Origin of the sequence: Lacrimispora sp., from assembly GCF_036758025.1 — a bacterium.
In the GTDB taxonomy this organism is placed as follows: Bacteria; Bacillota; Clostridia; order Lachnospirales; family Lachnospiraceae; genus Lacrimispora.
This window is the reverse complement of record NZ_DAIOXM010000012.1, coordinates 1-115,343: the sequence shown is the minus strand read 5'-3', so window position 1 is coordinate 115,343 and position 115,343 is coordinate 1. Positions and strand designations below refer to the sequence as shown.

Here is a 115,343-nt window from a genome sequence, read left to right as displayed (position 1 = left end):
AGTTTATTAATCTCTAAATGCTATTGAATAATAAAGGATTATCTGTTTATTACCACAAGGGCATGTACAGCCTAAAAAGACTGTATTCTCTTCGTTGAAACAAAAGCCGAAAAGTTGTCCAAAAAAATTGACTAAAAACAAGAAAAAATTTAATTCCAGCTCTAATTCGGCTGAGCTGCAATAAGTGAAGACTTGAGCATACAAAAATTTACAAGGTCTTGTATAACTGTCACCATATCTAGGAATATCCCAATCAATTTTATATCTTCTTCTCAGTATTTCTATTTTTTCGTCATCCGTTCTTCCTTCTATAGATCTTAATAGTTCGTCTTTTAAGTCTTCTAATGCTTTTCCCTGTATTTTCATAGCAATATTGCGCCCCTTAAATATTTATATGTAATATAATAATATTCGATATAATTCTTTTTGACACAAGCCCTGATTCGTGGCATTTGTATTAGGGGGTTAGTGCATGGATGTGAGGGCACGAAGTTTTTTTGATATTCACACCTCGTCTATGCGTCCCATATCATATAATATAATCCATAGAAGAAAGGTGCTGAGTATATGAGTTGTTGGGGAGGCAGAAATAACTGCTGTGGCAATAACAATTGCAATAATAGCTGTAACAATAGCTGTAATAACAGTTGTAGAGATAAAGAAAAAGAGTGGGAAGAAGCAAGGAACAGAGCTTACTGGGCCGGTTATAAAGATGGATGTAAAAATAACTGCTGCCGTTGGCTTAACGAAGATGACAATTGCCGCTGATCATTAATACTGAAATAAAAAAAGTGCAGATGTTTATCTGCACTTTTTAAGTGGAAAAACTCCCCGAGTAGGACTTGAACCTACGACCCAACGGTTAACAGCCGTTTGCTCTACCGACTGAGCTATCGAGGAATACATGATATATTATACTCAGAAAAAAGAATCTGTCAATAGGAAAAATAGGGAAATAAAAAAAGTGCGGGAGATGGGACTTGAACCCACACGTCTATACAGACACAAGATCCTTAGTCTTGCCTGTCTGCCAATTCCAGCACTCCCGCACAACGATAGTAATTTTACCACTCCCGAAAGAAATTGTCAATATTTTTTGAAAAATATATACAAAAAAATAATTTCGAAAATATGGAAAAATGTTGTTGACATATGGGGGCCTGTATAATATAATAACTATTGTTGCTGCGGAAGCGGTAACAAAATGCAGAAGTGGCGGAATTGGCAGACGCGCACGGTTCAGGTCCGTGTGGTAGCAATACCTTGAGGGTTCGACTCCCTTCTTCTGCATGAAACCTTACAGAAAGTCATGGCTGTTTGGTTTGACATTTAAATGACATGCGGGAGTGCTGGAATTGGCAGACAGGCAAGACTAAGGATCTTGTGGTTGTATGATCGTGTGGGTTCAAGTCCCATCTCCCGCATTATTATTTTTATAGAAAGAGGCCGATTGCTGAAATCGGCCTTTTTTATTTTTATAATAAAATACAGGAATCAAACAAAATTTCAAGAGGGGGTACCTATGGGATATAAAGTACTGGTAGCGGACGATGAGTATATCATCCGCCGGGGGATTATCAGTTTTTTAAAACAATACGGGGATTTTGAGCTGGCGGCAGAGGCTGAGGATGGGGAAATGGCCCTTGAGCTGGCAAAGAGCATTTCTCCGGATGTTTACTTTGTTGATATCAACATGCCGTTTTTAAATGGTCTGCAATTTATAAAGAAATTAAAGGAAACCAATCCCAGGGCAGTGGTGATCATCATCACCGGATATGACAGGTTTGACTATGCCAGAGAAGCTCTGAAGCTGGGGGTTTTTGAGTATCTTCTCAAGCCATTGATGGAAGGTCCCTTTGATGAGATGATGAAACGGGTCAGGGAAAGGCTGCAGAAGGAGGAAAGCGACGACAAGTATCTGGATTGGGCGAGAAGCATGCTGGCGCAGAACCGCACCTATCTTGCCTCCAACTTTTTGCAGAAGGCTTTGGAAGGGCACTATACCAGGGAAGAGATCAGGGAGCGTTCCCAGTACTTAAACTTAATGCTTCCGGAACCTTTTACAATCACAGTTGTTTCTCTGGAATATTTGAAAACGGAAGACGTAAAAAGCACCTGGAATGAAGATTTGCTCTTTTTTGTTGCTGAGAATATTGCAAATGAAATGTTCCTCGGCCTTGAAAACCCCTGCAGTTGTCAGGACAGGCATGGAAATCTGGTGGTTATCTCGAAAACTGCGGCTTTAGAAACTGCAGAAGAGCAGGTAGGGACCTATTGTAATATGCTGGAGTCTCATTTGCCGGTGCGCAGCCTTGTCATGCAGGTAAACGGAGATGATTATGGAACTATGGCTGAGACCTATGAAACAGCTGTCAGCCGTTTAAAGGAGCTGGAGACCGGTTCTTCTGTAATTAAAGATGTAAAGCTCTATATTGAGGACAACTATTCCCGGGAGGACTTTTCCTTCCAGGATGCGGCAGGCCATGTGAATCTGTCTGTTCCCCATTTAAGCCGGATGTTCCGCAAAGAGATGGGAGTCACCTTCATTGATTATCTGACCAGCGTCAGAATCCGCAAAGCCATTGAGCTTTTGCACAACAACGAATTGAAGATTTACGAAATTGCGGAGCTGACCGGGTATGCAAACCAGCATTATTTCAGCAACGTGTTTAAAAAGAACTTAGGGGTAAGCCCTGCGGAATACCGCAGATTTATAAAAAATGACAGCCAGCCAACCCCCATGCAATGATTTTATACCTTTTACTCAAATTATTGCAAAGACTTTTACTCCTCCTTCCTGCATAATAAATGCAGAGTTGAAAGAAAAAAAGGAGGATCATGTAAATGAAAAAAAGATTTTTAAGCGTATTGCTTTGCGCTTCCATGGCAGCGGTTTCCTTAGCAGCCTGCGGCGGAGCCAGCACATCAGCGACCACAGCAGCTCCCCAGACTACGGCGGCCCAGAGCGAAACCACAGCAAAGGCAGAGGAAACCACTGCCAAAGCTGAAGACAAAGCAGGGGAAAAACTGGTAGTGGGCTTTGCCCAGATCGGTCAGGAATCCGGATGGCGTGATGCGGAAACCCTTTCTATTCAGACCTATGCATCTGAAAATGCAGATAAGGTAGAGCTTCTTTTTGCCGATGCACAGCAGAAGCAGGAAAACCAGATCAAGGCAATCAAGAACTTCATTGAGCAGGGCGTGGATGTAATCGGTCTTGCACCGGTTGTAGAAACCGGATGGGATCAGGTATTTGCAGAGGCTCAGGAAGCTGGAATTCCAATCATTCTTCTGGATCGCCGTGCAGATGTAAGCGAAGACTTATACGCAACCTTCATCGGTTCCGACTTCATTGAAGAAGGAAAGATGGCAGCTCAGGAAATGGCAAAACTGATCGGAGAAGAAGGCAAGATCGTTGAACTGGAAGGAACTGTAGGTGCTTCTGCAGCAACTGACCGTAAGACCGGATTTGATGATGAAATCAAAGCGAGCTATCCTAAGATTGAAATCGTAGCTTCCCAGACCGGTGATTTCACCAGAGCTTTGGGAAAAGAGGTTATGGAGTCCTTCTTAAAGTCCAATAAGGATATCAAGGGTGTTTATGCACATAACGACGACATGGCTCTTGGAGCAATCGAAGCAATCAAAGAAGCTGGATTAAAGCCAGGTGAAGACATTAAGATCGTTTCCATCGACGGTGTACGCGCAATCTTTGAAGCAATGGCAGCCGGAGAGGCTAACTGTACCGTAGAGTGCAATCCTCTGCTTGGACCGCTTTTATTTGAAACGGCAGCAAAGCTGAAAGCAGGCGAGTCTGTTGAGAAATGGGTAAAATCGGTAGATGGCGTATTTACTGCTGATATGGCAGCTGAAGCGCTTCCAAACCGTAAATATTAAACCGCGGGGCTGCTGCAAAAGTATATCATTATTTTTGCAGCAGCCTTTTTCTATCAGAGGATATGCCCTCTTAATTTGAAAGCGAGGAGGAAACATCATGAGTGCTGGGAACCAGTTGCTAACTGCTAGAAATATATCCAAGTCCTTTGGAAAAGCGGTGATTGCTTTATCTGACGTGCAGTTTGATTTGAACCGGGGAGAAATCCATGCCCTGTTAGGGGAAAATGGTGCAGGAAAGTCAACTCTCATTAAGGTGCTGACAGGAGTCGAAGCCAAGGATCAGGGAGTCATTGAGCTGGAGGGAAAACAGATCAATCCCAGATCCACACAGGAAGCGCAGAATCAAGGAATTTCAACAGTATATCAGGAGGTGAATCTCTGTCCCAACCTTTCCGTGGCGGAAAATATTTATATTGGACGGGAACCGAGAAACCGGTTTGGAACTATTAATTGGAAAAAAATCAATGCCGATGCCAGTGAACTGCTGGAAAAATTTGATTTACATATAAACGTTACAAAAAATCTGGATCATTATTCTGTGGCAATCCAGCAGATGGTAGCGATTGCAAGAGCCAGTGATATTGATGCAAAGGTTCTGATCTTGGATGAACCCACCAGCAGTCTTTCTGCCGCCGAGGTTGAAAAGCTGTTCCAGATCATGAGAAAGCTTCGTGAGGAAGGCATGGGGATTATTTTTGTTACACATTTTCTGGATCAGGTTTATGAGGTCACCGACCGGATCACCGTACTCCGGAACGGAAAATATGTGGGAACCTATCTGACAAAAGAGCTGCCCAGAGTGGAGCTGGTGGGAAAAATGATCGGCAAGGATTACGCCGGGCTTAAGGAAACCATGGGCATAAAGCAGAACGGGGAAGAAGAGGAACAGGAGCAGGAAGCTTTTATTGAACTGGTCAATGTCAGCAGTCCCGGTACGGTTAAAGGATTCGGGCTTAAAGTGAAAAAGGGCGAAGTTCTGGGCCTTTCCGGGCTTTTAGGTTCCGGGCGGTCAGAGACGGCCAAGGTTTTATTTGGAATAGATCCCATCAGTGAAGGGGAAGTAAAGGTAAAAAGTGAGGCGGCTCACCTCCATTCTCCTTTGGATGCAATCCGAAGCGGTATCGCTTTCTGCCCGGAGAACCGGAAGACAGAGGGCATTATCGGCGAGCTTTCCATCTGGGAGAATATCATACTTGCCCTTCAGGTGAAAAAGGGAGTGTTCCATAAGATTTCCAGGAAAGAGGCGGAGGAGCTGGCAGAGGAATATATTGAAAAGCTTCAGATCAAAACCCCGGGAACAGAGCAGTTAATTAAGAATTTAAGCGGCGGAAACCAGCAGAAGGTAATTCTCGCCAGGTGGCTTGCTACGGAGCCGGAGTTTTTGATGCTTGACGAACCCACCAGGGGAATTGATATCGGAACCAAGGCAGAGATTCAGAAAATTGTCATGGAGCTTGCGGGAAGAGGGATGGCAGTGCTCTTTATTTCCTCAGAAATTGACGAAATGCTCCGCTGCTGTACCAGGATGATTGTGCTCCGGGATATGAAGCAGGTGGGAGAGTTAAACGGGAAAGAAATTTCGGAAGAAGCAATTATGCGGATTATGGCGGGAGGTGAAGCATCATGAGAGAAAACTGGAACCGTTTATCAGGAAAACAGTATTTCCGCCCCCTGGTCATTTTTATCATGATCCTGCTTTTTAACGGCATTGTCAGCAAGGGGGATTTTTTCGCCCTTTCCATTGTGGATGGGCATTTATACGGACGTATTATTGATATTATAAGAAATGGAAGCAAGCTCATGATACTGGCTGGAGGCATGACCATGATACTGGCAACAGGCGGAACCGATATTTCCGTTGGCTCTGTTATGGCCATCAGCGGAGCCATTGCCTGCAGTATCGTAAATGGGAATATTTTCCCATCATTAAACGGAAATGTTGGGGCAGCAATTATGATCGCCATTCTCGCAGGTGTTATCAGCGGTATCTGGAATGGACTTTTAGTTGCAAAGGTTAAGATTCAGCCCATTGTGGCTACCATGATTTTAATGGTGGCGGGAAGGGGTATTGCCCAGTTGATCACCAAGGGGAAGATCGTTACAATTACCTCGGAGGCTTATTATTTTATCAATGGCGGTTATGTGTTGGGATTGCCCTTCCCCCTGTTTCTGGTGATCACTCTGGTGGGACTTTTAGTATTATTTACAGGAGGAACGGCCTTTGGCCTGTTTTTGGAATCCGTAGGCTGCAATCCCACTGCCTCTAAGTATGTTGGCATTAAGGTGGACCGGATGCTTTTGGCAATCTATACTCTTTCCGGAGCCTTTGCTGCTGTAGCAGGTTTGATTGAAAGTGCAGGAATCAAAGGAGCAGACTGCAACAATGCAGGACTTGGAATTGAAATGGATGCCATTCTTGCCGTAGCAATCGGCGGAACCAACTTAATGGGCGGGCGTTTTTCCATTCCGGCCAGTGTTATTGGGGCGCTGATTGTGCAGAGCATTACCACAACCGTATTGGCCCTGGGCGTTCCGGCGGCCTATATCCGTGTGTTAAAGGCGCTGCTGATCATCATTATCTGCCTGTCCCAGTCAAAGCAGTTTAAGGACCTGATCATTAAACGCAGAATGGTAAACAGAAAGGTGGTTGATAACTGATGAAGCAGACGGGAAAAAGATTTCAAATTAATAATATTTCACTGGTTATCACGGTTGTGCTGTTTGTCCTGATGTTTATGTTTGGTTCTGTAAAGTACAAAAACTTTTTATCTCTATCAACCTTTTTAAACCTCTTTAATGACAACGCATACTTAATGATCGCAGCAATTGGAGCCACCTTTGTGCTCATAAGCGGAGGGATTGATATTTCCATCGCATCTACCATCGCCTTTACCGGTGTCAGCACCGCTTTCCTGCTGGAACGGGGTGTTCCGGCAGTTCTGGTCATTGTTCTGATGCTTGCTGTGGGAATAATCGTAGGTTGTACCCAGGGGGCCTTGATTCATTATTTTAAGCTTCAGCCCTTTATCGTGACTTTGGCAGGCCAGTTTTTGATGCGGGGGCTCTGCGTTGTAATCAGTGAACGTTCCATTCCCATCAGTGACCCGTTTTTTAAGACCATGGCTCTTGGAAAGGTGGCGGTTCGCCTGGGAGAAGCAAAAGCATTGAATGGGAAAATTTATTATTACGTATTTATCCTTGTAATTGTTTTTGCAGTTGCAGTTTATACGCTGAGATATACCAAGTTTGGAAGGTGTTTGTATGCCCTGGGAGGCGGTGAGACGTCTGCAAGTCTTATGGGATTGAATGTTGCCAAAACGAAAATTGCGGCATATGGGATCAGCGGATTCTGCGCTGCTCTGGGAGGAATTGTGTTCAGTTTTTACACTCTGGCAGGCTTCGGCCTTCAAAATATGGGCCTGGAGCTGGATGCACTTTCTTCGGCGGTTATCGGCGGAACTCTGCTTACGGGAGGTGTAGGCACTGTGGCAGGCACGGTTGTAGGCGTCATGATAGAAGGAATTATCCAGACAATTGTTACTTACCAGAATTTAAATACCTGGTGGACCAAGGTTACCATTGCGGCCCTTCTCTGTTTCTTTATTGTCATTCAGAGAATCATCGCAATCCGTGCGGAAAAATCAAAGGGGAAGAGCGGCCAATAAAGCGGTTGCAGGAAGTGATTAACTTGGGTATACTGGATGGGCAGGATATATGATATGAAAACAGGAGTGAGAGCAATGAAATATTGGAAGACACGGTTCATGAATATGAAAATTCGTGATAAAATGATTAATTCTCATATTTTAATTGCGCTCATTCCTTTTTTCTTTGTAGGAATTTTGGGGGTTATCAGCTCAACCAGGGAGGCGGAGCGGAATGTGACACAGCATACGTCCCTGCTGGTGGGACAGGTGCAGCATACGACGGATATTTATATAAGCAGTATTGAAAAGACTGCCAATATGCTCATCCAGATCATTGAGCCCATGCACCTTGGAAGAATTCCTTCTGCGGAAGATATACGCTGGAATGAATATGAAGCAGCTTTAAAAGACAGCTTTGAGACAGTGGCCGAAACCCACGATGAAATTGCAGGCATTTTTTTTGCTACGGAGCATGATATGTATGTGGGAACCGGAATGTCCAGAATCTCCAGGGACCCCTTTGTCAAAGAGATCTGGTATGAAAAAGCGGCGGCATTTCCCGGTGAAATGCAGATCATGAGCAATGTTGCCGGAAGAAATATTGTTACGGAAGCCGCCTATAGTATTGACGATGTATTTTCCGTGATGAAAGCGGTCGCTGACCCGGATACAGGAGAGAGAATCGGCGTGCTGCTGTTTGATGTGAAGCATGAAATTATTTCTTCCGCCATCCAGGATGCCAATATCGGTGAAAATGGTTTCGTATTTGTTCTGGATGAACAGAATCACTTAGTCTATGCGCCGACCAATAAAATTGTCTACCGCATCCGGCCTGAATGGCTTTGGAATGAAGAAGAGCCTGTAACCGCAGTGATCAATGGTGAAAAGTATCAGATCAGCTATCAGAAATCCGCCTACACGGGCTGGAAAACTGTCAGCGTTTCATCTTACAGAGAAATCATGGGCGGAATCAATACCATGCTTTTCATGTTTGGCTGGGTTCTGGTTTTGACCATTCTCACTGTATTTATTGTGGCGGTAAAGATTTCGGAGACAGTGACAAAGCCTATTGTCAGACTGCGAAACCTGATGAAAGAGACAGAAAAAGGTGACTTATCCGTCCGGTTTGAAGGAAATTATCTGGATGAGGTCAGCGAGCTTGGCCGCCGGTTCAACCAGATGCTGGAGAGGATACAGGAGCTGATGGAAGAGGTGTATAAAGAACAGGAGAACAAGCGGAAGGCGCAGCTTAAGGCAGTTCAGGAGCAGTTTAAACCTCATTTCTTATACAATACCCTGGATACCATCGGCTGGATGGCGAGAGAGCATTCTGCTTATGATATCGTTCATATCGTGGATGCCCTCACCAATGTTTTCCGCATCAGTTTGAGCAAGGGAAAAGATTATATTACCATTGAAGAGGAAATCTGTTACATTTCCAATTATCTGTACATACAAAAAATCCGTTACGGCCCCAAAGTGCAGTACGAAATTCAGGTGGAGGAAGAGTGCAAGAAGGTGATTCTGCCTAAAATGATCCTTCAGCCACTGGTGGAAAATTCCATTTACCACGGAGTAAAGATGAAGAGCGGGGACGGGCATTTAAAGGTCACGGGAAGGGCGGAAGATGACTGGATAAGCCTGGAGGTCTGGGATGACGGAAAGGGAATGGAAGAAGAAAAGGTCTGGGAGCTGTCCAGATTGTTGAATGAGCCGGGAGAAGCCGGGAAAAACAGAAGCTTTGGTTTGTTTTATATTAAGGAACGGCTGCGCATCCGGTATGGAGAGCAGTTCCAGGTGCTGGTGGAAAGCAAAGAGGAGCAGGGAACCCGTATTATGATACGGATTCCGAAAGAAATTCAGGGTAATATTGAAAAAGGGTAAAATGAAAAAAAGAGCGAAATTACTTGCGGTATTATTAATAACCGTATTTGTTTTTCTGGGATACCGGATTTATAACGGGTCAATAACCAAAACGGTTTATGAAAGTGATGTGGAATATGTGATCGGTGTTTCCCAGGCAAACATGAGGGAAGCATGGAGGATTGCGCTGATTCATGAGATTCAGGAAGAGGCGGGAAAGTATCCCAATATCAGGATCGTCACAGCAGATGCCACCTCCAGCGTAGAGAAGCAGGAAAAGGATGTTGACAGGCTTCTGGACTTTGGAATTGACCTTCTGATCATTTCTCCCTGTGATTCCAGCCGTCTGACCAAGAAGGTAGCTGAGGTCTATCAGGAGGGCGTTCCGGTTATTGTTATGGACCGGAGCGTGGAGGGCTTTGATTATAACCTGTTTATTGGCCCGGACAACAACCTCATCGGAAAGCAGGGCGGAGAGTGTGCGGTTCAGCTTTTGGAAAACGGCAAGGGGAAAATTCTGGAGCTTCGTGCCACTGCCGGTTCCCTTCAGAGCGAGGAGCGAAGCGAGGGCTTTGATTCGGTGATAAGGGATTATCCTGATATTGAGAAGACCATCTGTGATTTAAAAAATGATATGAAGGACCCCGCCTATGATGCGGTTTTTGCCATGGAGGAGGAGCTGAAAGGTGTTTCTCTTATATTTGCCAACAATGATTCTGTGGCTTTTGGAGCCTATGAGGCATTAAAGGACAGGAATCTGGCTGATAGAATAAAAGTCATTGGATGTGATGGATTTACCGGAGAAAATGAAGGTGTGGATCTGGTGAGGAAAGGAAAGCTTGCGGCAACGATTTCCTGTCCCACTGGAGGAAAAGAGGCAGTACAATATGCCATTAATATTCTGCGCAGGGAAAGCGGTGTTCCCAAGCAGGTGATTTTAAGAAGCCATACCATCTATCCTCAGAATGCCGGTCAATATCTGGCGTCTCTTGACAGGGAAACTGTGGACGATGGCAGGAGAATTACTGTGGGATATTCTCAGGTGGGACAGGAGAGCCAGTGGAGGCTTGCAAATACCCGCTCGATCCAGGAAGCTGCCAAAGAATTTAACGTGGAGCTTCTTTTTGACAGTGCTGACCAGTCTCAACAGAAGCAGATTGAGGCCATCCGCAGGTTTATTAAGGAAAAGGCGGATGTCATCGTGGTTTCTCCGGTGGTGGAAACGGGCTGGGACGAGGCTTTGAAAGAGGCCAAGGAAGCCGGTATCCCTGTAGTCATGTCTGACCGCAGAATCGAAGCGGGGGATGATTTGACTACAACTTATATTGGAGCTGACTTTTTGGAAGAAGGGCGGAGGGCCATGCGCTGGCTCAAGGCACATGTAAAGCCGGAGCAGAAAAATCTTCATATTTTAGAGATTCAGGGAAGTGAAGGGGCCACACCTACGGAGGAGCGAAAGAAAGGTTTTTTTGAAATATTGGAGGAGAATCCCCAATGCCAGATCGTATATACGGATTATGGAGATTTCACTTATGATGGAGGAAAAAGGGTGGTTGAGGAATACATCAGCAGTCATAATTGGGATGTGGATATTATATTTTCTCACAACGATGACATGGCCCTTGGGGCTATTGAAGCCCTGGAGGCACATGGATTGAATCCGGGAGAGGATATCATTATTGTTTCCGTGGATGCGACAAAGGAAGCATTTCAGGCAATGATAGACGGAAAGCTCAATTGTGCGGTGGAATGCAGTCCCCTTTTGGGACCTCCCCTTATGAAGGCGATCCGGGATATGATGGCAGGAAAGGAAATGCCCCTTCGGATTATAACGGAAGAAAAGGTGTACGATCAGTCCGATGCGGAAACAGTCATAAAAACCAGGGAATATTAAAGGTGTTTTTTTATATTTTGGCTTTATCTTCAGGTTTTGGAACTTGGGAAAGATGAGGCGGTTTGTAAAAATTGCTTGATTATTGGCTGAAAATATAGTATTATAGCCGTGTAAATTGATTTGTCAATTTGCACAATTAAAAGCATTAGCGGGGGAATTGGCAGACGCGCACGGCTTGGTTTCGTGTGGCAGAAATACCTTGAGGGTCTAAGTCCTGTTTTCCGCATTTGGAAAAGACATACTTTCCTGAAAAGGCAAGGTATGTCTTTTTTGTAAACCATTGATATAAAACAGTGTAAAGGCTAATAGGACGAAAAAAGTATTATGTAATTCTGCGAAATTGCGCAAGAGAGGGATCGGTATGATGGGAGAGAAAACCAAAAACAGAATATTGATTGTTGAAGACAGCATATTTAACCAGAAGATATTGGAAAATATTCTGATGGACAGCTATATTCTGGAAACAGCCGCAAGTGCCAGGGAGGCATTTTCTATTTTGGAATCCTTTGACCCCCATCTGATCCTGCTGGATATTATTTTGCCCGATGCAAATGGCTTTGATGTTCTCCGTTCCCTGGGGGAATGTGAACGCACGAAACATATCCCTGTTATTGTCATCAGTGGTCTGGACAGAGAAAAGGATGAGGAAAAGGGCTTTTTGCTGGGAGCAGTGGATTATATAAAGAAGCCTTTTAAGAAGGCCATTGTAAAGGCCCGGATCAGCACTCAGATTCAGATTATCAATCAGATGCGGGCTATTGAAGAGATGAGTCTGAGGGATGGATTAACTGGTGTTTTTAACCGCAGGGCCTTTGACAGGAAGATGCGGACTGAATGGGAGGCCGCTTGTGAGAAGGCCGCTCCTTTAAGCCTTCTGATGATTGATGTGGACTTATTCAAGTGCTACAATGATACATATGGACATCCCCAAGGTGATATGATGCTGCAGGCAGTGGCAATCACCATAAAATCTATGGTGAGGGCGGAAGCGGATATTCTTTGCCGTTATGGCGGAGAAGAATTTGCGGTGATTTTGCCGGAAACCGAATTGACGGAGGCTGTTATCACTGCGGAAAAAATACGTCTCAGCATTAAGGCGCTGCAGATTCCTTCTCCCGATTCCGGTACTGCAACCAGGGCTACAATCAGCATTGGGGTGGCTTCTTTGTATCCGGAGGAGTCGGGAAATCCGATGGAGCTGATTGAGGCGGCAGACAGTATGCTTTACAGAGCAAAGGAGATGGGGCGCAACCAGGTGCAGTATGAAGGGATATAGGGGGTGAAAGGGAGAGAAATAAAATAAAAAAAGTGCTTGATTATTTTGGAAAAGTGTAGTATTATAATTGTACAAATTGATTCGTCAATTTAGACAATTGCAAAAAGCAGAAGTGGCGGAATTGGCAGACGCGCACGGTTCAGGTCCGTGTGGTAGCAATACCTTGAGGGTTCGACTCCCTTCTTCTGCATCGAAGAAAGCGATAAATTTCAATATGAAATTATTGCTTTCTTTTTCTATTTTAATAGCTTATAATTAAAACGAATAATGAGATATATAACAAAACTATATTCGGGATATAAATTATAGAATCCAGAGGAATAAGTATGCTAAGAGCAATGATGCAAGTGTATATTAAAGGAAGTGCTGAAGCAGTTCAATTGTATCAAAAAGCTTTTGATGCAAAACTAATGAACGAACATAAAAATGATGATGGAAGTTACATGCATGCCGAATTAGATATATTTGGACAAATATTAGCATTGTCAGAATCGAGCGAAGAAGAAAGGATAACTGGAAATACCATGCAATTTTGCTTACATTTTGGTGAGACCAATAAGGAGCTTGTTGAAAAAGCGTTTAGGATTCTAGAACAGGATGCACAAATTTTAGTTCCTTTAGGTCCATGTTTTTTTAGTTCTTGTATGGTTGGTTTTATTGACAAATTCGGTGTTAGCTGGTGTCTTTTTGCATAGCTTCTTCTTATGAAAATTTCCAGTAGTAAAAGAATGGTGCGTTAGCTAATCTTATGCATAACGAAATATTCCGTTACGGAGAGTTTGAAAACCTTGATAGGGCAACTTTTGTAGTAGAGCTACAATATCTGATATAACATTATTTTTAATGTCATCTAATAGGTATAGTGCGATATTTCCAAATTTCAATTTGCCAATCAACGATGCAAATCTTATTAAGTTATAAAATCTTTTTTACATCATTACTTCAAAAAATCTACCATCAATTGAATCTGTTAAGTTTGTGGAAAAATTGGGATTCGCTTTTAACGGGCAAATAAAAGATGAAATTTTTTGTGGTGAAAGATACCTACATAAAATTTTAACTCTTGATTGCATCATATAGTATGGTCATAATCGGGAACAGATAAATTCCAATTTGGCGATTAAACCTCGAGTAACGCCGCTTAACACCAAAAATATTTTTCCACTATTACTCCAAATCAAAGGACATAGCTTCCCATGAAGGAAAACTATGTCTTTCTTCATGAGCTTTAGCCTGTTGAATAGGGGGGAGTTGTAAGCGCTTAACAGTTTCTTACAATATTCTTGCCCAAAGATTCTAAGTCTGGGATTTGCTTTGCCAGCTAAAGGGTAAATTTATTCGATGATATCTGAACATACTATAAGTTGATTCGCTTATTATATTTATTATAGATATTTTGTTGAAAGGGAAAATTATGAAATGGAAAAACAATTTACTTTCTTCCGGATTCATTCTGGAATATGAAGCTGCCAAAATTGCAGATGATCTTGGTTTTGAAATTATAATTGATTACACCTATAGCCGTTTTAATGAACAAGGTGTGTGTACGGATTTTTCCATTGATCTTTTTGCCACTAAGTTAATTCAAAAAGATGGGAAGGAGCTATTGTTATGTTTGCCTGTAGAATGCAAACACAGATTTTCAGATGCCATATGGCTATTCCTACCTGATTTTGTGCCGGAAGAAGAATTTGAAACAGGCCACATGATGATTGAAGAGTTTTCTAAAAACCAGAAGCTTCGTTACGGGGACACATACTTATATTTTCGCTATACTGGTAGAACCCGTAAAGGAATTGAAATTAAAGGCGATTCGGTCTATGACAAAGAAATGAAGCATGGATTGCAACAACTTAAATATGCGTTGCCCAAAGCGTCTATTGATGCGCTATGGGGGCAAAGGTTGGAGTATAGTATTAATGACAGATTGTTCCTAATTGTTCCAGTTTTACTCACAACAGCAAAATTACGCCTAGCCAAAAAAGAAATATCTATCCAGGAACTGCAGTCCTTCGATGATATTGGTGACCTCGGTACGGAAGTGGGGCACTTACTCTATGTACCTGGTCATTCGCTTGATTATAATAAGCATTGTTATAATACAATTCATCATTATAAAGATTGTAAAATCCCAAGATATTTTGAAAGTGACCAATATGTTAGGATAAAGGATATCCAGGGTGCTCTGATTAAGTCAGTTAGCAATCCAATAATTAATATTTGCAATTTCAATGACTTCAGGTATTTTCTGAACTCTTTTATAAAAGCATGTTATGAAGATCTCGAACTAAAGTCTTACGAAGTTTAAAAAAAGTATATAAGATCGATTACGGTTCTGAACAAGGGACAAAGTATTAAACCGTTTTGTTGAACTGTCCAGTATTCCGTACCTTTTTCTATGCCCAAAAGTCTGTGTTTATCTGCATTTACACGCTTGCTGTGAAATCAGGTATGGTTATTCAATTTCGCAGATCATCCCCCAAATTTGTAGCCGAAAAACCAAAATCAGCGGCTTTCAAACTCTCTCGTCCAAGTTATATGGCTTTGACTCTCTTCTTTTTACCTTTACCTAATTATGGCATATTTTGCTTAAGCTCAAAATTTTTTTTTCACGGTAATTACAAAAAAGACATGTTTTTCCCTTAGAAGAGATTATGTCTTTTTCTTTATGTCAAAATATGATATTATTTGACTAACCTTTGCGGTGTCACACGGATGAATTGGATTTAGTGAGGAGAATGCCGCGGATAAATAAAACGGTTTATCCAAAATATAATGCAGTGGCCGGGCGTAACAAAAGAACGGCTCCGAATGGAAAATAGTGAGCATCGGTTTCATTCGTTCGAGCAGCCCCAAGCCATGAAAAAGCAGACAATAAAATCGCTCTAAGTTTATAAATGAAAGGAAAGCATATGCCCGAATTACTAAAAAACAGGTATCATTACAAGTCGCTTCACGAGCTGGCTTTGCGTATCAAAGCTGTATATCCTTCGTTTCAGGTTGATAATTTTGTGGGCAGCATTATGGACGAAACATGGGATGGGCTAGAACTGAAGGCACGTATGCGGAAAATTGCTATCAATTTAGGAAGGTATTTGCCAACCGATTATGAACAGGCCCTTGGTGTCATTGACAAGGTCATTGCCGGTTATCCTGCAGGGTTTAACGACTTTACTCTGATGTATTTTCCAGATTTTGTTGAAGTCTTTGGGCAGGATGAGCACCACTGGGATTTGTCGGTAGCTGCCTTAGAAAGGTATACCCCATCCTCATCTTCTGAGTTTGCGGTGAGACCATTTATCATTAACCATGAGAAGCGTATGATGCAGCAGATGGCCGCTTGGGCCAGGCATGACAATGAGCATGTCCGGCGGCTTGCCAGCGAGGGTTGCCGCCCTATGCTGCCATGGGGACAGGCACTGCCCAGCTTTAAAAAAGACCCATCGCCAGTTCTAAGTATCTTGGAGCAGTTAAAAGCCGACCCATCGCTGTATGTCCGCAAAAGTGTGGCCAATAATCTAAACGATATTTCAAAAACACACCCTGATCTGGTTGTAAAAATTGCAAAGGATTGGTACGGTAAAAACAATCATACCGATTGGATCGTAAAACACGGGTGCAGAACACTTCTTAAAAAGGGCAACCAGAATGTGCTGAGCATTTTTGGGTTTGTAGATGCCGATTGTGTGAATGTTAACGGCTTTGGGCTGAGTGCGGCGTCTGTTCTCATTGGAGAGGATATGACCTTTTCGTTTGCAATTTCAGCAAAGGAAACGACAAAGGTAAGACTGGAATATGGCATTGACTACGTAAAAGCCACTGGAAAGTGTAGCCGTAAAATATTTCAAATATCCGAGATTTCGTTAAAAGAAAACCAGGAAAAGGTATACACAAAAACCCATTCCTTCGCAGATTTAAGTTCCAGGAAACATTATCCCGGAATCCATTCGGTTACGCTTATTATCAATGGCGTTGAGCGAGGTACGCTGGATTTTGAGGTTTTGGCTGTTAAATAGTCTGCTTTATAGCAGGGCCATGGGAACTATTTTCTTGAAGTGGGTACGAAGCTCCATGTTTTAGAAGAATCAGGCTTTATTTTTTATTTCTGAATACTTTTGAGAAAAAACAAAATAATATACCTTATGAAATTAATTAAGGTTTTAGCAGTAAATAGTCATATTTTAGAGAGGTTTAAAATGGAAAAATTCACCAGTGGTCTAGAATTACCGGTAGGGCTTGGTTTAGCACTTGAACAATATAATGCAATGGATTATTTTTTCTCCTTACCTGCGGAAGCACAGCATCAGATTGTTGACCATACTTATACCATTCAGTCAAAAAATGAAATGCTTGATTTTGTTCACTCCATCGTTTCAGCAAAATGAACGATTGTGTGCAATCAGTATTGCCGGAAAAACCGGCTGTTTGTTATGCTTCCAGTTTTTTATGGATTGGAATGAAATGCCCCTGCATCTTTTTAGATTTGGCAAAAGAGCAGGGGCATATTGAGAACAGGCAGATAAGGCGGTACCGTGTTAATTGAAGGCTTTCTTAGTATTTTCTCCGCTGCCTATCTGAAAACATCCGGGTCACGCACGTATGGGTAAGCGGCCGATGGCATTCATCCGACCGCTGGGACGGCTGCTTGTGCTAGGTTACATCTAATATTACCCATTCCAGAATACATAAATTTTTTCTTTTATTGTGAATACAAAAATATAAAATACCACCGGTCAATTTATTCTGGCTGGCGCTGCAATATATCCTGTAATATTCTGAAAGATCCTCTGTCTTGGCATTCTCTTCATATTTCGTTGGAGATTTCCTCCCTGATTTCATTATATCTTTCTTCATAAGTCTGTTCACTAAGCTTCTGAAAAAAAGCTTTTTCAACCGATGCGATTTGAGTGTCTATATAGAAAATATGTTCTTACAACATAATCTGCATTGTATGGGGAATCATGGCGGTAAAATGTAACCCTTTACGCTCTGGCTGCATAGAAATACGTAAAACTATTTTTATACAGCTCTTTTAATTTTACCTAAACTATATTGAAACATGCATATGGATTTTACATTGCCTTGTTATAATCATAGTGTAAGAAACAAGTGCATCAACCAGAATTAGCCGATATCAGAAACATGAAGAGGTACACACCTTAGTGGGCAATTAATTTATATTGATTCTTTTTACCAACACTTTTATCCGTACTACATATGAAATTTCAGTAAAAGTAATTTACATGGAAAACCGTAAAAGGAGGTGCTGTAAATATGAAGATACAGAAGATTCTCACATGGTTAGCAACAAGGAAGGGTCCAAAGAAGAGATTACAGGAAAGATGGCTTAGAAAATTTGGAAGAGATAGGCTATTTATCATGGATGTTCTGCGTAGATAAATTTGCTTAATAGTAACCCCTTTTTACCATAATTACTACAAAAAAGATATATCTTTCTCCAAAGGAAGATATGTCTTTTTTTTATCCAAAGAAATGTGATATTATGGATGCAAGTGTATTTGCAGACTTAGTGGATGAAGGATTTCTATTGATATCCATTGTCCCAACTTACTGCTCAGATTATAAGTACTATCCTACCAAACGAAAAGTCTTTTTTATACGGTTTCTTTATTATACTTGATGAGCTATAATAAAAATGTTTTATTGCTGTGACTCAATAACTTGAATTCAGACGCCATCTGAGTTTTATCAATACAACAGAAGGAGTATTCCTATGGAAAAGGTTTACGAGAAGGCAAGAGAATTTATTTACCGTAACGCACGGCCATTAGATTTGGCACGGTGGCAATATCATTTTGAAAGCGGCAGCAAAAAAGCTGTATTAAACGTCTTGTCCTATTTTCAAAATGCAGATGGTGGTTTTGGGCATGGTTTGGAAGCAGATTCATGGAATCCTAATTCATCACCAATACAGACTTGGGCAGCCACGGAAATCCTGCGTGAGATTAATTTTACAGACAATACCCACACAATCTTTCAAGGTATTTTACACTATCTTGAAAGCGGCAAAGACTTCCAAGGGCACTTTTGGTATAACACTGTAAAAAGCAATAATGATTATCCCCATGCACCCTGGTGGCATATGGATAGTGGCAGTATTTGTCACAACAATTATAACCCAACCGCTTGTCTCGCAGGATTTATCATACGTTTCGCAGATAAACAAAGTGAATTATACAAACTGGGTTGCCGTATTACATCGGATGCACTTGATCAGCTTTTTGCTGTACAGAAGCAAAACGATATGCATACACTTTCTTGCTATATTCGGCTCCTGGAGTATTGTGAAGAGACAGATGCTGCGGGTATTTTTAATTTGCGGGAATTCCGGGAAAAGATGATGCAGCAAGTAAAAGGCAGTATCACTCAAAACCTAGCCGATTGGGAATCTTCATATATCTGCAAACCTTCTCAATTCTTCAACTCGAAAGACAGCATATTTTATAATGATAACAAAAATATTGCGGAGTATGAGTGCGAATATATTATTAGAACTCAATTAGCCGACGGCTCCTGGAATATTCCCTGGAGTTGGAATGATTATCCTGATCAGTGGGCTATCAGCAAAAACTGGTGGAAATCAAATAACATTATAGTAAACCTGCTTTATCTAAGAGGCTTGGGAAGGTTATAACATTTCATCAAAAAGGAGTATGTTATGAAAACAATTATTACAATTCAGCATACCCAATCTATTCATCATACAAACGGTATGATAGGTTCATGGACTGATTGGGATTTATCTGAGACGGGAAGGAAACAAGCAGAGTGTATTGGAAAAAAGCTATCAAAAGAATTAGAGGGTAAAAGTTTTGCCATGTATTCATCAGATTTAAAGCGTGCGAAGCAGACAGCAGAGATTGTTGGACAATATTTGGGATTATCCCCTGTTTTGGCAACTGAATTAAGAGAGAGAAATCTTGGTAAGTGTGTTGGAAAATCTGTTCAATGGTTGAGAGAAAATATAGAATGCCAAGAAAAAAACGTAGATGATAGAATGTTTTCTGATGCAGAAAGTCGTAGAGATGAATGGAACAGACTGCTTCCATTTTATCAAAAGATAATGAACAGTACGGATGAAAATATAATAGTTGTCTCACATGGAGACTTACTAAGTGTCTTTAATACGATGTGGCTTGGTTTAGATGTAGAATCACTTAATCAAGCTGAAATGTTTGGTATGGCAGGAGGGGTCAGTTTTATGTTTGAAAATAATGAGGGAAAACATTTTATTAAACGCATGGGTGATATGTCATTCATAACAGAATGATAAATTCCGGCTTATGGATTAGTCTTTATTATTTATTATAAAAATAAGGTGAGGTTGATATAGCCTGGCTTATTGCATCGCCCAGGCAAACAGGAAATTGCCGGCTGCCTTAACTGCTGATTATTTATATAAATATAATGGCTGAAAAACAGGGATTCAATGGGGATGAATTTAGGTGTTAATAGTAAGAATTATTGATGTAAAAGGATTTTGACAGTCAAGTTTCTCCTATGTAAAGGGATTTTGATAGACAACTTCCGTTTACCGCTGCATAATGAAAGGCAAAGGAGGGTCAAATGAATATAGGACAAAAACTTAAAAACACGCGTATGGCTGCGGGATTAACCCAAGAGAGCGTTGCAGAAAAAATAGGAGTAAGCCGTCAAACAATATCAAATTGGGAAAATGATAAATCTTATCCTGATATAATCAACGTTATAGCGTTAAGCAACCTATATTCTATCAGTCTTGATGAATTGCTGAAGGAGGATTTGAAGATGGTTGAATATTTACAGGAAAGCACCGATATAGTCAAAAGCAAACAAAAACTCTCAAGACTGGTTCTGATTATTGCCTATCTTGTGATATGGGCATTATCAATTGTTGTCTTTTGGCTTGGGGGAAATCAAGATGCAATGGGATATTCTCTTGTCATTTTCTATTTCGTTTTACCAATCAGCACGCTAATTATTTCCGTCTTTATTGGAAAAGGTGATGGCTGGACTAATGTTAAGTGGCTCATGCTTCTTTTCTTTGGTATCATGAATACGCTGGCTCCGTATTTTACATTCAGCCTGTGCAACATGATAGCCTTTAAGAAATTCAATATGCCAGATGCCGCAGGCTTCTTGTCAGGTATTATATGTGCTGCAATTGGAATGGCGATTGGGTCAATGATAAAAGCTGCTGCTAAAAAGAAGTTGGATTGCAGTCAAAATTCTACATCAAAATAAAATTTGTCTGTATGGGGATAGTAAGAAGGGACAAAAATTATTTAGGTGATTTAATTGTGGGAACATAAACGCATGTGGTGTATGACGTGCAAAGCAAATGGAAAGCCGAGGAGAAAGAACTCCCCGGCTTTCTTTTGGCAGAGGCATCTATTCACGGCAATCAGATATGGCTGAAAAGTTTTTAAAAAAGTTATTAAGAGCTATTGACATTAACGTAACGTAATAGTTTATACTTCTTTTTGCAGGGAGGTGAGGAAATGGAGTACACCATTAATAAACTGGCTAAATTAGCGGGAGTGAGTACACGGACACTGCGGTATTACGATGAGTTCGGTCTGCTTTCACCGGTACGGATGAGTTCAAATGATTATCGCATTTACGGACAAAAGGAAGTTGATCGGCTGCAGCAAATCCTTTTTTATCGTGAACTTGGCGTATCCCTTGAGGAAATTAAGAAAATTCTCTCTTCTGAAAATTTTGACAGACAGGAAGCTCTGGAAAGCCATTTGTCAGCCCTGCTGGCAAAGCAAAAACAATTAAACACATTGATCGCTAATGTGGAAAAAACCATAAAAGCGGCGAAAGGAGAAACTATTATGAATGATCAGGAAAAATTTGACGGCTTCCTTCAGAAGATGGTTGATGACAATGAGCAGCAGTACGGTGAAGAAATCCGGGAAAAATACGGCGATGATGCTGTTGACCGCTCCAATGCTAAGGTTAAAGGAATGAGCAAGGAACAGTATGCCGAAGTTGAAAAGTTATCGGATGAACTGAACGAGACGCTGAAAGCTGCGTTTGAACAGGGTGATCCCGCAAGCGAACTCGCACAAAAGGCGTGTGAGCTGCATAAAAAATGGCTATGCTTCTTCTGGGATCAGTACAGTAAGGAAGCTCATATCGGTGTAACACAGATGTATGTGGATGATCCGCGTTTTACTGAATATTATGATAAAATCGCGGTTGGATGCGCGGCATTCCTGCGGGATGCAGTATTGATATACTGCAAATAATCCTATACGTTTTGAACATGAAGAAGCCAGCACTTGTTTTTTATAAGTGTTGGCTTTTTCATGTTTAGATTTTAGGAGATAAGCAAGCGTTTTATGCTCATTGATTCTTGCATGTTCCACCAAAGTAGTATAAACTAATACATTATAAAGTTTTTGAAATCTTTTCACATATGTTTTGAATTTTTCTTATTTATAATAGAAAAGCAACTATAAGGAGGCCAAAATGACCATTGGGGAAGTAAGCTTGCTGACAAACGATGTGATTACTCTCGCAGATTTTTATAAAGCCATCTTACAAGTTGATAATGGAAGTGATGACCCTGTGCATCAGTTTATCATTACAGAGGGAACTGCATTAACGATTTATAATGATGGAGCAAATGCAGTAAAACAGAATTCAAATATTGTATTGGCATTTACGGTTGATAATGTTGATGCAGAATATGAGCGTTTAAAGAATTATAAAATTGAGATTATTGAGCCGCCCACCACACGTTCGTGGGGAGCACGCAATATGCATTTTGTTGATCCTGATGGTAATCATATTTACTTTAGAAGCATTCCAGCGGGTGACCAGGAATAATGCGTGTATAATCGTTTCTGAATTCTAAAATTATTTTTCTATAAATACTCCAGAAAAGATACAACTTCTTTCACTGCTGAAAGTTATGTTTTATATAGTAAATTAGGGGGTACTCCAATGGTCATATATTATAGCTCAACCGGCAATTCCAAACATGTTGCTTTAAAATTACATAAAGAATTTAAGGGGAATCTTATCGATGTCTGCGACTTTGAGCAGCCCTCCTCATTTTGCTTGGAAGATGGCGAAGTATTATTTCTGGTGACCTTTAACTGTTTTTGGGGTATCTCCAACAGAATGGAAACGTTTATCCGAAACAGCGAATTTAGGAATGTTAAAGAAATCGTGGTAATCATCACCTGCGGCGGATACTTGGGTGGTGCGGATGATTCCATAGAAAGGCTGCTTTTGGAAAAGGGTCTTCCTAAGCCTATAGTCCATTCACTGGTCATGGTCACAAACTATTCGATATTACATGATGTGCCGTCTTTTGATATACAGAAAAGAAAATTGCTTCGCGCAGAAAAAAAGCTTGGCAAGATTATTGAGGGAGCACAAAAGCCTTATCATAGCAATGGGTTCATTCGCAAAGTAACGCCCAAGATTCACGATCAATATGAAAAAGCACGGAATACTGCACCTTTTCACGTGAATAGCTTCTGCATTGGATGTGAGGTATGCATGAAAAATTGTCCTGTCCATGCAATTGAAATGAAAGGAAGCAGGCCTACTTGGGTGAAGCCTAAATGCGATCATTGTCTGAGGTGTCTGCATCGTTGCCCGGCTAAAGCCATCGACTATGGAAATTCCACCCAGAATCGTTTGAGATACACTTATGAAGCTCATGATTCCAGACATCTATAAGCAATAAGTGTTTAAGTCAATTGCTATTATATTTAATTCATTTGGTTTTATATTGTAAAATATATTTTATTATAAAATTATAAATATTGATGGTGGTGATCTTATGGTTTTAGGGTTAACTCGGCATGGAAACAGGTAAGGATGCGCTGTAAAATGATTTTACCGTGCGTCCTTTATTTGTATGGAAATACATGGTATTATGGATACAAGATTTTTATATTACATAAATAAATAGAAAATTTGCGAGGTGAGGTATATGAAATACGATGCATTGCTTATTATAGATGTACAAACTGCTTTGATAGAAGAGTATCCGTTTGATGAGAAGATGATGACTTCTAATATAAAACGAATCATGAATACTTTTAGGGAAAAGAATATACCCATTATATATGTCCGCCATGATGGAGGAAAAGGCGATGAATTAGAAAAGGGCAGCAGGGGCTGGCAGATTTATGATGAAATAGCACCGGAAGATGATGATAAGATCATTGATAAAAAATATAATAGTGCATTTAGACAAACGGAACTAAATCAATATTTGCAGGCAATCGGTGCAAGAAATATAATAATATGCGGTATGCAGACGGAATACTGTATCGATGCTACATGCAAAGTTGCATTTGAAATGGGCTATCATGTTACGATTCCTAAAAAAGCCACTACAACATATGATAATGATTTTGCGAAAGCAGAGGATTTACTGGAATATTACGAAGAAAAAATATGGAATAACCGGTATGCACAAATTTTATCTGTAGATGAAATTATAATGAGTTTATAACAGAAAGCTTATTTATTCGATAGACAGAAGTGAGATGAATATTTAAGACTTTTTGTTGTGGATATAAATGAACATGCGATAAAACTTTATATAAAAGATGGTTTTAAAAAGGTTGAAGAGTGAATTAAACCCCAGTTAAAGACATGTTATAATGGCTGGGCAGATATTAAGATAGCCCATTTATAAAAATAAGATTTGATAGGGGATTTTGGCTATATGGATAATGAATTTTGGAATAGCATAGATAAACTGATAGCAGAGTCAGAAATTGTTATTGATAGGCCCAAGGGCAGTACACACCCTCGCTATCCTGATTTCTTGTATAAGGTTGATTATGGATATCTAAAAAACACAACATCCATGGATGGCGGCGGTATTGATCTTTGGCTAGGGACGAAACGTGATCAGACAGCAGATGCCATTATATGTATTATCGATTTAATCAAACGTGATTCTGAAATAAAGATATTAATTGGATGCACAGAAGAAGAAAAGGAAGTTGTTTATCAAACCCATAATGAAACTGAGTATATGAAAGGAATCATGATACGGAGATTTTAAATAAAAGTTTGAAAGAAAGGAACAGTAAATATGTGTATCAGTTTTGTGAAAAAAAAGGGGATAATTTCTATATTGCAATAGGTTTTGATAATAACGGAATGAGCAATAGTATTTAAACCGGAAAAAAGATATGATCATTGTATCAATAAGCAGAAATCTGACGAGGTATTGATTATGAATATAAGGAATGCCAGCCTTACCGATTTAGGATTTGTAAAGGACATTGTACATGAAACAATACAAACTATATATTCCCGTTATTATCCAAAGGGAGCAGTTGATTTTTTTCTTTCACATCATTGCAAGGCAAATATAGAAACTGATATTATATCACAAAATATATTCATTCTTGAAATTGAAGCAGTTCCAATTGGAACTGTAACTATTAAAGAATTTGAGATATGCCGTCTTTTTGTTTTGCCTCAATATCAAGGAAAAGGATATGGAGGCGTATTACTGAATTTTGCAGAGCAGATAATAGCAAATAAATATACAAAAATCCGATTAGATGCCTCCCTCCCAGCCAAAGAAATTTATTTAAGGCGTGGTTATAAGGAAATAGAATCTCATTCTATTTTGACTGAAAACGGAGATTACCTGTTTTATGATGTAATGGAAAAAGACATATCCATATCAGATTCCCAAATAAATTACAATGGAAAAGTTTTCAACCCAAAAGTCAACAGCGAAAATGGGGAAGTAGATGAGGAAACAATTTTTCAATATCATCAAAGCAGTAATATTTTATGGGCTGAATATACCGGCGGTGAAGTTATCAGAGGCCATTTGATCGGAACTGTATCTGATAAAGGAATACTGGATTTCCATTATCAGCACATAAATGAAAAGGGGCAAATAAGAATTGGAAAATGCCGCAGTACCCCTCATGTTTTACCAAATGGAAAGTTAGAACTTCACGAAGAATGGCAATGGTTAAACGGTGATAAATCGGTGGGATCATCAATTCTAATTGAGAGATAACCCCCAATTTACCGCCTGACACAATCCAACGAAAGGAGAAGTTTAATTATAAAACATATACCCAACAGTCTTTCTTTAATCCGGCTATTGATTTCTATTGTTTTAACACTCCTGTTTCAGTACCCGGTTTTATTTATAACAGGATATTTTTTGTGCGGTATTAGTGATGTGGCGGATGGATATTTAGCTCGCCGATATAAGCTGGAGACAAGGCTGGGAGAGCGTCTGGACAGTTTGGGAGATGCCGCTTTCTCCGGAGCAGTCTTATATTTGTTGATTGTTTATACCGATATAATTAAAACACATTGGGCAATCATCGGAATAGCCCTTGTCACTATTTTAAGGGTGATTAATTTCATAATCACAAGGGCAAAATTTAAAACATGGGCAGCAATGCATACATGGGGAAATAAAGCCACGGGAATTCTTTTGTATTTATACGCTCCGATTGTGCTTATCTTCAACACAATTTTATTAATCCCAGGACTTGTGCTTTGTTTTATTGCTGCTACTTCTTCTATAGAAGAAATGGCTATTCTCCTGACCTCTAAGCAATATGACGCTAATTGTAAGAGTATTTTTATAAGGTGAATCCAAGAGAATTCAATTGATTATCGAAAGCAAAAGATATGGTTAAATGAACTATACAGATATGGAAAAACGTAGAAAAGGAGTGAAGTAAATATGAATAACAAATTAACATTAAACATGGTTGTAGCGGACGCCATGGAAGCAATGGAATTTTACGAAAAAGTTTTTGATGCCAAGCGGGGCGATGTATTTCACTTCCCGGATAAAAAAGGTGAAAACGAGGCCAATATCACAGTCGGAAATGTTGAATTACGCCTGATTGATGAAAATGCATCTTATAGCTGCTATCCGCCCAAGAAAGGTGAAGTAGATTCCATATGGCTTCAGATCATTGTGGCTGATACGGATGCCGTACTGAAAAAGGCTGTAGAAAACGGTGCAGTGGTTGGACAGGAGCCATCTGAGTTTATGGGCACAAGATATGCAGAGATTACAGACCCATTTGGCTACACATGGACAATCAATCAAATCATCCGGGAAATCTCTTATGAAGAACGTTACCAATTTTATGTAGAGAACCAGGAGAGTAAAGAAGAATAAGCTTTTACAAAAAGGCAGCATGTCGGATTATCATTCATAATCCCGATATGCTGCCTTCCAATAATCATTGATTGGGCATAGACATTCCTGATTCATAGACCGCGTACTGGTTCCTCCCCTGGGATTTGGCATGGTAAAGAGCAATATCAGCCTTTTCATACAACTCCTCAAAGGTAGTTCCATCCTCCGGATATGCGGCTGTTCCCAGGCTGCCGGAAATAAATGCTTCCGGTTCTAAGGAACTGGAGATTAAGCTGCAGAACTTTTCCAGCCTGGAATACAGATCCATGCAATAAGAAACGTCTTTTAAAAGGATGATAAATTCATCCCCTCCCATGCGCCCCAACACATCATCACGCCTTAATGCAGATTTAAGCCTTGAAGCTGCCCGGTGAAGAGCCTTATCCCCGAACATATGCCCATATTTGTCATTGAGCTGCTTAAAACGGTCAATATCCAGCATAATGAGAATGTGGTGGCCCTGGCTGTCTTTTAATATACTGTGTATTGTCCGCAAGGCTGCGGCCCTGTTTAAAAGTCCTGTCAGGGAATCCCGCTCCGACATTTCCTGCAGGCTTAAAGCCTCTTGTTTGGACTTGTCAATATCCTTGATGAATATAAAGGCCTTAATGGTATCTGTATAAGGATCTGAAACAAGCTGAATAAGGCCAAGTCCCCAGTAAACGGTTCCATCCTCCCTTAAGCGGCGGTGTTCCAGACGCAGGGACCGGCTTCCCCGGTAATAGTTGTAGAGAAGCTGATTTTTATTAAAAAATTTTAAATAAATTTCTCTGTCCTCTTCAAAAATGTGATGTTCGGCAATGTAGTTTATCATATCAGAAAAAGAACTGGAAATGCTTTCCGGTACGGTATGGGTCGTTTCCCCTATAATTTCTTCAAACAGATCAAATTTTAAATTATATTCATAACATCCGATACAGTCTTTTTTCTGCTCCTCCATGTATTCCATCCACCGTTGATAGGCCAGCTCTTTTTCATATTGGTCCGTAATATCCTGATAAGATATAATCCCCCTCAGAGGCTTTTGATCCTCCGTATATATCAGAGAATAACGGGCGGAAAACCAGCGGTATTCCCTGGAAGCAGTTTTCAGCCGCAGGATAGATTTTCCGTTTGGAATTCCCTGATCCATTTTTTTATAAAGGTCCCAGGCATCCAGGAGGCTTTCCTTATGTACCATGCCATTTTCTGCGAGAGATTCAGAAGAGAGGGGCTGGGTATAGGGAAATGGAAAGGCTCTGGAAAATTCAGGAGAAGGTGTCAGGGTTTTGGAACTGATGTCATAAATGCTTACAAGGCAGCCGGAGTGCTGGCTTGCCAGCCGGTATTGTTCCTCCCGCACCCTCAGCTGTTCCTGAAGCGTTTTCGGGTATGTGATATCAGAAAGGGAACAGTATAACAGGTCTTCCTCAGGTACAAGACTGACCTGCATGGAACACCACATATAAGGTTTCTGTTTTCTGGCCCTGAATTCCCATTCCGCCGTATCTGTCTGTCCTGACAAATAACTTCGCATTCCTTCTGAAAGCCTGGGATAATCCGCCTCCAATACCATGTCCTTCAGGAGAGCAGGAGTCTGAAACCATGTTTTAATCATTGAATTGCAGTAAAGGACAGTAAAGCTTTGGTCGGTTTTAAGCTTCAGTATGCCGCAAGGAATTCGGTCTAAAAAGTATTCTTCGTTCATTGTTTGGGCTCTCCTATAAATGCTCAAAAGAAAAAAGGTTTTATTTTAATTATATGAGACAAGTTTCCAAAAAATACATGAAAAACCAAGATAAATCGGGAAAAGGCGGATTTGTGACTAAGTTTATAATAAGAAAAGACACAGCAGTTTCCGGCTGCTGTGCCTTCTGGGAAAATAGAAATATTGGAATTACTTCCGGTATAAATATAAGGGTCTGCCGTCTTCGATTTTTCTTTGAACCTCTCCCTGGATTAATGGCAGGGCATATTCCAGAAATTCATCTGACACATCGGTTCCATTGCCGCAGATCCACTGGCTTGGAAAATGCTTTTCCTGGTTGCATACCTGATTGACGTCAACAGCCTTGCATTCCATGGAATAGGGAGAATTTCCCGTGCGCTCAAAGGCGATCATCATTCCAGTCAGGCCGTTTAAGGCGGCTTTTACACCTTCTGAACCGGCTTGTGCAGCTTCTTCAATGTCGGTTGCAGAGGCCAGCATGCCGCTGCAGCGCTGGCTTACATTGAGCTCAACAGAGCGGACCTTTACGCCGAAACGGCTGCGCACGAAGTTTTCCAGCGTTTTTGCGCTTCCTGTCAGCATCTTGTGACCAAAGGCATCCAGACGGATTTCCTCCCCATATTCACAGATAAATGTTCCGCTGCCGTCAGAAAGACCTTCGGAGACACAGATGATAAGAGAGCTGGTCTTAAGAAAAGCGGCCTCCACATCGGAAGCAAACTGCTCAAAGTCAAAGGCTGTTTCAGGAAGATAGATGAGAAGAGGGTTGTCCCCTTTAAACTTTCTGGCCAAAGCGCTGGCAGCAGTGAGCCAGCCTGCGTGGCGTCCCATCAGCTCAATAATGGTAACAGATTTCTGCTGGTAAACAGAAGCATCCAAAACAATTTCCCGGACCGTATCAGCCACGTATTTGGCGGCGCTTCCGTATCCTGGAGTGTGGTCTGTAAGGATCAGATCATTGTCAATGGTTTTGGGAATACCGATAAAGCGGATATCGCTTTCATGATGGGCCGCATACCGGGAAAGCTTGCTTACCGTATCCATGGAATCATTTCCGCCGATGTAAAAAAAGTATCCGATCTCCATAGCCCGGAATTTTTCAAACAGGGCCGGGTAGAAGGGAGAAGATAAGTCGTCAGGAAGTTTATAGCGGCAGGAGCCTAAATAGGCAGCGGGAGTTAATTTTAGGAGCTCCAGCTCTTCTTCTGTCAAATCCTTTGTCAAATCCATATAATTGCCGGACATGAAGCCTTCGATACCGTTGATCATGCCGTAAACCCGGCCGATTTCTTCCCGGGCCATCCCTTCCCTGATGACGCCGTAAAGGCTTGCGTTAATCACAGCGGTGGGTCCGCCGGACTGTCCTACGATTGCATTTTTCTTCATGTAAAATATCCTCCAAGTTTGCATATGCCATAGGCATCTTCTTTATTCTATAATAGAACATGTTTCTTTGCAACGGGCATTGTCAAAATCTTTGTACTTCACAATTTCTTCATAAGACGTACAAATATTATTTACATCTTCTCCAAACTTTTTTCATATCTTGGGTCTATAATGAATTTATAAACAAGAACAACGCCAAGACTTGTTTAATAATTAAAGACTTTTTTTCATAACTCGCCGGTGAAACCCACATTTCACCGGCTCCTCCCATTTTATGGGGATATGAGCCTTGACATTCCTGCTTTAGAACAGTAAAATATGATCATAATATTGTGAAGCTACTTTGAGAGGAGCGGTATTTATGGGAAAAACAAAAGGAATGGTAAGTGAATTCAAGGAATTTGTTTTGCGGGGAAATGTGGTGGATCTGGCTGTCGGTGTGATTATTGGTGCCGCTTTTCAGGGCATTGTCAATTCCCTGGTAAAAGATATTATTTCTCCTTTGATTGGAGCTATTACAGGAGGCGTAGATTTTTCGGGAAAATTCCTTCTTTTATATGAGGCTCCTCAAGGTGCGGATGTTTCCACCTTAGAAGCTGCCCAGGCTCTCGGTCCGGTATTCGGCTATGGTGCGTTTATTACGGCAGTGATTAATTTTTTCATTATGGCTGTGGTTATTTTTGCGATGATCAAGGCAATTAATTCCCTGCACGGCAAAAAGCAGGAAGCAGCACCGGCAGCGGCCAAGGAAAAGAATTGCCCCTATTGCTTTAAGCCGGTGGATATCAATGCCACCCGCTGCCCATACTGCACAAGCCAGTTGGACAACCAGTAAAATATGTTTTTAAATAAAGAAGGAACTGTATGCATTGCAAAACAGTTCCTTTTTAATTTTTTTATATAACCAGAAGAATCCGTTCCAGGGTATTATATAAATCCAGCCTGCCATTTCCCCATATATTGTTAGGATAGGAAAATGCATTGCTGCGCTGTGCGCCTCTTATGAGAAGGCGGCTGGCCTGCTCACCGGCCATATCCGTAAGGTGTCCCGAGGTCTGGGCCCATTGGAAGATGACGGCCACTGCGCCTGCTGCCGAAGCCGCACCGGCTCCTGTGCCGGTTAAAGTCCCATATAGTCCGCCTGGAAGGGCGCAGGGAATCTGGTAACCCGGAGCAGCAATGTTAGGTTTGACCAGATTCTTTCTGGAATAGCCTCTGCTGGATTCATCTAAGATATTTCCGGTCATCTGATTATAAGCTGTCACAGCCATGGCATGCCTGCTGTTGGCAGGGGCGGTTATTGTTGTATCCGGATTGGAACTTAAAAAGAAGGTTCTGTTTGAGATCAGATTTCCGGCGGGAAGCCAGGAGTGGAAGGAAAACGGTTCATTTTCCGTACTCTGGACCAGCAGATGCCAGATTCCCGGAAGCGGATTCCTAAATCTCAGCAAAATCAACTGATCCCCGGTGCTTCGTTCAAACAGCATATTGTTTACTATGACCTGGCTGCTGCTGTTTTGAAACTCATATTGATAGCATTTATCAAAGGAAGGATAGAAAAAGGGAGTGGTTTCCTGATCGGGGGAGGTGATTTCAATGGAAAGCCTTCCCGGAACCTGGGTCCAAATCTCCAGGGCAAACTCTCTGTCTTCCCTTCCTATATTTAACTGGAATTCATGGAGAAATGGAGAGGATAGGGTTTCATTGTAATAATGCCTTCTATTATCTGCTTCATTTCCTGCTGATATAGAAAAACCGGTTTTGGGAAACTGAACAAGAGTGTCTAAGAAAGTGCTTAATACACCCAGGCCGTCATGACTGCCCTGGCTGCTTCCAACAGCAACGCAGATGGCAATAGGCTTTTTTAACTTCTGGGCTACAGTAACTAAATACCGGATTCCAAGCACAATGTCTGACTCCTGAAAACAAAATTTATTCTCTGGAACACAGAATATTTTCTTCAGGCTGTTTTTAGCTTCCTTCAGCTTCACAACAGCCAGATCCGCTTCCGGTACAATGCTGGTAAAGGCGTGTTCCGGGTCAGGGGTGCCGGCGGCAATACTGGCAATGGCAGTTCCGTGGCCCAGAGGATCTGTAGTGGGAACAACGGAAAGAGGATCCTCCTGTCCAAGCGCTTCGTTGATGTTGGCACTGGTGTATTCGGTGCCAAAGGTAAAACCATAGGGAGGAAGACCTTCCTGTATGGTCTGATCCCATATAGAAAGAATCCTGGTGGTCTTATCCATATTTAGAAATGCAGGATGCCGGTAATCAATGCCGGTATCCACGATGCCCAGAATGATATCTTTTCCATATAAAGGCTCGGTTAATGTCGGCTGAGTGGTGCCGATGGTATTGTTGTCGCAGTCAATGGCAGCGGTGGGGACATAAATGGAAGGAAAGAGATGATATGGATAGAGTCCCAAGTCACAGGGCTGCATATTTTCCGCAGAAACATGCACCAGAGAAACACGGTCATTCAGCGGAGTGACATCACTGTTTTCGCTGAAGGAGGAGATCAGCAGATTATTGACAATCAGATCATAATAATTATTATCTAAAATTTTTTCCATGATGAAATCTCCCTGAGCACATTATTAGAACATATGATACAGTTTATGCGGTGGGTTGTGCGATATGAATGAAGAAAGCCGGGAAGTTTTCCGCGCTCATAATAAGGAATCTGGCGCATAAAATATATCATATGTGCCATTTACAGAATACGGGAGGCCTGATCATGGAAAAAATAGTGGATGATAATTACTATGATATCATTATCAGCAACGGTATGATTCCGGCTTATGATACGGGGGATAATATAACGAATATGAATTTTCGCCATTCCCTGGTTCATGTTCCCGTTTCCGATCTGAATCCCTGTGATTTAGGCATATTATATCCTTATAATGCATTTCCCTCTGTGCTGACCCTCAGCTCCACCATCAGCCTTGAAAAATCTGGAGTGGGAACAGTACAGAGAAACCCTTATCTGGCTTTATTCGGACGGGGAATCATTGTGGCAATTCTGGACACTGGAATCGATTACCAGCATCAGGCGTTCCGGTATAATGACGGAACCACCCGCATTCTTTCCATATGGGACCAGACCCAGCAAGATGGCATCCCCCCGGCAGGTTTTACCTATGGCACTGAGTACACAAGGGATGTTATCAATACGGCGTTAAGATCAGAAAATCCCCTGGCCATTGTGCCTTCTGTGGATACCAACGGACACGGAACAGCCATAGCAAGCGTAGCCGCAGGAAAGGCCAACTTAGGGGAGGCCTTCAGCGGTGTTGTTCCTGAGGCTGATTTACTGATCGTAAAACTGAAACCGGCGAAAAACAGTCTTAAAAGAGTATTCTTTGTGCCGGAGGATGCGGAATGCTATCAGGAGTCTGATTTGATTATCGGATTAAATTATGTGACTTCTTATGCCCAGAGCCTGAACCGACCCATTGCAGTCTGTGTTGCAATGGGAACAAACCAGTCCAGCCATGACGGGCGGGGGGCAACCAGCTATTTTACCAATTATCTTTCCCAGCTTCCCCATACAGGAGTCACCATTACCTCAGGAAATGAGGCTAACAAGCGCAGGCATTATTATAACAATACCACAGAAGCCCCTTTCTTTAATGACGTGGAATTTATAGTGGGAGCCAATGACACATTATTCTCCTTAGAGCTGTGGACCTTTGCCCCGGCCAGACTTACCATTGAACTAACGGCCCCTAACAGGGAATCCACCAGCGAAGTGCGTCCCACTTTGGGCGGGTGCAACGAGTTTTCTTTCGGGGAAAATGAAAGCCAGGTCTGGATTAATAATTTTCTCTTTGAAGAGGAAACAGGAGACCCCATGATCCTGATGCGCTTTCAAAATCCCATTCCGGGAACGTGGAGCATCCGGATACGAAATATTGATGAAGAACCTTTTTCTTTTCATATATGGATGCCGTCAGGGAATTTGATATCAGAAGGAACCTTTTTTTTAAGACCCAATACGGACACCACCATAACCGCTCCCGGAACCTCTATGCATCCTTTGGCCGTCACTGCCTACAATCAGTTCAATGACAGCATTTTGCCGGAGTCCGGCAGAGGTTATACGAGAACCGGTTTTGTGAAACCGGATATCGCTGCCCCGGGCTATGAGCTTACCTGTGCCGTCCCCGGAGACCGATACGGTACCATAACAGGAAGCGGATGTGCCGCCTCTCATGCAGCCGGCATTGTTGCTATGGTTTTTGAATGGGCCGTTCCCAGGGGAAATTACACCACCATTACAGGGAATGATGTGAACCGCCTGATTGTGCGGGGAGCTGTGCGCGCACCCACCAACGTCTATCCTAATAATGTATGGGGATATGGTCAGATTGAAATAAACAGCCTGTTTGAAAGGCTTGCAAATATTTAAAAATAATTTTCAAATGACATGAATAAAACATACAGTTAAGGCAATAATAGGATTATACCAAAGAGAAGTGAATACTTATCCTCCCCTTTTTAATGCCCTGTCTGTAACAGTCGTGTTGCCGGCAGGGTATTTTTTGCTCCGGCATAAAAGTTGTCTTTTGGGTAAGTATATGTTATACTTAATAAACTGGGCAAAATTGTCCAATAATAAATGAAAAGGAAGTGATACAATGGACGGCCACCCCCAAAGCCAGATAGATGGCTTTAAAACCCAATGTGGAAATACAGACCGACGTACCGGCGTTTATTGCGGGTTATTGTCCATTGTGCATTTATGCTGATGGGCTGACTTTCCTATGCATTTACCGCCGTCCGTTGGGGCGGCTTTTTTGCTGTGCTGTATTTTTGCTGGGAAATTCTAAAAAAGAAAGGAATGATTCCGGTGAATATCATGAACAGAAAAAATTTTAACAAAGAAATTCAAAGAAACAAACAAAATACCGAGGCAAAGCTCCGTTCCCTTGCCTTTATGGAGGAAAAGGAGTTGCTTGCACGGCTGTCCGTTTCCCAGGCAGGCCTCACAAGTGAAGAAGCTGAGGAACGGCAGGACAAATTTGGAAAGAATGTCATTACTATAGGAAACAAAAATACGGTGATCCATAGGTTAAGGGAAGCCACCATCAACCCCTTTAACATAATTCTGTTTCTCATAGCAGTGATCACATATTTTACGGATGTAATTGCCTCCTCAAAACCCGATTATCTCACTGTATCCATTATTTTAACACTGATATTTCTGTCCGGCCTGGTTGCATTTGTGCAAAGCGAGAGATCCAATGCTGCTGCGGAAAAGCTTTCCAGGATGATCTCCAATAAAGCGGATGTCTGGAGAGACGGGAATCTGGTGCAAATTCCAATTGATGAAGTTGTTCCCGGTGATATGATCCGCCTTTCAGCAGGCGATATGCTTCCTGCTGATGTATATTTTTTAACTACAAAAGATGCCTTTATAGCACAGGCGGCTTTAACAGGTGAATCCAATCCAGTGGAGAAATTCAGTGACATAAGGAATAATCCTGATGACGGACTGACGGATTTGAAAAACATTGGATTTATGGGTTCCAATATGGTAAGCGGAAGCGCTGCAGCCGTGGTGCTGGCAACCGGAAACGATACGTATTTCGGATCAATGGCAAAATCTCTGTCCGGTGACAGGGCAAAAACCAGTTTTGAGCGTGGTGTGGATTCAGTCAGCAAGCTTCTTATACGTATGATGTTAGTGATGGTTCCTGTAGTGTTTCTGATCAATGGGCTGGTAAAGGGAGATTGGTCAGGCGCCTTGCTTTTTTCCATCACCATTGCGGTAGGACTGACTCCGGAAATGCTGCCGGTGATTATGACTTCAACCCTGGCAAAAGGCGCGGTTTCCATGTCCCAGCACAAGGTTATTGTCCGCACTCTTGGTGCCATACAGACCTTTGGAGAAATGGATGTGCTTTGTACCGATAAAACCGGAACTCTGACTGAAGATAAAATCGTTCTGGAAAAATACATGAATCTGCACGGTGAGGATGACACCCGAATCCTGCGTCATGCTTATCTCAACAGCCACTTTCAGACAGGTTTGAAAAACCTGATTGACCTTGCGATTATGAGCCGGGCCGAACAAAATGGACTTGAGGAGATTCTTGATTTCTATACCCGCATCGATGAAATACCCTTTGATTTTTCCCGCCGCAGGATGAGCGTTGTACTATCAGATAAAAATGGAAAATATCAGCTTATTACAAAGGGCGCTGTGGAAGAGATGATTGGCATATCTTCTTTTGTGGAAATGGATGGAAAAGTTTTGCCAATGGATGAAGAAACAGTACGCAAAGCCCTTGAAGTTTACGAAAGGCACAATACTGACGGTCTGCGGATGATTGCCGTTGCACAGAAAAACGAGGTTCCCGGCAGCGGAGCGTTTAGCGTAGAGGATGAAAAGGATATGGTTCTGATTGGCTTTGTAGGCTTTCTTGATCCTCCAAAAGAGAGCGCAAAGGCAGCGGTTACCGCACTTAGGGAGCATGGGGTCAGAACGGTAGTCCTTACCGGAGACAGTGAAGGCGTAGCTGTCAAGGTGTGCAGCAAGGTAGGCGTCAATACCTCCCGCCTTCTGACAGGCCGTGATGTAGAGAAGATGGACGATGCCGCCCTGATGGATGCAGTTAAGACATGTGATTTGTTTGCAAAGCTGTCTCCATCTCAAAAGGAGAGGGTGGTGAAGACATTCCAGGCAGCAGGCCATACGGTTGGATATATGGGAGACGGCATCAACGATGCGCCTCCATTGCGTCAGGCTGATGTAGGAATTTCCGTGGATACTGCCGTGGACATTGCCAAAGAAACTGCTGATATTATTCTGCTGAAAAAGGATTTGATGGTGCTGGAAGAAGGAGTCATAGAAGGCCGCCGCACCTTTGGAAATATTATTAAGTATATTAAGATGGCAGCCAGCGGCAATTTCGGCAATATGATTTCAGTCATTATAGCCAGCATCTTCCTGCCGTTTTTACCGATGCTGCCGGTACAGCTTCTGACTCAAAACCTGTTATGTGACTTTTCCCAAATGGGTATACCATTTGACAGCGTAGACAAGGAATACTTAAAAAAACCGCGCAAATGGGAAACCGGGTCCATTAAGTCCTTCATGGCATTTTTAGGACCGGTCAGCTCTGTTTTTGATATTTTGTGCTTTGCTGTCATGTGGTGGGCTGTCGGAGCAAATAAGGCGGAGTTGTCCCCTTTGTTTCAATGCGGCTGGTTTGTATTCGGAACAGTGTCTCAGGTGCTGGTTATCCATATGATCCGTACAGCAAAGATTCCATTTCTGCAAAGCAAGCCCTCCATCCCTCTTTTGCTGTCCACCTTTATTGTAGCCGTTGCCGCTTTAGTGACCGGTTTTACGGACTTTGCTGTGGGATTTGATATGATGCGTCTGCCGGCATTATTTATTCCTTGGCTGGCAGTGATTCTGGCTGGATATCTTTTTTGCGTACAGTTTATTAAGCGGCTGTATGTGAAGCGGTATGGAGAATGGATGTGATAAATTTTAAAAGCAAAAAAACATTTTGCAAAATTTGATAAAATGTTATATACTGTAAAATGAGCGTTACCAGAAATAACAGACAAAAGGATGGTTTTTAACATGGCTATTTTAGAAAATTGGAGAAATCTGGCATACGGCGACGGGCTGGATGATAAAGCAAGAGAAGAACTTTGGACTGAATATTTTAAGGTGGAAAAGGGAATTTATGAGCATATCCTTTCCAAGCCTGCTGAAGTTGTAGAAGGAACGGTAGAAGAGCTGGCTAAGAGGTATGGTACAGATATTCAGACCATGACTGGATTTTTAGATGGAATCAATGAGAGCTTAAAGGGATATGAAAATCCCATCGAGACCATGGACGAGCAGACTGTGGTGAAAATAGAGATCGACCCGGAAAAGCTGTATTACAACATGGTGGAAGCAAAGGCAGAGTGGCTTTACAGCCTTCCTCAGTGGGATGAAATCCTGACAGAAGAGAAGAAAAAAGAACTCTACAAGAAGCAGAAATCTTCCGGAACCGTTGTAAAAGAAACAAAAATCGGAAGAAATGATCCGTGTCCCTGCGGAAGCGGCAAGAAGTATAAAAAGTGCTGCGGAAGCAACCTGTAATCAAACCGGACCTGGCAGGTATCTCTTAAGGAGCTACCTGCTTTGTTATTCCCACGGCATCAGAGAGGAGAAATAAAATGGAAGCATATACCAGCTTTGCCCAGGTGTATGATCTGTTCATGGATAACATACCCTACAAGGAGTGGTGTGAATATGTAACCGGTCTTTTGCAGGAATATGGAATAAAGGATGGACTTGTTCTGGACTTAGGATGCGGCACCGGAAGCCTGACAGAGCTTTTGGCTGAAAAGGGCTATGACATGATCGGAGTGGACAACTCCGAAGATATGCTGCAGACAGCCATGGAAAAGCGGGGAGAATCCAGCAGGGACATCCTTTATCTTATGCAGGACATGAGAGAGTTTGAATTGTACGGAACCGTAAGAGCAGTGGTGAGCATCTGCGACTGCATGAATTATATTCTGGATTATGAGGATATGGTCCAGGTATTCCGTCTGGTCAACAATTATCTGGACCCCAAGGGCATATTTATATTCGATTTGAATTCCGTTTATAAATATGAATCTGTTTTAGGAGATTCTACCATTGCCGAGGACCGGGAGGACTGCAGCTTTATCTGGGACAATTACTACGATAGAGAAACCGGAATCAATGAATACTGTCTCTCTCTGTTTATCCGCCAGGAAGAGGACTTATACCGGAAGTATACGGAAAATCATTATCAAAGGGCCTATTCCCTTGAACAGGTGAAGGCGGCCATTGAGGCAGCAGGAATGGAATTCATCACCGCTTACGATGCTTTTACCAAAGCTCCGGTAAAGGGTGACAGCGAAAGAATTTATGTGATAGCAAGAGAGCAGGGAAAGGAATGAAAATATGTCTGATTATATCATAAGAGCAACGGCAGGAGATCACCAGATCCGTGCCTTTGCAGCTACAACCAGAGATTTAGTGGAACAAGCAAGACAGGCTCACAATACAAGCCCTGTGGCAACTGCCGCATTGGGCAGGCTTCTGACAGCAGGGGCCATGATGGGAATTATGATGAAGGGAGAGGATGATCTCCTCACCATAAAGATTCAGGGAAGCGGCCCCATTGAAGGGCTTACTGTGACAGCCGATTCCAAAGGCGATGTAAAGGGATACGTTTACAATCCGTCCGTTATGCTGCCTCCAAGCCCGGCTGGAAAGCTGGATGTAGGCGGAGCTGTAGGAGAGGGAGTCTTAACGGTAATCAGTGACATTGGCTTAAAAGAGCCTTATGTAGGACAAACCATATTGGTGGGCGGTGAGATCGCTGAAGACTTAACCTATTATTACGCCACTTCAGAGCAGACTCCTTCCTCAGTGGCCTTGGGAGTGCTGATGAACAAGGACAATACGGTGAAGCAGGCAGGAGGCTTTATTCTCCAGCTTCTTCCTGGCGCATCTGATGAGATGATTGACAAGCTGGAGAAACGGCTCAGTGAGATCACCTCTATTACCTCTCTTTTAGATCAGGGAAATACGCCGGAAATGATCCTGGAGCACATTCTGGGAGATATGGGGCTGGACATGATGGAACAGGTTTCCACCCGCTTTTACTGCAACTGTGATAAGACACGGGTGGAAAAGGCTCTGATCAGCATTGGCCGGAAGGAACTTCAGGAAATGATTGAAGAAGGGGAGCCCATTGAAGTCAACTGCCATTTTTGCAGCAGGAATTATGAATTTACTGCAGAAGATTTGAAAGAGCTGTATGAGAAAGCTCAGGCTTGACTTTATTTAGAAAAGCATATCAAAAAGAGCCATCCATCCGGATGGCTCTGATCGTAATCATGTGAAACAATATAACTTCTTCCTGTATATTGAAAAAGGTACACTGATAAGTCAATGATTATAATTTGATAACGTTGGTAGCCTGAGGGCCTTTGGAACCGTCTACTACATCGAACTCTACGGCAGCGCCTTCTTCTAAGGACTTGAAACCGTCCATGCTAAGACCTGAGTAGTGAACAAATACATCGTTACCCTGTTCGTCGGAAATAAATCCGTAACCTTTTTGGTTGTTAAACCACTTAACTGTACCTTTCATTAATGATACCTCCAAAATGAATAAAAGTGAATAAAAACGCCTCAGTTACAGAAGTTCTGCAACTGCCCTAAGAATAGCATAAAAAGGGAAAGGTGTCAAATATTTTCGCCCAAAAAGAGGAAAAATATCAAAAACTTTATGGAAGAAAAAATCAGTGGCAAAACCGGTGAGAATTGTGGTAGAATGTAGAAAGATTTCTGCAAGGAAAAAGAAGGGAAAGACAATGAAATTTACAAATTTGTGGGGGCATTTTTATACCATTACCATACATAAGCTGAGAGTCATGAAAAACTGTTTTCGTGTGGGCCTTTTCAAACAGGGCCTGCTCCACGATTTGTCAAAATACAGCCGGGAGGAATTCTGGCTGGGAGTTCTTTACTATCAGGGAAACAGAAGTCCCAATGCTGCAGAGCGGGAGGAAAAAGGCTTTTCCAGAGCATGGCTTCATCACAAAGGCCGTAATAAGCATCATCATGAATATTGGATTGATTTTACCACAGACCTTTCCCAAGGGTTGTCAGGCCATAGGATTCCTTTAAATTATGTCATTGAGATGATGATGGACCGGATTGCTGCTTCCAAAACCTACAAGGGAAAGGCCTATACAGACGGCTCTCCCTGGGAATATTATGAATATACCAGTCCTTATATGGTCATCCATCCGGAGACAAAGGCGCTGCTTGAAAAACTCCTGCTCATGTTAAAGAAGGAAGGGGAGAAACGGACCTTCGCCTATATCAGACACCTTTTAAAAAAAGGGAGCTATTAAGGCGAGATCCCCTTCCCCGGCCTTACCGGCACAGGATATCAACCAGATGGCGGGTGTAAAGACGGACATTTTCCTGATTTTCAAAAAGCTGGGCCTCATACGGTATGTAGCTGATTTTATCCTTTAATTCCCTCTGAAAAGAAGGCGTCCACAAGGAAGAAAACTGAGGAATGTAACAGCCGTTCTTGCGGGTATAGCAGGTCTTGGCCGTAGCCTTTATCCTGGCCTCCCGGTCAACGTATTCCGCCACGCTTTTGTGGATGGCATGATCCTCATAGATCAGGTAATAGTAATTTTTATAATCCGGATAAAAATACTTAAGCTCCCCGTCAAAAAGGTCAATGACAGCGGTAAGAACATTTTCTTCCGCCTCTAAAAGCACCAGGGAATTGGACTTGGAAAAGCCTATGGGAATGGAAAGTCCGGTTTTGCAAGTCAGCTTAAGAAGGGGCTGAGGGCGGTCAAAAAGGTCGGTTTGGTACAACATTTCCTGTTTATCCAGTGAAAAATCCTGTTCCAGAAAGTCAGGGTAACTTAAAATGGGAAGTATGAGGGGCATTCCTTTTAAATCATCTTCATTGTGAAGAATCAAAAGATCAAATAAATACCGGTCCCGGGAAATTAAGTAATCTTTATAAACTTCAATTAACTGTCCGCCGGAGTAAAGATCCTTTCGCTCTACCTGCAAAAATTCTTCGATGGCTTTCTGTTTCATACTGGAAAGACCCAGGAGATTGCGGTAAGGGCGTATTTTTTTATAAATGTCCAGACTTTCCACTGCGGAAAAATCATAAGCCAGACAGTGGGCCCGGCACCTCTTTAAAAGATAGGGGATGTCAAAGCCGTCTCCGTTAAAATGTATGACTTTGGTAAACTGCTTTAAAAATTCAAAGAAGGTTTTCAGTACTTCTCCCTCTGAATCCAGTGTATCGGCAAACCACTGGATCAGTTTCCAATTCCCCTCCCTGTAATAGACACATCCGATCAAATAAAGAGTGGAATATTCTCCTGAAAAACCTGTAGTCTCAATATCAAAGAACAAAAGTTCTTCCCGTTTCCCAAGTCTTTCCAGGGGATATGTTTCGCAAAATGAAATGGTTTTCTCCAGAGTGATCATAAATATCTTCGTCCTTTCTCTTCTCCTTCCATATTATATCTTAAGGGAACCGGTTCGTCAATTTCCCAAAACAGAATATTTGTTCGACTATCTGCTTGCATAACAACAGGCAGTATGCTATGATAAATGGCATAGAAATACAGCCAAAAGGAGACAGAACAAGTGATTTCTTTTGTAAAAGGACCGTTGTCCGAGATTTTGGAGGACATGGTTGTAATAGAAAGCGGAAACGTGGGTTATGAACTGTATGTTCCCGTATCAGTGCTTCAGAAGCTGCCGGATATCGGAGCGGAAGTAAAGCTTTATACATATTTTCAGGTGCGGGAGGATGCGATGTGTCTCTATGGCTTTTTAAGCCGCCAGGACCTTCGGATGTTTAAGCAGCTCATCAGTGTAAACGGAATTGGCCCAAAGGTGGCTTTGGGTGTTCTTTCTGCCATGGAGCCTGACGAACTGAGGAGAGCCATTGTCTCAGGTGATGCCAAAGCCTTATCAAAGGCACCGGGCATCGGTGCTAAGACAGCCCAAAGGATGATCTTGGACTTAAAGGACAAGATCGAAACATCAGATATACTGCCCCCGGAATTTTTACAGGAAAAGAAGGGACAAAGTTCCGGCTTAAGCGGAGCCGCAGGGGAAGCAGTGGATGCCCTGACCGCTTTGGGCTATTCTGCCTCCGAGGCAGGACGGGCAGTGGGCCGGGTTGAAGTGACGGATTCCATGACCGCAGAGGATGTGCTTAAGGCTTCCTTGAAACATCTGGCATTTATATAAGTGTAAATAGAAGACTCCCCGGGAAGTAAGGAGAAGCAATGGAGCGTAAGATCATAACCACGGAAATAACAGAAGAGGACAGAAGGATTGAGCCTAATTTACGACCTTCCTGTCTGGCAGAATATATCGGCCAGGAAAAAATCCGGTCCAATTTAAAAGTATATATTGATGCAGCCAGGGCCAGAGGGGAATCCCTGGACCATGTGCTGTTTTACGGCCCTCCGGGACTTGGCAAGACCACCCTTTCAGGAATCATTGCCAACGAGATGGGAGTCAACATAAAGGTCACCTCCGGGCCTGCTATCGAAAAGCCGGGAGAAATGGCAGCTATTTTAAACAACCTCCAGGAAGGCGATGTGCTGTTTGTGGATGAAATTCACAGATTAAACCGTCAGGTGGAGGAGGTTCTTTATCCGGCTATGGAGGACTTTGCCATTGATATCATGCTGGGAAAGGACTCAGGAGCCAGGTCTATAAGGCTGGATCTGCCTAAATTCACCTTGGTAGGAGCCACCACCAGGGCGGGCCTTTTGACCGCACCTTTAAGAGACAGGTTCGGCGTAGTTCAGAAGCTGGAATTTTATACCCCTCAGGAGCTTAAGATCATCGTCTGCCGCTCTGCCAAGGTTTTGGATGTGGAAATAGAAGAAGAAGGGGCCGCAGAGATCGCCAAGCGTTCCAGAGGAACCCCAAGACTGGCAAACCGCCTGTTAAAGCGTGTCCGGGATTTTGCGCAGGTAAAATACAATGGTGTTATCACAAAAGAAGTGGCGGATTTTGCATTGGATATTCTGGATGTGGATAAGTTTGGTCTGGATTACAATGACCGGGCCATTTTAACCACAATGATTGAGAAATTTTCCGGAGGTCCCGTAGGGCTGGATACCCTGGCGGCGGCTCTGGGAGAAGATGCAGGTACCTTGGAGGATGTCTATGAACCCTATCTTCTGATGAACGGATTCTTAAACCGCACCTCCAGAGGCCGTGTGGCTACAGAACGGGCTTACGAACATCTGGGGCTTTCCCTGGAATGATGAACAAGTGTAAACAAGCTGTATTTTAAACTTTCCTATTGGCGGAAAGTGTGGTATATTCATAATTAAAGCACATTTACCATTAACAGGGAGAGAGAAAAACATGAATTCCAAACGCTACACGGAAGTTTTAATAGATGGCAAGATCTACACTTTAGCCGGAAACGAGGATGAAAGTTACATCCACCGCCTTGCCGGATATGTAAATGAGATGATTCTGACTTTAAAGCGGCAGGAAGGCTTTTCCAAGCAGAGCGCAGAATACCAGAATGTTATGATAGAACTGAATATGGCCGATGATTATTTTAAGGCCAGAGAACGGATCAACCTGCTGGAACAGCAGAAGGCGGAGATGGAAAAGGAAACATACAGCTTAAAGCATGAGCTGGTGGCGACCCAGATGAAACTTGAAGCTGCAAAAGAAGCAGCAGAAGGAAAGAAGTCTGCTAAGGCCCATATGACAGAATGAATCAGGAGGGGATGTCCAGGAGCGGCTGAGGCATCCTCTCTTTTCCCATTACCATAAACAGTAAAACAGGAGGCACACGTGAAGAAAAAGGTTGAAATCCTCGCTCCGGCAGGATCATTTGAAAGTATGAAGGCAGCGGTTGCGGCAGGAGCCGACGCAGTCTATATGGGCGGAAGCAAATTTGGGGCGAGGGCCTTTGCAGACAACCCGGACCAGGACAGGCTTTTAGAGGCCATTGATTACGTTCACCTCCATGGGCGCAAACTGTATTTGACAGTCAATACTCTTGTAAAAGAACAGGAGATGAAAGAACTTTACGATTATCTGGCCCCTTATTACGAAAGGGGACTTGATGCGGCCATTGTTCAGGATATGGGAGTTTTATCATTTCTCAAGGAACAGTTTCCCGGCCTTCCCATCCATGCAAGCACTCAGATGACCATTACCGGCGTCTACGGTGCTTCCCTTTTAAAAGATCTGGGAGCAGAGCGTGTGGTTACGGCAAGAGAATTGTCTTTAAAAGAAATTGAACAGATCCATAACAAGGTGGATGTAGAGATTGAGAGCTTTGTTCACGGAGCCTTATGCTACAGCTATTCCGGTCAGTGTTTATTCAGCAGCCTCATCGGAGGGCGAAGCGGAAACCGGGGAAGGTGTGCCCAGACCTGCCGTCTGCCCTATGAGGTGAAGCAGGGAGGACAGAATCTTGGGAAAAAAGGAGAGTCGTACTGTCTCAGCTTAAAAGATTTATCCACCTTGGATTTCATTCCGGACATGATTGAAGCCGGAATCTATTCCATGAAAATCGAAGGAAGGATGAAAAGCCCCAGATATACTGCCGGAGTGACCTCCATTTACCGCAAATATGCGGACCTCTACCTGGAAAAAGGAAGAGAGGGATATGGTGTTGATGAACAGGACCGGAAGACTCTTTTAGATCTCTTTGACCGGGGCGGCCAGACGGATGGATACTATAAGCGGCATAATGGCCGTGATATGGTGGTCTGGAAAGAAAAACCTGCTTTCCGGGAGGGAAATCAGCCTTTATTTGACTATCTGGATCAGAATTTTGTAGAAAAACAGCTTCAGGAGCCGGTTACAGGAACGGCGTTTCTGGAGGAAGGGCAGGAAGCCTGCTTTACATTAGAAGGTATGGGAAAAACCGTCACTGTTTCCGGTGAAACGGTGCAGATGGCCCAGAACCAGCCATTGACAGAAGAAAAGATAAAAAAGCAGCTTGATAAAACCGGAAACACACCCTTTTATTTTGAGGATTTGAATATTCACATAGGGGGAAGCATATTCCTCCCGGTTCAGGTCCTTAATGACCTGCGCAGAAGAGGGCTGGAGGCGTTGGAAAAAGCAATACTGGAGGATTTCATCCGCCCGGCACAGGAGAAAAAAGAACCGGCCCTCCATACTTTGCCGAACAATGAAAAAAGCAACAGCCATCAAGGTGAAAATACAGCTCCCCACAAGGCCCGGCTCACTGTTTCCATAGAGCGCCCGGACTGTCTGGAGGCTGCCGCACAAGCCCCTGATGTGACCAGAATCTATATAGACGGAGGTTCATTTCTTCCCTCAGCCTGGAAATCCTCTGTAGATTTATGCCATGCTAACGGAAAAGAGTGTATGATCACCATGCCTCACATTTTCCGCAGTACGGCAGAGAACTATTTTGACAAGCATTTAAACGAGCTGAGATCAGCCGGATTTGACGGCTTCCTGATCCGTTCCTTAGAGGAACCGGAGTATTTAAAGACTAAGGGAATCAACGGTCCTTTTATCTTTGACTTTGGAGTATATGGAATGAACCGGAAGGCCCAGAAATCCCTTCTTAAGCTGGGAGCAGAGGAACTGACATGGCCGGTGGAATTAAACAGCCGGGAATTGGGAAAACTAAGTGTTCCGGGGGAGCTTCTGGCTTACGGACGCCTGCCCATGATGGTGACGGCCCAGTGCCTTCATCAGGGAACAACGCAATGCGATGGGACTCCTATGGTGCTGACCTTAAAGGACAGGCTGGGAAAGGAATTTCCGGTGAAAAACCATTGTGTTTTCTGTTATAACACCATCTATAATTCAGCTCCCTTATCCCTTTTGGGGCTTGGGGAAGAGGTGGGAAGACTTTCTCCTTCCTCCCTTCGCCTGCAGTTTACCATAGAGAGCAGGGAAGAGACAAAGGCTGTGATCCAATGCTTTGCAAAAGAAATGCTCTATGGGCAGAAGGCAGAGCTTCCATATAAGGAATTTACAAGAGGTCATTTCAAACGAGGCGTAGAGTAGGTATTGTATGATTAATTTGATGATTGATGCATCCAGGTATCTGATGATACTGCTGATCGCATTCTACACATATTTGAATTTCCGTTTTTTTTCATTTCATGATGAGATGAAACAGAAAAAGGTCTGCGGACGTCAGAATAAGGTCATGTTTCTCATTCACGCTTTGGCTTATGTGATTATCTGGCTGGAAACAGGAGATGAGCGAACCTTGGTCTTTTATCTGGCCCAGGCCGTATTTTTCCTTGCCTATTTACTGCTTTATCGGCTGTTTTATCGGAATCTGTCCAGGCTCTTGGTCAACAACATGTGTATGCTTCTTACAGTAGGCTTTATCATGCTCACCAGACTTTCCTTTGAACGGGCCACCAGACAGTTTCTTGTAGTCGTGGCGGCGGCTCTGGTTACATGGATCATACCCTTTATCATTGACCGGGTGTGGCAGCTGAGCAAGATTCCCTGGGTATACGGGGCAGGAGGAATTCTCCTTTTGGGAGCGGTGTGCGTCATCGGGACTAACAGCTACGGCGCCCAGCTTTCCCTTGATATAGGCGGATATTCCTTTCAGCCATCGGAATTTGTGAAAATCAGCTACGTCTTTTTTATTGCCACCATGTTTTACCGCTCTGTCAGCTTTTCCACAGTTATGACGGTTAGTGCAGTTGCCGCCGTTCACGTGCTCATCCTGGTGGCTTCCAGAGACCTTGGAAGCGCCTTTATATTCTTTCTTGTCTATGTTTTTATGTTGTTTGTGGCTACGGGGAAATGGCGGTATCTCATGACAGGGCTGGGAGCCGGTGTGCTGGCTTCTTTGCTGGCTTATCCACTGTTCGGGCATGTGAGAACCAGAGTGCAGGCCTGGAGAAATCCATGGGCTGACATTGCGGGAAAAGGGTATCAGATTACCCAGTCTCTCTTTGCCATTGGAACGGGAGGCTGGTTTGGAATGGGCCTTTATCGGGGAATGCCGGGAAAAATCCCGGTGGTGGAAAAGGATTTTATATTCTCTGCAATATCGGAGGAGCTGGGGGGCATCTTTGCCTTGTGCGTCCTTCTTATCTGCCTGGGATGCTTTTTGCAGTTTATGATGATTGCCAGCCAAATGCAGGCGGTTTTTTATAAGCTGATCGCATTCGGTCTGGGAATGATTTATATTATCCAGGTGTTTTTAACCGTAGGCGGGGTGACTAAGTTCATCCCTTCCACAGGAGTGACCCTTCCCTTTGTCAGTTATGGGGGAAGCTCGATTTTAAGCACGTTTATTATTTTCGCCATACTCCAGGGACTTTATATACTCAAACGCAACGAAGAGGAAGAAGACGAATATGAAGGCTAATCAGAATCCCAAGGCAAACCGCCATATCCTGCTGCTGACCTATGGTGTTGTAGGGCTTTTTATCGGACTGGCAGTGTACTTTGGATATTTTCTTTCAGTCAAAAGCGAGAATGTCATCAACAATTCCTATAATGCCAGACTGGACAGCTTTGCAGAACGGGTGGTGCGGGGAGAAATCCGCAGCAGCGACGGCAGGGTGCTGGCCCGCACAGAAGTGGATGGAGAGGGGAAGGAAACCAGAGTCTATCCCTATGATTCCCTGTTTGCCCATGTGGTAGGATATTCGGCCAATGGAAAGACAGGCCTGGAAGCCTTGTCCAATTTTTACCTTCTCACCAGCCACGTCAATCTGGTGGAGCAGGCGGTCAATGAAGTGTCAGGCATAAAAAACCAGGGAGATCATGTGATCTCTACTCTTGATGTGGATCTCCAGAAGGCAGCTTATGATGCCCTTGGAAACAGAAGAGGGGCAGTGGTTGTCATGGAGCCGGGAACGGGAAAGATCCTTGCCATGGTATCCAAGCCCGATTATAACCCCAATACTTTGCTGGCGGACTGGGCCAGTCTGGTATCTGAGGAAAACACTTCGGGACAGCTTTTAAACCGGGCTGCTCAGGGGCTTTACCCTCCGGGTTCCACCTTTAAGATGGTGACAGCCCTGGAATATATGAGGGAAAATCCGGACAATTACAGGGACTTTACCTTTGACTGTGACGGGATTTACGAAAATGGGGACTATGCCATTAAATGCTACCACGAAACCGCACACGGCCATCAAAACCTGCAGCAGGCATTTGCCAATTCCTGCAACGGAGCTTTTGCAAGTCTGGGCCTTTTGCTGAATCCGTCCAGTTTGAGAACTACGGCGGACCAGCTTCTCTTTAATACAGAGCTGCCATTATCCATTGCTTACAGTAAAAGCTCCTATATCATGGGCCCGGGGGCCGATACGTGGCAGGTTTTGCAGACCTCTATAGGGCAGGGACAGACCCAGATCACTCCTCTTCACAATGCTATGATTACCGCTGCCATTGCCAATGGAGGAACCTTAATGAGGCCTTATTTCGTTGACCATGTGGAAAATTCAGGGGGCAATGTAATTAAAAAATTCATGCCTCATTCTTTCGGAAACCTGATGACTGCCGAAGAATCCTCTGCCCTGACAGAGCTGATGCGGTCTGTGGTAACAGAAGGAACCGGCTCTGCTCTGCGGACGGATGCTTATACTGCGGCAGGTAAAACCGGTTCGGCGGAATTTGACAAAGAAAAAGAAACCCATGCCTGGTTTGTAGGCTTTGCTCCGGCTGAAGCGCCTCAGATCGTGGTCAGCGTGATTGTGGAGGAGGGAGGCTCAGGAGGCCAGACAGCGGCTCCTATTGCCAGAACGCTTTTCGATTTGTATTTGTCCAGATAAGAAAAACTTCTCCCAATAAAAATTATTGATCAGTATCCGTATGCAAGAGCACCGCCGTCTACGGCAAAATCCTGGCCGGTGATGTAGCCAGCACTGGGGCCGCAGAGGAAGCCTGCCATGGCTCCTAAGTCTCTTGTATCACCGTAAGCGTGCAATGGCATGCGGCCGAGAATTTTCTGTTCCCTGACAGGATCAGAAACCTGTTTTAACATTTTACTTTGGAACCAGCCCGGCGCAATACTGTTAACGCAGATATTGTCCTGGGCCCATTCCACGGCAAGGCCTCTGGTCATAGCCAGCACTGCACCCTTGCTGGCACAGTAAGGAACAACTTCAGAAAAACCAAGATGGGCGCTCATGCTTGTGATATTGATGATGCGGCCTTTTCCTGACGCTTTTTTCAGGTGTGGATAGCATATCTTACTCATTTCAAATACATATTTTACATTTACATTCATGATATTTTCAAACTGATCTGCCGGGAAACTTTCTGCCCTGCATTTAAATGTGGCTCCGGCATTGTTAATGAGAAAATCCAGGCAACCGCCGCCTTTTCCTGTAATATCTTCAACCATCTGCCTCATGGCTTCTGTATCGCCAATATCGCCTTTGACGTGAATGACCCCCGCTGCGCTTTCGCCTACGCCTTCTTTTGGGGAACCGGTGCGGCTGACAGCATAAACCAAAGCGCCATTTTCAGCCAATACATTAGCGATCTGAAATCCGATGCCGCTGCTTCCTCCGGTGACAATTCCTATTTTTCCTTGTAATTCTGACATTTTAAAAATCCTCCTGAAGATAAAATTTTATATGCTTCAATCTTTTTTGTATTTGGTGTATAATAGCAGTAATTATTTGTTGAAACAGTGTTTAACACGTTTGAAAGGTGCGGTTTTCGTGAATAAAAAAGTGACAATCAGAGATGTAGCGGCAAAAGCGGGCGTTTCCATCAGCTCGGTTCACTTTGCCTTAAGCGGGAAGGCTGGGGTGAGTGATGAAACCCGTGAGATGATCCGCAGGACTGCTGCGGAAATGGAGTATCAGCCCAATGCCCTTGCTTCAAGCTTAAAGCGCAGTATGCAAAGAGTCGCTATTCTGCTTCCCGGCGAGGAGGGAGATAACCAGTATTACTATCCTCCTATGTGGAGGGGTGTTCATGATTACCTGTCTAAAGTCAATATGAATCTGGAATTCATTGAGATGCCGTTTTTTGAGAAAAATAAAAGCAGTATTTTAGCAGAACTGAAGGTTCTGGCGGATAAGCGGGAAATCAACGGCATTCTTACAGTAGGTCATATTGATGACGTTTCTGCAGCGGAAGACTGGCAGAAGATCTGTGAACAGAATATACCTGTCGTCTGTATCAATTCCGAGAATAAGCTGTGCGATTATTTATGCTGTATCCAGCCGGAATACGATGTGATAGGGCGGACCATGGCGGAGCTTATTACCAGCCGTATTCCGGAATATGGGAGTATTTTTCTCTGCGCCGGCAATCCCAAGTGGGATGCCCATGCACTGATTGTAAAAGGTTTTGAAGATTATTTAAGCGAGAACAACTGTCCCAATTTGGTGTACAGGGATTATTCGTGGACCATGAATAAGCTTAATTACATTAATATTTTTAACAAACTTTCTCATCCGGATGTAGCCGCATGCTGCAGCGTCTATTCCCAGGGGACAATCCTGCTGGGACAGGCTCTGGAAGAAAGCGGAAAGTCCAGCAGGGTATATTCCGTAGGTTCCGACTTGTCAGCTATTACCGCAGACCGGCTCCGGAGGGGCGTGCTGAACCATGTTATACAGAAAAATCCGTATGCACAGGGATATGTAGGCATCCGCACACTTGTAGAATACTTAATCAGCGGAAAAATACCGGAGCAAAAAAGGGTCTATGTGGGAAGCGAGGTCGTGCTGCGAAGCAACCTTGTGATGTACGAGCATGAGAAATACCGCTATCTGTTCCTCTAATTGAATGTTTGACAGATATAGTTGCGGCAGGCTGACTGGATCAGATCCCAGTCAAGCTCCACGCCTGCGCCTGGCTTATTGGGAACATGAATGATGCCGTTTTCATCAATCGGAAGATTTCCCTTCATCGGCAGACGGTAATTGTCTTCCGGGACAAAGTATTCAAAATATTCGCAGTTTTTGATCGCACAGCTGACATGAAGGTTGACGATATCCATATAGTTCATTGTGGTTGTATGGATTTCACAGTTTAGTCCGAAACCTTCTGCCATATGTGCGATTTTTAATGTGCCGGTGATCCCATCCTTCCAGCTGACATCTGCTCTGACGATATCGGCGGCGCGCTGTGCTATGACTTGGGCAACACCCCAGTGACAGCCACGGGTCGTTTCGGTTGCTGCAACAGGAATGTCCAGGGTACGGCAGAGTTCTGTGTATTTGTAAAGTTCAAAGTCCCGGAAGGGCTCTTCGAACCACTTGTAATTGAGTTTTTCTAAGTGTCTGCCGACTCTGATTGCTTCGTCAAGGGTGTATTCGCCTACAGGGTCTGTCATCAGTACAAATTCATCGCCCACTGCCTCCCGGATAGCTGAATGTACCTGCATATCAAATTCAGCAGGCCCGGCTGGATGGGCCTTATAACCTTTTATGCCTCTGCCTTTATAATAAAGCGCTTCATCTACATAATCCTGTACAGAACTTAAAAAGTTGCTGCTTGCATAAACGGGAAGGCTGTCCCGGTAAGCTCCGATATACTTATATAGGGGAAGGTCGGCTTCCTTTGCGCAGATATCCCACAGGGCAACATCTACAGGGCCTGGAAGAAAAACGGGAAAAAATGCCTCGTGCCGGTCAATGATCCAAAGTTCTTGAAAAATCGCTTCCCGATCGTGAGGATCTCTGCCCAGTACAACGGGAGCAATGCTTTCCTGTAAATAGGCTTCGCTGACGGCTCCGCTTCTTGCAGCCATACAGGTTGCAATTCCTTCGATTCCGGTATCAGTGGTGAGCTTAATGACTATTACATCCCAGCCCATTTTGGCGCCTCCCTGACGTTTTTTGTCAAAGAGACATTTTCCTCTTTCTACCCACCAGCTCTCAAATTTCGTTATAATCATGTAAATTCCTCCTGTTTGTATATATTCGTAAAAAACTATGAGAATGTTAAAAAACGTTTTTGTAAATTATAGCAATGAGTAATATGAAAGTAAAGACAAGAGAGTGATTTTAGTTGCAAACTGTCATTATAACAAAATAACCAGCATCTCATTTGTGATATTTTCATAAAAATATTAACTAAACAAACTAAAATCAGTAACTTATTGACAGGAGATTATAAAAGTGATATTCTGAATTATGAAATTATTGCGCGCATTAACAAAAACGTTTTAGTATCATAGGAGGCAGGAATCATGAAAAGAAAAATGTTATTAGCACTTGCAATGACGGCATCTATGGCAGTGTCATTGACAGCCTGCGGTTCGGGAACTCAGGCAACATCCGGCTCATCAGGCGGAGAGGCAAAGACTGAAGCAAAGGCTCCGTCCGGCGGGCAGAGCATGAAGCTCACCTGGAGCGAGGTCAATGGTGAGGATTACGGAGCAACGGTGGGGGCAAAGGAATTTGCGAAAAAGATTGAAGAACTGTCGGGAGGGCAGATTACGGTTGAGCTTTATTTAAACGGTACCCTGGGCAATGAAAAAGAGAGCATGCAGGGAATTCAGATGGGAACCCTGGATATTTTCAGGGGAAATGCATCTTCTCTTTCAAACTATGGAGCTTCAAAAATCAGCTTATCCGGCCTTCCTTTCTTATTTAAGGATATGGATCAGTTTGAAAAAATGGCAAAAAGCAAAATCGGACAGGAGCTGCTTGATTCCGTTGGAGAAGCAGACCCCGGATATGTGGCTCTGGGCTGGCTGACGGAAGGGCCCAGGCATATGTTCATCACAGAGAGTACATATAAGAAGCTTGGAAATCCCAGTGACTTTTCCCTGGATATGATGACAGGTCTGAAAATGAGAGTTCCGGAGACAGACTTAATGGTAAACACCATGACAGCACTGAAGGCTTCCGCAACCCCGATTGCATATTCCGAACTTTATACTTCTCTGCAGTCTGGTGTGGTAGACGGCGCTGAGAACGATGTGATTAACTATATGGCAAACTCCTACAACGAGGTAGCACCTTACTTTATTCCGGATGCCCATACATTTGGCTGCGGTGTTATCCTGATGAATCAGGATAAGTGGAACTCCTTAACTGAGGAGCAGCAGGGCTGGATGAAGGAAGCTTCTGAGGCCGCTGGAAAAGTATGCTATGAGTACAATCAGAAAAAGATACAGGATACCTTTGATTCCTTTGGAGAAAAGGGTGTGACAAAGCTTGAGGTTACTGATCTGGACAAGTGGTCAGAGGCATGTGAGGGAGTTTATGCAACCTATGATGAAGATTCTCAGAAAATTATTGAAAAGCTCAGAAGCGGAGAATATGAATAAAGTACTATTCTGACGGCGATATGACTAGTTGTGAAGGATGCCGCAAAATAATCTGCGGCATTCTTTATCTGAAGGAAAAGGATGACTATGGGAACATTGGAAAAATTCAAAAAAATATGGGAGCCGGTCGATAAAGTCGTATTTGGTATTGTAAAACACATCTGCGTTCTCATGCTTGCCGCATTGGTGGCAGTTGTGTTCTATATATTTGTCGGGCGGTATTTTTTACATAAGTCACCGATGTGGGGAGAACCCCTTTCTCTGTTTTTACTGACCTGGATGAGCATTCTTGGCTCCTCTTTGGTGCTGAGGACAGACGAGCATTTAAAGGTGACCATGTTCGACGAAAAGATGAAACAAGGCCAGATCATTGCTACCGACGTACTTGCAAGTATATGCATCGTTGTCTTTGCTGTTTTTATGGTGGTTTACGGCATACAGCTGATGCAGCAGTCCAGAAGCAATACCATGGCAGGAATTAATATTCCTTATGCCTGGATGTATTTATCGCTTCCGGCAGCTGGAATTATGTATGTGTTTGCATTAATTACACAGTGGATGAGGAGGCTTGAAAATAAATGAGTACAACAGTTATTGCAACACTGATACTGGTCGGTGTATTCCTTGCACTTGTATTCTTGAGAGTGCCGATTGTATATGCCATTGGAATTGCTTCTTTAATCGATTTCTTTTATCTGGGAATTAATCCCATGCAGATGGCCCTTAAATTTGTGGCCAATTTAAATTCTTACACCTTACTGGCCGTTCCTTTCTTTATATTAATGGGAGAGCTGATGAGCGCGGGAGGAATCACGGATACTCTGATTGATTTTTCTAAGGAGCTTGTAGGTTGGTTCAGGGGCGGAGCTGCAATGGTAAATGTGGTTGCTTCCTTCTTCTTCGGAGGAATCTCAGGTTCATCTTCTGCAGACTGTGCTTCCCTTGGCCCTATTGAGATCAAAATGATGGAAGACCAGGGATATGACAGAGATTTCGCCACCTGCCTTACTATGGCCAGCTCTGTTGAAGGCATTCTGGTGCCGCCAAGCCAGAATATGGTTATTTTCACTCTTGCGGCGTCTGGTATTACAAGCGTTTCTATCGGACAGCTGTTTTTGGCAGGCTACGTTCCAGGCGTGATTCTTTCCGTGGTTTTGATGATTTACTCTTACTATGTTTCGGTAAAGAAGGAATATCCGGTAACCGGAAAGTTTAGTCCCATAGCTTGTGTGCGCTCTTTCACCCGTGCGATCTGGGGAATGCTTTCTGTTCTGTTTGTTGTGGTAGGCGTCATTACCGGTGTGTTTACAACGACAGAATCTGCAGCCTGTGCAGTGGTATGGTCACTGGTAGTTGGTCTTTTCATATACAAAGGTTTTAGTCTTAAAGATGTACCTCAGATTTTTCACAATGTTACCATGACTCTCGGAAAGGTTTTGATCCTTCTTGGTGTATCCGGTGCATTTACTTACCTTCTGACCTATTTGAAGGTGCCGGAACAGGTTTCAGGAGCCCTGTTCTCACTGACTGACAACAAGATCTTAATTTTGATCATGCTGAATGTGCTGATGCTGTTTCTTGGCTGCCTGATTGAGATGGCATGCCTGATTCTGATGCTGACTCCGGTAATTCTTCCTATCTGGATAGCACTGGGGCTTTCTCCGATCCACCTTGGTGTGGTAATGGTGCTGAACCTTGGAATCGGTCTTTTGACTCCTCCGGTAGGTTCCACATTGTTTATCGGAAGTGCAATTTCCGGTATCAAAATTGAAAAGCTGTCAAAGTCAATGGTTCCATTTTACCTTGTAATGGGTATCGCTCTGCTGATTCTGACCTATTTCCCGCAGACCTTTATGTGGCTTCCCAATATGGCTTATTAATAATATAGGAGAGAGGTATTTGATATGGCGCAATGGAAAAATGATGAAGAATTATTTGCACTGATGAAAGAAAAGCTTTACACGCCTGTTGTGGGCGATATTCTCGACCAGATGGGCTATAAACATCAGTTCCTTCCGGCCGGAATACGGCCTCTGGAGGCGCTGGTGCCGGCTGATGCGTACATTGACCGCAGCCAGCCGGACAACAGGCTGAAGGTGGCCGGGTATGCCTGTACAGTTTTGGAAAATGATGTATTTGAAAGTCCGAAAAAGCCTTTTGGATATTTAACGGAAGCCCTGGACCAGTTAAAGCCCAATGACGTTTATATCGCCACCGGCGCCCATCACAGTGCGCTCTGGGGCGAGCTGCTTACTGCAACTGCAAAAGCCAGGGGAGCAGTGGGGGCTGTACTGGATGGATACAGCAGAGATACGCCTCAGGTCCTGGAACAGAACTTCCCAGTGTTCTGCACACAGTGCTGGGCTCAGGACTCTTCTGTCCGGACGTATGTGTGTGATTACCGCTGTACAATTGAAATCGGACAGGTGACGATTCATGACGGAGACCTTGTGTTCGGTGACATAGACGGAGTTTTGATCATTCCCAGGGATATCAAAGATGAGGTGATTGAAAAGGCGCTGGTCAAGGCTGCCGGAGAAAAGACGGTACGCAAGGCAATTGAGAGCGGAATGACGGCGACAGAGGCGTTTGAAAAATTCGGCATTCTGTAATTGCCAAAGCAGAGGGTTAATATGAAAACAGAGATAACGGCATTTCAGATTGATTTGCAGGATAATGTGGCGACTGTGCTGGCAGAGGCGAAAGCGGATGAGCCGGTAAAGCTGACCGGCGACTATGAGGAAGAAATGATTGCAGCTGTTACGGATATTCCTGCAGGCCATAAGATCGCTCTGCGGGATATTGTGTCAGGCGAGAAAATCGTAAAATATGGAGTTGCAATCGGACGTGCGACTGCAAATATCCCAAAGGGAAGCTGGGTTCACTTACATGTGATACAGAGTATTTATGACGAGAGATCGGGTCATTTGGATGTGAAAACAGGTGCGCCTAAGGATACAAGATATGAATGAGGAAGACGGGATGAAACAGGCTGATTTATTATGGAAAGGCTACCAGAGGAAAAACGGAGCACCAGGTATCCGCAACAGAGTGCTGGTAATATATACAGTAAAATGTTCGGAGTTTGTTGCCCAGAAAATTGTAGAAAAGTCGGACCACCCAGAAGTGGAGCTGGCAGGCTTTGACGGATGTACTGACAATCAGTATGCTGTGGATATGCTGATCAGCCTGATCCGCCATCCCAATGTGGGTGCTGTTCTGGCTGTCGGGCTGGGATGCGAGTACATACAACCGGAATGGCTGGCAGAGATTGCAGAAAAAGAGGGGAAACCTTCCCATTGGATGTTTATACAGCAGGAGGGCGGAACCAGACCAGCCATAGAAAAAGGTGTGGCCTGGATATCCGGAGCATTAGAAGAGCTGCAGGCAGTTCCCCGTGTGGAAATGGGCATGAAGGACTTAGTCATCGGTGCGGAGTGCGGGGGCAGTGACTATACCAGCGGTCTTGCCGGTAATGTTGTTGTTGGCCGTTTTTTTGATAAGCTGGTAGATTTAGGCGGTACGGCAATTTTTGAGGAAATCGTGGAAGCGATCGGACTTGACCAGCTTCTCATAGGACGCGGAGCAGACAAAAGAGCAGCAGAAGAAATCCGGCTTACCTATGACAAGGCGCTGGATTACTGCAAATCGGTCCGGCAGTATTCGGTCAGTCCGGGTAATTTTGCAGGAGGGCTTTCCACAATTGAAGAAAAGAGCATGGGAGCCGTAATTAAAAGCGGAACCAGGCCGATTCAGGGAGTCATAAAGGTTTCGCAGCCTCCGCTTTACAGTGGTCTATGGCTTTTGGATTCCACCCCCGATCCCCATTGGATGCAGTTTGGGATTACCAATCCCAATGACAATGAAGGTCTGATGGATCTGGTAAGCTGCGGCGCTCACATTGTATTACTTGTAACAGGACGGGGCAGTGTCGTAGGAAGCGCAGTTGCGCCCTGTATAAAGATTACCGGAAACCATGAGACTTTTCAGAGAATGCAGGAAGATATGGATTTCGATGCAGGCCCTGTCTTAAGCGGTGAACAGAGTCAGGATGAGATGGCAGAGAGGCTGGCGGAATATGTTGCGGCAACCGCTTCCGGAATACTGACAAAAAGCGAGGCGCTGGGTCACAGAGAATTCTATATTCCTTATAAATATCAGGAAAAACAGTTATTACGGAAGAAATCGTGTGAAGAAGCCGTATAAACCACAAGTATAACAGGAGAAAAGAGATGGCTGCATTTACGGAAAAAGAAATGAAAAATTTTAATATTAAAAACTGGTATGATCTTTCCGGACAGGTTGCAATCGTAACAGGAGGCGCAACAGGCCTTGGCCTTGCCATTACACGCTGCCTTGTCAGCGCAGGTGCAAAGGTATGTGCTGTGAGCTCAATGCCGCCGGAACAGGCAGAAGAGACCTTAAGGGAATTTGGGGACAGAGCTGTTTTCTATCAGTTTGATATTACGGATACGGCCCATACCCCGGAGCTGGTGGATAAAATTGTGTCTGACCATGGACGCATCGATATCCTGATTAATAATGCAGGCAACCATTGCAAGAAATATATCTGGGACATGACGGTGGAGGACTACAGGAGCGTTCTTGAGGTACACTTAATTGGTTCCTTTGCAATAACAAAGGCCGTTGTTCCTTATCTGAAGGACCAGGGGAGGGGCCGCATTATATTTCAGGCCAGCATGACCAGCTACATCGGTCAGCCTCAGGTAGCAGGCTATGCTACTGCAAAAGCAGGCTTCCTTGGAATGATTCACACATTGACGGCCGAGCTTGCAGAATTTGGAGTAACGGTTAATGCCATTGCGCCAGGCTGGATTGATACGCCCATGTTTCATAAAGCGGTTGACAATGATCCGCCCCGCCTTGCGAAAATTATGGGCAGAATTCCGGCAAAGACTGTGGGAGATCCTATGGATGTGGGCATGTGTGCAGCCTTCCTTTGCAGCGATGCAGCCCGCTATATCAGCGGCAGCTGTATACCGGTAGATGGCGGCGCACTGATTGGATTTTAAAAGAAGGAAAATAAAAATGAATACAACATTTGATGAGGAACTGTATCTTACAAGCAAAACAGGAAGGGAGCTGTATCACAAATATGCAGAGAAACTCCCTATTATAGACTATCACTGCCATTTACAGCCATCTGAAATATATGAAAATAAGGAATTTGAGGATTTAGGCGAAATGTGGCTGAGGGGCGATCACTATAAATGGCGTGCCATGCGTACCTTTGGGATCGATGAAAAATACATAACAGGGGATGCTGATTATCATGATAAATATCTGGCTTTTGCATCCATTCTTCCCAAATTGGCCGGGAACCCGATCTATATATGGTGTGCCCTGGAATTGAAGCGTTATTTCGGAATTGACGAGGCGTTGTCTGAGGAAAATGCAGAAGAAATCTATCAGAAAACAAAAGCGATGATAAGCAGGGAACATATGACCCGGCGCTGGTGCATGGAGCACTCTAATGTAAAGCTGGTCAGTACGACAGAGGATCCGGTTGACGATCTGCGGTATCATATTGCATTAAAGAAAGAAAAGATGTTTTCCAGAGTCGTCACTGCTTTTCGTCCTGATAAAGCCATGTTTCTTTCACAGGATACTTTTTCAGCCTATTTAGACCAGCTCGCAGATGTGTCCGGCGTTTCCGTTATTTCCTTTGAAACCATGCTGGATGCGCTGGAAGCAAGGCTGCGTTTCTTTCAGGAGACAACCGGAACTACGGTCAGCGATGACGGAATTCCCCATTTCACATGGGCGGATTATACGGACACGGAAATTGAAACTATCTTTGAAAAGGCAAGAAAAAATCAGACGGTCAGTGACCATGAGAAAGATCAGTACCAAAGTGCCTTCCTTTATGAAATGGGGCGCAGATACAGCAGAACCGGATATGTCATGCAGCTTCATATCGGCACCTACTTAGATGCCAACACATCCGGCGTGGACCGGACCGGACATTCCACAGGTTTTGACTGCACAGATGACCAATGCTCTGTAACAAGTGTGGGAGAACTGCTGAACCGTTTGACCATGGCAGGTGAGCTTCCTAAGACCATTCTTTACCCTCTTGACGGGAGCAAAATTGAGACGTGGGCTATTCTTGCGGCCGGCTTTTGTGACAATGGAGTCAAAGCAAAGGTGCAGTTGGGCGCACCGTGGTGGTTCAATGATCAGGCATATGGCATTCAGAGGCAGTTTGAGGCGTGTGCAAGTCTGTATCCGGTCAGTTTGTCCGTCGGAATGCTGACAGACAGCCGCAGCTTTATTTCCTATCCGCGTCATGAACTGTACCGCCGGGTATTGTGCAATTACTTAGGAGAGCTTGTGGACAGAGGAGAATATTTCTCCGGTGAGGAAGCCTTGAAACAGGTAATTGAAGATGTGTGTTTTAACAATGCCAATGAATTCTTCGGATTTCACGTAGATAGAAAATAAAGATTGAAAATGGGCTGTTGCATACCAGGTGACTGATGCGGCAGCCGTTTTTTATGAAAAAAGAAAAGGTGAAGGAATTGGAGCAAAGAATCATGTTGGAAGAAATAATCCCGGACATCTGTCTGGCAGAGGAACAGTGGAAAGGAAATATCATTATCTGCCCGGGCGGAGCATATAAATGGCATTCCCCGCGGGAAGCCCTGCCAGTGGCCAAAGCATTTGCCGGGCAAGGATGGAAGCCGTGGATTTTGTATTATTCAGTCTCAGACCACGGAGAGATACTGGGAACCATACCGCTTTGTCAGGCAGCAGGAGCCGTGGAAAGGGTGAGAAAACACTGCCCGCATAAGCCGGTGGTTATTTGCGGTTTTTCTGCCGGAGGCCATGTGGCAGCAAGTCTTGGGGTACACTGGAATGATGATGCTGTATTTGCAAAAAAAGAGCAGGCCCGGATTCGCCCGGACGGGCTGATCTTGTGCTATCCGGTTATTACAGCCGGACAATATGCCAATCAGGAGAGTATAAATGCCCTTGCAAAAGGGGAAAAGTCATCTTATTTCAGCCTGGAAAATTATGTCCATAGGCAGACTCCTCCTGTTTTTCTATGGCATACGGCTGCTGACAGTGAGGTGGCAGTGCAGAATACGCTGATGTTTGCCAACAGTTTGGCTGCAAAAGGGGTTCCTTTTGAACTGCATATCTATCCTTATGGAGTGCATGGGCTGTCGCTTGCAACAAAAGAAGTGGAAGAACCTCAAAAAGAAAGGTATGCAGATGCGCATGTGGCGGGATGGTTCCGGCAATGTACGGAATGGCTTGATATTATATTCTTTCAATTTACACAGGCGGAAACTTAAAAAGAATAATATTGCATATGAGTTCAAAAAGAGGTATACTAAAGCCAGTCTGTGAGACACACCAAAACCGGACTCCCATCAGGGAGAGACGGTTACACTCTGGAGGAATTGCAATGATAGAAGCAACGAGCTGTGGCGGTGTGGTTATTTTTCGAGGTAAAATTCTGGTTTTGTATAAGAATTACAAGAACAAGTATGAAGGTTGGGTTTTGCCGAAGGGAACAGTAGAAGCGGGTGAAGAGTATAAAGAAACGGCACTCCGGGAAGTGAAGGAGGAGACGGGAGTCAGTGCGTCCATTATCAAATACATTGGTAAAAGCCAGTACTCTTTTAATACACCCCAGGATATGGTCGAAAAGGATGTGCACTGGTATCTCATGATGGCCGACAGCTATTACAGTAAACCACAACGGGAAGAATATTTTATTGATTCGGGATACTACAAGTTCCATGAAGCGTATCATCTTTTGAAGTTTTCCAATGAAAAACAGATATTGGAAAAAGCGTACAATGAGTATCTGGATTTAAAGAAGAGCAATTTGTGGGGCAATAAAAAGTATTTCTGAAGCATAAGAAAGGGGCCGGGTCAGGCTCCTTTTGTGCATGGTTGGGAAAAAATCTTAAAACTTCATAAACATGCTAGGAATAACAGGAAATTCAGGTTATAATGAACAGGTAAACGGTACCTGTCCATTGAGACAGACATATTTGGAGGGTGGATTATGCTGAAATATTACAACGGAGATATTTTTACCTCTGATGCGGACATTATCTGCCATCAGGTAAACTGCAAAGGGGTATTTGAAAAGGGCCTTGATGGGCAGATCCGGAAGCTATTTCCGGAGGTGGAAAAGACCTACAAGCTTCTGACAAAGCAGTGGCAGGAGCAGGCGGATGGAAGAACCCGGGATCTTTTAGGGCGTGTTTCCGCACAGCCTGTTCAAAAGGATGGACGGTGGTTTTTGATCGCCAATCTATACGGACAGGACGATTATGGAAAAGATAAGGTTTATACTGATTATAGGGCCCTGGAACAGGCTGTCCAGGAGATCCGTGATTTTGCCGATGCACGGGATAAGCAGGAAAAGATAGCTTTTCCATATATGATTGGCTGCAGCAATGCAGGGGGAGATTGGGAAGTCGTACAGGGAATTTTAGAAAAGGTTTTTAAAGGCTATGAAGGAGAAGTCCAGATTTGGAATAAAAAACGCAGCGCAGACGAAGCCTCGGCTGTTCGGTGAGCCAGAGGCGAAAGGGAGGAATTGACATGGCAAAGGGAAGCTCTTTGAGCCGCAGCATCAATGCGTTTTATGTGGAATGGAGCGCCATCAATCATTATTTATCATCTTATGAATGCGAGAAAAACGGAATTCCCTATGCGGGCTTTGGAGATCCAAGGGTCCAAAAGCTGTGGAAGGGATTGTCCGGTCAGGAAAAAAGAGAAATTATGAAGCGCCTGGGTGCAAAAAATGAGACAGAACTACAGAATTACTTCACTTGAAGAATGGAGAAACACATGTCGGATAGAAAATTCATAATCGTTGACGGTTCTTCCATGCTGTCAACCTGCTATTACGCTGTTTTACCAAGAGAAATCATGTTTGCAAAGACAGAGGAGGAAAAACAGAAGCATTATGACAAAATCCTCCACGCCAAGGATGGCACCTATACCAATGCCATCTTCGGTATGCTGAAAATGGTGGTCTCTTTGATGAAAAAGCAGAAGCCGGAGTATATTGCCTTTGTGTTTGATAAAACCAGAGATACCTTCCGGAGAGAGCTGTATGCGGAATATAAAGGAACCAGAGGAGTGACTCCGGAACCTCTCATCAATCAGTTCATATTAATAGAAGAAATCCTTAAAAGTGCAGGCTTTCAGGTACTTTTAAGCGAGGAGTATGAAGCCGATGATTACGCCGGAAGCCTGGTCATGAAATTCAGGGAAGAGACTTCTATTATTCTGATGACAAAGGACCATGACTATCTCCAGTTGGTGAACGATGAACACAATGTCCGTGCCTGGATGGTTCAGACCAAGCAGGAGAAAGCCGATGACCTTTATAAGAAGTACTATTCTTTTTACGGCGTGAACAAAAAAGATATCAATCTTCCCGAAAAGGTTTTTGAATATACTGCAGCCACTGTGTTTCGGGAGGAAGGTGTCAGACCGGAGCAGATTGCAGATTTAAAAGGAATTCAGGGAGATTCTTCCGATAACATTCCGGGAGTTAAGGGTGTCAGCAGTGCGGCACCTCTTCTTTTGAGAGAATACGGAACTGTGGAAGAGATTTACCGTTCCATTCGAGAGGCAGAAGCGGATAAAAAGTCCTTAAAGGAACTGCAGGATTTCTGGAAAAATGAGCTTGGCATCAGCCGTTCTCCTTATAAAGCCATGACAAAGGAAAGTGAAGAGGAGCTGTGCGGTGAAAAGGCTGCTTTGCTCTCCAAGACTCTGGCAACCATGAAAACAGACATTTCCATTGACATGAGCCTGAAGGATTTTTCCTCAGAATCCTATCAGGAAGAAAAGATCAGGGATTGGCTGAAAAAACTTGATATAAAAGAAGCTTCTATTTTTGGTTCTGAGAAATAAGAGGACTTTCTTCAAAAGTATTTTTTTACCGGGTTTGGGGACACTCTGTATGAGCGTCCCTTTCCGATTGAGAAAAAGGAGAAATAAATTTATGAATCAATCATATGAAACATTGTCAGCTTTGCTGGAAAAAACTATGGCCCTTCAAACAGCTCTCATCATGTTTGAATGGGATAATGAAACCCTTGCGCCGGAAGGAGCCGGGTCCTACACGTCAAGAGTGGTGGGAGTTCTCTCCCAGGAATATTACAACGTCATGACGGGAGATGAGATGGGAGAGGCCATCGCTGCCTGTGAAAAAGAGGATGGACTGACTGACATAGAGCAGGCCATTGTCCGGGAGGCCCGGGAAGCCAGAGAAGAACTGGTGTGCGTTCCTGCAAAAGAATACCGGGAAAATGCCCAGTTGATAGCCGAATCCGCCAGAATCTGGTCAAAGGCAAGAAAGGATGGGAAATTCGAGGACTTTGCCCCCACCCTTGAAAAAGTAATCGGTTTTAAGAAAAAGTTTGCATCTTACCGCAAAAAAGAAGATCAGAACCTGTATGACGTCATGCTGGATGAGAATGAAAAAGGCTTTAATATGGAGCTTCTGGATGAATTTTTCGGTAAGCTGAAAGAAGAAATCGTACCTCTTTTAAAAGAGATTATGGAGAATGGAAGAAAGATTGACGCTTCTTTTTTAAAGGGAGATTATCGGTCAGAAAAGCAGAGAGAACTGGCCAGATATCTTGCGGAGTATGTGGGCTTTGACTTTGAAAAGGGTGTGCTGGCAGAAAGCGCCCATCCCTTTACCACCAACCTTCACAATCACGATGTGAGAATTACCACCCATTATGGAGATCACGTGGACAGTTCAATCTTTTCTGTCATCCATGAAGCAGGTCACGGAATTTATGAGTTGGGAGTTTCCGATGAGCTGACCCAGACCCCGGTAGGACAGGGTTCCTCTATGGGTGTCCATGAATCACAATCCCGTTTTCTGGAAAATATCATCGGGCGAAGTCCGGCCTTTTGGGTGCCTCTTTATGAGAAATTACAGGAGCTTTTTCCAAAACAGCTTGGAAAGGTTTCCAGAGAACAATTTGTGGAGGCAATCAACAAAGTGGAGCCGGGTCTGATCCGGATTGAGGCTGATGAATTGACCTACAGCCTTCACATTATGATTCGCTATGAAATCGAAAAGATGATTGTGGAGGAAGACATTGATTTGGAAAAGCTTCCGGAAATATGGGCCGACAAATATGAGGAATATCTGGGAATTCGTCCGGAAAGTCCTTCCGAAGGAGTGCTTCAGGATATTCACTGGTCACAGGGCCTGTTCGGATATTTTCCATCCTATGCCTTAGGAAATGCCTTTGGAGCCCAGATATACAGCCATATGAAAAAAGAGATGGATTTTGACGAGCTGCTTAAGAACGGAAAAGTGGAAGTGATATGCCAATATCTTCGGGAAAACATCCACAGGTTCGGAAAGCTGAAAACCAGCCGTCAGATATTAAAGGATATTACAGGGGAAGATTTTACACCGGATTATTTCATTCAGTACCTAAAGGAAAAGTACGGAAAGCTGTATGAATTGTCATAGGAAAATATGTACTCAGAGGAGAGGATAAGTATGGACAACATCAAAAAAAGCGCTCTGGAACTGATTGGCAATACTCCCATGATGGAGCTGGGCAATTACGCAAGAAAGCACGGCCTGTCCGCTTCCATTGTTGCAAAGCTGGAAAGCTTTAATCCCGCTGGAAGTGTAAAGGACAGAGCTGCCCTTTTCATGATTGAGGAAGCGGAAAAAGCCGGAATTTTAAAGCCCGGGGCCACCATCATAGAGCCCACATCCGGAAATACGGGAATTGGAATTGCCAGCATTGCCGCTGTAAAAGGATACCGGGCTATTCTTATTATGCCGGAAACCATGAGCGTGGAACGGCGCAGTCTTTTAAAGGCATATGGTGCGGAAATCGTTTTGACAGAAGGCTTTAAAGGCATGAAAGGCGCTATTGCAAAGGCGGAGGAACTGAACCAGGAAATCGAAGGCTCCGTTATTCTGGGCCAGTTTGACAATATGTCCAATCCTAAGGCCCACCGTGAGACAACAGGACCGGAAATCTGGAGAGATACCGATGGCAATATTGATGTGTTTATTGCAGGCGTGGGAACCGGAGGAACCATAACCGGAGCAGGAGAGTACTTAAAGGAAAAGAATCCTGATATCAGGGTGATTGCTGTGGAGCCGTCAGGTTCCCCCATCCTCTCAGGAGGAAAGCCAGGCCCTCACGGAATACAGGGAATTGGAGCAGGATTTGTTCCTTCTATCCTCAATACCGGTATTTACGATGAAATCATCACCATTGAAAATGGAGAGGCTTACGAAACCGGAAAAGAACTCGCTCAGACAGAAGGCATTCTGGTGGGAATTTCTTCTTCTGCGGCCGTGCGGGCTGCCAGGGAGGTTGCAAAAAGACCGGAATATGCAGGAAAAAGAATTGTGGTTCTGCTTCCTGATACAGGAGACAGGTATTTGTCCACTCCTCTGTTTTCTTAAATTTTATATAAAAAAGCCAGAGGTACAAGGTTCTAAACCCATTTACCCTCTGGCTCTTTTTATGTGTGGTCATGTTCCTTCCAGTCTTCGGAGTAATAATAGTTTATTTCAGCCCCCAAAAAGAGGATACAGATACAGGCATAAAGCCAAAGCATCATCAGCACAATGGCAGTAAGGCTTCCGTACATAACGGAAAAGCTGTTGAAGTGAGTGAAATAAATAGAAAACCCAAAGGAAAAACAAATCCAGCCCAGGGTTGAAAATCCAGCGCCCGGAAGCTGCTTTCGGAAAGACTGTTTCTTTGACGGAACGTAGGTGTAAAGGACAGCAAAGCACATAGTCATGATGAAAATAAACATAGTGCGGAAGGCCAGAACGTACTGGGTGATCTCCGCCAGAATGGGAAAGTGGCGGTTCATAAAGCTTTGAATGGAGCTTCCCAAAACCAGAAGAATCAGTGTCAGGATAGAAATAACCATGAACACAATGGTGTAACCGGCACAGATTACCCGGGTCACAAAGTAATTGCGTCTTTTCTCCTGGCCGAACACTCTGTTTAAACCTCTCTCAATACTTAACATCCCTTTGGAGGCAGACCACAGGGCGGTGATTGCTGTTATAGAAAGCATGGTTACCGGGGAATTGGTATAAAGATTATCAATCACCGTTACAATAATACTGTCCATTTTTAAATTGCTGGGAATGATTGCAATCAGAAGCTGGAGCAGGCTGGCTTTGGTAATATGCGGGGTGAGCTGAATTAAGGTCATTAAAAGCATGATAAAAGGAAATGCTGCAATAATGATAAAAAAAGACGCCTGCGCCGCATATACAGTCATCTCATCCCGGGCAAATTTTTTGATCACCTGCCCGCATTTTAGTAACAACCTGATCATAAAACAACCTTTCTCCTGTCCCGAATATGCACTTCTCAGGACAAGGCCATAAAATGGTGCTAAAAGCAGCTTCTCGTAAGCTATATTATGAAAACAAGTTTTCATAATCGGATGGATGGTGCTAAAAGCAGCACCTTTTATGAGAAGTTAAAAATCAACTTCTCATAAGCTATATTAAGTAGCATATTACCATGGGACAAAAAAAATATCAAGGCATTGCATATCAGGATAAGATTGACAAAACAGGATATAACTTTTAGAATAAATAAAGCGGTCTTATTGTTCGTAATTATATGACTATTCAAAAGCGGAGGAGATTGGAATGAAGAAGCTTCTGAAGCATCTGAAAAACTATAAACTGGAAAGCATACTGGGTCCCCTGTTTAAGCTTTTGGAAGCTGGATTTGAACTGATGGTTCCTCTTGTTATGGCCCAGGTCATTGATGTGGGCATCAGGAGAAATGATATCCCTTTTATTCTGAAAATGGGAGGCTTATTGGTACTGCTTGGCATTATAGGGCTTGTGTGTTCCATTACAGCCCAGTATTTTGCGGCAAAAGCTACGGTCGGGGTTGGAGCTTCCTTAAGAAATGATTTATTTGCCCATATTAACCGGCTTTCTTACCGGGAAATTGACACCATTGGAACAGCAACTTTGATCACCCGCATAACCAGTGATGCCAATCAGGTTCAGTCGGGAGTGAACCTATTCCTGCGTTTGTTTCTCCGTTCTCCCTTCGTTGTCTTTGGCGCAATGATTATGGCTTTTACCATCAACGCCAGGGCGGCTGTGATATTTGCTGTTGTCATACCTGCCCTTTCTGCCGTGGTATTTGGAATTATGCTCATTAGTATGCCTTTATACAAAAAGGTGCAGAAGCAGCTGGAAACGGTTCTCTTGGCAGTCAGGGAAAATTTGGCCGGGGTCCGGGTGATCCGTGCATTTAACCGTCAGAATAATGAAATCCAGAGGTTTGACCAGGAAAACAGCCTTTTAGTAAGGCTGCAGGTTTTTGTGGGAAAGATATCCGCTTTGATGAATCCCATGACTTATGTGATCGTCAACCTGGGGCTTATCGTTCTCATTCAGACTGGGGCGGTTCAGGTGGAAAATGGAATCATCACTCAGGGAGAGGTTGTAGCCCTTGTTAATTATATGTCCCAGATTCTGATCGAACTGATCAAGCTGGCAAACTTAATTATTACGGTTTCCAAGGCATTGGCCTGTGCCAACCGGATCAGCTCTGTGTTAGATGTGGAACCCGGAATTACAGAGAGCGTCCACGTATTGACAGAAGAAAAGCCTGAAGCACCCAAAGTGGAGTTTGACCATATGGACTTCACCTATGAAGGCGCCAAGGCTCCGGCTCTTAAGGGAATTTCCTTCCAGGCCATGAAAGGACAGACCATAGGAATCATAGGCGGAACAGGTTCCGGTAAATCCACTTTGGTGAATTTAATTCCCCGCTTTTATGATGCAACAGCCGGGTCTGTTGAAGTGGGGGGAAATGATGTGAAGAATTATCCCTTTAAGCAGCTTCGCGAGCAGATCGGTGTAGTTCCTCAAAAGGCGGTGCTTTTTAAAGGAAGTATTCGGGAAAACATGCAATGGGGCAAAAAGGATGCCACGGATGAGGAAATATTCCGTGCCCTTGAAATTGCTCAGGCCAGGGATTTTGTAGATGAAAAGGGAGAAGGTCTGGAGCTTATGATCCAGGCGGGCGGAAAGAACCTATCCGGCGGACAGCGGCAAAGGCTGACCATAGCCAGGGCTTTGGTGAGAAATCCTCAGATACTCATTATGGATGACAGCGCTTCTGCCCTGGATTTTGCCACAGATGCCAGATTGAGAAAGGCCATCAGGGAAAGCACCGAAGACATGACGGTATTTCTTGTATCACAAAGGGCTTCTACCATTAAGAATGCCGACTCCATTGTAGTTTTGGAAGACGGACAGATGGCGGGGCTTGGAACCCACAAAGAGCTTTTTGATTCCTGTGAGGTATACCGGGAAATATGCCTTTCCCAGTTGTCAGAAAAGGAGGCCCAGTAGCATGGATATGAAAAAACAAAAATCCACGGTAAAACGAATCCTTGGAGCAATAGGCAGGTACAAATGGGGCGTTTTCGCCTCTTTGGCATGTGCCTTTATTACTGTGCTTTTGAGTCTGTATATCCCTATCCTGACTGGCCGTGCCATTGACTGCATCTTGGGTCCGGGCGAGGTGGATTTTACGGGGATGTGGAAAATCCTGGTGCAGATCGGAGTGATCATCGGGATTACGGCGGCGTCTCAGTGGCTCATGAGCCATATCAACAACCAGATTACCTATCAGGTGGTGAAGGATATCAGAACTCAGGCATTTGGCAAACTGGAGGTGCTTCCCCTTAAATACATCGATTCTCATAGCCATGGGGATATGATCAGCCGGATTATTGCAGATATTGACCAGTTTTCTGACGGAATATTATTGGGCTTTACCCAGCTTTTCACCGGAGTTCTAACCATTGTGGGAACGTTGATTTTTATGTTTTATATCAATCCGGCCATAGCTATCGTGGTGGTTCTTGTGACACCAGTGTCCTTATTTGTAGCCAGCTTTGTGGCGAAAAGAACTTACCGCATGTTTCAGAAGCAGTCTCAGGCAAGAGGAGAGATGACCTCCCTTGTGGATGAAATGCTGGGAAACCAGAAGGTAGTCCAGGCATTTGGTTATGAAGCGGAGGCACAGGAAAAGTTTGGAAGGATCAATGAGGATCTTCGTATATGGGGACTGAAGGCTACCTTTTTTTCCTCCATCACAAATCCTGCCACCCGGTTTGTAAATAGTCTGGTTTATGCCAGCGTAGGTATTGCTGGGGCTGTGGGGGCTGTTTACGGAGTCCTGACTGTGGGCCAGCTTTCCGGATTTTTAAGCTATGCCAACCAGTATACAAAGCCTTTTAATGAGATATCGGGAGTGATCACAGAACTGCAGAATGCTTTGGCTTCTGCGGCCCGTGTGTTTGAACTGATTGATGAAAAAGCCCAGGTCCCCGATGCAGCCGATGCCAGAATTCTGTATGATGCAGAGGGAGAGGTTGTTCTGGAAAATGTGAGCTTTTCCTATGATCCTAAAGTGACGTTGATTGAAAATATGAATCTGAAGGTCCGGCCAGGGCAGAGAGTTGCCATCGTAGGCCCTACGGGATGCGGAAAGAGTACGGTGATCAACCTTCTCATGCGCTTTTATGATGTGGATTCCGGCAGCATCCAGGTAGAAGGAACCGATATCCGCCATATTACAAGGGAAAGCCTGCGGGCCTCTTACGGTATGGTTTTGCAAGAAACATGGCTGAAATCAGGGACCATACGGGAAAATATTGCCTATGGAAAGCCTGATGCTGCGGAAGAAGAAATCATTTTGGCCGCCAAAGGTGCCTATGCCCACAGCTTTATTGAACGTATGCCCAATGGGTATGATACGATTATATCGGAGGACGGCGGAAATTTATCCCAGGGACAGAAGCAGCTTTTATGCATTGCCAGGGTTATGCTCTGTACCCCTCCTATGCTGATTCTTGATGAAGCTACTTCTTCTATTGATACCAGAACTGAAATAAGGATACAGAAGGCATTTACAAAAATGATGGAAGGCCGGACCAGCTTTATTGTGGCTCATCGGCTTTCTACCATCAAGGAAGCCGATGTGATTCTGGTTATGCGTGACGGGAATATTGTTGAACAGGGAACCCATGAAGGTTTGCTTTTAAAGAATGGGTTTTATGCACAGTTATATAACAGCCAGTTTGCTGTTTAAAGTATACTTACTAAAGATAATGCACAAGAGGGCGGTGGATTTATGTTTGAAATTGCTGTTTGCGATGATAACGCACTAGACAGGAAATTATTAATTGAACGAATTGAAAAGAACATGCCGGAGCCGGAATCTATGAGAATCCATGAATACGACTGCGGTAAGAGTCTGCTTAATGCCATTAAAAGTATCAGATTCTCAATTATTTTTCTGGATATTCAGATGGGAGAACTGAGCGGGGAGGAAACTGCAATCCGTATTCGTGAGGTGGATAATAATGTGATTTTGGTGTTCAATACCGGATTTGTAGAACCATCTCCCCGCAGCTTTGAGGTTCAGCCCTATCGGTATATTATGAAGAATATGACGGTTAATGTGATGGACCGCTATATAAATGATGCCTTAAGAAGGATGATAGAATTTAGCCAGGCTCCTCTGATGAAAGCCAGTGTAAACAGGGAAATGCTGTTTTTGAAGGCCGATGATATTGTATATATTGAGAAATATAAGAAGAATACAAGAGTACATATTTCGGATAATGCCATTAAGATTTACGGAATCAAGGCAGATGACAGCGGCCAGCTTCCGGATATACGCATTCAGGAAAAGCTGGAAACCATTTATGAAAAATTGATGGTTTATGGATTCGGCTATCCTCATGACAGCTTTCTAATTAACTTTAAATACCTTGTTTACTGTACGGGCAAGGCTGTAAAGTTAAAAGGCGTGGATTACGTATTCCCCATTACGCGAAGTAAGGCAGTGGAATTTAATAAACTGAAGCAAGAGTTTATGTTATCCAAATACAAGGAAGGCGAATTATAATGGAAAATGATTTGTTGTCAATAAGCCGTATATTCTTTTGTGGAATGGATGTTTATATGCTGTACCGCTTTTTCTCTGCAATGTTTACAAAAAAATTGGAGAAGAAGCATGTTATAATTAGTATAGCTACAACAGGTATTATATTTTTTGAAAACAGTTTAGGAAGTATAGCGTTAAATTTTTTTACAATGCCATTATTATATTATGCATATGTAAGAACGCTGTTCAATATTTCCAAAAGTAATAGTATAGCTTATACTATCATTTATTTTGCATTTGCAGGAAGCAGAGAACTGTCTTTTGAACTTTTATATCGTTTTTTGCTACGTGTTTTACCTGTTTACATTTCGCCATGGTATGCTTCGGGAGGGATATATCTCTTACTGATTCAATATTTTGCAAGTTTTCTTCTCTTGTTGTTTATAGAAAAATATATAAAGAAACTGGAAATCGGTGTTCATAATACTTTCTCATGGTATTTACTCATTGTTCCAATTTTATCCTTAATGGTTTCAGTGAGCTTTTTACATATAGAATTTCCGGAATCCTTAATTACTCAAATAGCTATGTGTGGCGGATCGTTTTCACTTTTCTTTACTAACGTTGTAATCTTTATTATTTTAGCTAGATACACAGATGCAATGAATAAAATAAAGTATGCAGAGCTATCTAATGTGAAAAGACATATGGAGGAGGAACACTTACAAAATATACTGAAACTTAACGAAGATTATCAGCGTTATATGCATGATATCCATACTTATTTTAATAGTTTTCGGATGCTTGCAGCAAGCGGAGAGAACAATAAAATAGTTGAAATTATTGATGAACTTAAGGGGGAAATTCAGGAAAAGACCAGTGGTGTAATATATAGTGGACATCCTGTTCTAAATGCAATTTTATCAGAACGTGTATTAACAGCAAAAGAAAAAGGAATCCAGCTTACGATTTTTGTTGAAAAGTTTTTAAAGGTTGATTTTATTTCGGATGCAGATATGATTTCCATGTTTGGTAATCTTTTAGACAATGCACTTGAAGCTGCAGGGAGATGCAGTCATGAAAACCGAAAAGTAAATATTAAGATTTTTAAAGGAAATAATTATTTTTTGATATTTTATATAGAAAATAGTTATGCTGTAGCAGTTAAGCGTGAAGGAGAACGTTTCCTATCGACAAAAGCAAACTCAAAGGGTCATGGCTTGGGAATAGGAATAGTAGCGAACCTTGCTGAAAAGTATGGTGGTACTTTAAACCTGGAAGAAAAGGAAGACTTTTTTATCACAACACTTGCTATTTCGACATATGCAAGAGAATAAAGTGCAAATTTTGGAAGTTAAAGTGTATAATTTTGGCATCCCTGTTGAAATTTGTCTGATTTAAGTGTATGATGAAAAAAAAGGAGGATGTACTTATGAAACAATTATTAAATAGCTTGAGAGCTAAAGTATCCATGGTAAAGGTTATGAACGCCTGTGCATTATTAATTGCTGCTTACACCATTAATGTAACTTGTGTTTGGATCCAGCATCAGCCAGAAGTTCCTGAAGAAGCAAAAATGCTTAGGAAGTTCTAATGGTTAAACGGCTGTCGCAAAATATTGTTAACTGGCAGATTCAGAAAAGTGTTTTGGATAGCAAGGATCGTGTGTTATATCAATATGCATATGAAAGTTTACTTAATCAGGTTATAAACATTTTTTTTGCAGTCATTATAGCGATTGTAATGCATGAACCAATTGCAGTTTTTGTTTTTCTTGTCAGTTATATTCCTTTGAGGTCTTTTTGTGGTGGACATCATGCAAAGACAAATGGCCGTTGTATGATTATCTCAGCCTTATTAATTATTGCTGTTTGTATCATCGTAAAATTAATGAAGGGGAGTCCGCTTTCCAGTATACTATCACCCATAAGCTTTGTTACTACCGGAATATTGATTATTTGGCTTGCGCCAGTTTCCGCTAAGAATAAGCCCTTGGATGAAAAAGAGACTATTCGATATAGAAAGATGAGTCGATACATATGGTTAATTGAAGCAGTGATTGGCATGATTTTCTGGTTTTCCAATTCAGATATTAGTTTGATTATTGCAATTAGCCATATCATTTTATCTATTGTAATGGTATATGGAGAACTAAAGAACCGTCAAGGAAAAAATAGCAATGCGCACAAAATTGAAGTCAGACAGTAGGGCATCCCTGGGGAAGAGCGGACTAGCTTTTCTCAAGGGGATGCTTTTTAACTGAAATAAAAGTTTTCAAATTTCCGAAAATTTAGTGAAAAATTTCATTGAATCTCGGGGATTTTTTTGTTTTATATTATAAGTCCCAATGGTTTCTCCTATCTGATTTTTGCTGAAATACCAAAAATTCAGATAGTGGATGCAAATTTTGGAACCTAAGATGTACAATTTTGGAACTTGTGTTGAAATTAAATTTGAAAGATGTAGAATGTAATTATAGGTATCAGGGGCAAAATTCGAGTGTGAAAGGATGATAAAAAGTGAAGAGAACGAGACAAAATGAAAGTTATTATCAATACAGGGCCACTTGCAGTATTCGCAGAGAAGATGGCTTTGAGGACATCAGGAATTATGAGATTGACACAGATATTCTTCACAGCAGCCTGCACTTTTGGAATAAATCCCGCTGTCTGCAAAAGTGTCAGGAAATGCTTGGCACCTTGATATTTCGGGAGGATGACAGGGTTGTAAAATACGGGATATTACGGGAAAAACTCGTTCTCGTACCAAGGTTTACCTATGAGCAGGAAAAAAAGCCTCCTGGAAAGCGTATTGTTCTTCCGAAGCTTCTCCTTGCTATAGAAGCACTTATCATCCTTATTATTCAGAGCAGAATGTGAATTAGGTGGAGAGAAAAAACACACGACAACAAGGTTACTTAATTATGAAGCTTATATGAAGCAGGTGAAGGTATGATTAATGATGAAAAGATAATGGGGGCGGAACGTATTGAAAAACTCAATCGTTTTACAAGTATTGAAACAGGCATCTATGTAGAAGGCGAATTAGTACAGTTTCAAGAGGTACTGTTGTTTGATAATCAAGTTGGAATCATGCTTCCTGTTGGATTTGATGACATGGAACCAGAAGAAGCGAGGAAAAAGTATTTTTCTGAGCAGCGTCCAAGCATTATAAAGACCAATAGGGAAGGAACAGTGGACTTTTCATTTAATATGATAGACCAGAAGATTGATGCTGAGGACCTGGAGGCAGTCATCAATGATTTTCACCATGTTTTAAAGCGTTTCCAGCCTATGAGTGTTTGTCTGGAAATAGGTTCTGAGCCTCAGGCTCCCATTCCTTTCGCGTGGCTGGAATTTATAAGCAGTGCCTTGGATGAAAACCTGTATAATGTGCTTACCATTTATCTTGTTGGAGACAAACTGCTGATGCTTATGTTCAACTGTCCGTTTCAAAGGCGGATGGACTGGCTCAACTGCCTGACGCATATCAGAAAGACTGTAGTTTTGTTCGGAAAAGGAGAAGCAAAAACCAGATCAGTATATGACAGAGGAAAGGAGATTTGTTGATGATGAATAAAGAAAAAGAAGACAAGTCGTTTCCTGATTTATACAGATATTTTTGCGGAATGCTTACCAAAGGAAAGATGGACGAGCTTTACGGCCAGATGATGGGAGCAATTCCGGATTTATCTGACGCAAAAGGAACTATCACTTTGGCGGAAAAATAAAATTTACATAGCACTATAAATGCAAGGTTTTTTAATATGGCACTGTTAAAGTTCCGTCGTTTGACGGAGCTTTTTAGTTGTCGGCATGACATTATGGATACAAGAGTTACTTGAAACCCCTAAGTAATTATAGTATAATATAATTGATTCAGGAAGGGAGGAAAAGGGAACTGCCCAGGCACAGTACCGGACAAATTATGAGAACATGCCCACACTGCGGGAAACAGATTTCCGAAGGTAATAACACTATTTATTGTCCTAGTTGTAATCAGATAGTAGACGAAGAAGTTCTTCTTCGTATGAGAATTGAAAAGAAGCTGCAAAAATCAGACGACCAGCCTTTTAGAGGCGGAAAGATAACAAAAGAAGAGACGGAAAAGCAGAAACGGCGCTATAATGATGATGATTACAGATATGTAAAAGTCCAGAACAATGAGAAATCCCATACCTCCACCATTGTCTCTATTATTGTACTTGTAGTGGTTATTGCAGCAGTTTATTTCCTTTTAAAATGAGATCAGGTAAATTAACCCTTGACATTTTGGGTTTCCATTATTACAATGATAACGAATATTACAATAAAAAACATGAAATGCGATGAAGGTGTAAGTAGATCCTTATTTTCTTCCAGAGAGAAGGGGCCGCCGGCTGTAAGCCCTTTTAAGTTCAGTTAAGAGATTGAATTTCCCACCGAAGCAGCATGGTTGAAACCGGTAAAGCCCGTTTGGCATTTTCCGGCGTGTAGATCATGACGTCCATACACGTTACGTATACCGAGTGCCTGTGTATTACACAGGAATCAGGGTGGTACCGCGAATATAGCTTCGTCCCTTTTTGGGGCGGAGCTTTTTTTGTGAAAACAGAAATGTAAGAAAAAGAAGGAGAGCATGATGAAAGACCAATTAGAGAAAATCAAACAGGAAGCATTAAGCAGAATTGAAGCTTCAGATGCCTTGGAAAAACTCAACGACATCAAGGTTGCTTATCTTGGAAAAAAAGGTGAGCTGACCACTGTATTAAAGAGCCTTAAAGATGTCAGCCCGGAGGATAGGCCGAAGATCGGACAGATGGTAAATGATGTCCGTACCCTTTTGGAAGAAAAATTAGAAGAGACTATGACCTCCCTCATGAGAAAAGCCAGAGAAGAGCAAATGAAAAAAGAGGTTATTGACGTAACTCTTCCGGCTAAAAGAAATCATGCGGGCCATACCCATCCAAATACCATTGCCTTGGAAGAGGTAGAGCGGATTTTCGTGGGAATGGGCTATGAAGTAATGGAAGGCCCGGAAGTGGAGTACGATGCCTACAACTTTGAGCGTTTGAATATTCCTAAGAATCATCCTGCAAGAGATGAGCAGGATACATTTTACATCAGTGAAAATATCGTTTTAAGAAGCCAGACCTCTCCGGTTCAGATCAGAGCCATGGAAAAGGGAAATCTGCCTATCAGAATGCTGGCCCCGGGCCGTGTGTTCCGTTCTGATGAAGTGGATGCGACCCATTCCCCTTCTTTCCATCAGATCGAGGGACTGGTCATTGACAAGAACATTACTTTTGCAGATTTAAAGGGAACCCTGGCTGAGTTTGCTAAAGAACTGTTCGGACCGGAAACAAAGGTAAAATTCCGTCCTCATCATTTCCCATTTACAGAGCCAAGTGCAGAGGTGGATGTGACCTGCTTTAAATGCGGCGGAAGCGGATGCCGTTTCTGTAAGGGATCTGGCTGGATTGAGATTTTAGGCTGCGGAATGGTTCATCCTAACGTGCTGGCTATGAGTGGAATTGATCCCAATGAATACTCCGGCTTTGCTTTCGGTGTTGGACTGGAGCGAATTGCCTTGTTGAAATATGAGATTGATGACATGAGATTGTTATACGAAAATGACATCAGATTCTTAAAGCAGTTCTAAGAACAGAAAGGGAGAGAAATCAATGAACACACCATTATCATGGATTAAAGCGTACGTTCCGGAGTTGGACGTAACAGCACAGGAATATACAGATGCCATGACTCTTGCCGGGTCAAAGGTTGAGGGTTATGAATGCCTGGATAAAAATTTAGAGAAAATCGTAGTTGGACATATTCTGTCTATTGAAGGTCATCCGGATGCAGATAAGCTGATCGTATGTCAGGTTGATGTAGGTACCGAGACTGTACAGATCGTAACAGGTGCTCCCAATGTAAAAGTTGGAGATAAGGTTCCTGTTGTTTTAGACGGAGGAAAGGTAGCTGGCGGTCATGACGGCGGTCCCCTTCCGGAAAATGGAATTAAGATCAAAAAAGGCAAATTAAGAGGAATTGAGTCCTTCGGTATGATGTGTTCTATCGAAGAACTGGGCTGCTCCGCAGAGATGTATCCTGATGCTCCGGAAAACGGAATTTACATTCTGCCTGAGAATGCACCGGTTGGAGCTGATGCTGTTGAGCTGCTGGGTCTTCGTGACACAGTTTTTGAATACGAGATTACTTCTAACCGTGTGGACTGCTACAGCGTTATCGGGCTGGCAAGGGAAGCTGCAGCAACCTTCCGCAAGCCATTTATTCCTCCTGTTGTGACTGCTACAGGCAATGGAGAAAGTGTTGACGATTATTTAAAGGTAACAGTAGAAGATAACGATCTTTGCCCACGTTACTGTGCCAGAATGGTAAAGAATATTAAGATTGCTCCTTCTCCTGTATGGATGCAGAGACGTCTTGCTGCCTGCGGAATCCGTCCGATTAATAACATCGTGGATATTACCAACTACGTGATGGAAGAGTACGGACAGCCTATGCATGCCTTTGACTATGATTTACTGGCTAATCATGAAATCGTTGTAAAACGGGCTAAAGATGGAGATGTTTTCCAGACTCTGGATGGACAGGAAAGAAAGCTGGACAGCACCATTCTCATGATCAATGACGGAGAAAAAGCGGTGGGAATCGCTGGAATCATGGGCGGAGAAAACTCCAAGATCACAGATGATGTGAAGACTATGGTATTTGAAAGCGCCTGCTTTGAAGGAACCAATATCCGTCTTTCCGCAAAAAAGGTCGGTTTGAGAACAGATGCTTCCGGTAAGTTTGAAAAGGGCCTCGATCCTAACAATGCAGAGGCAGCTATCAACCGTGCCTGCCAGTTAATTGAAGAACTGGGTGCAGGTGAAGTGGTAGGCGGCATCGTTGACGTTTATCCAGAGAAGAGAGAAGAAAAAAGAGTTCCTTTTGAGCCGGAGAAAATGAACCGCCTTCTTGGAACTGACATAGCACCTGAAACTATGCTGGAGTACTTTAAGGTATTGGAACTGAGATACGATCAGACTTCTGGTGATCTTATTATTCCAACCTTCCGTCAGGATTTGGAGTGTATGGCTGATATAGCGGAAGAAGTCGCCAGATTCTACGGCTATGATAAGATTCCTGTATCTCTTCCAGCTGGAGAGGCAACTACAGGAAAACTATCTTATAAGCTGAGAGTAGAGCAGCTGGCCAGAAGAGTTGCAGAATTCTGCGGATTTTCACAGGGAATGACGTATTCCTTTGAAAGCCCTAAGGTATTTGACCGCCTTCTCCTTCCTGAGGACAGCCCCCTTCGTGTGACTGTGAACATTTTAAATCCCCTTGGAGAAGATTTCAGCGTGATGAGGACTTCACCTCTTCATGGAATGCTCACCTCCTTGTCCACCAACTATAACCGCCGGAATAAGAACACCCGCCTTTATGAGCTGGCAAATATTTATTTGCCAAAGTCTCTTCCTTTGACAGAGCTTCCTGATGAGAGGATGCAGTTTACTCTGGGAATGCACGGAGAAGGTGATTTCTTCGACATGAAGGGTGTAGTGGAAGAGTTCTTTAGTCAGGCAGGAATGAATAAAAAGGCAAAATACGATCCAGATAGTAAAAAGCCTTTCCTTCATCCGGGAAGACAGGCAGATATTATATATGATGGTGTAACCGTAGGATATTTGGGTGAGGTTCATCCGGATGTGGCTGATAATTATAAGATCGGTGAGAAGACTTATGTGGCAGTGATTGATATGCCATCTATGATTCCATTCACCAGCTTTGACCGGAAATATAGTGGAATTGCCAAGTATCCGGCTGTTACCAGAGATATCAGTATGGTGGTTCCAAAGAATATTCTGGCTGGACAGATTGAGGAAGTTATTGAACAGAGAGGCGGAAAGCTTCTGGAAAGCTATCAGCTGTTCGATATTTATGAAGGTTCCCAGATTGTGGCAGGATATAAGTCAGTGGCTTATTCTATTATCTTCCGTGCATCTGATCATACCCTGGAAGAGCAGGAGGTTGCTGCAGTGATGAAGAAGATTCTGGACGGATTGCAGAAGCTTGGAATTGAATTGAGAGCATAATTTTTTAAGCCAGGAAAGCAGAGGTTGTATCAAGACCTCTGCTTTCTTGTCTGTAACTTACCTAACCTGCATATTTTTGCGGTTCTTCTGCATGAACCGTACATTTCTCGTCAATCCTTAAAGCAGAAATGTTTGAAATAACAGGGAGGCAAAAAATGTTTGGCGAACATGATATTATAAAAGTAACGGGCAGAATGGTATGGGATTCACAGGCTAATCCGGCAATTGAAGCGGAAGTTATATTGGAAAACGGCGCCCACGGAAAGGCAATGGTTTCACTGGGAAACCAGGGAGATGCGCAATGGGAGTCGGAATATATCAATGACCGGCTTTCAGAGGCTGTTTTGTTTGAAGAGGCTCTGGACCAGGAGCGGATTGACAGAATTCTTTTGCAGGCTTTAGAGGATGAAAACAGGGGAAAGAAGAGTGTTCAGGCCGTATCCATGGCTGCGGCAAGGGCTGCCGGTGCAGGCCTTGGACTTCCGCTTTACCGCTATCTGGGTGGAACTTCTGTGCCGGTCATGCCGGTTCCTGTTATGACTATGATAAGCGGAAGCGATGGAGAAATGGAGGCCGATTTTCCTGAACTGATGATCGTCCCTCATGGAGCAGAAAGTTATTCCCGGGGATTGCGCATGGGAGCGGAAATTTATCATTGCTTAAAACGGCTTTTGGCTATAAGCGGATACAGCACTTCGGTGGGAAAAGAGGGCGGCTTTGTGCCGGATATGAAAGATGCCGAAGAAGGACTGGGGTACTTAATGGATGCATTTCAATTAAGCGGCCATAAGCCGGGAGTTGATGTATCAGTTATGATTTCTATAAATAAAGAACAAAAAGATATGATCTCTCATTATCTAACGCTGACCGACAGATTTCCCATCTGCGGGATTTTTAACGGGTTATGGAAGGAAGATTCGGAAGGACAGTGCCAAATGATAAAAATGCTGAAGGACAGGTTCTTAATGGCCTCCCATGACTATTCCCATGCCAATGGGGCCGTGATCAGCCTGGAAGAAGCCGGAACGGTTTCCAATGCCCTTAACATGGTGGAAGAGGCCATAAAGGCTGGATGTAAGGTGATCATTTCCGGTGACCGCGGGGAAACAGAAGAGGACTTTCTTGCGGATATGGCGGTTGCGGTTGGAGCTGACTATGTGAAATTCGGCGCTCCCTGCAGAGGGGAGTGGACGTCAAAATATAATGAAATGCTTCGGATAGAAGAATTTTATAATAAGAGAAAGAGATAAGAATAGAATGGTATCGTATTGATTATTGGTGTATTCTGACTTTTTTCTATTATTACTGGCCCTGTGATTTTTCACAGGGCTATATTTATTAGAAAATACAATGATTTTAAAAATACAAATTATTTTTAATTATATTGAATTTTAAAAATATAAATGGTATTATTTAATTGAGGTGATAATAATTACATAATTGATACGGCATATGTAATGTGTCCTGCACATTTACCGCTGGCGCGGGAGAGGCTTATCCGGATACATAAAATTTAGAGAACTACACAGATAGATAATCAAATGGCCGTATAGGTTTCTTTTCCTGATGCGGTCATTTGATTATCATATACTAAAACAAATGAACAATTATAAATAGAGAGTAGGGAGCAGTAATGAAAAAGAAGATTCTAATGGTAATAATTTTAATATTTATAATTTCTATTTCCCTTAAATTGCTGGTAACTAAAAAAGATTTTAATGAGTCAACAGAGGCAGTTACAGAGGCGGTTTCTACTGAGTGCATTGAAAATCAAACATCAATTTTTGAATCGACAACCAATGATTTAGTATATCGTTATTACCCTTCCTCTGTTGTTACTACAGGGGCTGCAGAATTAAATGTTTCTTTTCCTATAGATATGTTCAATGATAATAAAATAAAAGTGGTAATTGATGATATAGTAAAAAATGAGGAAGTAACTTCTGCAGATATTGATTTAGATATTACAACAGTTTTTACATATGAAGTTGATAAAGAGGGATTGTATTCAATATATGCAGTGTCTGGCAATGGTAAACAGCCGGATAAAATAGATTTATCTGAGTATGTAATTGTCATTTATAGTAGTAAGGACGTAGAAGAAGGTGGTAAAGCGGTTCCATTACAATAAACTTTCCTGGGAGTATTGATTGTTTCTATATAAAACGGAACTTGTTACCACAGTTTAAAATAACTGCTTCTAGTACTGATTCAAGTAAATCAGTTTATATTGATATTTATGTATATAAGGTATCAGCCACTAAAATGTCGTCTGGAGGAACTGAAAATAACTTTTCTATTGGAAAATGTGAGGGCTGATGTAAGGGAGGCAGAGTGTTTGAAAAATAAAATTAAGATTTTTTCTTTTGCATTTTTTGTTCTGATATTAACTATAATTACAGTCTATAATCATATTAAGGCGGATATATTATCAAAAGAAGGTATTCATAAGGATGACTTTATTGTAAGGATTCATTCGCCAGAAACACGTATTATGATTTCAGTACAATATCCACAGAATATATTAATTTTTAATTCTCCTGAATTTATATATTTGGTTAATACGAGAACTGGTGAAAAAGTGCTTCCATCGGAACCCTATACTAAAACAAGAGAAGACTTCTTTTGGTTTAATGCTGATAAAAGTATATTAAAAGAAGATTATGAGTTGGTAATCAATAAAATTGCCATAAATGTTGAGGAAAATGTTGGATTTAATCTTCCTGCTTTTCCTTTAGGAGAAACTATTGATTTTGATTTAACTAATAAATTGAAATATGGCACGATAAAGTTTAATAATGTACAAATTACTATAGATGAAAATAATAACTTGCTTGCTATTACAGAAATAGAGTTAATTCCTTTGTCAAGAGGTATAGAAATCAATAGTATTTATGGAAAAGATCATGTGATTTTATTATCTCGCAGAGGAAGAGATGAAGATAATGATAAAGGTGCTGGTCTGGGAATTTTTCTTGATAAATCATTACAGGGAGAAGAACAAGATATTGTTTACGAGAAGGTTGAATATATTACAAGTACGGATTTTCGTTATAAAATCAATAGAAGCTGGAAAGACGACACAAATGAATAGGCTAAAAGCATTCCTTTACGGAACATGATGAACATTCTACTGACCACAAGAAAAGGCTTCTAAGATTTTATACAAAAATATAAAAAATTGGTTGTATTTGCTGAAAATTTATGGTACAATCATCTTTGTTTGACTATAGGAGGTGGAAACGTGATCAGGATTATTTTATCAATCATATTTGTTATTATATGCATTGCTTTATCAGCAATTGTTCTGCTGCAGGAAGGAAAGAGCCAGGGACTAGGTTCTATTGGCGGTATGGCAGATACCTACTGGGGCAAAAACAAGGGCCGTTCCATGGAAGGAAATCTGGAAAAGTTTACAAAATACGGAGCAGTTCTGTTTTTCATTCTGGCATTGGTACTGAATCTGAATATACTGTAAAGATTAAACACTCTTGTGGGATGACAACAAGGGTGTTTTTTGCTTTATAGGAAATTGCGTCCTATAAAGCAAAACCCTCCGGGAGGATGCGCACTCCGCGCTGAGGAAGTTAGTTGCTAAAGCAACTGCGCTCCGGCGCGGGAGTCTGCAAAGCAGACTCTTTCTTGCATTATGGGAAAGTTTTGTAATACATGACAGGAAAATGAAGATAATAGAAGAAAAGATGATAAGAGAGGGAAGCCATGACAGACGAACAGTTAATACAGCGAAAAACTATGCTTCTTGCATTGTTTGAGGACCCGGCCTATGTTCCTATGAAATTAAAGGAACTGGCTATGTTTCTTAACACTCCAAAGGAGCAGAGAGAAGATTTAAAAAAGGTTCTGGATATCCTTCTGGCCGAGGGAAAAATCGGTGTTTCACAAAAAGGAAAATATGGAAAGCAGGACATTGGCTCCATAGTCGGAGTATTTTTCGGGCATGCCAAAGGTTTTGGCTTTGTGTCCGTAGAAGGAGTGGATGAGGATTTCTTTATTCCGGAAGAAAAAACAGGCGGAGCTCTCCATGGAGATACAGTGCTCATCTCTGCGGAATCAAAGCCGGAGAATGGAAGACGGGCAGAAGGCCGTGTGATTAAGGTACTGGATCATGCCAATAAGGAAATCATAGGATATTACCAGAAAAATAAGAATTTTGGATTTGTTATTCCCGACAACCAGAAAATCGCAAAGGACGTGTTCGTGCCTCAGGGTAAGGACATGGGAGCGGTGACAGGCCACAAGGTAGTTGTACGGGTAACGGATTTTGGCGGCCCGGAAAAAAAGCCGGAGGGAATTATTACGGAGATCATCGGACACGTCAATGATCCTGGTACAGACATTCTTTCTATTGTAAGGGCCTACGGACTTCCGGAGGAATTTCCGGACAGTGTGATGAAGCAGGTGGAAGCAGTTTCCGACCGGGTTTCAGATGAGGAAAGACAGGGCCGTGTGGATTTGAGGGATTTGCAGACTGTTACCATTGACGGCGAGGATGCCAAGGATTTGGATGATGCCATTACTATATCGAAAAAGGATGGGGTTTACACCCTTGGAGTTCATATTGCTGATGTGACCAATTATGTGACGGAATACAGCCCCCTGGATGAAGAGGCTTTAAGAAGGGGAACCAGCGTTTACCTTGTTGACCGGGTAATTCCCATGCTGCCTCATAAGCTGTCCAATGGAATATGCTCCTTGAATCAGGGAGAGGACCGGCTGGCCTTAAGCTGTATGATGGAAATTGACGGAACCGGCAATGTTATGGGTCACAGGATTGCGGAAACCGTTATCAATGTGGACCGCCGAATGACTTATACAGCTGTTAATGCCATCGTTACCGATCATGACGAGGCGGTTATGAAGGAATATGAAGATTTTATCCCCATGTTTGAGCAGATGAAGGAGCTTGCCGACATTCTCAGGGAGAAAAGGAAAAAAAGAGGTTCCATTGACTTTGATTTCCCTGAAACAAAGGTGATTCTGGATGAGCGGGGAAAGCCTTTGGAAATCAAGCCTTATGAGCGGAATGCGGCCACAAAGATCATTGAAGATTTTATGCTGATGGCAAATGAAACCGTTGCAGAGGATTATTTCTGGCAGGAGATTCCTTTCCTTTACCGGACCCATGAAAATCCGGATCCGGAACGGATGAAGAGCCTTGCCACCCTGATCAACAACTTTGGGTATTCCATCCGTTTTCACAACGGAGAAGTTTACCCTAAAGAGGTGCAGAAGCTTCTTGCCAATGCAGAGGATACGCCGGAAGAGGCCCTGATCAGCCGTCTGGCCCTGCGTTCTATGAAACAGGCCAGGTATACGGCAGCCAATACAGGGCATTTCGGTCTGGCGGCCAAGTATTACACTCATTTCACTTCCCCCATCAGGCGGTATCCTGATCTCCAGATTCACCGGATCATTAAGGAGAACTTGAGGGCAGGGTTAAGTGAAAAGAGAATCACACATTATGATAAGATTCTTTCTCAGGTAGCTGCCCAGTCTTCCGCCATGGAGCGGAGAGCGGACGAAGCGGAGAGAGAGACCATCAAGCTTAAGAAATGTGAGTATATGGAAAAACACATTGGTGAGGCATTTGACGGCGTTATTTCCGGTGTGACAAACTGGGGGCTTTATGTGGAGCTTCCCAATACAGTGGAAGGATTGATTCATGTCAATCAGCTTCAGGATGATTATTATCATTTTGATGAGGAGCATTATGAGCTGGTAGGAGAAAGGTCCAAAAGAGTCTATAAGCTGGGTCAGCCTATCAGGGTCATAGTAGCAGGTACGGATAAGCTTTTGCGTACCATCGACTTTATTCCCGCAAGAGAATTTGACGAGGAATAACAGGAGGAAAGAAAATGGGGAAAGAAAGTTTTCGCTTGATTGCCAATAATAAAAAGGCATATCATGATTATTTTATTGATGAAAAATACGAGGCAGGCATTGAATTGGCAGGGACAGAGGTAAAGTCCCTGCGCATGGGAAAATGCAGCATTAAGGAATCTTTTGTAAAGATTGAAAAGGGTGAGATTTTCGTCTATGGTATGAACATCAGCCCTTATGAAAAGGGAAATATTTTTAATAAGGACCCTTTAAGGGTGAGAAAGCTGCTGCTTCATAAGATTGAGATCAAAAAGCTGGAGGCCAAGATCACTCAGAAGGGATATACCCTGGTCCCCCTTCAGGTTTATTTTAAAGGCAGTCTGGTAAAGGTGGAAATCGGCCTTGCCAGAGGTAAGAAGCTTTATGATAAGCGGGAAGACATTGCTAAAAAGGATCAAAAGAGAGAGCTGGAGAGAGACTTTAAGGTCAAAAATCTTTAGAAGGGGGCAATCCTATGGCACTTTATGATTATGCAGGGGCATTGAGGCGGGGACGCAGGCAGTATCAGGCTTCGGTTCTAAAGGGAGAATATCCCTATCTGCCGGTTCTTGATAAGATATTGTCCCATACAGATATTGTTTCAGAGGTAGGTCTGGGAATCCGGGACATACCTCTGGATAAGATTGTGGGTACCAAAACAGAAGGCCGGACCACGGCTTTTGCCAGCAATTTCATGCCTCTTTTATCGGAAAAATCAGAATTCGGGGCAAAATGGGCTTTTCTCTATGATCATCAGATCAAGGATGGAATCAGAGATCCCATTGTTGTCTATGAATTCATGAACCAGTATTACGTGGAGGAGGGAAATAAACGGGTCAGTGTTTTAAAGTACGTGGGAGCGTTCAGTATTTCGGCTTCCGTGACTCGTCTGATTCCCAAGAGAACCGATGATCTGGATAACAGGCTTTATTATGAATTCCTGGACTTTTATCAGGTGTCCTTTAACTGCGATGTATGGTTCAGCAAGGAAGGCAGCTATGACAAGCTCGTAAGGGCTATGGATAAGGTGCCTGGGGACGTCTGGAGCGAGGATGAGAGGGCCATTTTCAAATCCTCCTATGATCGCTTTTCCAAAGCATTCCACGTTTTCCGGGGCGATGACTATGATATGACCTGTTCGGACGCATTTCTCGTCTATGTAGAGCTGTTCGGATATGAAACGGTGAAGAACCGGCTGGAAAGCGAGATACGCAAGGATCTGGTGAAAATCAAGGATGAGCTTCTTCTGGCTTCGGGCGGCAATAAGATCGCTCTGGTGGAACAGCCGGAGGAGGTGGAGAGCCAGGCAGAGAGCAGTCCTCTTAAACTGATTAACTGGCTCCTTCCATTCAAGTCCAATGAGCCTCAGACTTTAAAAATTGCGTTTATCCATGCAAAGGCAGCAGAAAGTTCAAGCTGGACTTACGGGCATGAGCTGGGGAGGATGTACTTAGAGCAGGTGTTTGGCGATGCTGTTCAGACCATGTCCTATTTCCATGCGGATACGGAGCTTGACATATCCCAATCCCTTGAACAGGCCATTGCTGCCGGATGTGATGTAATATTTACCACTGCTTCCCAGATGATCAGTTTAGGCGTCAAGGCGGCCATTGAGCATCCGGAGGTAAAAGTATTCAACTGTTCCGTCAATATGTCTTATTCCTCTGTCTGTACTTATTATGGAAGAATGTATGAATCCAAGTTTCTCATGGGAGCCCTGGCAGCGTCCATGGCCCGGGAGGATAAGCTTGGATATGTGGCGGATTATCCCATTTACGGGACGGTTGCCAATATCAACGCATTTGCTTTGGGAGCCAGGATGATCAATCCTTATGCAAAGGTATATCTGGAATGGAGCAGGGTAAATGACAGAGATGCCCATGCAGAGCTGGAAAAGGAGGGGATTTCCTTTATTTCGGGAGACGATATGATCACCCCTCAGACTCCTACCAGGGAATACGGGCTTTACCAGAAGCTTGCAGACGGAAGCCTAAAGAATCTGGCAACCCCCATCTGGCACTGGGGAAAGTTTTACGAAAAGATCATCAACAACATGTTCCGGGGAGGTTCGGGGAAAAAGGAATTAAAGGGAAAACAGGCCATCAATTACTGGTGGGGCATGTCTGCGGATGTGATCGACGTGATCTGTTCCCAGAACCTGCCTCACAGCACCAACCGGCTTATGGGCTTTTTAAAGAGTTCCATCCGGTCGGGAAGCTTTCTGCCTTTTTCCAACATCATCTATTCCCAGGATGGGCATTTGCGGTGCCAAGAGGATATGAGCCTGACCTCTGAGGAGATCACCACCATGAACTGGCTGGCGGAAAATGTGGTGGGACACATCCCTTCCTTTGACCAGCTTACAGAAGAAGCCAGGTCGCTGGTGCGCCTTCAGGGGCAGACAATATACGAAACAACGGATACGGAGGAAGAGCAGCGTGAAGATCCTGGTACTATCTGACCATGAGTCAAAATCCCTCTATGATTATTATACACCGGAAAAGCTGAAAGATATTGACCTGATTATTTCCTGCGGAGATTTAAAGGCCAGCTATCTCACCTTTTTTGCCACGTTTTCCAAGGCTCCGGTGTTTTATGTCATGGGAAATCACGATGTTCGCTACTTAGATAATCCCCCTGAGGGCTGTACCTGCATTGAAGATGACATTGTGACCTTCCGGGGAGTCCGCATACTGGGACTCGGGGGTTCCATGGAATACATACCTGATTCCCGGAATCAGTATACAGAAAAAAAGATGGCCAGGAGAATCCGCCGTTTGTGGTGGAAGCTTTGGAGGTACAAGGGTTTTGACATCCTGGTTACCCATGCGCCGGCCCGTGAAATCAACGATCTTCCGGATCTGCCTCACCAGGGCTTTTCCTGTTTTCGGGATTTGTTGGACAAGTATTCCCCGAAATACTTTTTTCACGGACACATTCATTCCAATTATGGAAATGCATTTAAAAGAGAGGATAAGTACGGCAATACGGTGGTTGTTAATGGATATGAATACTGTATTATTGACTATCCGGAAATACCGTAGAACCTTAAATGGGTTCAGACATAACCTCAGATTATGATACACATTCCTATTATTTAGTTGACAAATAGAAGTTAGGTTGCTATCATTTAAATTACTATACAAAAAGGCAGGGATATGGATGGAAAGAATCGTATTATCATTGCTGGTTGATAACACCGCCGGTGTATTGAGCCGTGTGGCCGGATTGTTCAGCCGCCGCGGCTATAATATTGAAAGTCTTACGGTAGGCGTGACTGCGGACGATAGATATTCCAGAATGACAGTGGTGTCTACCGGCGAACCGGAGATTTTAGACCAGATTGAAAAACAGCTTAGAAAACTTGAAGATGTAAGAGACATCAAGGAGTTAAAACCGGGAAGTTCGGTATACAGAGAGCTTATTCTGGTTAAGGTCCGGGCTAATGCCAGTGAACGCCAGGCGGTCAGCGCCATAGCAGACATTTTCCGGGCCACCGTTGTAGATGTAGGAAAAGATTCTTTGACAGTCATGCTGACCGGTGACCAGTCAAAGCTTGACGCACTGATCAATTTGCTTGAAGATTATGACATTTTAGAGCTTGCGAGAACAGGTGTGACCGGGCTTTCCAGAGGTGCGGAGGATGTCCGCCACCTTCCCTAGGCAGAGGGTGTTTATGAGCTGAAGGAATTGCCTGTACTATGAACCAATTATGAGGAGGAAATAAAAAATGGCAAAGATTTACTATCAGGAGGACTGTAACTTATCTTTATTGGAAGGTAAGACTATTGCAGTCATTGGATACGGAAGCCAGGGCCATGCCCATGCGCTGAACTTAAAGGAATCAGGATGTGACGTTATTGTAGGTCTTTATGAAGGAAGCAAATCCTGGGCAAAGGCTGAGTCACAGGGATTAACAGTTTATACAGCAGCAGAGGCAACAAAGAGAGCTGATGTCATCATGATTCTGATCAATGATGAGACTCAGGGCATTATGTACAAAGAATCCATAGAGCCAAACTTAAAAGAAGGCGCTATGCTGATGTTCGCTCACGGCTTTGCAATCCATTTCGGACAGATCGTTCCTCCGAAGAATGTAGATGTTACCATGATCGCACCAAAGGCTCCAGGCCATACTGTAAGAAACGAATATCTGTTAGGCAGAGGAACCCCATGTCTCGTAGCTGTACATCAGGATTATACAGGTAAGGCAAAGGACAAGGCATTGGCTTACGCACAGGCTTTAGGCGGCGCAAGAGCAGGTGTTTTAGAGACAACCTTCCGTGTTGAGACTGAGACAGACCTTTTCGGTGAGCAGGCAGTTCTTTGCGGCGGTGTAACTGCACTGATGAAGGCAGGCTTTGAAACTCTGGTTGAAGCAGGATACGCTCCTGAGAATGCATACTTTGAATGTATTCATGAGATGAAGCTGATCGTAGACTTGATTTTCGAAAGCGGTTTTGCAGGTATGAGATATTCCATCTCCAACACTGCTGAATACGGCGATTACATCACAGGACCGAAGATCATCACTGATGAGACTAAGAAGGCCATGAAGAAGGTACTTTCTGATATCCAGGACGGTACCTTTGCAAAAGACTGGCTGTTAGAGAACAAGGTAGGAGGCACACACTTCCATGCCATGAGAAATCATGAAGCAGAACATGATTTAGAGAAAGTGGGCGCTAACCTTCGTAAGCTCTATAGCTGGAATGACGGCGGAAAAATGATCGACAACTAAACATACAAAGGCGGTTGGAATAGTGACATATTCCAACCGCCTTTTACATTATTCGTCAACTGATACGGTCTTCATGACCTCGAAAAAGCTTTCCATGGCAGTTGATACGCTGCCTGAGTTATAGGCAAAGCCTACAGTCCTCATTTTAATATTGGTTTCTAAGGGAATGTGGATCAAATCACCCCGGTCCAGTTCTTCCTGGACAAACTCCTTGATGACACAGCCGATACCCAAGCCGATTTTGGCAAATTCAATGATCAGATCCATTGTGGTGACTTCCAAAAGCTGGTTGGGAACAATGTGGTTTTCACTCATATACTCGTCGATATATCTTCTGGTCATGTTATTCTTGTCCAGAAGCAGGATGTTTCCCGTCTGGAATAAATCTGCCTCTGTTCCTTCTCTTAAATAGAGGTTATTCAGATAGGACTTGGTCGTCACGAATATATCCTGAATATCCATAACCGGCTGAAACAGAAGGGGCCTGCGGTTGGAAGGCTCTGCGATCAATCCCAAATCGATCTGGTGCTGTTCCAGCATGCTGACCGTGTGAGAGGTAGACTGGCTTTCTATGGTGATCTTAATATGAGGATATTTTTCAATGAACTTTTTTAAATAAGGAAGAAGGATGTATTTGCAAAGGGTGTTGCTGACTCCGATTTTCAGATGTCCGATGTGAAAATCCTTGACCCGCTTCAGTTCCTGTTCCCCCCGTCCCAATTCCTCAAAAGCGGCCTTGGTGTGGTGGAACAGAAGCCGTCCCTCCTCCGTAAGCTGTACGCCTCTGGAATTTCTGGTAAACAAGGCCACATCTAAACTGTCCTCCAGCTTGCTGATGGATTTGCTGATAGCCGGCTGGCTGATATAAAGCTCCTTTGCGGCCTTGGAAATATTTCCCGCCTTTGCCACTTCATAAAATATTTTATACTGAGAAAGATTCTGCTCCATACTGTCCCCCATTTCTTCCATAACTAACTATTATATTAAATATTCATATTATGTATATCTATTATATCAAGAAGTATGGTAAAATGTAAAGCAAGTTTTGACAGCAGAAGAGTTGTTTCCTTATATATAAGAAAAAATAAATTTCCTTAAGATGAGTCCGTAAGCGCCGGAGATTGAACCTGGCATTTGCGGGCTTTTATCTCACGGAATTATGGGATGAAGGAAACAGCAGAAGGGATGAGGTGATTCATATGATAAAGACAAATGCAATGCGAATGCTTGATAAAGCGAAAATTGAATATGAGGTCAGGGAATATGAGGTGGATGAACAGGACCTTTCCGGCAGCCATGCTGCGGATGTAATGGGCGTAAATCATGACAGCGTTTTTAAAACTCTTGTATTAAAAGGGGAGAAAATGGGGTATCTGGTCTGCTGCATACCCGTGGATAAGGAGCTGGATCTGAAAAAAACGGCGAAAGCTGCCGGAGATAAGAAGGTTGAGATGATTCCTATGAAGGATTTACAGGGAATTACGGGCTACATCAGAGGCGGCTGTTCCCCTGTCGGCATGAAAAAACAATATCCGACTTTTGTGGAAGAATCCGCTGTTTTACAGGAAAAAATTGCCGTCAGCGGCGGTCTGAGAGGAGTGCAGATTCTCATTTCACCCCAGGTATTGGTTGACTTTATAAGGGGGAAATTTGCTTCACTTGTGTGATGTTAGTTTACATAACACAAAAAACTTTTGGACAGGCTGTTTTTTGGGAGTAGAATAATTAACAGAAATGTAACAATATTGTAAAAAGTAAATGGGCGAATAATACAAAAGAAAGAGGTAAAATAGGGTATAAATAGTGGAATACATACAAAAGGCGAAAAACAATAAAAAGATTCGGGTTAAAATATCACAAAAATGTTAAATAACCATTGACTTTTTTAACAACCTTCTTCTATAATTACCAGCGTCACATGGAAACGGCTGTGAAATATGCTTGCAGCCCAGAAAGTGGAATTAGAGAAAAAGGAGTATGTATGCTTAGACTACGCTCAATCCTTCGGCAGATTTGTCAGTTTTTTGAAGGTATATACCGGTCCTTTGCTGTGTTTATGGCCGGGGTAGCTGTCATTACCATTGCCACCTTTCTTTCAGCAGGCTTTGGAAGCGGCAGCAGAAATATGCTGACAGTATTTGCGGAGACACCGGCACTGGAGGAATTAACATCCGAAGATGCTGTGAAAAAAGAGGGAATCGTTACGCAGGCAAAGGTACAGATTAAAATATCTGAGGCCAGAATGCAGGCCCAGCAGTTGGCCGGCAATCTTCTGGAAAAAGAGGTAATACAGAAACAGGAACTGGCGGAGGAATCCCAGGCCCATATTGAACAGATTAACCAGCAGATCGCCACAGAGGAAGAGGCAAAGCGGCAGGCTGAGGAAGCGGCCAGAATAGCGGCGGAAGAAGCCAGAAGGGCAGAAGAGGAAAAAGCCAGCCGTGCCATGTCGGTATCGCCAGAGGATTATCAGGTCCTGCTGAAAATCGTACAGGCGGAAGCGGGAATCTGCGATGACAAGGGAAAAATTCTTGTAGCTAATGTAATTTTAAACAGAGTAAAAAGCGGAAAGTTTCCCGGCACCGTCAAAGGAGTGGTCTATGAGCGTTCCCAGTTTTCGCCGGTATCCAACGGAAGCATTAATTCCGTAAAGGTGACCAGTGAAACGGTGGCTTGTGTGGACCGAGCCCTGGCAGGAGAGGATTATTCCAATGGAGCGCTGTACTTCATGTACCGGAGAGGTTCCAGAAGCAGAGCAGTCAGTTGGTTTGACTCTCACCTGACGTATTTGTTCAAGCACGAAAACCATGAATTTTTTAAATAAGATATTGTGAAAAGCTCTGCTTTCGGTGTATACTATAGGGGTCTGAAAACTATATTATACATAAAAGGAGAGTACGAATATGATATTTGACTCAGCAAAACACCTTGATTTTTACAGAAACCTTGGAGTGGAAGGAAGATATGCAAAGGCAGTCGACTTCCTTAAAAATAATGATCTGGAAAACCTGGCGCCAGGAAAATATGAAATTGACGGCAAGAATGTATTTGCCAATGTGACCGAATATACTACAATTCCGTGGGAAGAAGCGAAATACGAGGCTCATCATAATTATACCGATATCCAATATATGATATCCGGTTCTGAGACCATGACTTACGCACCGATTGAAGAGTTGGCAGAAAAAGTACCTTATAACGCAGAAAAAGATGTTGTATTTTACGACAATGAGAATCCTGGCCTGAAGGTGGTTGTAAAGGCAGGAGAATATATGATTTTTAATCCATGGGATGGGCATAAGCCAAAGGCTGCTGCCGGAGAACCGGCCCCCATCAAGAAAGTAATTGTTAAAATCAAAGAAAACTGAAAAAATGGATTCGGCCCCTTTTAGATGAGCCGAATCCATTTCCGCTTATGGCCGCCAGTTATCTGTGCCGCCTAAGACTGCTTCTTTTTCATACCGGGGCAGGTCGTTTTCTGTCAGGCGGTGAATCCAGTCCGGCCGCATTTCCATGCTTGCACCGGGGCCAAAGCTTCCGTATTCCCCGTAAAAGGAGTGGTCATGGGCAGATTCTTTTCCCCAATCATTCCAGCCCTCTTTGCAGATGTGGCTGTCCATATAGCAGTTGATCAGAACAGTCTTTGCGTATTCCCTCCAGGGGCGTCCCAGATAGGCATTTTCAGGGGGACAGTTGCTTTCGAAGCGGCAGTCCTTCATCACATAGCCGTATTCCTGGCCCTCCGGGGTGGAGGCGGCAGTCACATAGCTGCTGATTTCCCTTCCGGTGTATTTGGAAAAAAAGGTACAGTTTTCAAAATAAGCCGTGGCACTTCCGAAGATGAAATCAATGTCACCCTCCAGGTAACAGCCTTTATAAAAGTGGCGTCCGTTGATTCTCGGGGCAAACTGCTTTGGACCTGTAAAGCCTCCCGGCTCCACTTCCTTTGGAGGTAGAGGTCCTGTAAAAAGCGTATCCTGTCCGCCTAAGAAACGGCAGTTTTCAAACAAGAGCCTGTCTCCGTCAGCGTAAAGGGCAAGGGCCTGGCTTACATCAGTTCCCTTTCCGGCACAGTTTTTAAAGGTGATATTTTTAGCGGTAAAATCATGGGTGTCCACCAGGCAGGTGTAAGTGCGGAAGGTTCCCCTTTTGCTGCCATCCTCCATCTTCATGGAGGCGTAAAGACTGCCGGAGATAATGGTGTTTTCTGCGTCTTCCCCAATAAAGGCCACATAGGGAGCTGTTACGGAAATTCGTTCCCGATAAATGCCTTTTCGGATGTAAAAAATCTGCTGGGAGGAGTTGTCTTTTGGAAGGGCAGCCAGAGCCTCTGTAATGGTTCTGAAATCTCCCTTTCCGTCCTGTGAAATATAAATCATGTCAAATCTTCTTTCTGTGTTTTGTATACATAATCGGCAACATATCCTAAATATATCTATTTTATCCGGAATTTGCAAGAGAAATTTACTGCAATTGCTGATTGAAAAATCTATATTGACAATTTTTTTATGTTGTGGTATATTCATAACACTATATGAGGGAGTAATTGGCGCTGTAGAAAGCGTGGTAAGTCAACATCCCTGGTTGTCAATCAGCCTGGCTTATCTTAAAGTATGAGACTCATGTACAGATAACACTGTACTTGGGTCTTTTTTTGTTATGAAAAGGTCAAGTACAGACTTGACTTTTTTTATTTTAAGGAGGGTACTTATGAAGGAGTATCTACAAGCATCAGAAGAGATTCTGGAAGGTCTGAGGACAAACAAAGAAGGTCTTTCAGAAGCAGAAGCCGCCTCCAGGCTGGAGAAAAACGGCAAGAACAAACTGCAGGAGGCGCAAAAGGACTCTTTGCTGATTCGGTTTTTAAATCAGCTTAAGGATCCTATGGTCCTGATCCTGATTGCGGCGGCTGCCATTTCCGGCGTCACTGCGGTGTATGCCCATGAGTCTTTTGCAGACGTCATCATTATCCTGGCAGTGGTTGTGATCAACTCTATCCTTGGAGTCTATCAGGAGAGCAAGGCGGAAAAGGCCATTGAAGCCCTGCAGGCCATTTCTGCGGCCACATCAAGAGTGAGACGTGGCGGAAAGATTCAGACTGTAAAAAGCGAGGATCTGGTAGTCGGAGATATCATTCTTTTGGAGGCCGGCGATTCCATTCCCGCAGATGCCAGGCTGCTGGACAGCGCAAGCCTTAAGGTGGAGGAAGCTGCCCTGACCGGAGAGAGCGTTCCGGTGGATAAAATCATCAGCGTCTTAAACCTTGGCAGCCAGAAGGATGTTCCTTTAGGGGACCGTAAAAACATGGTGTATATGGGCAGTGCGGTTGTGTACGGAAGAGGAAGTGCAGTTGTTACTGCAACGGGTATGGATACGGAAATGGGCAAAATTGCCGATGCCATTACCCAGGCTCAGGAAAATGCCACACCTTTGCAGATGAGGCTGAATCAGCTGAGCAAAACCTTAAGCACACTGGTTCTGGGAATCAGCGTTTTCATCTTTTTGTTTGACTTGCTTCGCCTTTATCCCAATATTACGGGAGATGGAATTCTGGAAACCTTTATGATTGCCGTATCTCTGGCCGTAGCAGCCATTCCCGAGGGTCTGGCAGCGGTGGTTACCATCGTGCTTTCCATCGGCGTTACCAACATGTCCAAAAGAAATGCGGTAATCCGGAAGCTGACTGCTGTTGAAACCTTAGGATGTACCAATGTGATCTGTTCTGATAAAACAGGAACCCTGACCCAGAACAAGATGACTGTAGTAGAGAGTTTTTGTAAGGATGAGCGGCTTTTGGGACGCACCATGGCTCTTTGTAATGACGCTCATTTAAATGATTCCAATGCAGCAGAAGGAGAGCCGACTGAGGCCGCCCTTGTCAATTACGCCTACAAAATGGGTATTGCGAAAAATGCTGCTGAGGCCCTGACTCCCCGTGTGGGAGAAGCTCCCTTTGATTCAGGAAGAAAGCTTATGAGTACCATACACCGGATGGAAGATGGAAGCTTTGAGCAGTACACAAAAGGAGCTCCTGATGTGCTTCTTTCACGCTGCAGCTTTTACTGGGATGGAACTGTCCAGCAGCCTATGACAGAGGCTTTGCGGGAAGAAATCACAAAGGCTAATAAAAATCTTGCCGACCAGGCCCTGCGTGTTTTGGCAGGTGCGCGGAAGCGTCTGGAAAAGCTGCCCCAGGATATGAGTCCTGAAGCCCTGGAAAAAGACCTTTGCTTTGTGGGTCTGACAGGAATGATCGACCCTATCCGCCCGGAGGTTAAGCCGGCCATTGCAGAATGCAAGTCCGCAGGAATCCGCACCGTTATGATCACCGGAGACCATAAGGACACTGCCGTTGCCATTGCAAAACAGCTTGGAATCATCAAAGACGGGGCAGAGGCTTTAACAGGAGCAGAGTTAAACGAATTGAGCGATGAGCAGCTGGATGAGCAGATTGTAAAGTATTCCGTTTATGCCCGGGTTCAGCCGGAGCATAAGGTGCGTATTGTAAAGGCATGGCAGAACAAAGGCATGATCGCCGCTATGACAGGAGACGGAGTCAACGATGCTCCTTCCATCAAGACCGCTAACATCGGAATCGGCATGGGAATTACAGGCACTGACGTAACTAAGAATGTGGCCGATATGGTTCTGGCTGATGACAACTTTGCCACCATCGTCAATGCGGTGGGAGAGGGAAGGAGAATTTATGACAACATACGTAAGGCCATTCAGTTTTTACTGTCCTCCAACCTTTCAGAGGTGCTTTCCATCTTTATCTCCACTGTTTTGGGCTTTACCATTTTAAAGCCGGTTCATTTGCTTTGGATCAACCTGATTACAGACACCTTCCCGGCTGTTGCACTTGGCATGGAGCGTGAGGAGTCTGACACCATGAGCTGCCCGCCAAGAAGTTCCAAAGAAGGAATTTTCTCCAAAGGTCTGGGCTTTGACGTGATCTGGCAGGGTGTAATGATTACCGGAGTGACTGTTCTTGCTTATTTTGTGGGACATTACATTGAGTCCGGAGTATTTGAGGTAGCAGAAAGCCCCGACGGAATGACTATGGCCTTCTTAACCCTTTCCATGTCGGAGATGTTCCATTCCCTGAACATGAGAAGCAGAAGGCATTCCATTTTCCAGGTAAAACACCACAATAAATATTTATACGGAGCAATGATCGCTTCCTTCCTGCTGACGACTGCGGTCATATTCATTCCCCCTATGGCCCGGGCGTTCCAGTTTGAACATATTTCCTTAACGGAATATTTCGTTTCCATGGGTCTGGGTGCCATTGTGATTCCAATTGTGGAGATCATCAAATTTTTCCAGAGGCTTTCAGACAGGAGATCCCAGGTTTCCTGATTGAAAATACTGCATTAAAAAATATCCGGTATGAGGACAAAAAACTCATGCCGGATATTTTTTTGTGCAAAATGTAGAGGCAATGGAATTGGAGCAATGGAAAATATGATACAAATTCACGAGAAGAAAGTGTATATTATTTGGAAGTTATGAATAAGAATTATTGACATTTCATTGCCATGATGAGATAATGACTAAAAAGTCAGATGTCGCATAAGGAGGGTTTTATATGTCAACAAAAGCTTATTACCCAATTCATGAAATTGGAAAGGACAAACCGGGATTTTCGGCAGCCAGATCAATTATTGAAACGTCTTTTTACGGGAATAATGTGGTTAAAATCAATACGCTTAGAGAGGCATATGAATTAGCCCTGAATTCGCCGGGAACCGTTGTCACGGACATGCCTGTTTACAGAGGCGAGGAATTCGGCCTCGACCGGGATGCAAAGGTTCTCTTATTCAATGACGGAGCAATTTCCGGGCGGTATGCTGCCGCAAGAAGGATTGCAGGAGAGCCGGGAGTCAACTGCGGTGCTCTTGACAAGGTTATTATGGATGCTGTTTACGAAACCCGCTGGAAAACCATGTACCATGCAGAGGTTTATGTGGGGCTTGATTCTGAATTCATGGCAAAGGCCCATATGCTCATTCCGGAGGGAGAAGAAAATATTCTTTATAACTGGATGCTGAATTTCCAGTATATGTCTGATGAATACGTCAGGATGTACCAGGGCTCCAAGCCTGTTGGAGAGGGGAAAGAACCGGATATTTACCTGTTTTCTGATCCTCAGTGGAACGGCTCTGACCGTCCCGGTGTTGACTTATCCTGCCTGAGCGATCCGAAATGCCTGTGCTATTTCAATACAGAGCAAAACTGCGCTGCAATCCTGGGCATGAGATACTTTGGAGAACATAAAAAGGGAACTCTTACTATGGCCTGGGCTCTTGCCAACCGAAACGGATACGCTTCCTGCCATGGAGGACAGAAGAAATACACCTTAAAAGATGGAACCCATTATGTTGCCTCTGTATTCGGATTATCCGGATCAGGAAAGTCCACCCTCACCCATGCAAAGCACGGCGGAAAATATGATGTTACAGTGCTTCACGACGATGCGTTTGTCATCAACACAGATACCTGTGCGTCGGTTGCGCTGGAGCCTACATATTTTGACAAGACCCAGGACTATCCCACGGGATGTGAAGATAATAAATATCTTTTGACTGTCCAGAACTGCGCCTGCACGTTAGATGAGAATGGAAAAATCCAGCTGGTGACAGAGGATATCAGAAATGGAAACGGACGTGCCATCAAGTCTAAATTATGGTCTCCTAACCGTGTGGATAAGATCGGTGAGCCGGTTAATGCTATTTTCTGGATTATGAAGGACCCAACCCTTCCTCCGGTGGTAAAATTAAAAGGGGCTTCCCTGGCTTCTGTTATGGGTGCGACCCTTGCGACCAAGAGAAGTTCTGCAGAACGGCTTGCGGCGGGAGTAGATCCCAATGCCCTGGTGGTGGTGCCTTATGCCAATTCTTTCAGAACCTATCCTCTGGCAAATGATTATGAGAAATTTAAGAAATTAGTGGAAGAAAAGAACGTAGACTGTTATATCGTCAACACCGGTGAGTTCATGGGCAAAAAGGTTCAGCCAAAGGACACCCTGGGCATTCTGGAGGCCATTGTGGATAAGACAGGGGAATTTAAGCAGTGGGGACCTTTCTCTGATATTGAAATTCTGGAGTGGGAAGGCTTTATTCCTGATCTTGAAGATGAGTATTACAGAGAGCAGTTAAAAGCCCGCATGAAAGAGAGAGTCAGCTTTGTCGAAAAAACTGCCACTTTAAAAGAGGGGTATGACAAGCTTCCTGAGGACGCTTTGGCGGCCATTCAGAAGGTTGTTGACGAATTAAAATAATAAGACCTGCAAGGCTGAAAGGGAATTTTTTTACATGAAAAAGGAATATCTGCTGTTTGATTTAGACGGAACTCTTACGGATTCCAAGGAGGGGATCACCAAATCGGTTCAATATGCTCTTAAGGCTTTTGGAGTTGAGGAGGAGGAATTGGACCGGCTCTGCTGCTTTATCGGTCCGCCGTTAAAGGACAGCTTTATGAAATACTACGGTTTCAGTGAGGAGGATGCGAAAAAAGCAGTAACCGTTTACCGGGAATATTTTTCAGCCAGAGGCCTGTACGAAAACAAGGTTTATGAAGGTGCGGAAAAGGTGCTGCAGTCTCTTCTGGATTCCGGAAAAAAGCTGTATGTGGCTTCTTCCAAGCCAGAGTATTTTGTCCGTAAGATTTTAACGCATTTTCATATGGACTCTTATTTCCGGTTTATGGGAGGTTCAGATATGGAGGAAGTGAGAGGACAGAAGGCTGATGTGATCCGTTATGTGCTGGAGGAATGCGGCATCACCGACCGGGACAAGGCGGTTATGATCGGGGACAGGGAGCACGATATTCTGGGAGCAAAGGAAGTGGGAATTGACTCTGTGGGAGTGCTTTACGGCTTTGGAAGCAGACAGGAGCTGGAGCAGGCCGGAGCAGGGGCAATTGCCGAAACCATCTTCGATTTACCCGCACTTTTCTGATAGGAGAATTTTTTTGAAATCAAAAAAATAAAAACTGACAGGAAAAGGAACTTGAAAAATAGGCTGAAGTGTTGTATACTAAAAACCATAGAAATAGCTTGAATGTAATTCCTGGAATGTACGACACTCTTACCTTTTTGAACCTACATTATGACATCAGGGATTCCAATATTTTCAGGTGGATGTCAGGCCTCCGTAGCAGTGGAAGGCAAATACCTGAGTGAGGTTACCCACCTAGCAAAGCTAGGCGTCAATAAGTAAGAACCGGCATTTTGGGGTTACAAAAGAAAAAAGCAGCGAGAAATCGCTGCTTTAACTTTTCTGCACAAAATATAACTAAAATTAAGAGGGTCCATGAACAGAAAAAAATTTATTGGATTTGTGGCCGGAATTCCTCTTCTGGTGATCATTCTCATTATCATCATTTTGATCAGTGAACGGGAACCGGAGGGAATATCAAGAGGTGCTGCTTATAAGTCGGCTGCGCTTCTTCTTTCTGACAGGGAAAGCTGCGAAAAGCTGCTGGCTGATCAGGAACTGGAATACTTTTCGGAAAAGGAAAAGAGTCACTGGTATGTAAAATATATGAATTATCTCTATGCAGGAGGTTATCTGGATATAGAGAAGACGCCTGCGGCAAAGGAGACTGCCGAAGGCTTTTTGACGTATGAGGATGCAGAGAATCTGGCGGAAGCCCTGGTTCCCGGATCAGGAGAAGCTGTACATAAGGGCGGTAAAAAGCAAAAGGAGCAGATTCCCTCCGGCCAATGGTGGGATTTATATGAGGAGCTGAGAAAAGAGCTGGATGAAGAGGGCAAGATTAAGGAAGTTGAAGTTCTGCTTTACGGAACTCCTGCCAATATAAAAACAGCACCGGCCTGGACGGCTTATACAAGCGGAGGAAGCTTTGGATTTGAGGGCATCAGCCTGGATTCTTACATAGACTGGGAGGTGAAGCTTCTGGTAAAGGGCGGTGAGATTATTGCCTTAAAAGAAGGGGTAACTGATTCTGTTACATATAAAAACGTGTGGCTGACTTCGGGAGAAGGAGATACCTTCCGCATTTACGTAGGATCAGTTATGCGTAGCTTTCCTTTGGAGGCTTCTTTGGGACAGGAGTCGGAATATGCCAACAACATAGCTGATGTCAGTTTAAAAAGAGGACGCCTTCAGAAGGTCACCTTGAAGAAAAAGAAGGTAACTGGAAAGGTGCTGGCTGTTAAGGAGGACTCCATCGAGGTGGAGGGCTACGGCAGCTTAAAGCTGGATAAGGATTTTAAGGTTTACCGGCTGTACGGCCAGCTTGAGGAAAAATCCATATCAGACATTCTGGTAGGATACGACATCCAGGAATTTGTGGTGGCCCACGGCAGAATAAGCGCAGCCCTTTTAGTAAGGGAATTTGACGCAAAGAGCCTGAGGGTTCTTTTGATGAATACCAACTATCAGTCCATTTTTCATCCGGAGGTGACCTTGTCCGCACAGAGCGGACTCTCTCTGAGTTATGGGGAGGAGAGGGTTGAGATTCCTCCTGGGGCAGAGGTGATTATCAATGCTTCTGATGAGCGGTTAAAGGATGGAAGAATCGTGGTGTCGCCTTTAGAAGCCAGTGATTCTGTATCCGTCAACTCCATAAACCGGTCTAACGGAACGCCGTATTACGATGGGACTATTGAGATCAGAAAGGAGCCTGAGGGCCTGCTTCTGATTAATGAGCTTTATCTGGAAAGCTATCTGACAAAGGTGGTTCCCAGTGAAATGCCCGACAATTATGAAAAGGAAGCTTTAAAAGCCCAGGCAGTCTGTGCCAGGACCTATGCTTACCGCCAGATTCAGGGCAACACCTACAGCCAGTACGGCGCCCATGTAGATGACAGTACCAGATTCCAGGTTTACAACAATTTAAAACCAGGGGTAAAGACCGAGGAAGCTGTGCGTGAGACTTATGGAAAACTTTTGTTTTATCAGGAAACACCTATTGAAGCTTTTTATTTTTCCACCTCCTGCGGACATACCACGGACGGAAGCCTGTGGGGAAGCGACCCTGCCCTGTACCCTTACCTGGATGGAAGTCTGCTTCAGGAGAGCAGGGGAGTTTTGAATCTGTCCACCAATTCAGACTTTGATGAATTTATAAAAAACAAGGATTATCCCTCCTATGATTCCTCCTTCCCCATGTACCGGTGGGAAACCACGGTGACCAACCGCCAGCTGGAGGAGGAGATTACAGAAGTAGGCTCCATCTTAAATATTACAGTGACGGAACGGGGTGTGGGAGGAATTGTCAAAAAGCTGAGAGTGGAAGGCTCTGACGGGGTTATGACCATTAACGGCGAAAGCCAGGCCAGGGCAAAACTGGGAAATAAATACATGACCATAACGAAAAAGGATGGGGGCCTGATGAAGAACTTTGATTCACTTCCCAGCGCCTATATATCCATTGAAAATACAGGAGTGGATGACAACAATATCACCACCTTCCGCATATACGGCGGGGGCTACGGCCACGGAGCGGGTATGAGCCAGAACGGGGCCCAGGCCATGGCAAAAGAAGGAAAGGGATACGAGGATATCTTAAAATTCTTCTACCATGGGTCAGAAGTGCGGGAAGCTGAAGCCAGTAAGGAATGAGAATGGCTTTTTCTGCGTAAGATGGTAAAAAATGCAGGAGCAGCATATGCAGGATCAAAAACTGGAAAATCTGCTCAATCTGGCTCTCAGCGCGACTCCCGAAGAGAGAGAACGGTCCCTGAACTTAAATGTGGGCTACAATCCGGAGGAAAATTCCTGGGTCGTAATCGTCAAGTATTCCGGGGATATCAGCAATCTTTCCCTGGTTGGAATACAGGTGGAGCCAATGGTAAACGAATACGCCATTTTAACAGTCCCGGAGTCCCTCATTGACTCTTTAAGCGAACTGCCGCAAATTGAATATGTGGAGAAACCAAAGAGGCTGTTTTTTGCTGTTAATCAGGCAAAGGCGGCCTCTTGCGTCAATCTTGTCCAGCAGGGAAGCAGCATTCTCACAGGGCGGGGGGTTTTGGTGGCTGTCATTGACTCGGGAATTGACTATTATCATGAAGATTTCCGCAATCCCGACGGAACCACCAGAATACTATCCCTGTGGGACCAGACCCTGGAACGGGTCTTCACAAAGGAAGAGATTGACCAGGCCCTGAGCACTGGAAGCAGGGCGGAGGCCAGGCGTCTGGTTCCTTCGGTGGATAACAGCGGACACGGTACTGCTGTGGCTTCTATAGCCGCAGGAAACGGAAGGGAAAACCGGGGGCAGTACAGAGGGGTTGCTTATGAAAGTCCTCTTTTGGTGGTAAAGCTTGGAGTCCCTCAGGAAGCGGGATTTCCGAGAACAACGGAGCTGATGCGGGCAGTGAATTTTGTTGTCAGGGAGGCTGTGGCCCTTCAGATGCCCATTGTCATAAACTTAAGCTTTGGGAATACCTACGGCTCTCATGACGGAACCAGCCTTTTGGAAACATTTTTGGACGATATCTCCAATTACGGAAAGACTGTGATTGTGGTTGGAACGGGAAATGAAGGAGTCAGCGGCGGCCACTTATCCGGAGTTTTGACCATGGCAAGGCCTCAGGAGATAGAGTTGAGTGTTGGAGGCTATCAGACCGGGTTCAGCGTCCAGCTTTGGAAATCCTATGCGGATTTGTTTGATATCAGTATTATAACGCCTTCCGGTGAAACCATAGGTCCTATAAGCAGCAGTCTTGGACCTCAGACCATTAACTTAGGAAATACCCAGATTCTGCTTTACTACGGAAAGCCGGGGCCATACAGCGTGGCTCAGGAGATATATCTGGAGTTTCTTCCTGCAACCACATTTATTGACAGCGGAATCTGGAGGTTTCGCCTTACTCCAAGGCAGATCGTGGAAGGCAAATATGATTTCTGGCTTCCCTCTGCAGGGGTTCTGAACCAGTCCACCAGATTTTTAAGGCCAACGCCGGAAACCACCCTGACCATTCCTTCCACGGCTACCAAGGTCATATCTGTGGGAGCTTATGATGACACTTATCAGTCCTATGCGGATTTTTCCGGGAGGGGATTTACAAGAAGAACCAACCAGGTGAAGCCGGATATAGCGGCTCCGGGAGTGGGAATCATTGCGGCCAGGACGGGAGGAGGCTATGAGCCTGTGACTGGAACCTCTTTTGCAACTCCTTTCGTAACCGGAGGCGCAGCCCTTTTGATGCAATGGGGAATTGTGGATGGAAGAGATCCTTTCCTGTTCGGGGAAAAGGTGAAAGCGTATCTGATCCGGGGGGCAAGACATCTTCCCGGCATTACTTCATACCCCAACCCTGAAGTGGGATATGGGGCCCTGTGTGTAAGTGACAGCCTGCCTGTTTAATGTCTGATGGGGTGTGTCCTGTTTGTCTCTGGCTTTCCGTATTTCTGTTTTTTTTTCGGTCCGGAAATGCGGAAAAAGCCCGGAAACAGGGCGTCGATGGAAAATGCTAATATTTCGATAGGGGGTGTTATAATTACTGAAAATATGGTATAATGTACATTAACTTTGGGCAAAGGATGTGATCGTATGAATATCAGAGAATCCACGGAACAATGGGAAGAAGAATATTTAAGCCCCTATGCTTCTTTCAGTAAGAACAGCAGGGGGAGAGAACGTGAAGAAACTCCCTGCGATATCAGGACTGCTTATCAGCGGGACAGGGACCGGATTATCCACTGTAAGGCATTTCGCAGGCTGAAGCATAAGACTCAGGTTTTTCTGGCTCCTGAGGGAGATCACTACCGAACCAGGCTGACACACACCCTGGAGGTATCTCAGATTGCCAGAACCATAGCCAAATCCCTGCGCATGAATGAGGATCTGACTGAAGCCATTGCACTGAGCCATGATCTGGGCCATACCCCTTTCGGCCATTCGGGGGAAGCTGTTTTAGACAAGATTTGTTCTGAGGGTTTTGCCCATTATAAGCAAAGCGTTCGGGTAGTAGAGGTTTTGGAAAAGGAGGGCAAGGGTTTAAATCTCACCTGGGAGGTGAGAGACGGCATATTAAATCACCGTACCAGCGGCCATCCTTCTACATTGGAGGGCTGCATCGTCCGCCTTTCGGATAAGATTGCTTATATCAACCATGATATTGATGATGCCATCAGGGCTAAGATGTTTGTGGAGGAAGACCTTCCGGAATGCTATACGGGTATTCTTGGACACAGTGTCCGGGAAAGGCTTAACAACATGATTCACGATATCATAGATAACAGCTACGAAAAAAAGGAAATCGTCATGTCTCCGGGCATGGAGGAGGCCATGAAGGGGCTGCGCACCTGGATGTTTGAGCATGTGTATAAAAGCGATATTCCAAAGGCAGAAGAAGGAAAAGCCCAGCACTTGATCGTCATGCTGTTCCGTTATTACATGGAAAACCCGGACATGCTTCCGGAGGAATACCGGCTGCTGACAGAAGGGCGGGAAGAAAGCCTGGAACGGGCGGTGTGCGATTATATTGCGGGCATGAGCGACAGCTATGCCATTGATAAATTTGAAGAACTGTTCGTCCCGAAAGCGTGGAAAAGTGTTTAGGGATATGAAAATATAAGGAAGGAGGAGTGAGGCTTCATGCGGTACTCAGAAGAAGTGATTGAAGAGGTCCGGAACAGAAACGATATTGTGGACATGGTTTCGGGATATGTAAAGCTTCAGAAAAAAGGGAACAATTATTTTGGCCTATGCCCTTTTCACAATGAAAAATCGCCTTCCTTTTCCGTATCCCCATCCAAGCAGATGTATTACTGCTTTGGCTGCGGAGCGGGCGGCAATGTGATCACCTTTGTTATGGAATATGAAAATTATTCTTTTTCTGAGGCTCTTAAGGTGCTGGCTGACCGGGCGGGAGTGACCCTTCCTGCGGCAGAATACAGCAAAGAGGCCAGAGAGCAGGAGGATCTTAAGTCTTCTCTTCTGGAGATCAATAAACTGGCGGCCAGTTACTTTTACTATCAGCTGAAAAATCCCCAGGGTGAGGCTGGTTACCAGTATTTAAGGGAACGTCAGCTAAGCGATGAAACCATCACTCATTTCGGCCTTGGATATTCCAATAAGACCAGCGATGATCTTTACAGGTACTTAAGGGGCAAAGGCTATGATGATGAGCTTTTAAAGCAGACCGGCCTTGTGACTGTAGAGGAGCGGGGGAGCCGGGATAAATTCTGGAACAGGGTCATGTTTCCCATTATGGATGTAAACAACCGAGTTATCGGATTCGGAGGCCGGGTCATGGGAGCAGGAGAACCGAAATACTTAAATTCCCCGGAAACGAAATTGTTCGATAAGAGCAGGCATTTGTACGGTCTTAACTATGCCAGGCTTTCCAGAGAAAAGTACATATTGATCTGCGAGGGATACATAGATGTGATTTCCCTTCATCAGGCCGGATTCACCAATGCGGTGGCGTCTTTAGGAACAGCCTTTACTTCCCAGCAGGGACAGCTGTTAAAGCGTTATACGGATAAGGTGGTGCTCACCTACGACAGTGACGGGGCTGGTGTAAAAGCCGCTCTCCGGGCCATTCCCATTCTTAAAGAAGCAGGGGTGTCCATTCAGGTCCTTAACATGGAACCTTACAAGGACCCGGATGACTTTATCAAAAATATGGGAGCAGAGGCATTCCGTGAGAGAATCAAGGAAGCACGGAACAGCTTTTTATTTGAAATTGATGTGCTGAAAAAGGATTATAAAATGGATGACCCGGAGCAGAAAACCGCATTTTATAACCAGGCAGCCAGAAAGCTTCTGGAATTTCCGGAGGCTCTGGAACGGGATAATTATTTAGAGGCAGTCTCCAGAGAATACTTTATCAATTATGAGGATTTAAGGAATCTGGTTAACCGGCTGGGAGCTTCTTTAGGACCGGCAAGAACCGGGACTTCGCGGGAACAGGGGGAGCATGGGAAAGGGCAGCGTAAAAAGGAAAAGGAAGACGGCGTAAAACAGTCTCAAAGGCTGCTTCTCACCTGGCTGATTGAAAATCCTGGTTTATTTGATAAGATCAAGGGAGTGATCACTCCTGATGACTTTATAGAAGAACTGTATCACAAGGCGGCAGAAATGGTTTTTGAGGGACATGCTGCAGGAAATTTAAATCCAGCCGAGATTTTAAATCATTTTATCAATGATGAAGATCAATACCGGGCAGTCGCGGGTCTTTTCCATGCGAGTCTCAATGAGTCCCTGAGCAATGAAGAACAGAAAAAAGCGTTTTCGGAAACCATTATGAAAGTGAAAAAAAACAGTCTGGATTATGCCAGCCGCCATGCGTCAGGAATCGAAGAACTGCAAAAAATCATAAAGGAACAGGCTGGACTGAAGGATCTGCATATTTCGCTGGATTAGGGTATACACTATAGGCAGGCTGTGGAAGGATGGAAGAACATGGACGAGAATGTGAAGAAGACGGCAGATAAGATGGCGGGGTCAAAAAAGACAGAGGTGGAGCTGGCTGAGGAGTTGAAGACAGAGGAGACAGCTGCATTTGAGGAAAAGTTAAACCAGCTTTTCCTTTTAGCGAAAAAGAAGCGGAATGTGCTGGAGAATCAGGAAATTCTGGATTTCTTTGCCGGAGAGGAACTGAACTCAGATAAACTGGACCATATCTTTGACTTTCTGGAGAACAACAAGGTGGATGTACTTCAGATTGACGGCCCGGAGATAGAGCTGGATGAAGATCTTTTTATAGAAGAGGACATTGAGGAAGAGGAAGAAATCGATGTGGAAAACATTGATTTGTCCGTTCCCGAGGGAGTCAGCGTAGAGGACCCTGTCCGGATGTATTTAAAAGAAATCGGAAAGGTTCCCCTTCTTTCCAGTGAAGATGAAATCGAATTTGCCAAGAACATTGAGCTGGGAGATGAGAATGCAAAACAGAGCCTGACTGAGGCCAATCTCCGTCTTGTAGTCAGCATTGCCAAACGCTACGTAGGCCGGGGAATGCAGTTTTTAGACTTGATCCAGGAGGGGAATTTAGGTCTTATTAAGGCTGTTGAAAAGTTTGACTACAGAAAAGGGTATAAATTCAGTACCTATGCCACCTGGTGGATCAGACAGGCCATTACAAGGGCAATTGCCGATCAGGCCAGGACTATACGTATTCCGGTTCATATGGTGGAAACCATCAACCGCCTGGTCCGCGTATCCAGACAGCTTTTACAGGAGCTGGGAAGGGAACCAGTGCCGGAGGAAATCGCTGCAAGGGCCAATATGCCGGTGGAGCGGGTCCGGGAGATCATGAAGGTATCTCAGGAGCCGGTATCCTTAGAAACCCCTATTGGTGAGGAAGAGGACAGCCATTTAGGAGACTTTATTCAGGATGAGCAGGTTATGGTTCCGGCTGACGCAGCCACCTTTACCATGCTTCATGAGCAGCTTATGGAGGTTTTGGATACCCTGACAGAGAGGGAGCAGAAGGTATTGAAGCTTCGGTTCGGCCTTGATGACGGGCGTCCGAGAACCTTGGAGGAAGTGGGCAAGGAATTTAATGTTACAAGAGAACGAATCAGGCAGATTGAAGCCAAGGCTCTGCGTAAACTGCGCCATCCCAGCAGAAGCAAGAAGCTGAAGGACTATCTGGATGATTGATGCTGCAGAAGGTCGTATAAGATGAAATTATCAAAACGTTTGGATACAATCGCTTCCTTTGTACCTGAGGGAAGCAGGGTTGCTGATATAGGAACAGACCATGGATATATCCCTATCCACCTGGTTCAGGAAGGGAAAGCAAAACATGCCATTGCCATGGATGTGAGGGAGGGCCCTCTTTTACGGGCCCATGCCCATATCCGGGAGGCAGGTCTGGAGGGCAGGATTGAAGTCCGTCTCAGTGACGGGCTTTTAAAATTAGAGGAACAGGAAGCCGACTGCGTGGTTATAGCAGGCATGGGCGGAGAATTGATGATACATATTCTGGAAGAGGGAAAAAGGCTGTGGAACCAGATTCCCTACTGGGTCCTTTCTCCCCATTCAGAAATTGACAAAGTACGCAAATTCCTGCTTGAGCAGGAATTTTTCCCGGAACAGGAGACTATGATAGAGGAAGAAGGGAAGTACTACACTGTCATGGGAGTTTCGAGAAGGGGCACAGACAGGGAAGACTATGACCGGGAAATCTTTTACCGTTACGGAAAACAACTGTTGGAATCCAAGTCCCCTGTTTTACTGGAATATTTGACAAAAGAAGAAGAACAGCTTCAGAAAATCCTTGACGGCCTGTCGGAAAGCAGAACCCAGGCAGGAGAAAAGCGCGTCGGGGAACTGAAACAGGAACTGATCTGGAATAAGGAGGCACAAGATGAAATGCGAGGAACTGACGGTCAAGCTGGAACGGCTGGCGCCCCTTAGCTGCGCCTGTGACTGGGATAATGTAGGACTTTTAGCAGGCCGTAGTGATAAAGAGGTCAAAAAGGTTTTTATTGCCCTGGATGCCACGGATGAAGTGATAGAAGAGGCGGTTTTGTGGGGAGCAGATATGCTGGTCACCCACCATCCTCTGATCTTTAAGCCGTTAAAGCAGATTAATGATAAGGATTTTATCGGCCGGAGACTGATTAAGCTGATCCGGCATGACATTGCCTATTACGCCATGCATACCAACTTTGATGCTGCGCCGGGCTGTATGGCGGATGCGGCTGCCATAAGGCTTGGGCTCACAGATATGGGAATACTGGAGCAGGAAGGCCTGATGGATGGCGGAGAAACGCCTTATGGAATCGGAAAGACCGGATATCTAAAAGAGGAAATGACGGTCAGAGAGGTGGCTGGCCTTGTAAAAGAGCGGTTTAAACTGCCCTTTTTGACTTTGTACGGAGAGGAAGCTATGGACGGCCCTCTGCGGTTTATAGGAATCAGTCCCGGTTCCGGAGGAAGCATGATAAAGTCTGCTTTAAAAGCCGGGGTAAAAGTCCTGGTGACCGGAGATATCGGACATCACAATGGAATTGATGCGGCTGCAAACGGAATGGCAGTTATTGATGCAGGACATTACGGACTGGAGTATCTGTTCCTGGATTTTGTGGAAGATTACTTAAGGAAAGAAGCGGGAGAGGCTTTTGAAATACGCAAGGCAGAAGTGGTATTCCCCGAAACGCTGATATAAGGAGGAACAGAATGGCTTTTATAACGATCAACGGAGTAAAAAAGGAGTATCCTTTAGGGACTTCCTATCAGGAAATTGCCAGAGAACACCAGGATCAGTACGAGGATGAGATTTTGCTGGTCAGCATCAACGGAAAGTTAAGAGAGCTTCATAAATCAGTCCAGTTTGACTGCACCATGGAATTTTTGACGGGAAGAGACCAGCCCGGAATTCAGACTTATCACAGAAGCGCCATCTTTCTCACTATGAGGGCCTTTTATGACGTGGTGGGTGCGGAGCAAATCGAGAAGGTAACTGTGGACTTTTCCCTGGGAAAAGGATATTATATTGAGCCTCATGGAAACTTTGAGCTGACAGATGATTTAATCAGCCGGGTCAGAGACCGTATGCATGAATATGTAAAACAGGAAATTCCTATTATGAAACGTCATGTGAGCACTGATGATGCCATTGAACTGTTTCACAAGCACCGCATGTATGACAAGGAAAGACTGTTCCGGTACCGCCGGGTTTCCCATGTGAATATATACAGCATCGGCGGGTTTGAGGATTATTACTATGGATATATGGTCCAGAATACGGGATACATCAAGTATTTTGACCTGGCTTTATATGACGAAGGCTTTGTGCTCATGCTTCCCCAGAAGGATGATCCGAAAGAAGTTCCGGTATTTGATGCTGAGAAAAAGAAAAAGCTGTTTTCCGTATTAAAGGAAAGTGTAAAATGGGGAGAGCGGCTTAATGTGTCCCATGTAGGAGCTCTTAATGAAGAAATTTCCAAAGGAAATATTAATCAGTTGATTATGATTCAGGAGGCTCTTCAGGAAAAGAAAATCGCTGAAATCGCCGAACGGATTGTCAGTGACCGCACCAAGAAATTTGTCATGGTTGCCGGGCCTTCCTCTTCGGGTAAAACCACTTTTTCCCACCGCTTGTCCATACAGTTGAGAGCCCAGGGAATGACTCCCCATCCCATTGCGGTAGATGATTATTTTGTAAACCGGGTGAATAGTCCCAGAAATCCCGATGGAAGCTATAATTACGAGTCGCTGGAATGTCTGGATATCGAACAGTTTAACAAGGATATGACGGCTCTTCTGGCCGGAGAGACGGTGGAAATGCCCCGGTATCAGTTTAAGACAGGAGAAAGGGAGTACAAGGGAGATTATTTGAAATTGGGAGCAGAAGATATTCTGGTTATTGAGGGAATCCACTGCTTAAATGACAAACTGTCTTATTCTCTTCCCAAAGAAAGCAAGTTCCGGGTGTATGTAAGCGCTTTGACCCAGTTAAACATTGACGAGCACAACCGGATTCCCACGACTGACTGCCGTCTGATCCGCCGGATGGTCCGGGATGCCAGAACCAGAGGCGCCTCAGCCCAGGATACGTTCCGCATGTGGCCGTCGGTGAGACGGGGAGAAGAGGAGTATATTTTCCCCTTCCAGGAATCCGCGGATATGATGTTTAACTCTGCCACAGTCTATGAGCTGGCGGTGCTGAAGCAGCATGCAGAGCCGTTGCTCTTTGGTATTCCAAGAGATTCTGCGGAATATGTGGAGGCAAAAAGGGTACTGAAATTCCTGGATTATTTTCTGGGAGTTAACAGCGAAGATATTCCTCATAATTCCATTGTCCGGGAATTTATCGGAGGAAGCTGCTTTAAGGTTTGATGATTGCTTTACAAATGAAAGAATTTATGATAGACTAGTATAGTTTTGAGTAAGACAAATGGCCGCAGCTGCAAAGCCGAAAGGCTGCAGGTGAGGAAAGTCCGGGCTTCGCAGGGCAGGATGCCAGATAACGTCTGGCGGAGGCGACTCCAGGGAAAGTGCAACAGAAATATACCGCCGCATTGCGGTAAGGGTGGAAAGGTGGTGTAAGAGACCACCGCCCTTCTGGTAACAGGAGGGGTCCATGTAAACCCCATCCGAAGCAAGACCGAACAGGAGGCATAAGGCGGCCCGTCTGCCTCCGGGTAGGTCGCTTGAGCCTGTCGGTGACGGCAGGCCTAGATAGATGGCCATTCAATGACATAACCCGGCTTATCGTCTTGCTCAAAACTTTAAAAATAACCGGCCTTAAGAGAAATCAGGCCGAAAGCAGAAGCTGCAAAGACCATGGAAGATAATTCCAGAGGTCTTTTTTTGTGAGATTAAAAGCGCAGGCCATACAGCTCCAGACTTGATATTGCCGCTCTTCTCAACTGCAATATCAAGTTCATGGGTCTGCATTTACCGTGGCTGGCAGGTGCTTTGCATGGATTTATTAATTATTCAATGATATATGCCCGAAGAATCTCTCCATAATAAGCGGTATGGTAATCTTTGTTTGCTCCGTGGAATGAGCTGTCCACATCCTGAGGATAGCACTTTTCCCTGTTTTCTTCTGTGATTGCATCGGGGTCCTGCTTTTGTTTATATATGACTCTGCATTCCAGGGTCAGAGGAAGTTCTTTGATGGCCGGTACGGAAATAGTATCAGAGTTTTCCAGGGTCAGATTCAGCTCTTTGACCTTATCAACCTGGCTGCCGGATTTCGTTCCGCAGAAGCCAAGAATTTTTTTGTCAAATTCTCCGTAAGGTATGTTGACCGTAAACTCCGGGTTTTTATCTAACTGGTGCTTTGTGAAACGGTTTTCTCGTACGAAGGTGGTAAAAATCGGCTTTCCCCATTCAATTCCCAGGGTTCCCCAGGAAATGGTCATGGAATTCACCTTATCTCCATCCTTTGTGGTCAGCAAAACTCCTTTTTGCAGTTCCTTCATAATATGATTGGTATAATCAAACAGTTCAATTTCCGTTTTCATTGGGTTAGCCTCCTGATGTTTTTATTTTTTATATACCTACTATATTAGTATTAAAAGTAATTTATTGCAAGAATGCATTTTCATCAAAATATTTCTGTGCTTAGCAGGAACTTCAGCAATAATTTCCGGAACATAAGGTTTTGTGATTCTCCCCGGAAAAGTCCAGGAAAGACACGCTGTAGGAGGAATCCTCTTCTTCCGCATGGATTGCCCGGTTGTATATTCTCAGTGCATGTTCAACAGTGATCTCAACACCGTGATAATAATATAAAGTAGCCTGCGTATGGGAAACTACGCTTTCTATCAGCAGCCTTGCATCATGGTTTTCAAATAATATTTCATTTAAGTTATTTCTTGTGATCATCATACGCCGGTCTCCTTTCGCTTAAGAACAAATGTTCGTTTGATGGTTAAAAATTAAAACCACAGCCAGTGGTTCTAATTGGATATTCTATTGGTATTATATCATAGAATTACTGCAAATGCAAACATATGTTCTGATTTTTGAAAAAAATATTTTCCTGCAACTTTTTGATTTCCTGAAGCATCTATAATAATAGAAAGGGAAAAGCATCTGTTAAAGAACGGATACAGAAAGGGTAACAAATGAGACAAGAGGTTTACGATCAGATGACAAGATATATCATTGAAAATCAAAACAGCTTTTACCGGCTGGCTTTCAGTTACGCCCGCAATAAGGAGGATGCCCTGGATATTGTTCAGAATGCGGTCTGCAAAGCCCTGGATCACTGTGAATCCTTAAGGAATGCGGATGCCGTTAAAACCTGGTTCTATAGGATATTGGTAAATGAAAGCAATTATTTTCTCAGAAAGAGCAAAAGGGAAATTCCGGTGGAAGAAGAGGTTTATATGGAGATTCCCTACTATGAACGAAAGTATGAGCCTGCAGATGATCTTTATGATGAGATCAGCCATTTGGAGCCGGAGATGCAAAACGTCATTAAGCTGCGTTTTTTTGAAGAACTTTCATTGAAGGAAATTGCAGAAGTCACGGACACCAATTTAAACACGGTAAAAGCCAGATTATACCGGGGGTTAAAATTACTTAGGGAGAATATTGAGGAGGTAAATCTATGAGCCGTTTGGAGGATGCCAAGAAAAGATATGACGAAATCCCTGTTCCTGAGGAATTGGGGGTTCGTATACAAAACCTTATTGAACAGTCGGAAAAGAGAGAGGAGAAAAACATGAGAGATACCAGAAGAAAAGGAAAGCACAGCTTTTATAAATGGGGGCTGGGGACAGCCGCTGCAGTCCTGGTCGTATTTACCGGGGCTTTAAACGGAAGTACAGCCTTTGCAGAAGAAGCACAGCAGCTTCCGGTTATAGGCTCTATTGCCCGGATTCTGACGGTAAGTTCTTATACAAAGGAACAGGGGCGGGAAAAGATTTCGGTGGAAGTGCCGGGAATTGAATTTATTACAGAGAATAATTCCGGGCTTTCCCAGAGGGTGAATGAAGAAATCCAGAACATATGCAGCGAGTATGCCCAGGAGGCGGTGAACCGGGCGGAGGAATATAAGCAGGCATTTTTAGATACAGGCGGTACAGAGGAGGAATGGGAAAAACGGGAAATCCAGATCAAGGTCTGGTATGAAATCCTTTCCCAGAACAGCAATTATCTGTCCTTTGTAGTGAGAGGCTCCGAAAGCTGGACTTCAGCCTACAGCGAGGAACGGTATTATAACATAGATTTAAACACCCAGGAGCTGCTGACTCTGAAAGATGTTTTGGGAGAAAATTATATCCAGAAGGCAAACGAAAGCATCAAAAGCCAGATGGATGAAAAATCCCGTGAGCTGGGAATTGAGTTCTGGGGCCCGGAAGAAGGGGGCTTTGAGACTATTTCCGATGATACCAGGTTTTATATGAAGGAAAATGGAAACCCAGTGGTCGTATTTGAAAAATACGAAATAGCTCCGGGAGCAGCCGGAGCAGTGGAGTTTGAAATCACTCCGTGAGAAAAAAAGCAGACAGGCCGGCGCGCTGGTGATATGCTCCCTTCTAGGTAGACAAGTGAAATAAAAAAACTTGTCATCTGGGAGGGAGCATATTTTATGGGAAGAAAAGCTAAATTTT

General features: G+C 43.8%; 105 protein-coding genes, 5 tRNA genes, 2 other RNA genes and 1 other annotated feature. Of the genes, 97 read left to right on the top strand and 15 right to left on the bottom strand.

All coding sequences use genetic code 11. From position 1 onward, the window contains the following. Positions 1–6 precede the first annotated feature (6 nt). Entirely contained in the window at positions 7–366 is a 360-nt protein-coding gene (locus tag V7M78_RS11955; RefSeq protein ID WP_333649764.1) for a hypothetical protein, read from the bottom strand. Positions 367–598: 232 nt separating this feature from the next. Between V7M78_RS11955 and V7M78_RS11950 the strand changes: the two genes are divergently transcribed. After that, positions 599–775 (top strand): hypothetical protein, encoded by a 177-nt coding sequence (locus V7M78_RS11950; protein WP_333649762.1) that lies wholly within the window; start codon positions 599–601, stop codon positions 773–775. A 52-nt stretch (positions 776–827) separates the two neighbouring features. Here V7M78_RS11950 and V7M78_RS11945 read toward each other — a convergent pair. Then, a tRNA-Asn gene (locus V7M78_RS11945) sits at positions 828–900 on the bottom strand. A 65-nt stretch (positions 901–965) separates the two neighbouring features. Next, positions 966–1,049 (bottom strand) — tRNA-Leu (locus V7M78_RS11940). A 157-nt stretch (positions 1,050–1,206) separates the two neighbouring features. Between V7M78_RS11940 and V7M78_RS11935 the strand changes: the two genes are divergently transcribed. From V7M78_RS11935 to V7M78_RS11805, 27 genes are all read left to right on the top strand, one after another. Next, positions 1,207–1,290: transfer RNA gene (locus V7M78_RS11935), tRNA-Leu, on the top strand. 50 nt (positions 1,291–1,340) lie between these two features. Next, positions 1,341–1,424 (top strand) — tRNA-Leu (locus tag V7M78_RS11930). A 98-nt stretch (positions 1,425–1,522) separates the two neighbouring features. Next, positions 1,523–2,749: a response regulator transcription factor gene (locus V7M78_RS11925; RefSeq protein ID WP_333649760.1), complete on the top strand. Its 1,227-nt coding sequence runs from the start codon at positions 1,523–1,525 to the stop codon at positions 2,747–2,749. A gap of 95 nt (positions 2,750–2,844) precedes the next feature. After that, positions 2,845–3,897, top strand: a complete 1,053-nt coding sequence (locus V7M78_RS11920; protein WP_333649758.1) for an ABC transporter substrate-binding protein — start codon at positions 2,845–2,847, stop codon at positions 3,895–3,897. 97 nt (positions 3,898–3,994) lie between these two features. Further along, positions 3,995–5,524, top strand: coding sequence for a sugar ABC transporter ATP-binding protein (locus tag V7M78_RS11915; RefSeq protein ID WP_333649756.1), 1,530 nt, complete (start codon positions 3,995–3,997; stop codon positions 5,522–5,524). Beyond that, entirely contained in the window at positions 5,521–6,555 is a 1,035-nt protein-coding gene (locus V7M78_RS11910; RefSeq protein ID WP_333649754.1) for an ABC transporter permease, read from the top strand. The genes V7M78_RS11915 and V7M78_RS11910 overlap by 4 nt, the downstream gene beginning before the upstream one ends. After that, entirely contained in the window at positions 6,555–7,562 is a 1,008-nt protein-coding gene (yjfF, locus tag V7M78_RS11905) for a galactofuranose ABC transporter, permease protein YjfF (RefSeq protein ID WP_333649752.1), read from the top strand. The genes V7M78_RS11910 and yjfF overlap by 1 nt, the downstream gene beginning before the upstream one ends. 75 nt (positions 7,563–7,637) lie before the next feature. After that, positions 7,638–9,428: a cache domain-containing sensor histidine kinase gene (locus tag V7M78_RS11900; RefSeq protein ID WP_333649750.1), complete on the top strand. Its 1,791-nt coding sequence runs from the start codon at positions 7,638–7,640 to the stop codon at positions 9,426–9,428. Between the two features lies 1 nt (position 9,429). Continuing rightward, positions 9,430–11,301 carry a substrate-binding domain-containing protein gene (locus tag V7M78_RS11895; RefSeq protein WP_333649748.1) on the top strand — a complete coding sequence of 624 codons (1,872 nt, stop codon included), beginning with the start codon at positions 9,430–9,432 and terminating at the stop codon, positions 11,299–11,301. A gap of 361 nt (positions 11,302–11,662) precedes the next feature. Next, positions 11,663–12,577, top strand: a complete 915-nt coding sequence (locus tag V7M78_RS11890; protein WP_333649746.1) for a GGDEF domain-containing protein — start codon at positions 11,663–11,665, stop codon at positions 12,575–12,577. 106 nt (positions 12,578–12,683) lie between these two features. Next, positions 12,684–12,767 (top strand) — tRNA-Leu (locus V7M78_RS11885). A 136-nt stretch (positions 12,768–12,903) separates the two neighbouring features. Continuing rightward, positions 12,904–13,272: a VOC family protein gene (locus V7M78_RS11880; protein ID WP_333649744.1), complete on the top strand. Its 369-nt coding sequence runs from the start codon at positions 12,904–12,906 to the stop codon at positions 13,270–13,272. Positions 13,273–13,991: 719 nt separating this feature from the next. Then, a complete protein-coding gene (locus V7M78_RS11875) occupies positions 13,992–14,885 on the top strand; it encodes a hypothetical protein (RefSeq protein ID WP_333649742.1) in 894 nt (297 codons plus the stop codon). 604 nt (positions 14,886–15,489) lie between these two features. Then, positions 15,490–16,593 (top strand): DNA alkylation repair protein, encoded by a 1,104-nt coding sequence (locus tag V7M78_RS11870; protein ID WP_333649740.1) that lies wholly within the window; start codon positions 15,490–15,492, stop codon positions 16,591–16,593. A 180-nt stretch (positions 16,594–16,773) separates the two neighbouring features. Beyond that, positions 16,774–16,962 (top strand): hypothetical protein, encoded by a 189-nt coding sequence (locus V7M78_RS11865; RefSeq protein WP_333649738.1) that lies wholly within the window; start codon positions 16,774–16,776, stop codon positions 16,960–16,962. Between the two features lie 889 nt (positions 16,963–17,851). Then, on the top strand, positions 17,852–17,977 hold the full coding sequence (locus V7M78_RS11860) for a hypothetical protein (protein ID WP_333649736.1): 126 nt from the start codon (positions 17,852–17,854) through the stop codon (positions 17,975–17,977). 334 nt (positions 17,978–18,311) lie between these two features. Next, complete coding sequence (locus tag V7M78_RS11855) at positions 18,312–19,232, top strand: hypothetical protein (RefSeq protein ID WP_333649734.1); 921 nt, start codon at positions 18,312–18,314, stop codon at positions 19,230–19,232. Positions 19,233–19,256: 24 nt separating this feature from the next. Beyond that, positions 19,257–19,868, top strand: coding sequence for a histidine phosphatase family protein (locus V7M78_RS11850; protein WP_333649732.1), 612 nt, complete (start codon positions 19,257–19,259; stop codon positions 19,866–19,868). Positions 19,869–20,164: 296 nt separating this feature from the next. Further along, positions 20,165–20,821 carry a helix-turn-helix domain-containing protein gene (locus tag V7M78_RS11845; protein ID WP_333649730.1) on the top strand — a complete coding sequence of 219 codons (657 nt, stop codon included), beginning with the start codon at positions 20,165–20,167 and terminating at the stop codon, positions 20,819–20,821. A 257-nt stretch (positions 20,822–21,078) separates the two neighbouring features. After that, the gene (locus V7M78_RS11840; protein WP_333649728.1) at positions 21,079–21,834 is read left to right on the top strand and encodes a MerR family transcriptional regulator; all 756 of its coding nucleotides are present in this window, start codon (positions 21,079–21,081) and stop codon (positions 21,832–21,834) included. Positions 21,835–22,057: 223 nt separating this feature from the next. Further along, the gene (locus V7M78_RS11835) at positions 22,058–22,417 is read left to right on the top strand and encodes a VOC family protein (protein ID WP_333649726.1); all 360 of its coding nucleotides are present in this window, start codon (positions 22,058–22,060) and stop codon (positions 22,415–22,417) included. A 117-nt stretch (positions 22,418–22,534) separates the two neighbouring features. Next, positions 22,535–23,281, top strand: a complete 747-nt coding sequence (locus V7M78_RS11830; protein ID WP_333649724.1) for an EFR1 family ferrodoxin — start codon at positions 22,535–22,537, stop codon at positions 23,279–23,281. A gap of 256 nt (positions 23,282–23,537) precedes the next feature. Beyond that, on the top strand, positions 23,538–24,065 hold the full coding sequence (locus V7M78_RS11825; RefSeq protein WP_333649722.1) for a cysteine hydrolase family protein: 528 nt from the start codon (positions 23,538–23,540) through the stop codon (positions 24,063–24,065). Positions 24,066–24,281: 216 nt separating this feature from the next. Further along, the gene (locus V7M78_RS11820) at positions 24,282–24,626 is read left to right on the top strand and encodes an inorganic pyrophosphatase (RefSeq protein WP_333649720.1); all 345 of its coding nucleotides are present in this window, start codon (positions 24,282–24,284) and stop codon (positions 24,624–24,626) included. A 174-nt stretch (positions 24,627–24,800) separates the two neighbouring features. Continuing rightward, positions 24,801–25,607: a GNAT family N-acetyltransferase gene (locus V7M78_RS11815; RefSeq protein ID WP_333649718.1), complete on the top strand. Its 807-nt coding sequence runs from the start codon at positions 24,801–24,803 to the stop codon at positions 25,605–25,607. A gap of 6 nt (positions 25,608–25,613) precedes the next feature. Further along, the gene (locus V7M78_RS11810) at positions 25,614–26,198 is read left to right on the top strand and encodes a CDP-alcohol phosphatidyltransferase family protein (protein WP_333649819.1); all 585 of its coding nucleotides are present in this window, start codon (positions 25,614–25,616) and stop codon (positions 26,196–26,198) included. Between the two features lie 93 nt (positions 26,199–26,291). After that, a complete protein-coding gene (locus tag V7M78_RS11805; RefSeq protein ID WP_333649716.1) occupies positions 26,292–26,738 on the top strand; it encodes a VOC family protein in 447 nt (148 codons plus the stop codon). 64 nt (positions 26,739–26,802) lie between these two features. On the opposite strand, the gene V7M78_RS11800 is transcribed toward V7M78_RS11805, so the two are convergent. Together V7M78_RS11800 and V7M78_RS11795 are read right to left on the bottom strand one after the other, a co-directional pair. Next, entirely contained in the window at positions 26,803–28,446 is a 1,644-nt protein-coding gene (locus V7M78_RS11800) for a sensor domain-containing diguanylate cyclase (protein ID WP_333649714.1), read from the bottom strand. Positions 28,447–28,635: 189 nt separating this feature from the next. Next, positions 28,636–29,853 (bottom strand): 6-phosphofructokinase, encoded by a 1,218-nt coding sequence (locus V7M78_RS11795; RefSeq protein ID WP_333649712.1) that lies wholly within the window; start codon positions 29,851–29,853, stop codon positions 28,636–28,638. 361 nt (positions 29,854–30,214) lie between these two features. Here V7M78_RS11795 and mscL point away from each other — a divergent pair, with 361 nt between their 5' ends. Further along, positions 30,215–30,688 carry a large conductance mechanosensitive channel protein MscL gene (gene mscL / locus V7M78_RS11790; RefSeq protein ID WP_333649710.1) on the top strand — a complete coding sequence of 158 codons (474 nt, stop codon included), beginning with the start codon at positions 30,215–30,217 and terminating at the stop codon, positions 30,686–30,688. A 61-nt stretch (positions 30,689–30,749) separates the two neighbouring features. Here mscL and V7M78_RS11785 read toward each other — a convergent pair whose 3' ends face one another. After that, entirely contained in the window at positions 30,750–32,426 is a 1,677-nt protein-coding gene (locus V7M78_RS11785) for a S8 family peptidase (RefSeq protein WP_333649708.1), read from the bottom strand. Positions 32,427–32,590: 164 nt separating this feature from the next. Between V7M78_RS11785 and V7M78_RS11780 the strand changes: the two genes are divergently transcribed. The 5 genes from V7M78_RS11780 to hslO all read left to right on the top strand — a co-directional run bounded on the left by V7M78_RS11780 (position 32,591) and on the right by hslO (position 39,685). Beyond that, positions 32,591–34,267 carry a S8 family peptidase gene (locus V7M78_RS11780; protein ID WP_333649706.1) on the top strand — a complete coding sequence of 559 codons (1,677 nt, stop codon included), beginning with the start codon at positions 32,591–32,593 and terminating at the stop codon, positions 34,265–34,267. A gap of 414 nt (positions 34,268–34,681) precedes the next feature. Next, positions 34,682–37,354, top strand: coding sequence for a magnesium-translocating P-type ATPase (mgtA, locus tag V7M78_RS11775; RefSeq protein ID WP_442914649.1), 2,673 nt, complete (start codon positions 34,682–34,684; stop codon positions 37,352–37,354). A gap of 102 nt (positions 37,355–37,456) precedes the next feature. Further along, positions 37,457–37,966: an SEC-C metal-binding domain-containing protein gene (locus V7M78_RS11770; protein WP_333649702.1), complete on the top strand. Its 510-nt coding sequence runs from the start codon at positions 37,457–37,459 to the stop codon at positions 37,964–37,966. Positions 37,967–38,043: 77 nt separating this feature from the next. Next, entirely contained in the window at positions 38,044–38,799 is a 756-nt protein-coding gene (locus tag V7M78_RS11765; RefSeq protein ID WP_333649700.1) for a class I SAM-dependent DNA methyltransferase, read from the top strand. A 4-nt stretch (positions 38,800–38,803) separates the two neighbouring features. Continuing rightward, positions 38,804–39,685: an Hsp33 family molecular chaperone HslO gene (gene hslO, locus V7M78_RS11760; protein WP_333649698.1), complete on the top strand. Its 882-nt coding sequence runs from the start codon at positions 38,804–38,806 to the stop codon at positions 39,683–39,685. Positions 39,686–39,803: 118 nt separating this feature from the next. Here hslO and V7M78_RS11755 read toward each other — a convergent pair whose 3' ends face one another. Continuing rightward, positions 39,804–40,001 (bottom strand): cold-shock protein, encoded by a 198-nt coding sequence (locus V7M78_RS11755; protein ID WP_333649696.1) that lies wholly within the window; start codon positions 39,999–40,001, stop codon positions 39,804–39,806. 223 nt (positions 40,002–40,224) lie between these two features. On the opposite strand from V7M78_RS11755, the gene V7M78_RS11750 reads away from it, so the two are divergent. After that, the gene (locus V7M78_RS11750; RefSeq protein WP_333649694.1) at positions 40,225–40,770 is read left to right on the top strand and encodes a DUF5662 family protein; all 546 of its coding nucleotides are present in this window, start codon (positions 40,225–40,227) and stop codon (positions 40,768–40,770) included. Between the two features lie 22 nt (positions 40,771–40,792). Here V7M78_RS11750 and V7M78_RS11745 read toward each other — a convergent pair whose 3' ends face one another. After that, positions 40,793–41,887: a ribonuclease H-like domain-containing protein gene (locus V7M78_RS11745; protein ID WP_333649692.1), complete on the bottom strand. Its 1,095-nt coding sequence runs from the start codon at positions 41,885–41,887 to the stop codon at positions 40,793–40,795. Positions 41,888–42,049: 162 nt separating this feature from the next. On the opposite strand from V7M78_RS11745, the gene ruvA reads away from it, so the two are divergent. The 6 genes from ruvA to V7M78_RS11715 all read left to right on the top strand — a co-directional run bounded on the left by ruvA (position 42,050) and on the right by V7M78_RS11715 (position 49,197). After that, complete coding sequence (gene ruvA / locus V7M78_RS11740) at positions 42,050–42,661, top strand: Holliday junction branch migration protein RuvA (RefSeq protein WP_333649690.1); 612 nt, start codon at positions 42,050–42,052, stop codon at positions 42,659–42,661. A 38-nt stretch (positions 42,662–42,699) separates the two neighbouring features. After that, positions 42,700–43,695 (top strand): Holliday junction branch migration DNA helicase RuvB, encoded by a 996-nt coding sequence (gene ruvB / locus V7M78_RS11735; protein WP_333649688.1) that lies wholly within the window; start codon positions 42,700–42,702, stop codon positions 43,693–43,695. 103 nt (positions 43,696–43,798) lie between these two features. Then, positions 43,799–44,164: a cell division protein ZapA gene (locus tag V7M78_RS11730; protein WP_333649686.1), complete on the top strand. Its 366-nt coding sequence runs from the start codon at positions 43,799–43,801 to the stop codon at positions 44,162–44,164. Positions 44,165–44,290: 126 nt separating this feature from the next. Beyond that, a complete protein-coding gene (locus tag V7M78_RS11725) occupies positions 44,291–46,450 on the top strand; it encodes a U32 family peptidase (RefSeq protein WP_333649817.1) in 2,160 nt (719 codons plus the stop codon). A gap of 7 nt (positions 46,451–46,457) precedes the next feature. After that, positions 46,458–47,783: an FtsW/RodA/SpoVE family cell cycle protein gene (locus V7M78_RS11720; protein WP_333649684.1), complete on the top strand. Its 1,326-nt coding sequence runs from the start codon at positions 46,458–46,460 to the stop codon at positions 47,781–47,783. Continuing rightward, entirely contained in the window at positions 47,773–49,197 is a 1,425-nt protein-coding gene (locus V7M78_RS11715; protein ID WP_333649682.1) for a peptidoglycan D,D-transpeptidase FtsI family protein, read from the top strand. Before V7M78_RS11720 ends, V7M78_RS11715 begins: the two co-directional genes overlap by 11 nt. Positions 49,198–49,226: 29 nt before the next feature. Here V7M78_RS11715 and V7M78_RS11710 read toward each other — a convergent pair whose 3' ends face one another. Then, on the bottom strand, positions 49,227–49,976 hold the full coding sequence (locus tag V7M78_RS11710) for an SDR family NAD(P)-dependent oxidoreductase (RefSeq protein ID WP_333649680.1): 750 nt from the start codon (positions 49,974–49,976) through the stop codon (positions 49,227–49,229). A 118-nt stretch (positions 49,977–50,094) separates the two neighbouring features. Here V7M78_RS11710 and V7M78_RS11705 point away from each other — a divergent pair, with 118 nt between their 5' ends. After that, positions 50,095–51,168, top strand: coding sequence for a LacI family DNA-binding transcriptional regulator (locus V7M78_RS11705; RefSeq protein ID WP_333649678.1), 1,074 nt, complete (start codon positions 50,095–50,097; stop codon positions 51,166–51,168). Here V7M78_RS11705 and V7M78_RS11700 read toward each other — a convergent pair. Further along, positions 51,165–52,286: an enolase C-terminal domain-like protein gene (locus tag V7M78_RS11700; RefSeq protein ID WP_333649676.1), complete on the bottom strand. Its 1,122-nt coding sequence runs from the start codon at positions 52,284–52,286 to the stop codon at positions 51,165–51,167. The genes V7M78_RS11705 and V7M78_RS11700 overlap by 4 nt on opposite strands. Before the next feature lie 294 nt (positions 52,287–52,580). Here V7M78_RS11700 and dctP point away from each other — a divergent pair, with 294 nt between their 5' ends. From dctP to cysK, 15 genes are all read left to right on the top strand, one after another. Then, positions 52,581–53,666 carry a TRAP transporter substrate-binding protein gene (gene dctP / locus V7M78_RS11695; protein WP_333649674.1) on the top strand — a complete coding sequence of 362 codons (1,086 nt, stop codon included), beginning with the start codon at positions 52,581–52,583 and terminating at the stop codon, positions 53,664–53,666. An 87-nt stretch (positions 53,667–53,753) separates the two neighbouring features. Further along, positions 53,754–54,248, top strand: coding sequence for a TRAP transporter small permease (locus V7M78_RS11690; RefSeq protein ID WP_333649672.1), 495 nt, complete (start codon positions 53,754–53,756; stop codon positions 54,246–54,248). Continuing rightward, positions 54,245–55,546 carry a TRAP transporter large permease gene (locus V7M78_RS11685; RefSeq protein ID WP_333649670.1) on the top strand — a complete coding sequence of 434 codons (1,302 nt, stop codon included), beginning with the start codon at positions 54,245–54,247 and terminating at the stop codon, positions 55,544–55,546. Before V7M78_RS11690 ends, V7M78_RS11685 begins: the two co-directional genes overlap by 4 nt. A 24-nt stretch (positions 55,547–55,570) precedes the next feature. Beyond that, positions 55,571–56,278 carry an RraA family protein gene (locus V7M78_RS11680; RefSeq protein ID WP_333649668.1) on the top strand — a complete coding sequence of 236 codons (708 nt, stop codon included), beginning with the start codon at positions 55,571–55,573 and terminating at the stop codon, positions 56,276–56,278. Between the two features lie 21 nt (positions 56,279–56,299). Then, entirely contained in the window at positions 56,300–56,638 is a 339-nt protein-coding gene (locus tag V7M78_RS11675; protein ID WP_333649666.1) for a UxaA family hydrolase, read from the top strand. Next, on the top strand, positions 56,631–57,872 hold the full coding sequence (locus V7M78_RS11670) for a UxaA family hydrolase (RefSeq protein ID WP_333649664.1): 1,242 nt from the start codon (positions 56,631–56,633) through the stop codon (positions 57,870–57,872). Before V7M78_RS11675 ends, V7M78_RS11670 begins: the two co-directional genes overlap by 8 nt. A gap of 26 nt (positions 57,873–57,898) precedes the next feature. Next, positions 57,899–58,699, top strand: a complete 801-nt coding sequence (locus tag V7M78_RS11665) for an SDR family NAD(P)-dependent oxidoreductase (protein WP_333649662.1) — start codon at positions 57,899–57,901, stop codon at positions 58,697–58,699. A 16-nt stretch (positions 58,700–58,715) separates the two neighbouring features. After that, the gene (gene uxaC / locus V7M78_RS11660; RefSeq protein WP_333649660.1) at positions 58,716–60,131 is read left to right on the top strand and encodes a glucuronate isomerase; all 1,416 of its coding nucleotides are present in this window, start codon (positions 58,716–58,718) and stop codon (positions 60,129–60,131) included. A 53-nt stretch (positions 60,132–60,184) separates the two neighbouring features. Next, complete coding sequence (locus V7M78_RS11655; protein ID WP_333649658.1) at positions 60,185–60,988, top strand: alpha/beta hydrolase; 804 nt, start codon at positions 60,185–60,187, stop codon at positions 60,986–60,988. A gap of 113 nt (positions 60,989–61,101) precedes the next feature. Then, entirely contained in the window at positions 61,102–61,554 is a 453-nt protein-coding gene (locus tag V7M78_RS11650) for an NUDIX hydrolase (protein ID WP_002603763.1), read from the top strand. A 156-nt stretch (positions 61,555–61,710) separates the two neighbouring features. Further along, positions 61,711–62,229: an appr-1-p processing gene (locus tag V7M78_RS11645; RefSeq protein WP_333649656.1), complete on the top strand. Its 519-nt coding sequence runs from the start codon at positions 61,711–61,713 to the stop codon at positions 62,227–62,229. 26 nt (positions 62,230–62,255) lie between these two features. Continuing rightward, on the top strand, positions 62,256–62,489 hold the full coding sequence (locus V7M78_RS11640; protein WP_333649654.1) for a hypothetical protein: 234 nt from the start codon (positions 62,256–62,258) through the stop codon (positions 62,487–62,489). Between the two features lie 15 nt (positions 62,490–62,504). Next, complete coding sequence (locus V7M78_RS11635) at positions 62,505–63,581, top strand: 5'-3' exonuclease (RefSeq protein WP_333649652.1); 1,077 nt, start codon at positions 62,505–62,507, stop codon at positions 63,579–63,581. Between the two features lie 91 nt (positions 63,582–63,672). Next, entirely contained in the window at positions 63,673–65,169 is a 1,497-nt protein-coding gene (locus V7M78_RS11630) for a carboxypeptidase M32 (protein WP_333649650.1), read from the top strand. A 30-nt stretch (positions 65,170–65,199) separates the two neighbouring features. Beyond that, positions 65,200–66,129: a cysteine synthase A gene (gene cysK / locus V7M78_RS11625; protein ID WP_333649648.1), complete on the top strand. Its 930-nt coding sequence runs from the start codon at positions 65,200–65,202 to the stop codon at positions 66,127–66,129. A gap of 59 nt (positions 66,130–66,188) precedes the next feature. Here the strand turns inward: cysK and V7M78_RS11620 are convergent, their stop codons facing one another. Continuing rightward, positions 66,189–67,025, bottom strand: coding sequence for a YihY/virulence factor BrkB family protein (locus V7M78_RS11620; protein WP_333649646.1), 837 nt, complete (start codon positions 67,023–67,025; stop codon positions 66,189–66,191). A gap of 322 nt (positions 67,026–67,347) precedes the next feature. On the opposite strand from V7M78_RS11620, the gene V7M78_RS11615 reads away from it, so the two are divergent. The 22 genes from V7M78_RS11615 (at position 67,348) to ilvC (ending at position 90,330) form a co-directional block, all read left to right on the top strand. Next, on the top strand, positions 67,348–69,078 hold the full coding sequence (locus tag V7M78_RS11615; protein WP_333649644.1) for an ABC transporter ATP-binding protein: 1,731 nt from the start codon (positions 67,348–67,350) through the stop codon (positions 69,076–69,078). A gap of 1 nt (position 69,079) precedes the next feature. Beyond that, a complete protein-coding gene (locus V7M78_RS11610) occupies positions 69,080–70,825 on the top strand; it encodes an ABC transporter ATP-binding protein (RefSeq protein WP_442914648.1) in 1,746 nt (581 codons plus the stop codon). Between the two features lie 42 nt (positions 70,826–70,867). After that, positions 70,868–71,647, top strand: a complete 780-nt coding sequence (locus V7M78_RS11605; RefSeq protein ID WP_333649642.1) for a LytR/AlgR family response regulator transcription factor — start codon at positions 70,868–70,870, stop codon at positions 71,645–71,647. Continuing rightward, complete coding sequence (locus V7M78_RS11600; RefSeq protein WP_333649640.1) at positions 71,647–72,963, top strand: sensor histidine kinase; 1,317 nt, start codon at positions 71,647–71,649, stop codon at positions 72,961–72,963. The genes V7M78_RS11605 and V7M78_RS11600 overlap by 1 nt, the downstream gene beginning before the upstream one ends. 95 nt (positions 72,964–73,058) lie before the next feature. After that, complete coding sequence (locus V7M78_RS11595; RefSeq protein ID WP_333649638.1) at positions 73,059–73,220, top strand: cyclic lactone autoinducer peptide; 162 nt, start codon at positions 73,059–73,061, stop codon at positions 73,218–73,220. Beyond that, on the top strand, positions 73,220–73,834 hold the full coding sequence (locus tag V7M78_RS11590; RefSeq protein WP_333649636.1) for an accessory gene regulator B family protein: 615 nt from the start codon (positions 73,220–73,222) through the stop codon (positions 73,832–73,834). The genes V7M78_RS11595 and V7M78_RS11590 overlap by 1 nt, the downstream gene beginning before the upstream one ends. 311 nt (positions 73,835–74,145) lie before the next feature. Beyond that, a complete protein-coding gene (locus tag V7M78_RS11585) occupies positions 74,146–74,505 on the top strand; it encodes a hypothetical protein (protein WP_333649634.1) in 360 nt (119 codons plus the stop codon). Positions 74,506–74,577: 72 nt separating this feature from the next. Beyond that, positions 74,578–75,195, top strand: coding sequence for a hypothetical protein (locus V7M78_RS11580; RefSeq protein WP_333649632.1), 618 nt, complete (start codon positions 74,578–74,580; stop codon positions 75,193–75,195). After that, positions 75,195–75,356 carry a hypothetical protein gene (locus V7M78_RS11575; protein ID WP_333649630.1) on the top strand — a complete coding sequence of 54 codons (162 nt, stop codon included), beginning with the start codon at positions 75,195–75,197 and terminating at the stop codon, positions 75,354–75,356. Before V7M78_RS11580 ends, V7M78_RS11575 begins: the two co-directional genes overlap by 1 nt. Positions 75,357–75,655: 299 nt before the next feature. Further along, entirely contained in the window at positions 75,656–75,871 is a 216-nt protein-coding gene (locus tag V7M78_RS11570) for a hypothetical protein (protein WP_333649628.1), read from the top strand. Positions 75,872–75,944: 73 nt separating this feature from the next. Beyond that, positions 75,945–76,191 (top strand) — a binding site (T-box leader). 55 nt (positions 76,192–76,246) lie between these two features. Beyond that, complete coding sequence (pheS, locus tag V7M78_RS11565) at positions 76,247–77,266, top strand: phenylalanine--tRNA ligase subunit alpha (RefSeq protein ID WP_333649813.1); 1,020 nt, start codon at positions 76,247–76,249, stop codon at positions 77,264–77,266. A gap of 22 nt (positions 77,267–77,288) precedes the next feature. Further along, complete coding sequence (gene pheT / locus V7M78_RS11560; RefSeq protein WP_333649626.1) at positions 77,289–79,709, top strand: phenylalanine--tRNA ligase subunit beta; 2,421 nt, start codon at positions 77,289–77,291, stop codon at positions 79,707–79,709. A 155-nt stretch (positions 79,710–79,864) separates the two neighbouring features. Further along, positions 79,865–80,959 carry a phosphopyruvate hydratase gene (gene eno / locus V7M78_RS11555; RefSeq protein ID WP_333649624.1) on the top strand — a complete coding sequence of 365 codons (1,095 nt, stop codon included), beginning with the start codon at positions 79,865–79,867 and terminating at the stop codon, positions 80,957–80,959. A gap of 383 nt (positions 80,960–81,342) precedes the next feature. Further along, entirely contained in the window at positions 81,343–81,840 is a 498-nt protein-coding gene (locus tag V7M78_RS11550; RefSeq protein ID WP_333649622.1) for a hypothetical protein, read from the top strand. Positions 81,841–82,047: 207 nt separating this feature from the next. After that, complete coding sequence (locus V7M78_RS11545) at positions 82,048–82,803, top strand: hypothetical protein (protein ID WP_333649620.1); 756 nt, start codon at positions 82,048–82,050, stop codon at positions 82,801–82,803. A 150-nt stretch (positions 82,804–82,953) separates the two neighbouring features. Then, positions 82,954–83,187 (top strand): preprotein translocase subunit SecG, encoded by a 234-nt coding sequence (gene secG / locus V7M78_RS11540; protein ID WP_333649618.1) that lies wholly within the window; start codon positions 82,954–82,956, stop codon positions 83,185–83,187. A gap of 275 nt (positions 83,188–83,462) precedes the next feature. Continuing rightward, positions 83,463–85,571, top strand: coding sequence for a ribonuclease R (gene rnr / locus V7M78_RS11535; RefSeq protein ID WP_333649812.1), 2,109 nt, complete (start codon positions 83,463–83,465; stop codon positions 85,569–85,571). Between the two features lie 14 nt (positions 85,572–85,585). Further along, entirely contained in the window at positions 85,586–86,050 is a 465-nt protein-coding gene (gene smpB / locus V7M78_RS11530) for an SsrA-binding protein SmpB (protein ID WP_333649616.1), read from the top strand. A gap of 14 nt (positions 86,051–86,064) precedes the next feature. Further along, positions 86,065–88,050 (top strand): BMP family ABC transporter substrate-binding protein, encoded by a 1,986-nt coding sequence (locus V7M78_RS11525; protein ID WP_333649614.1) that lies wholly within the window; start codon positions 86,065–86,067, stop codon positions 88,048–88,050. Then, the gene (locus V7M78_RS11520) at positions 88,028–88,633 is read left to right on the top strand and encodes a metallophosphoesterase family protein (RefSeq protein WP_333649612.1); all 606 of its coding nucleotides are present in this window, start codon (positions 88,028–88,030) and stop codon (positions 88,631–88,633) included. Before V7M78_RS11525 ends, V7M78_RS11520 begins: the two co-directional genes overlap by 23 nt. A 118-nt stretch (positions 88,634–88,751) precedes the next feature. Further along, the gene (gene ilvN / locus V7M78_RS11515; RefSeq protein WP_333649610.1) at positions 88,752–89,252 is read left to right on the top strand and encodes an acetolactate synthase small subunit; all 501 of its coding nucleotides are present in this window, start codon (positions 88,752–88,754) and stop codon (positions 89,250–89,252) included. A gap of 67 nt (positions 89,253–89,319) precedes the next feature. Then, complete coding sequence (ilvC, locus tag V7M78_RS11510) at positions 89,320–90,330, top strand: ketol-acid reductoisomerase (protein WP_333649608.1); 1,011 nt, start codon at positions 89,320–89,322, stop codon at positions 90,328–90,330. A gap of 48 nt (positions 90,331–90,378) precedes the next feature. Here the strand turns inward: ilvC and V7M78_RS11505 are convergent, their stop codons facing one another. Next, entirely contained in the window at positions 90,379–91,278 is a 900-nt protein-coding gene (locus V7M78_RS11505; RefSeq protein WP_333649606.1) for a LysR family transcriptional regulator, read from the bottom strand. A 251-nt stretch (positions 91,279–91,529) separates the two neighbouring features. Between V7M78_RS11505 and ybaK the strand changes: the two genes are divergently transcribed. From ybaK to V7M78_RS11490, 3 genes are all read left to right on the top strand, one after another. Beyond that, positions 91,530–91,997 carry a Cys-tRNA(Pro) deacylase gene (ybaK, locus tag V7M78_RS11500; RefSeq protein ID WP_333649604.1) on the top strand — a complete coding sequence of 156 codons (468 nt, stop codon included), beginning with the start codon at positions 91,530–91,532 and terminating at the stop codon, positions 91,995–91,997. Positions 91,998–92,311: 314 nt separating this feature from the next. Continuing rightward, on the top strand, positions 92,312–93,154 hold the full coding sequence (locus V7M78_RS11495) for a cell wall hydrolase (protein WP_333649602.1): 843 nt from the start codon (positions 92,312–92,314) through the stop codon (positions 93,152–93,154). Between the two features lie 79 nt (positions 93,155–93,233). Further along, a complete protein-coding gene (locus tag V7M78_RS11490; RefSeq protein WP_333649600.1) occupies positions 93,234–93,698 on the top strand; it encodes a YhcH/YjgK/YiaL family protein in 465 nt (154 codons plus the stop codon). Between the two features lie 45 nt (positions 93,699–93,743). Here the strand turns inward: V7M78_RS11490 and V7M78_RS11485 are convergent, their stop codons facing one another. Then, positions 93,744–94,709, bottom strand: a complete 966-nt coding sequence (locus tag V7M78_RS11485; protein ID WP_333649598.1) for a pectinesterase family protein — start codon at positions 94,707–94,709, stop codon at positions 93,744–93,746. Between the two features lie 331 nt (positions 94,710–95,040). On the opposite strand from V7M78_RS11485, the gene V7M78_RS11480 reads away from it, so the two are divergent. From V7M78_RS11480 to rnpB, 13 genes are all read left to right on the top strand, one after another. Further along, positions 95,041–97,692, top strand: coding sequence for a cation-translocating P-type ATPase (locus tag V7M78_RS11480; protein WP_333649596.1), 2,652 nt, complete (start codon positions 95,041–95,043; stop codon positions 97,690–97,692). A 229-nt stretch (positions 97,693–97,921) separates the two neighbouring features. Beyond that, entirely contained in the window at positions 97,922–99,613 is a 1,692-nt protein-coding gene (locus V7M78_RS11475; protein WP_333649594.1) for a phosphoenolpyruvate carboxykinase (ATP), read from the top strand. Between the two features lie 34 nt (positions 99,614–99,647). Next, positions 99,648–100,292 (top strand): HAD family hydrolase, encoded by a 645-nt coding sequence (locus V7M78_RS11470; RefSeq protein ID WP_333649592.1) that lies wholly within the window; start codon positions 99,648–99,650, stop codon positions 100,290–100,292. Between the two features lie 105 nt (positions 100,293–100,397). Beyond that, positions 100,398–100,575: non-coding RNA, 6S RNA (ssrS, locus tag V7M78_RS11465), on the top strand. Between the two features lie 71 nt (positions 100,576–100,646). Beyond that, entirely contained in the window at positions 100,647–102,923 is a 2,277-nt protein-coding gene (locus V7M78_RS11460) for a SpoIID/LytB domain-containing protein (RefSeq protein ID WP_333649590.1), read from the top strand. A 46-nt stretch (positions 102,924–102,969) separates the two neighbouring features. After that, entirely contained in the window at positions 102,970–104,673 is a 1,704-nt protein-coding gene (locus V7M78_RS11455; RefSeq protein ID WP_333649588.1) for a S8 family peptidase, read from the top strand. A 186-nt stretch (positions 104,674–104,859) separates the two neighbouring features. After that, positions 104,860–105,870 carry a deoxyguanosinetriphosphate triphosphohydrolase gene (locus V7M78_RS11450; RefSeq protein WP_333649586.1) on the top strand — a complete coding sequence of 337 codons (1,011 nt, stop codon included), beginning with the start codon at positions 104,860–104,862 and terminating at the stop codon, positions 105,868–105,870. Positions 105,871–105,906: 36 nt separating this feature from the next. Further along, positions 105,907–107,679: a DNA primase gene (dnaG, locus tag V7M78_RS11445; RefSeq protein ID WP_333649584.1), complete on the top strand. Its 1,773-nt coding sequence runs from the start codon at positions 105,907–105,909 to the stop codon at positions 107,677–107,679. A gap of 72 nt (positions 107,680–107,751) precedes the next feature. Next, entirely contained in the window at positions 107,752–108,921 is a 1,170-nt protein-coding gene (gene rpoD / locus V7M78_RS11440; RefSeq protein WP_333649810.1) for an RNA polymerase sigma factor RpoD, read from the top strand. Positions 108,922–108,942: 21 nt separating this feature from the next. After that, entirely contained in the window at positions 108,943–109,680 is a 738-nt protein-coding gene (locus V7M78_RS11435; RefSeq protein ID WP_333649582.1) for a tRNA (adenine(22)-N(1))-methyltransferase, read from the top strand. Then, a complete protein-coding gene (locus V7M78_RS11430) occupies positions 109,631–110,434 on the top strand; it encodes a Nif3-like dinuclear metal center hexameric protein (RefSeq protein ID WP_333649580.1) in 804 nt (267 codons plus the stop codon). The genes V7M78_RS11435 and V7M78_RS11430 overlap by 50 nt, the downstream gene beginning before the upstream one ends. 11 nt (positions 110,435–110,445) lie before the next feature. Continuing rightward, entirely contained in the window at positions 110,446–112,107 is a 1,662-nt protein-coding gene (locus V7M78_RS11425) for a nucleoside kinase (protein ID WP_333649578.1), read from the top strand. A gap of 46 nt (positions 112,108–112,153) precedes the next feature. Next, an RNA gene (gene rnpB / locus V7M78_RS11420) (RNase P RNA component class A) lies at positions 112,154–112,498 on the top strand. A gap of 208 nt (positions 112,499–112,706) precedes the next feature. Here the strand turns inward: rnpB and V7M78_RS11415 are convergent. Next, a complete protein-coding gene (locus V7M78_RS11415) occupies positions 112,707–113,243 on the bottom strand; it encodes a flavin reductase family protein (protein WP_333649576.1) in 537 nt (178 codons plus the stop codon). A gap of 112 nt (positions 113,244–113,355) precedes the next feature. Next, complete coding sequence (locus V7M78_RS11410; protein WP_333649574.1) at positions 113,356–113,610, bottom strand: hypothetical protein; 255 nt, start codon at positions 113,608–113,610, stop codon at positions 113,356–113,358. A gap of 239 nt (positions 113,611–113,849) precedes the next feature. Here V7M78_RS11410 and V7M78_RS11405 point away from each other — a divergent pair, with 239 nt between their 5' ends. Both V7M78_RS11405 and V7M78_RS11400 read left to right on the top strand, forming a co-directional pair. After that, on the top strand, positions 113,850–114,341 hold the full coding sequence (locus tag V7M78_RS11405; RefSeq protein ID WP_333649572.1) for a sigma-70 family RNA polymerase sigma factor: 492 nt from the start codon (positions 113,850–113,852) through the stop codon (positions 114,339–114,341). Next, a complete protein-coding gene (locus tag V7M78_RS11400; protein ID WP_333649570.1) occupies positions 114,338–115,225 on the top strand; it encodes an RsiV family protein in 888 nt (295 codons plus the stop codon). The genes V7M78_RS11405 and V7M78_RS11400 overlap by 4 nt, the downstream gene beginning before the upstream one ends. The last annotated feature ends 118 nt before the right edge of the window (positions 115,226–115,343 follow it).

Coding starts and splice junctions, on each gene's coding strand:
- V7M78_RS11575 (WP_333649630.1), top strand. CDS start 75,195: ATGATGAATAAAGAAAAAGAAGACAAGTCGTTTCCTGATTTATACAGA.
- V7M78_RS11745 (WP_333649692.1), bottom strand. CDS start 41,887: ATGATCACTCTGGAGAAAACCATTTCATTTTGCGAAACATATCCCCTG.
- V7M78_RS11645 (WP_333649656.1), top strand. CDS start 61,711: ATGCTGAAATATTACAACGGAGATATTTTTACCTCTGATGCGGACATT.
- pheT (WP_333649626.1), top strand. CDS start 77,289: ATGAACACACCATTATCATGGATTAAAGCGTACGTTCCGGAGTTGGAC.
- V7M78_RS11640 (WP_333649654.1), top strand. CDS start 62,256: ATGGCAAAGGGAAGCTCTTTGAGCCGCAGCATCAATGCGTTTTATGTG.
- V7M78_RS11825 (WP_333649722.1), top strand. CDS start 23,538: ATGAAATACGATGCATTGCTTATTATAGATGTACAAACTGCTTTGATA.
- pheS (WP_333649813.1), top strand. CDS start 76,247: ATGAAAGACCAATTAGAGAAAATCAAACAGGAAGCATTAAGCAGAATT.
- rpoD (WP_333649810.1), top strand. CDS start 107,752: ATGGCGGGGTCAAAAAAGACAGAGGTGGAGCTGGCTGAGGAGTTGAAG.
- V7M78_RS11780 (WP_333649706.1), top strand. CDS start 32,591: ATGGAAAAAATAGTGGATGATAATTACTATGATATCATTATCAGCAAC.
- V7M78_RS11805 (WP_333649716.1), top strand. CDS start 26,292: ATGAATAACAAATTAACATTAAACATGGTTGTAGCGGACGCCATGGAA.
- V7M78_RS11800 (WP_333649714.1), bottom strand. CDS start 28,446: ATGAACGAAGAATACTTTTTAGACCGAATTCCTTGCGGCATACTGAAG.
- yjfF (WP_333649752.1), top strand. CDS start 6,555: ATGAAGCAGACGGGAAAAAGATTTCAAATTAATAATATTTCACTGGTT.
- V7M78_RS11785 (WP_333649708.1), bottom strand. CDS start 32,426: ATGGAAAAAATTTTAGATAATAATTATTATGATCTGATTGTCAATAAT.
- V7M78_RS11620 (WP_333649646.1), bottom strand. CDS start 67,025: ATGATCAGGTTGTTACTAAAATGCGGGCAGGTGATCAAAAAATTTGCC.
- V7M78_RS11435 (WP_333649582.1), top strand. CDS start 108,943: ATGAAATTATCAAAACGTTTGGATACAATCGCTTCCTTTGTACCTGAG.
- V7M78_RS11860 (WP_333649736.1), top strand. CDS start 17,852: ATGAAGATACAGAAGATTCTCACATGGTTAGCAACAAGGAAGGGTCCA.
- V7M78_RS11680 (WP_333649668.1), top strand. CDS start 55,571: ATGGCGCAATGGAAAAATGATGAAGAATTATTTGCACTGATGAAAGAA.
- V7M78_RS11490 (WP_333649600.1), top strand. CDS start 93,234: ATGATATTTGACTCAGCAAAACACCTTGATTTTTACAGAAACCTTGGA.
- V7M78_RS11475 (WP_333649594.1), top strand. CDS start 97,922: ATGTCAACAAAAGCTTATTACCCAATTCATGAAATTGGAAAGGACAAA.
- smpB (WP_333649616.1), top strand. CDS start 85,586: ATGGGGAAAGAAAGTTTTCGCTTGATTGCCAATAATAAAAAGGCATAT.
- V7M78_RS11455 (WP_333649588.1), top strand. CDS start 102,970: ATGCAGGATCAAAAACTGGAAAATCTGCTCAATCTGGCTCTCAGCGCG.
- V7M78_RS11820 (WP_333649720.1), top strand. CDS start 24,282: ATGGATAATGAATTTTGGAATAGCATAGATAAACTGATAGCAGAGTCA.
- V7M78_RS11875 (WP_333649742.1), top strand. CDS start 13,992: ATGAAATGGAAAAACAATTTACTTTCTTCCGGATTCATTCTGGAATAT.
- V7M78_RS11915 (WP_333649756.1), top strand. CDS start 3,995: ATGAGTGCTGGGAACCAGTTGCTAACTGCTAGAAATATATCCAAGTCC.
- V7M78_RS11675 (WP_333649666.1), top strand. CDS start 56,300: ATGAAAACAGAGATAACGGCATTTCAGATTGATTTGCAGGATAATGTG.
- V7M78_RS11900 (WP_333649750.1), top strand. CDS start 7,638: ATGAAATATTGGAAGACACGGTTCATGAATATGAAAATTCGTGATAAA.
- V7M78_RS11685 (WP_333649670.1), top strand. CDS start 54,245: ATGAGTACAACAGTTATTGCAACACTGATACTGGTCGGTGTATTCCTT.
- V7M78_RS11610 (WP_442914648.1), top strand. CDS start 69,080: ATGGATATGAAAAAACAAAAATCCACGGTAAAACGAATCCTTGGAGCA.
- V7M78_RS11840 (WP_333649728.1), top strand. CDS start 21,079: ATGGAGTACACCATTAATAAACTGGCTAAATTAGCGGGAGTGAGTACA.
- V7M78_RS11470 (WP_333649592.1), top strand. CDS start 99,648: ATGAAAAAGGAATATCTGCTGTTTGATTTAGACGGAACTCTTACGGAT.
- V7M78_RS11485 (WP_333649598.1), bottom strand. CDS start 94,709: ATGATTTATATTTCACAGGACGGAAAGGGAGATTTCAGAACCATTACA.
- V7M78_RS11600 (WP_333649640.1), top strand. CDS start 71,647: ATGGAAAATGATTTGTTGTCAATAAGCCGTATATTCTTTTGTGGAATG.
- V7M78_RS11550 (WP_333649622.1), top strand. CDS start 81,343: ATGAAAAAGAAGATTCTAATGGTAATAATTTTAATATTTATAATTTCT.
- V7M78_RS11815 (WP_333649718.1), top strand. CDS start 24,801: ATGAATATAAGGAATGCCAGCCTTACCGATTTAGGATTTGTAAAGGAC.
- ilvN (WP_333649610.1), top strand. CDS start 88,752: ATGGAAAGAATCGTATTATCATTGCTGGTTGATAACACCGCCGGTGTA.
- V7M78_RS11655 (WP_333649658.1), top strand. CDS start 60,185: ATGAAAAAAGAAAAGGTGAAGGAATTGGAGCAAAGAATCATGTTGGAA.
- eno (WP_333649624.1), top strand. CDS start 79,865: ATGTTTGGCGAACATGATATTATAAAAGTAACGGGCAGAATGGTATGG.
- V7M78_RS11850 (WP_333649732.1), top strand. CDS start 19,257: ATGAAAACAATTATTACAATTCAGCATACCCAATCTATTCATCATACA.
- V7M78_RS11670 (WP_333649664.1), top strand. CDS start 56,631: ATGAATGAGGAAGACGGGATGAAACAGGCTGATTTATTATGGAAAGGC.
- V7M78_RS11495 (WP_333649602.1), top strand. CDS start 92,312: ATGCTTAGACTACGCTCAATCCTTCGGCAGATTTGTCAGTTTTTTGAA.
- V7M78_RS11650 (WP_002603763.1), top strand. CDS start 61,102: ATGATAGAAGCAACGAGCTGTGGCGGTGTGGTTATTTTTCGAGGTAAA.
- rnr (WP_333649812.1), top strand. CDS start 83,463: ATGCTTCTTGCATTGTTTGAGGACCCGGCCTATGTTCCTATGAAATTA.
- dnaG (WP_333649584.1), top strand. CDS start 105,907: ATGCGGTACTCAGAAGAAGTGATTGAAGAGGTCCGGAACAGAAACGAT.
- V7M78_RS11765 (WP_333649700.1), top strand. CDS start 38,044: ATGGAAGCATATACCAGCTTTGCCCAGGTGTATGATCTGTTCATGGAT.
- V7M78_RS11955 (WP_333649764.1), bottom strand. CDS start 366: ATGAAAATACAGGGAAAAGCATTAGAAGACTTAAAAGACGAACTATTA.
- hslO (WP_333649698.1), top strand. CDS start 38,804: ATGTCTGATTATATCATAAGAGCAACGGCAGGAGATCACCAGATCCGT.
- V7M78_RS11595 (WP_333649638.1), top strand. CDS start 73,059: ATGAAACAATTATTAAATAGCTTGAGAGCTAAAGTATCCATGGTAAAG.
- dctP (WP_333649674.1), top strand. CDS start 52,581: ATGAAAAGAAAAATGTTATTAGCACTTGCAATGACGGCATCTATGGCA.
- cysK (WP_333649648.1), top strand. CDS start 65,200: ATGGACAACATCAAAAAAAGCGCTCTGGAACTGATTGGCAATACTCCC.
- V7M78_RS11720 (WP_333649684.1), top strand. CDS start 46,458: ATGATTAATTTGATGATTGATGCATCCAGGTATCTGATGATACTGCTG.
- V7M78_RS11615 (WP_333649644.1), top strand. CDS start 67,348: ATGAAGAAGCTTCTGAAGCATCTGAAAAACTATAAACTGGAAAGCATA.
- V7M78_RS11450 (WP_333649586.1), top strand. CDS start 104,860: ATGAATATCAGAGAATCCACGGAACAATGGGAAGAAGAATATTTAAGC.
- V7M78_RS11710 (WP_333649680.1), bottom strand. CDS start 49,976: ATGTCAGAATTACAAGGAAAAATAGGAATTGTCACCGGAGGAAGCAGC.
- V7M78_RS11715 (WP_333649682.1), top strand. CDS start 47,773: ATGAAGGCTAATCAGAATCCCAAGGCAAACCGCCATATCCTGCTGCTG.
- V7M78_RS11830 (WP_333649724.1), top strand. CDS start 22,535: ATGGTCATATATTATAGCTCAACCGGCAATTCCAAACATGTTGCTTTA.
- uxaC (WP_333649660.1), top strand. CDS start 58,716: ATGAATACAACATTTGATGAGGAACTGTATCTTACAAGCAAAACAGGA.
- V7M78_RS11570 (WP_333649628.1), top strand. CDS start 75,656: ATGAGAATTGAAAAGAAGCTGCAAAAATCAGACGACCAGCCTTTTAGA.
- V7M78_RS11845 (WP_333649730.1), top strand. CDS start 20,165: ATGAATATAGGACAAAAACTTAAAAACACGCGTATGGCTGCGGGATTA.
- V7M78_RS11925 (WP_333649760.1), top strand. CDS start 1,523: ATGGGATATAAAGTACTGGTAGCGGACGATGAGTATATCATCCGCCGG.
- V7M78_RS11770 (WP_333649702.1), top strand. CDS start 37,457: ATGGCTATTTTAGAAAATTGGAGAAATCTGGCATACGGCGACGGGCTG.
- V7M78_RS11425 (WP_333649578.1), top strand. CDS start 110,446: ATGGCTTTTATAACGATCAACGGAGTAAAAAAGGAGTATCCTTTAGGG.
- V7M78_RS11895 (WP_333649748.1), top strand. CDS start 9,430: ATGAAAAAAAGAGCGAAATTACTTGCGGTATTATTAATAACCGTATTT.
- V7M78_RS11865 (WP_333649738.1), top strand. CDS start 16,774: ATGGAAAAATTCACCAGTGGTCTAGAATTACCGGTAGGGCTTGGTTTA.
- V7M78_RS11910 (WP_333649754.1), top strand. CDS start 5,521: ATGAGAGAAAACTGGAACCGTTTATCAGGAAAACAGTATTTCCGCCCC.
- V7M78_RS11700 (WP_333649676.1), bottom strand. CDS start 52,286: ATGATTATAACGAAATTTGAGAGCTGGTGGGTAGAAAGAGGAAAATGT.
- V7M78_RS11480 (WP_333649596.1), top strand. CDS start 95,041: ATGAAGGAGTATCTACAAGCATCAGAAGAGATTCTGGAAGGTCTGAGG.
- mscL (WP_333649710.1), top strand. CDS start 30,215: ATGGGAAAAACAAAAGGAATGGTAAGTGAATTCAAGGAATTTGTTTTG.
- V7M78_RS11755 (WP_333649696.1), bottom strand. CDS start 40,001: ATGAAAGGTACAGTTAAGTGGTTTAACAACCAAAAAGGTTACGGATTT.
- V7M78_RS11405 (WP_333649572.1), top strand. CDS start 113,850: ATGAGACAAGAGGTTTACGATCAGATGACAAGATATATCATTGAAAAT.
- V7M78_RS11880 (WP_333649744.1), top strand. CDS start 12,904: ATGCTAAGAGCAATGATGCAAGTGTATATTAAAGGAAGTGCTGAAGCA.
- V7M78_RS11605 (WP_333649642.1), top strand. CDS start 70,868: ATGTTTGAAATTGCTGTTTGCGATGATAACGCACTAGACAGGAAATTA.
- ilvC (WP_333649608.1), top strand. CDS start 89,320: ATGGCAAAGATTTACTATCAGGAGGACTGTAACTTATCTTTATTGGAA.
- V7M78_RS11855 (WP_333649734.1), top strand. CDS start 18,312: ATGGAAAAGGTTTACGAGAAGGCAAGAGAATTTATTTACCGTAACGCA.
- V7M78_RS11690 (WP_333649672.1), top strand. CDS start 53,754: ATGGGAACATTGGAAAAATTCAAAAAAATATGGGAGCCGGTCGATAAA.
- V7M78_RS11460 (WP_333649590.1), top strand. CDS start 100,647: ATGAACAGAAAAAAATTTATTGGATTTGTGGCCGGAATTCCTCTTCTG.
- ybaK (WP_333649604.1), top strand. CDS start 91,530: ATGATAAAGACAAATGCAATGCGAATGCTTGATAAAGCGAAAATTGAA.
- V7M78_RS11835 (WP_333649726.1), top strand. CDS start 22,058: ATGACCATTGGGGAAGTAAGCTTGCTGACAAACGATGTGATTACTCTC.
- V7M78_RS11750 (WP_333649694.1), top strand. CDS start 40,225: ATGAAATTTACAAATTTGTGGGGGCATTTTTATACCATTACCATACAT.
- V7M78_RS11580 (WP_333649632.1), top strand. CDS start 74,578: ATGATTAATGATGAAAAGATAATGGGGGCGGAACGTATTGAAAAACTC.
- V7M78_RS11505 (WP_333649606.1), bottom strand. CDS start 91,278: ATGGAGCAGAATCTTTCTCAGTATAAAATATTTTATGAAGTGGCAAAG.
- V7M78_RS11920 (WP_333649758.1), top strand. CDS start 2,845: ATGAAAAAAAGATTTTTAAGCGTATTGCTTTGCGCTTCCATGGCAGCG.
- V7M78_RS11870 (WP_333649740.1), top strand. CDS start 15,490: ATGCCCGAATTACTAAAAAACAGGTATCATTACAAGTCGCTTCACGAG.
- V7M78_RS11430 (WP_333649580.1), top strand. CDS start 109,631: ATGAAATGCGAGGAACTGACGGTCAAGCTGGAACGGCTGGCGCCCCTT.
- V7M78_RS11415 (WP_333649576.1), bottom strand. CDS start 113,243: ATGAAAACGGAAATTGAACTGTTTGATTATACCAATCATATTATGAAG.
- V7M78_RS11590 (WP_333649636.1), top strand. CDS start 73,220: ATGGTTAAACGGCTGTCGCAAAATATTGTTAACTGGCAGATTCAGAAA.
- V7M78_RS11725 (WP_333649817.1), top strand. CDS start 44,291: ATGAAGGCAGCGGTTGCGGCAGGAGCCGACGCAGTCTATATGGGCGGA.
- V7M78_RS11890 (WP_333649746.1), top strand. CDS start 11,663: ATGATGGGAGAGAAAACCAAAAACAGAATATTGATTGTTGAAGACAGC.
- V7M78_RS11410 (WP_333649574.1), bottom strand. CDS start 113,610: ATGATGATCACAAGAAATAACTTAAATGAAATATTATTTGAAAACCAT.
- V7M78_RS11635 (WP_333649652.1), top strand. CDS start 62,505: ATGTCGGATAGAAAATTCATAATCGTTGACGGTTCTTCCATGCTGTCA.
- V7M78_RS11730 (WP_333649686.1), top strand. CDS start 43,799: ATGAATTCCAAACGCTACACGGAAGTTTTAATAGATGGCAAGATCTAC.
- V7M78_RS11665 (WP_333649662.1), top strand. CDS start 57,899: ATGGCTGCATTTACGGAAAAAGAAATGAAAAATTTTAATATTAAAAAC.
- V7M78_RS11525 (WP_333649614.1), top strand. CDS start 86,065: ATGGCACTTTATGATTATGCAGGGGCATTGAGGCGGGGACGCAGGCAG.
- V7M78_RS11795 (WP_333649712.1), bottom strand. CDS start 29,853: ATGAAGAAAAATGCAATCGTAGGACAGTCCGGCGGACCCACCGCTGTG.
- V7M78_RS11400 (WP_333649570.1), top strand. CDS start 114,338: ATGAGCCGTTTGGAGGATGCCAAGAAAAGATATGACGAAATCCCTGTT.
- V7M78_RS11630 (WP_333649650.1), top strand. CDS start 63,673: ATGAATCAATCATATGAAACATTGTCAGCTTTGCTGGAAAAAACTATG.
- ruvB (WP_333649688.1), top strand. CDS start 42,700: ATGGAGCGTAAGATCATAACCACGGAAATAACAGAAGAGGACAGAAGG.